This window comes from Pseudomonas sp. MF06569, assembly GCF_059862735.1.
This window is the reverse complement of the sequence record NZ_JCBCUZ010000002.1, coordinates 1-114,642: the sequence shown is the minus strand read 5'-3', so window position 1 is coordinate 114,642 and position 114,642 is coordinate 1. Positions and strand designations below refer to the sequence as shown.

The 114,642-nt window shown below is 58.0% G+C and carries 99 protein-coding genes, 10 tRNA genes and 1 riboswitch (1 of these 110 only partly in view); of the genes, 40 read left to right on the top strand and 69 right to left on the bottom strand.

The window, feature by feature from the left end:
- The 7 genes from AC19YQ_RS02885 to AC19YQ_RS02855 all read right to left on the bottom strand — a co-directional run.
- Positions 1 to 638: the 5' portion of an ABC transporter substrate-binding protein gene (locus AC19YQ_RS02885; protein ID WP_500594540.1), read on the bottom strand. Its footprint begins 385 nt before the window's first position; only the first 638 of its 1,023 coding nucleotides appear in the window; it begins with the start codon at positions 636 to 638; its stop codon lies off the left edge, out of view.
- A gap of 280 nt (positions 639 to 918) precedes the next feature.
- Positions 919 to 994, bottom strand: a tRNA-Gly gene (locus AC19YQ_RS02880).
- A gap of 5 nt (positions 995 to 999) precedes the next feature.
- Positions 1,000 to 1,075: transfer RNA gene (locus AC19YQ_RS02875), tRNA-Glu, on the bottom strand.
- Between the two features lie 101 nt (positions 1,076 to 1,176).
- Positions 1,177 to 1,252 (bottom strand) — tRNA-Gly (locus tag AC19YQ_RS02870).
- Positions 1,253 to 1,257: 5 nt separating this feature from the next.
- A tRNA-Glu gene (locus AC19YQ_RS02865) sits at positions 1,258 to 1,333 on the bottom strand.
- A gap of 101 nt (positions 1,334 to 1,434) precedes the next feature.
- Positions 1,435 to 1,510, bottom strand: a tRNA-Gly gene (locus AC19YQ_RS02860).
- A gap of 2 nt (positions 1,511 to 1,512) precedes the next feature.
- Positions 1,513 to 1,588: transfer RNA gene (locus AC19YQ_RS02855), tRNA-Glu, on the bottom strand.
- A 332-nt stretch (positions 1,589 to 1,920) separates the two neighbouring features.
- On the opposite strand from AC19YQ_RS02855, the gene AC19YQ_RS02850 reads away from it, so the two are divergent.
- Complete coding sequence (locus AC19YQ_RS02850; protein ID WP_339473846.1) at positions 1,921 to 2,679, top strand: hypothetical protein; 759 nt, start codon at positions 1,921 to 1,923, stop codon at positions 2,677 to 2,679.
- Positions 2,680 to 2,897: 218 nt separating this feature from the next.
- Here AC19YQ_RS02850 and AC19YQ_RS02845 read toward each other — a convergent pair whose 3' ends face one another.
- On the bottom strand, positions 2,898 to 3,242 hold the full coding sequence (locus AC19YQ_RS02845; RefSeq protein ID WP_019827656.1) for a YggL family protein: 345 nt from the start codon (positions 3,240 to 3,242) through the stop codon (positions 2,898 to 2,900).
- 232 nt (positions 3,243 to 3,474) lie between these two features.
- Here AC19YQ_RS02845 and dacB point away from each other — a divergent pair, with 232 nt between their 5' ends.
- On the top strand, positions 3,475 to 4,941 hold the full coding sequence (dacB, locus tag AC19YQ_RS02840; protein WP_500594539.1) for a D-alanyl-D-alanine carboxypeptidase/D-alanyl-D-alanine endopeptidase: 1,467 nt from the start codon (positions 3,475 to 3,477) through the stop codon (positions 4,939 to 4,941).
- 82 nt (positions 4,942 to 5,023) lie between these two features.
- Here the strand turns inward: dacB and rlmKL are convergent, their stop codons facing one another.
- Positions 5,024 to 7,294, bottom strand: coding sequence for a bifunctional 23S rRNA (guanine(2069)-N(7))-methyltransferase RlmK/23S rRNA (guanine(2445)-N(2))-methyltransferase RlmL (gene rlmKL / locus AC19YQ_RS02835; RefSeq protein WP_133075701.1), 2,271 nt, complete (start codon positions 7,292 to 7,294; stop codon positions 5,024 to 5,026).
- 540 nt (positions 7,295 to 7,834) lie between these two features.
- Here rlmKL and rmf point away from each other — a divergent pair.
- Positions 7,835 to 8,050, top strand: coding sequence for a ribosome modulation factor (gene rmf, locus AC19YQ_RS02830; protein WP_095003125.1), 216 nt, complete (start codon positions 7,835 to 7,837; stop codon positions 8,048 to 8,050).
- 116 nt (positions 8,051 to 8,166) lie between these two features.
- On the opposite strand, the gene AC19YQ_RS02825 is transcribed toward rmf, so the two are convergent.
- The 9 genes from AC19YQ_RS02825 to ppsA all read right to left on the bottom strand — a co-directional run bounded on the left by AC19YQ_RS02825 (position 8,167) and on the right by ppsA (position 17,200).
- Positions 8,167 to 9,192: a quinone-dependent dihydroorotate dehydrogenase gene (locus AC19YQ_RS02825; RefSeq protein WP_133075702.1), complete on the bottom strand. Its 1,026-nt coding sequence runs from the start codon at positions 9,190 to 9,192 to the stop codon at positions 8,167 to 8,169.
- A gap of 122 nt (positions 9,193 to 9,314) precedes the next feature.
- Complete coding sequence (locus AC19YQ_RS02820) at positions 9,315 to 10,292, bottom strand: OmpA family protein (protein WP_048358833.1); 978 nt, start codon at positions 10,290 to 10,292, stop codon at positions 9,315 to 9,317.
- Positions 10,293 to 10,398: 106 nt separating this feature from the next.
- Entirely contained in the window at positions 10,399 to 10,989 is a 591-nt protein-coding gene (gene sigX, locus AC19YQ_RS02815) for an RNA polymerase sigma factor SigX (RefSeq protein ID WP_029611289.1), read from the bottom strand.
- 91 nt (positions 10,990 to 11,080) lie between these two features.
- Positions 11,081 to 11,905: a mechanosensitive ion channel family protein gene (locus AC19YQ_RS02810; protein WP_016779913.1), complete on the bottom strand. Its 825-nt coding sequence runs from the start codon at positions 11,903 to 11,905 to the stop codon at positions 11,081 to 11,083.
- 2 nt (positions 11,906 to 11,907) lie between these two features.
- Positions 11,908 to 12,153, bottom strand: a complete 246-nt coding sequence (locus AC19YQ_RS02805; protein WP_019827671.1) for a hypothetical protein — start codon at positions 12,151 to 12,153, stop codon at positions 11,908 to 11,910.
- A gap of 63 nt (positions 12,154 to 12,216) precedes the next feature.
- Positions 12,217 to 13,212, bottom strand: coding sequence for a divalent cation transporter CmaX (cmaX, locus tag AC19YQ_RS02800; protein ID WP_133075703.1), 996 nt, complete (start codon positions 13,210 to 13,212; stop codon positions 12,217 to 12,219).
- Between the two features lie 24 nt (positions 13,213 to 13,236).
- Positions 13,237 to 13,728, bottom strand: a complete 492-nt coding sequence (rraA, locus tag AC19YQ_RS02795; RefSeq protein WP_133075704.1) for a ribonuclease E activity regulator RraA — start codon at positions 13,726 to 13,728, stop codon at positions 13,237 to 13,239.
- Between the two features lie 49 nt (positions 13,729 to 13,777).
- Entirely contained in the window at positions 13,778 to 14,722 is a 945-nt protein-coding gene (locus AC19YQ_RS02790; RefSeq protein ID WP_500594538.1) for an alpha/beta fold hydrolase, read from the bottom strand.
- 102 nt (positions 14,723 to 14,824) lie between these two features.
- Positions 14,825 to 17,200 (bottom strand): phosphoenolpyruvate synthase, encoded by a 2,376-nt coding sequence (gene ppsA, locus AC19YQ_RS02785; protein ID WP_500594537.1) that lies wholly within the window; start codon positions 17,198 to 17,200, stop codon positions 14,825 to 14,827.
- Between the two features lie 176 nt (positions 17,201 to 17,376).
- Here ppsA and ppsR point away from each other — a divergent pair, with 176 nt between their 5' ends.
- Positions 17,377 to 18,195 (top strand): posphoenolpyruvate synthetase regulatory kinase/phosphorylase PpsR, encoded by an 819-nt coding sequence (gene ppsR / locus AC19YQ_RS02780; RefSeq protein ID WP_133075707.1) that lies wholly within the window; start codon positions 17,377 to 17,379, stop codon positions 18,193 to 18,195.
- A 105-nt stretch (positions 18,196 to 18,300) separates the two neighbouring features.
- Here ppsR and prpD read toward each other — a convergent pair whose 3' ends face one another.
- The 6 genes from prpD to AC19YQ_RS02750 form a co-directional block, all read right to left on the bottom strand.
- Entirely contained in the window at positions 18,301 to 19,785 is a 1,485-nt protein-coding gene (gene prpD, locus AC19YQ_RS02775; protein WP_500594536.1) for a 2-methylcitrate dehydratase, read from the bottom strand.
- A 133-nt stretch (positions 19,786 to 19,918) separates the two neighbouring features.
- Complete coding sequence (prpF, locus tag AC19YQ_RS02770) at positions 19,919 to 21,109, bottom strand: 2-methylaconitate cis-trans isomerase PrpF (protein ID WP_500594535.1); 1,191 nt, start codon at positions 21,107 to 21,109, stop codon at positions 19,919 to 19,921.
- Between the two features lie 47 nt (positions 21,110 to 21,156).
- Entirely contained in the window at positions 21,157 to 23,748 is a 2,592-nt protein-coding gene (gene acnD, locus AC19YQ_RS02765) for a Fe/S-dependent 2-methylisocitrate dehydratase AcnD (protein WP_500594534.1), read from the bottom strand.
- A gap of 158 nt (positions 23,749 to 23,906) precedes the next feature.
- Positions 23,907 to 25,034, bottom strand: a complete 1,128-nt coding sequence (gene prpC / locus AC19YQ_RS02760) for a bifunctional 2-methylcitrate synthase/citrate synthase (RefSeq protein ID WP_326425647.1) — start codon at positions 25,032 to 25,034, stop codon at positions 23,907 to 23,909.
- A gap of 160 nt (positions 25,035 to 25,194) precedes the next feature.
- Complete coding sequence (prpB, locus tag AC19YQ_RS02755) at positions 25,195 to 26,082, bottom strand: methylisocitrate lyase (RefSeq protein WP_133075712.1); 888 nt, start codon at positions 26,080 to 26,082, stop codon at positions 25,195 to 25,197.
- Complete coding sequence (locus AC19YQ_RS02750; protein WP_133075713.1) at positions 26,079 to 26,801, bottom strand: GntR family transcriptional regulator; 723 nt, start codon at positions 26,799 to 26,801, stop codon at positions 26,079 to 26,081. The genes prpB and AC19YQ_RS02750 overlap by 4 nt, the downstream gene beginning before the upstream one ends.
- Before the next feature lie 281 nt (positions 26,802 to 27,082).
- On the opposite strand from AC19YQ_RS02750, the gene rloA reads away from it, so the two are divergent.
- The 8 genes from rloA (at position 27,083) to AC19YQ_RS02710 (ending at position 36,662) form a co-directional block, all read left to right on the top strand.
- Positions 27,083 to 27,619, top strand: a complete 537-nt coding sequence (gene rloA, locus AC19YQ_RS02745; protein ID WP_133075714.1) for a retropepsin-like aspartic peptidase RloA — start codon at positions 27,083 to 27,085, stop codon at positions 27,617 to 27,619.
- A gap of 5 nt (positions 27,620 to 27,624) precedes the next feature.
- Positions 27,625 to 29,157: an osmotic stress tolerance membrane protein RloB gene (rloB, locus tag AC19YQ_RS02740; RefSeq protein WP_133075715.1), complete on the top strand. Its 1,533-nt coding sequence runs from the start codon at positions 27,625 to 27,627 to the stop codon at positions 29,155 to 29,157.
- Positions 29,157 to 30,140 carry an alpha-L-glutamate ligase-like protein gene (locus AC19YQ_RS02735; protein WP_500594533.1) on the top strand — a complete coding sequence of 328 codons (984 nt, stop codon included), beginning with the start codon at positions 29,157 to 29,159 and terminating at the stop codon, positions 30,138 to 30,140. Before rloB ends, AC19YQ_RS02735 begins: the two co-directional genes overlap by 1 nt.
- A 179-nt stretch (positions 30,141 to 30,319) precedes the next feature.
- Positions 30,320 to 31,663: an aminodeoxychorismate synthase component I gene (gene pabB / locus AC19YQ_RS02730; RefSeq protein ID WP_500594634.1), complete on the top strand. Its 1,344-nt coding sequence runs from the start codon at positions 30,320 to 30,322 to the stop codon at positions 31,661 to 31,663.
- Between the two features lie 68 nt (positions 31,664 to 31,731).
- Positions 31,732 to 32,466, top strand: coding sequence for a phosphoadenylyl-sulfate reductase (locus AC19YQ_RS02725; protein WP_490595497.1), 735 nt, complete (start codon positions 31,732 to 31,734; stop codon positions 32,464 to 32,466).
- A 168-nt stretch (positions 32,467 to 32,634) separates the two neighbouring features.
- A complete protein-coding gene (locus AC19YQ_RS02720; RefSeq protein ID WP_133075719.1) occupies positions 32,635 to 33,153 on the top strand; it encodes a sigma-70 family RNA polymerase sigma factor in 519 nt (172 codons plus the stop codon).
- A gap of 7 nt (positions 33,154 to 33,160) precedes the next feature.
- On the top strand, positions 33,161 to 34,147 hold the full coding sequence (locus AC19YQ_RS02715; protein ID WP_500594532.1) for a FecR family protein: 987 nt from the start codon (positions 33,161 to 33,163) through the stop codon (positions 34,145 to 34,147).
- Positions 34,148 to 34,223: 76 nt separating this feature from the next.
- A complete protein-coding gene (locus AC19YQ_RS02710) occupies positions 34,224 to 36,662 on the top strand; it encodes a TonB-dependent siderophore receptor (protein WP_500594531.1) in 2,439 nt (812 codons plus the stop codon).
- A 153-nt stretch (positions 36,663 to 36,815) separates the two neighbouring features.
- On the opposite strand, the gene AC19YQ_RS02705 is transcribed toward AC19YQ_RS02710, so the two are convergent.
- The 4 genes from AC19YQ_RS02705 to AC19YQ_RS02690 form a co-directional block, all read right to left on the bottom strand.
- Positions 36,816 to 36,892, bottom strand: a tRNA-Asp gene (locus tag AC19YQ_RS02705).
- A gap of 19 nt (positions 36,893 to 36,911) precedes the next feature.
- A tRNA-Val gene (locus tag AC19YQ_RS02700) sits at positions 36,912 to 36,987 on the bottom strand.
- Positions 36,988 to 37,204: 217 nt separating this feature from the next.
- A tRNA-Asp gene (locus tag AC19YQ_RS02695) sits at positions 37,205 to 37,281 on the bottom strand.
- A gap of 19 nt (positions 37,282 to 37,300) precedes the next feature.
- A tRNA-Val gene (locus tag AC19YQ_RS02690) sits at positions 37,301 to 37,376 on the bottom strand.
- A gap of 160 nt (positions 37,377 to 37,536) precedes the next feature.
- Here AC19YQ_RS02690 and rdgC point away from each other — a divergent pair.
- From rdgC to sugE, 3 genes are all read left to right on the top strand, one after another.
- Positions 37,537 to 38,457, top strand: a complete 921-nt coding sequence (rdgC, locus tag AC19YQ_RS02685) for a recombination-associated protein RdgC (RefSeq protein ID WP_095037579.1) — start codon at positions 37,537 to 37,539, stop codon at positions 38,455 to 38,457.
- Positions 38,458 to 38,639: 182 nt separating this feature from the next.
- The gene (locus tag AC19YQ_RS02680) at positions 38,640 to 39,605 is read left to right on the top strand and encodes a bile acid:sodium symporter family protein (RefSeq protein WP_133075722.1); all 966 of its coding nucleotides are present in this window, start codon (positions 38,640 to 38,642) and stop codon (positions 39,603 to 39,605) included.
- Positions 39,606 to 39,723: 118 nt separating this feature from the next.
- Positions 39,724 to 40,038 carry a quaternary ammonium compound efflux SMR transporter SugE gene (gene sugE / locus AC19YQ_RS02675; protein WP_133075723.1) on the top strand — a complete coding sequence of 105 codons (315 nt, stop codon included), beginning with the start codon at positions 39,724 to 39,726 and terminating at the stop codon, positions 40,036 to 40,038.
- A gap of 108 nt (positions 40,039 to 40,146) precedes the next feature.
- Here sugE and AC19YQ_RS02670 read toward each other — a convergent pair whose 3' ends face one another.
- The 3 genes from AC19YQ_RS02670 to AC19YQ_RS02660 form a co-directional block, all read right to left on the bottom strand.
- Positions 40,147 to 42,021 carry an MFS transporter gene (locus tag AC19YQ_RS02670; protein WP_500594530.1) on the bottom strand — a complete coding sequence of 625 codons (1,875 nt, stop codon included), beginning with the start codon at positions 42,019 to 42,021 and terminating at the stop codon, positions 40,147 to 40,149.
- A gap of 135 nt (positions 42,022 to 42,156) precedes the next feature.
- Entirely contained in the window at positions 42,157 to 43,308 is a 1,152-nt protein-coding gene (locus tag AC19YQ_RS02665; RefSeq protein ID WP_326425639.1) for a TDT family transporter, read from the bottom strand.
- A gap of 135 nt (positions 43,309 to 43,443) precedes the next feature.
- The gene (locus tag AC19YQ_RS02660) at positions 43,444 to 45,483 is read right to left on the bottom strand and encodes a membrane-associated oxidoreductase (RefSeq protein WP_500594529.1); all 2,040 of its coding nucleotides are present in this window, start codon (positions 45,481 to 45,483) and stop codon (positions 43,444 to 43,446) included.
- Between the two features lie 235 nt (positions 45,484 to 45,718).
- On the opposite strand from AC19YQ_RS02660, the gene AC19YQ_RS02655 reads away from it, so the two are divergent.
- Positions 45,719 to 49,189 carry a hybrid sensor histidine kinase/response regulator gene (locus AC19YQ_RS02655; protein ID WP_500594528.1) on the top strand — a complete coding sequence of 1,157 codons (3,471 nt, stop codon included), beginning with the start codon at positions 45,719 to 45,721 and terminating at the stop codon, positions 49,187 to 49,189.
- Between the two features lie 17 nt (positions 49,190 to 49,206).
- Here the strand turns inward: AC19YQ_RS02655 and AC19YQ_RS02650 are convergent, their stop codons facing one another.
- Entirely contained in the window at positions 49,207 to 50,571 is a 1,365-nt protein-coding gene (locus AC19YQ_RS02650) for a DNA recombination protein RmuC (protein WP_500594633.1), read from the bottom strand.
- 172 nt (positions 50,572 to 50,743) lie between these two features.
- On the bottom strand, positions 50,744 to 51,067 hold the full coding sequence (locus AC19YQ_RS02645; RefSeq protein ID WP_133075728.1) for an SEL1-like repeat protein: 324 nt from the start codon (positions 51,065 to 51,067) through the stop codon (positions 50,744 to 50,746).
- Between the two features lie 1,000 nt (positions 51,068 to 52,067).
- On the opposite strand from AC19YQ_RS02645, the gene AC19YQ_RS02640 reads away from it, so the two are divergent.
- The 3 genes from AC19YQ_RS02640 (at position 52,068) to AC19YQ_RS02630 (ending at position 54,485) form a co-directional block, all read left to right on the top strand.
- Positions 52,068 to 52,292 carry a hypothetical protein gene (locus tag AC19YQ_RS02640; protein WP_019407963.1) on the top strand — a complete coding sequence of 75 codons (225 nt, stop codon included), beginning with the start codon at positions 52,068 to 52,070 and terminating at the stop codon, positions 52,290 to 52,292.
- Between the two features lie 265 nt (positions 52,293 to 52,557).
- Positions 52,558 to 53,037 carry a hypothetical protein gene (locus tag AC19YQ_RS02635; RefSeq protein ID WP_500594527.1) on the top strand — a complete coding sequence of 160 codons (480 nt, stop codon included), beginning with the start codon at positions 52,558 to 52,560 and terminating at the stop codon, positions 53,035 to 53,037.
- A gap of 146 nt (positions 53,038 to 53,183) precedes the next feature.
- Positions 53,184 to 54,485: an OmpP1/FadL family transporter gene (locus tag AC19YQ_RS02630; RefSeq protein ID WP_133075730.1), complete on the top strand. Its 1,302-nt coding sequence runs from the start codon at positions 53,184 to 53,186 to the stop codon at positions 54,483 to 54,485.
- An 86-nt stretch (positions 54,486 to 54,571) separates the two neighbouring features.
- Here AC19YQ_RS02630 and AC19YQ_RS02625 read toward each other — a convergent pair whose 3' ends face one another.
- From AC19YQ_RS02625 to cobO, 14 genes are all read right to left on the bottom strand, one after another.
- Positions 54,572 to 55,123, bottom strand: a complete 552-nt coding sequence (locus AC19YQ_RS02625) for a glutathione peroxidase (protein ID WP_219260710.1) — start codon at positions 55,121 to 55,123, stop codon at positions 54,572 to 54,574.
- Between the two features lie 54 nt (positions 55,124 to 55,177).
- Entirely contained in the window at positions 55,178 to 55,300 is a 123-nt protein-coding gene (locus AC19YQ_RS02620) for a hypothetical protein (protein ID WP_257622754.1), read from the bottom strand.
- On the bottom strand, positions 55,297 to 56,505 hold the full coding sequence (locus AC19YQ_RS02615) for an MFS transporter (RefSeq protein WP_133075732.1): 1,209 nt from the start codon (positions 56,503 to 56,505) through the stop codon (positions 55,297 to 55,299). Before AC19YQ_RS02615 ends, AC19YQ_RS02620 begins: the two co-directional genes overlap by 4 nt.
- A 52-nt stretch (positions 56,506 to 56,557) precedes the next feature.
- The gene (locus AC19YQ_RS02610) at positions 56,558 to 56,971 is read right to left on the bottom strand and encodes a MarR family winged helix-turn-helix transcriptional regulator (RefSeq protein WP_133075733.1); all 414 of its coding nucleotides are present in this window, start codon (positions 56,969 to 56,971) and stop codon (positions 56,558 to 56,560) included.
- Between the two features lie 85 nt (positions 56,972 to 57,056).
- The gene (locus AC19YQ_RS02605) at positions 57,057 to 57,794 is read right to left on the bottom strand and encodes an adenosylcobinamide-GDP ribazoletransferase (protein WP_500594632.1); all 738 of its coding nucleotides are present in this window, start codon (positions 57,792 to 57,794) and stop codon (positions 57,057 to 57,059) included.
- The gene (gene cobC / locus AC19YQ_RS02600) at positions 57,794 to 58,372 is read right to left on the bottom strand and encodes an alpha-ribazole phosphatase family protein (RefSeq protein WP_500594526.1); all 579 of its coding nucleotides are present in this window, start codon (positions 58,370 to 58,372) and stop codon (positions 57,794 to 57,796) included. Before cobC ends, AC19YQ_RS02605 begins: the two co-directional genes overlap by 1 nt.
- Positions 58,369 to 59,424, bottom strand: coding sequence for a nicotinate-nucleotide--dimethylbenzimidazole phosphoribosyltransferase (gene cobT / locus AC19YQ_RS02595; protein WP_500594525.1), 1,056 nt, complete (start codon positions 59,422 to 59,424; stop codon positions 58,369 to 58,371). Before cobT ends, cobC begins: the two co-directional genes overlap by 4 nt.
- On the bottom strand, positions 59,421 to 59,942 hold the full coding sequence (cobU, locus tag AC19YQ_RS02590; RefSeq protein WP_500594524.1) for a bifunctional adenosylcobinamide kinase/adenosylcobinamide-phosphate guanylyltransferase: 522 nt from the start codon (positions 59,940 to 59,942) through the stop codon (positions 59,421 to 59,423). Before cobU ends, cobT begins: the two co-directional genes overlap by 4 nt.
- Before the next feature lie 121 nt (positions 59,943 to 60,063).
- Positions 60,064 to 61,515 (bottom strand): cobyric acid synthase, encoded by a 1,452-nt coding sequence (locus AC19YQ_RS02585; protein WP_500594523.1) that lies wholly within the window; start codon positions 61,513 to 61,515, stop codon positions 60,064 to 60,066.
- Positions 61,512 to 62,504, bottom strand: coding sequence for a threonine-phosphate decarboxylase CobD (gene cobD, locus AC19YQ_RS02580; RefSeq protein WP_500594522.1), 993 nt, complete (start codon positions 62,502 to 62,504; stop codon positions 61,512 to 61,514). The genes AC19YQ_RS02585 and cobD overlap by 4 nt, the downstream gene beginning before the upstream one ends.
- Entirely contained in the window at positions 62,497 to 63,405 is a 909-nt protein-coding gene (gene cbiB / locus AC19YQ_RS02575) for an adenosylcobinamide-phosphate synthase CbiB (protein WP_500594521.1), read from the bottom strand. Before cbiB ends, cobD begins: the two co-directional genes overlap by 8 nt.
- Positions 63,402 to 64,052 (bottom strand): 5,6-dimethylbenzimidazole synthase, encoded by a 651-nt coding sequence (bluB, locus tag AC19YQ_RS02570; RefSeq protein WP_133075741.1) that lies wholly within the window; start codon positions 64,050 to 64,052, stop codon positions 63,402 to 63,404. Before bluB ends, cbiB begins: the two co-directional genes overlap by 4 nt.
- Positions 64,049 to 65,362, bottom strand: coding sequence for a cobyrinic acid a,c-diamide synthase CobB (locus tag AC19YQ_RS02565; RefSeq protein WP_500594520.1), 1,314 nt, complete (start codon positions 65,360 to 65,362; stop codon positions 64,049 to 64,051). Before AC19YQ_RS02565 ends, bluB begins: the two co-directional genes overlap by 4 nt.
- A 10-nt stretch (positions 65,363 to 65,372) precedes the next feature.
- Positions 65,373 to 65,984, bottom strand: coding sequence for a cob(I)yrinic acid a,c-diamide adenosyltransferase (gene cobO, locus AC19YQ_RS02560; protein WP_500594519.1), 612 nt, complete (start codon positions 65,982 to 65,984; stop codon positions 65,373 to 65,375).
- Positions 65,985 to 66,066: 82 nt separating this feature from the next.
- A riboswitch (cobalamin riboswitch) is annotated at positions 66,067 to 66,309 on the bottom strand.
- 127 nt (positions 66,310 to 66,436) lie between these two features.
- Here cobO and AC19YQ_RS02555 point away from each other — a divergent pair.
- A complete protein-coding gene (locus AC19YQ_RS02555) occupies positions 66,437 to 67,756 on the top strand; it encodes a PQQ-dependent sugar dehydrogenase (protein ID WP_500594518.1) in 1,320 nt (439 codons plus the stop codon).
- A gap of 111 nt (positions 67,757 to 67,867) precedes the next feature.
- Here AC19YQ_RS02555 and AC19YQ_RS02550 read toward each other — a convergent pair whose 3' ends face one another.
- From AC19YQ_RS02550 to AC19YQ_RS02530, 5 genes are all read right to left on the bottom strand, one after another.
- Positions 67,868 to 68,407 carry a C40 family peptidase gene (locus tag AC19YQ_RS02550; protein WP_500594517.1) on the bottom strand — a complete coding sequence of 180 codons (540 nt, stop codon included), beginning with the start codon at positions 68,405 to 68,407 and terminating at the stop codon, positions 67,868 to 67,870.
- A gap of 145 nt (positions 68,408 to 68,552) precedes the next feature.
- Positions 68,553 to 69,179, bottom strand: coding sequence for a C40 family peptidase (locus AC19YQ_RS02545; RefSeq protein ID WP_133075745.1), 627 nt, complete (start codon positions 69,177 to 69,179; stop codon positions 68,553 to 68,555).
- A gap of 224 nt (positions 69,180 to 69,403) precedes the next feature.
- Positions 69,404 to 70,108 (bottom strand): DnaA regulatory inactivator Hda, encoded by a 705-nt coding sequence (gene hda, locus AC19YQ_RS02540; RefSeq protein ID WP_019827725.1) that lies wholly within the window; start codon positions 70,106 to 70,108, stop codon positions 69,404 to 69,406.
- A gap of 226 nt (positions 70,109 to 70,334) precedes the next feature.
- Positions 70,335 to 71,408 carry an AI-2E family transporter gene (locus AC19YQ_RS02535; protein ID WP_500594516.1) on the bottom strand — a complete coding sequence of 358 codons (1,074 nt, stop codon included), beginning with the start codon at positions 71,406 to 71,408 and terminating at the stop codon, positions 70,335 to 70,337.
- A 35-nt stretch (positions 71,409 to 71,443) separates the two neighbouring features.
- Positions 71,444 to 72,478: a DUF2066 domain-containing protein gene (locus AC19YQ_RS02530; protein WP_500594515.1), complete on the bottom strand. Its 1,035-nt coding sequence runs from the start codon at positions 72,476 to 72,478 to the stop codon at positions 71,444 to 71,446.
- A gap of 382 nt (positions 72,479 to 72,860) precedes the next feature.
- Between AC19YQ_RS02530 and purM the strand changes: the two genes are divergently transcribed.
- The 4 genes from purM to AC19YQ_RS02510 all read left to right on the top strand — a co-directional run bounded on the left by purM (position 72,861) and on the right by AC19YQ_RS02510 (position 75,726).
- Positions 72,861 to 73,919: a phosphoribosylformylglycinamidine cyclo-ligase gene (purM, locus tag AC19YQ_RS02525; RefSeq protein ID WP_500594514.1), complete on the top strand. Its 1,059-nt coding sequence runs from the start codon at positions 72,861 to 72,863 to the stop codon at positions 73,917 to 73,919.
- Positions 73,919 to 74,569, top strand: coding sequence for a phosphoribosylglycinamide formyltransferase (gene purN / locus AC19YQ_RS02520; protein WP_339473789.1), 651 nt, complete (start codon positions 73,919 to 73,921; stop codon positions 74,567 to 74,569). The genes purM and purN overlap by 1 nt, the downstream gene beginning before the upstream one ends.
- Positions 74,570 to 74,577: 8 nt before the next feature.
- Positions 74,578 to 75,291 (top strand): DUF3108 domain-containing protein, encoded by a 714-nt coding sequence (locus AC19YQ_RS02515; RefSeq protein WP_133075750.1) that lies wholly within the window; start codon positions 74,578 to 74,580, stop codon positions 75,289 to 75,291.
- Between the two features lie 252 nt (positions 75,292 to 75,543).
- Positions 75,544 to 75,726 carry a hypothetical protein gene (locus AC19YQ_RS02510; protein ID WP_016779856.1) on the top strand — a complete coding sequence of 61 codons (183 nt, stop codon included), beginning with the start codon at positions 75,544 to 75,546 and terminating at the stop codon, positions 75,724 to 75,726.
- 91 nt (positions 75,727 to 75,817) lie between these two features.
- Here AC19YQ_RS02510 and AC19YQ_RS02505 read toward each other — a convergent pair whose 3' ends face one another.
- From AC19YQ_RS02505 to AC19YQ_RS02475, 7 genes are all read right to left on the bottom strand, one after another.
- Positions 75,818 to 76,363 carry a DUF2058 domain-containing protein gene (locus tag AC19YQ_RS02505; RefSeq protein WP_463866799.1) on the bottom strand — a complete coding sequence of 182 codons (546 nt, stop codon included), beginning with the start codon at positions 76,361 to 76,363 and terminating at the stop codon, positions 75,818 to 75,820.
- A 22-nt stretch (positions 76,364 to 76,385) separates the two neighbouring features.
- Positions 76,386 to 77,219 (bottom strand): nucleoside triphosphate pyrophosphohydrolase, encoded by an 834-nt coding sequence (mazG, locus tag AC19YQ_RS02500; RefSeq protein WP_500594513.1) that lies wholly within the window; start codon positions 77,217 to 77,219, stop codon positions 76,386 to 76,388.
- A gap of 128 nt (positions 77,220 to 77,347) precedes the next feature.
- Positions 77,348 to 79,600, bottom strand: coding sequence for a GTP diphosphokinase (relA, locus tag AC19YQ_RS02495; protein ID WP_339473786.1), 2,253 nt, complete (start codon positions 79,598 to 79,600; stop codon positions 77,348 to 77,350).
- Between the two features lie 119 nt (positions 79,601 to 79,719).
- Positions 79,720 to 81,072, bottom strand: coding sequence for a 23S rRNA (uracil(1939)-C(5))-methyltransferase RlmD (rlmD, locus tag AC19YQ_RS02490; protein ID WP_500594512.1), 1,353 nt, complete (start codon positions 81,070 to 81,072; stop codon positions 79,720 to 79,722).
- Entirely contained in the window at positions 81,072 to 81,974 is a 903-nt protein-coding gene (cysM, locus tag AC19YQ_RS02485; RefSeq protein WP_133075754.1) for a cysteine synthase CysM, read from the bottom strand. The genes rlmD and cysM overlap by 1 nt, the downstream gene beginning before the upstream one ends.
- A gap of 170 nt (positions 81,975 to 82,144) precedes the next feature.
- Positions 82,145 to 83,497 carry a histidine kinase sensor domain-containing protein gene (locus AC19YQ_RS02480; protein ID WP_500594511.1) on the bottom strand — a complete coding sequence of 451 codons (1,353 nt, stop codon included), beginning with the start codon at positions 83,495 to 83,497 and terminating at the stop codon, positions 82,145 to 82,147.
- Positions 83,487 to 84,215, bottom strand: coding sequence for a response regulator transcription factor (locus tag AC19YQ_RS02475; RefSeq protein WP_500594510.1), 729 nt, complete (start codon positions 84,213 to 84,215; stop codon positions 83,487 to 83,489). The genes AC19YQ_RS02480 and AC19YQ_RS02475 overlap by 11 nt, the downstream gene beginning before the upstream one ends.
- 200 nt (positions 84,216 to 84,415) lie before the next feature.
- Between AC19YQ_RS02475 and AC19YQ_RS02470 the strand changes: the two genes are divergently transcribed.
- The 4 genes from AC19YQ_RS02470 (at position 84,416) to AC19YQ_RS02455 (ending at position 89,208) form a co-directional block, all read left to right on the top strand.
- Complete coding sequence (locus AC19YQ_RS02470; RefSeq protein ID WP_500594509.1) at positions 84,416 to 87,181, top strand: response regulator; 2,766 nt, start codon at positions 84,416 to 84,418, stop codon at positions 87,179 to 87,181.
- A gap of 147 nt (positions 87,182 to 87,328) precedes the next feature.
- Positions 87,329 to 88,318, top strand: coding sequence for a 2-hydroxyacid dehydrogenase (locus AC19YQ_RS02465; RefSeq protein WP_133075758.1), 990 nt, complete (start codon positions 87,329 to 87,331; stop codon positions 88,316 to 88,318).
- Positions 88,319 to 88,369: 51 nt separating this feature from the next.
- Positions 88,370 to 88,807 carry a hypothetical protein gene (locus AC19YQ_RS02460; protein ID WP_500594508.1) on the top strand — a complete coding sequence of 146 codons (438 nt, stop codon included), beginning with the start codon at positions 88,370 to 88,372 and terminating at the stop codon, positions 88,805 to 88,807.
- Positions 88,804 to 89,208: an META domain-containing protein gene (locus AC19YQ_RS02455; protein WP_133075760.1), complete on the top strand. Its 405-nt coding sequence runs from the start codon at positions 88,804 to 88,806 to the stop codon at positions 89,206 to 89,208. The genes AC19YQ_RS02460 and AC19YQ_RS02455 overlap by 4 nt, the downstream gene beginning before the upstream one ends.
- 90 nt (positions 89,209 to 89,298) lie before the next feature.
- On the opposite strand, the gene AC19YQ_RS02450 is transcribed toward AC19YQ_RS02455, so the two are convergent.
- Positions 89,299 to 89,763 (bottom strand): TlpA disulfide reductase family protein, encoded by a 465-nt coding sequence (locus AC19YQ_RS02450; protein WP_133075761.1) that lies wholly within the window; start codon positions 89,761 to 89,763, stop codon positions 89,299 to 89,301.
- A gap of 126 nt (positions 89,764 to 89,889) precedes the next feature.
- Here AC19YQ_RS02450 and arsC point away from each other — a divergent pair, with 126 nt between their 5' ends.
- The 3 genes from arsC to AC19YQ_RS02435 are packed head-to-tail and all read left to right on the top strand — an operon-like array spanning position 89,890 to position 91,251.
- Positions 89,890 to 90,243, top strand: coding sequence for an arsenate reductase (glutaredoxin) (gene arsC / locus AC19YQ_RS02445; protein WP_133075762.1), 354 nt, complete (start codon positions 89,890 to 89,892; stop codon positions 90,241 to 90,243).
- Positions 90,240 to 90,845, top strand: coding sequence for an NAD(P)H:quinone oxidoreductase (wrbA, locus tag AC19YQ_RS02440; protein ID WP_500594507.1), 606 nt, complete (start codon positions 90,240 to 90,242; stop codon positions 90,843 to 90,845). Before arsC ends, wrbA begins: the two co-directional genes overlap by 4 nt.
- The gene (locus AC19YQ_RS02435) at positions 90,838 to 91,251 is read left to right on the top strand and encodes a DUF2069 domain-containing protein (RefSeq protein ID WP_500594506.1); all 414 of its coding nucleotides are present in this window, start codon (positions 90,838 to 90,840) and stop codon (positions 91,249 to 91,251) included. Before wrbA ends, AC19YQ_RS02435 begins: the two co-directional genes overlap by 8 nt.
- A gap of 119 nt (positions 91,252 to 91,370) precedes the next feature.
- On the opposite strand, the gene AC19YQ_RS02430 is transcribed toward AC19YQ_RS02435, so the two are convergent.
- Positions 91,371 to 92,042, bottom strand: a complete 672-nt coding sequence (locus AC19YQ_RS02430) for a DNA-3-methyladenine glycosylase I (protein WP_219260742.1) — start codon at positions 92,040 to 92,042, stop codon at positions 91,371 to 91,373.
- 17 nt (positions 92,043 to 92,059) lie between these two features.
- A complete protein-coding gene (gene ttcA / locus AC19YQ_RS02425; protein ID WP_133075766.1) occupies positions 92,060 to 92,884 on the bottom strand; it encodes a tRNA 2-thiocytidine(32) synthetase TtcA in 825 nt (274 codons plus the stop codon).
- Between the two features lie 265 nt (positions 92,885 to 93,149).
- On the opposite strand from ttcA, the gene AC19YQ_RS02420 reads away from it, so the two are divergent.
- On the top strand, positions 93,150 to 93,752 hold the full coding sequence (locus AC19YQ_RS02420) for a Yip1 family protein (protein WP_019827754.1): 603 nt from the start codon (positions 93,150 to 93,152) through the stop codon (positions 93,750 to 93,752).
- A 175-nt stretch (positions 93,753 to 93,927) separates the two neighbouring features.
- A complete protein-coding gene (locus AC19YQ_RS02415; protein WP_339473772.1) occupies positions 93,928 to 94,422 on the top strand; it encodes a SprT family zinc-dependent metalloprotease in 495 nt (164 codons plus the stop codon).
- Between the two features lie 49 nt (positions 94,423 to 94,471).
- Here AC19YQ_RS02415 and AC19YQ_RS02410 read toward each other — a convergent pair whose 3' ends face one another.
- The 3 genes from AC19YQ_RS02410 to AC19YQ_RS02400 form a co-directional block, all read right to left on the bottom strand.
- Positions 94,472 to 95,806: a dicarboxylate/amino acid:cation symporter gene (locus tag AC19YQ_RS02410; protein ID WP_019827758.1), complete on the bottom strand. Its 1,335-nt coding sequence runs from the start codon at positions 95,804 to 95,806 to the stop codon at positions 94,472 to 94,474.
- A gap of 394 nt (positions 95,807 to 96,200) precedes the next feature.
- Positions 96,201 to 97,547: an ATP-binding protein gene (locus tag AC19YQ_RS02405; protein WP_500594505.1), complete on the bottom strand. Its 1,347-nt coding sequence runs from the start codon at positions 97,545 to 97,547 to the stop codon at positions 96,201 to 96,203.
- Positions 97,544 to 98,221 (bottom strand): response regulator, encoded by a 678-nt coding sequence (locus tag AC19YQ_RS02400; protein ID WP_019827760.1) that lies wholly within the window; start codon positions 98,219 to 98,221, stop codon positions 97,544 to 97,546. The genes AC19YQ_RS02405 and AC19YQ_RS02400 overlap by 4 nt, the downstream gene beginning before the upstream one ends.
- Positions 98,222 to 98,347: 126 nt before the next feature.
- On the opposite strand from AC19YQ_RS02400, the gene AC19YQ_RS02395 reads away from it, so the two are divergent.
- Positions 98,348 to 99,091 carry a 4'-phosphopantetheinyl transferase family protein gene (locus tag AC19YQ_RS02395; protein ID WP_339473768.1) on the top strand — a complete coding sequence of 248 codons (744 nt, stop codon included), beginning with the start codon at positions 98,348 to 98,350 and terminating at the stop codon, positions 99,089 to 99,091.
- An 11-nt stretch (positions 99,092 to 99,102) separates the two neighbouring features.
- Here the strand turns inward: AC19YQ_RS02395 and AC19YQ_RS02390 are convergent, their stop codons facing one another.
- Entirely contained in the window at positions 99,103 to 105,720 is a 6,618-nt protein-coding gene (locus AC19YQ_RS02390) for an NEL-type E3 ubiquitin ligase domain-containing protein (RefSeq protein ID WP_500594502.1), read from the bottom strand.
- A gap of 136 nt (positions 105,721 to 105,856) precedes the next feature.
- On the opposite strand from AC19YQ_RS02390, the gene AC19YQ_RS02385 reads away from it, so the two are divergent.
- From AC19YQ_RS02385 to AC19YQ_RS02365, 5 genes are all read left to right on the top strand, one after another.
- Positions 105,857 to 107,611, top strand: a complete 1,755-nt coding sequence (locus AC19YQ_RS02385; protein ID WP_500594501.1) for a sensor histidine kinase — start codon at positions 105,857 to 105,859, stop codon at positions 107,609 to 107,611.
- 3 nt (positions 107,612 to 107,614) lie between these two features.
- Complete coding sequence (locus AC19YQ_RS02380; protein ID WP_339473765.1) at positions 107,615 to 108,949, top strand: sigma-54-dependent transcriptional regulator; 1,335 nt, start codon at positions 107,615 to 107,617, stop codon at positions 108,947 to 108,949.
- A gap of 297 nt (positions 108,950 to 109,246) precedes the next feature.
- Positions 109,247 to 110,569: an MFS transporter gene (locus AC19YQ_RS02375; RefSeq protein ID WP_133075773.1), complete on the top strand. Its 1,323-nt coding sequence runs from the start codon at positions 109,247 to 109,249 to the stop codon at positions 110,567 to 110,569.
- 347 nt (positions 110,570 to 110,916) lie between these two features.
- A complete protein-coding gene (locus AC19YQ_RS02370) occupies positions 110,917 to 111,291 on the top strand; it encodes a heme utilization protein (protein ID WP_500594500.1) in 375 nt (124 codons plus the stop codon).
- Positions 111,292 to 111,440: 149 nt separating this feature from the next.
- A complete protein-coding gene (locus tag AC19YQ_RS02365) occupies positions 111,441 to 112,061 on the top strand; it encodes a flavin reductase family protein (RefSeq protein ID WP_500594499.1) in 621 nt (206 codons plus the stop codon).
- Between the two features lie 52 nt (positions 112,062 to 112,113).
- On the opposite strand, the gene AC19YQ_RS02360 is transcribed toward AC19YQ_RS02365, so the two are convergent.
- Positions 112,114 to 112,347 (bottom strand): hypothetical protein, encoded by a 234-nt coding sequence (locus tag AC19YQ_RS02360; RefSeq protein ID WP_133075775.1) that lies wholly within the window; start codon positions 112,345 to 112,347, stop codon positions 112,114 to 112,116.
- Positions 112,348 to 112,381: 34 nt separating this feature from the next.
- Entirely contained in the window at positions 112,382 to 112,696 is a 315-nt protein-coding gene (locus AC19YQ_RS02355) for a putative quinol monooxygenase (RefSeq protein WP_339473761.1), read from the bottom strand.
- 318 nt (positions 112,697 to 113,014) lie between these two features.
- Here AC19YQ_RS02355 and AC19YQ_RS02350 point away from each other — a divergent pair, with 318 nt between their 5' ends.
- Complete coding sequence (locus tag AC19YQ_RS02350) at positions 113,015 to 113,944, top strand: AraC family transcriptional regulator (protein ID WP_339473759.1); 930 nt, start codon at positions 113,015 to 113,017, stop codon at positions 113,942 to 113,944.
- Here the strand turns inward: AC19YQ_RS02350 and AC19YQ_RS02345 are convergent.
- On the bottom strand, positions 113,939 to 114,642 hold a 704-nt coding region (locus AC19YQ_RS02345), incomplete at its 5' end, for a thiamine pyrophosphate-dependent enzyme (RefSeq protein ID WP_500594498.1). The two genes, AC19YQ_RS02350 and AC19YQ_RS02345, sit on opposite strands and share 6 nt — an antisense overlap.

Sequence of the window (114,642 nt, the reverse complement as noted above, 5' to 3'; positions counted from 1 at the left end):
ACCGGTTTGCCACGACGGATCGAGGAGCTGATCTCGGCATCCAGCGCAGCGCCCGAGCCGGTGCGAAAGTTAACGAAGTCCTTGTCCAGGCCATAGGCCTTGAGCTTTTGGCTGTTGACGGTCTCGGAGGTCCAACCGCTGGGGCTATTAAGGAAGCGGCCACGAGTCGGATCTTCCTGATCACGGAACACCTCTTTATAGCGGGCCAGATCGCTGACCGACTTCAGGTCCGGGGCCAATGCCTTGATGCCTTTTTCCGGATCACCCTTGATCACATACTCGGGCACCCACCAGCCTTCACTGGCGTTTTTGACGATATCGCCCAGACCGAAAACCTTGCCTTCGGCCTCCGCCTTGATCCACACGGGGCTTCGCCCTGCCCACTCTTCGCCGATCACTTGAATATCATTCTTGGCCAGCGCAGCCTCCAGGCTTACGGTGCTGCCAGGCAAGGTGTCGGTTGCTACGCCGTAGCCTTTTTCGGTGATCAGACGCAGTACTTCGGTGATCAAGCTGCCGCTTTCCCAAGTGATATCACCAAAGTGAACGGGATCGCCCGAGTTGTTTGCCAAGACTGGCTGGGTAACAAGTCCAAATGCCAGCAGTGATCCAACGAGCCATTTTTTAAGGTTGTACATATGCATTCTCTGGTTGTGGAGGGGCCGCCGAGCACGCAATTTGCCTGTCGCCTCCCTGCGAGAGTGCTTAATGCCGGAGAAAATATGAGTTGCGATGTTTTCAGCGTAGCTGCTGAATTCAATAGAGCGGCACAAACATTCGCACGGATGCGGGTCGTAGCCTTGTTGCGGATGTATTGCGAGGGGTGGGCCAGAAATCAAAACCCGGAAACGCAAAAAGCAGCCCTAGGGCTGCTTTCTGAGTGTTTTTTGAAACTGCGTAGCTCCAAAAAACAAAATTTGGAGCGGGAAACGAGACTCGAACTCGCGACCCCGACCTTGGCAAGGTCGTGCTCTACCAACTGAGCTATTCCCGCAATAATGGCGTCCCCTAGGGGACTCGAACCCCTGTTACCGCCGTGAAAGGGCGGTGTCCTAGGCCACTAGACGAAGGGGACGTTGCCCGAAATGTACACGTACATTTCAGTGCCAGATCACTAACTAACGCTAATGTCTTGGCTTTCACTCAACTCCGCCCGAAAGCGAAGCTGCTTAAAAATGGAGCGGGAAACGAGACTCGAACTCGCGACCCCGACCTTGGCAAGGTCGTGCTCTACCAACTGAGCTATTCCCGCAATAATGGCGTCCCCTAGGGGACTCGAACCCCTGTTACCGCCGTGAAAGGGCGGTGTCCTAGGCCACTAGACGAAGGGGACGTTGCCCGAAATGTACACGTACATTTCAGTGCCAGATCACTAACTAACGCTAATGTCTTGGCTTTCACTCAACTCCGCCCGAAAGCGAAGCTGCTTAAAAATGGAGCGGGAAACGAGACTCGAACTCGCGACCCCGACCTTGGCAAGGTCGTGCTCTACCAACTGAGCTATTCCCGCAATGGCGTCCCCTAGGGGACTCGAACCCCTGTTACCGCCGTGAAAGGGCGGTGTCCTAGGCCACTAGACGAAGGGGACACGCTACAACTTCACTGGTTACATGCGTTTGGCTGTTCGCTTTACGCTGCAATTGGCGCGCATTCTAGGGATGGATTTGAAAGTCGTCAACCCCAATATGAAAATATATTGAAATCAATGACTTCCCTCTTCTCTCGGCGCTTTCCTACGCAGTATGTCGACCAACTCTTGGCGCCTATATTCCGTCACCCTACAAGGGGTTATGATGGCCCGACCTCAGTGATGGCAGATTGCTGCCCGCCTATTCCCAGCCTCTCTATATAGACAGGCACGCCGACCTCACCGAGACAGCGCACCCACATTCAGAAGAGGTTTTAACGTTGACGCCCTCCATGATCGCCCTGCTTGTCGTCGTCGGGATCGCACTGCTGATCGCAATCGTCTACATGAACCATGTAGTGGAAAACAATAAACTGGAAAAAGCCCGACTCAAGGTCGAACTCAACGACCGCATACGTCGCTGCAGCGAAGTCAACGAGACCTTTCCCGGCCAGCTGATGTTCCCTGCCCTCAAGCTGCTGCTCACGCGCCTTGAGCTCAATGCCACGCAACGCCTGCTGCTCCTGCAAAAATCCAGTGCAGCTTTAAAGGCACAAGTTGCAGAGCTTAACGGGCTGATTGCCAAAGGCGAGTCTATCCCCGTCAACAACCCGCCAAACCCTGTCCTGACCGAAGCAAAAGCCAAAGACGTGCGTTTTTTGCTTGAAACGCTGCACGGGCAAATTACCCGGGCGGCCCAGGATGGTTTTTTACCGACCAACGAAGCCAAGCAGTGGATCAAAGAGATTCGAAATTTGCTGGTCGTGCTGCATATCGAATTTTTCAACAACCTGGGCAAGCTCGCCCTGCAAAAAAATCAGCCCGCACAGGCGCGCCTGGCTTTTGAACGCGCGGTGCAGTACTTGCGCAAGCAGCCGGTACCCGCCATGTACAACGCACAAATCAAGGACTTCGAGACCCAGCTTGCACGCGCCAACGCACAGGTGCTGAACGCACTTGAGCCGACCACGGGTGAAGTCAATGAACTGACTGAAGGCTTGAAAACCGACGAAGCGGATGCTGACTGGAAGAAGAAAGCCATTTACGACTAAGGCACCCAAAATGGGTGATCAATACCGCTCTTGTGGGAGCGGGCTTGCTCGCGATCAAAAGCGACGCGACGTGTCTGACCGAACACGCTAATGGCACCCACGAAAAATCACGCAGATCAGTGCGGGCAATACAGTGGAAGGATGTGCTGCAAAACCCGGGACGGGTCAGAGGGCGTAACACACAAAGGCAGCCGCTCGGGCCGCCTTTGCGTTTGACGTCAGGCTACCGGATTGATTGGCTTTTCCGGGTACCACACGTCCAACAGCGGGCTAACTTCAACGCTGCTCAGCTCTGGGCGCGCTTTCAACCAGGATTCAACAGCTGCACGCTGTTCTTCGCTGACCGAGCCGCGCTTCTGCAGGCAAACCAGACCGTAGTCGTCGCCGCCAACATAACCCAGGCCGTTAGCTTCCATGGCTTGCGCCAGGAAGTCTGCCAGGAATGCATCGATAGCCTCTTCCGACAGGTCTTCTTTGAAATCCAGGTTCAGCTCAAAACCCAACTCCTGAAATTCATCAACGCACAGTTTTTTGCGCAGACGCTGGGAACGATTAGTAGCCATTGAACAATCCTCTTAAGTAATAACGGGCGGCACTTTAGCAGCTTAAGGCAACGCTTGCCCGGTTCCGTGTGAACGGTTCATCGTTTTCTATACTTAATCCGCCAAACCCTGTTACAGGTGGATGCACAAGCCCAACAACCTTGGGGCATAATGCCAACACTTTTAAGACCATTGAGGGAACTTTTCATCATCCCTCTTATTTTTTTCCCTCGCCTGCAGGGTTTTACTTCTTATGATCAAATCTTTACGGCCATTGCTTCTTGCCAGCCTTTTTTTGCCACTGGCCTTCGGCGCCAACGCCGCCCCTGTCAACACAACGCTCTCGCCCAAAGTTCAGCAAGCACTCAAAACCAATAAACTGCAGAACGATGCACTGTCATTGGTCCTCCTGCCGCTCAACGGCCCGGGCATTCCAACCGTATTCAATGCCGATGTATCCATGAACCCGGCCTCCACGATGAAGCTGGTGACCACTTACGCGGCCCTGGAAATGCTCGGCCCCACCCATCAGTGGAAAACCGAGTTCTACACAGATGGCACCCTGAACAACGGCATCCTGCAAGGTAACCTTTACCTCAAGGGCGGCGGCGATCCCAAGCTGAACATGGAAAAACTATGGCTGTTGATGCGCGACCTGCGCGCCAATGGCGTGCAACAGGTAACCGGCGACCTGGTACTTGATCGCAACTTCTTCAATCAACCGCAATTACCCGTCTTCAACGACGATGGCAACGATAAAAACAAACCCTTCCTGGTCAAGCCCGACTCGCTGCTGGTCAACCTTAAAGCCTTGCGCTTCGTGGCCCGCAACGACGGGGGCAAAGTCCTGATATCAGTCGAACCACCGATTGCCAGCATCAAAATCGACAATCAGGTCAAGGCCGTCAATGCCAAGCAATGCACAGGTGACGTGCGCTACAACCCGGTACCCCAAGCCGACGGCTCGGTACTCGTCACCGTGAGCGGACAGCTGGCCGACGGCTGCAACTCGCAAACCTACTTGTCCCTGCTTGATCACGCGACCTACACAGCCGGCGCTGTACGCGCCATTTGGAAAGAGCTGGGCGGCAGCATTCAAGGCCAGGACCGCCAGGCCAGCGTGCCGAAGAACTCGAAACTGCTGGCACGGGCATTCTCTCCGGATCTGGCCGAAATCATTCGCGACATCAACAAATATAGTAACAACACCATGGCCCAGCAACTGTTCCTGAGCCTGGGCGCACAGTTTCGCAACGACGCCGACGGTGACGATGCCAAAGCTGCACAGCGTGTAGTACGCCAATGGCTGGCCAAAAAAGGCATCACCGCACCCCATCTGGTCATGGAAAACGGTTCCGGCTTGTCCCGGGCCGAACGCGTGAGCGCACGTGAAATGGCGCAAATGCTACAGGCCGCCTGGCAAAGCCCCTACGCTGCCGAATTCATCAGCTCCATGCCGATTGCCGGCAAAGACGGCACCATGCGTAAACGCCTGAAAACCACCGCCATGAACGGCCAGGCTCACATCAAGACCGGCACACTCAATACAGTGCGCGCCATTTCCGGGTTTAGCCGCGACAGCAACGGCAATACCTGGGCGGTGGTCGCCATCCTCAACGACCCTCGCCCGTGGGGCGCTTCGGCCATTCTCGATCAAGTGCTGCTCGATCTGTATCGCCAGCCACAAGTTCCCAACAGTGCGGTCTCCATAGCCCAGTAAGGCGTTGACCAAGCAATAAAAAACGCCCCTGATCTTGCGATCAGGGGCGTTTTTTTATGGGGGCGGGCTTACAGCACCGGTATTACCGGGCCATGATTTTCCAGGCACGGTGAATTTTGCTGTTGCGGGCAAAGTCCGGATCGATGGTGCTGGCGGTTATTTCTTCCACGGCATAACGCGCTTCCAGATTTTCATCGAGGATGAATTTGCGGAAGTTGTTCGAGAAGTACAGCACCCCACCCGGCGCCAGACGCGCCATGGCCAGATCCAGCAACTGCACGTGATCGCGCTGCACATCGAAGATCCCTTCCATGCGCTTGGAGTTGGAGAAGGTCGGCGGATCAATAAAGATCAGGTCGTACTCTTCACGACAGGCATCCAGCCACACCATCACATCGCCCTGCTCCAGGCGGTTTTTATCCGAAAAACCGTTCAGAGACAGGTTACGGCGCGCCCAGTCCAGATAAGTCTTGGACAAGTCGACGCTGGTGGTGCTGCGAGCACCGCCCTTGGCAGCATGGACGCTGGCGGTCGCGGTGTAGCAGTACAGATTGAGGAAGCGCTTGCCTGCAGCCTCTTTCTGAATGCGCATGCGCATTGGGCGGTGATCCAGGAACAGACCGGTATCCAGATAGTCCGTGAGGTTCACCAGCAGCTTCACACCGCCTTCATTGACCTCGGTGAACTTGCCCTGGGCACTTTGACGCTCGTACTGCTTGGTGCCGCTCTGGCGCTCACGACGCTTGACGATCACACGACTCTTGTCGATGTTCAGCGCCTGGGGAATGGCTGCCAAGGCATCGAACATGCGCGCCGAAGCTTTTTCAGGATCAATGGATTTCGGTGCCACATACTCCTGAACGTGAACCCAGTCGTGGTACAGGTCGATCGCCATCGCATATTCCGGCATATCGGCGTCGTAGACACGATAGCAATCGATCCCTTCACGCTTGACCCACTTGCTCAGCGCCTTGAGATTTTTTTGCAGGCGGTTGGCAAACATCTGCCCGCCCTCGCTCAAGCGCGGCTGTTCGATCACCACCGGCACTGGCTTGATCGGGTTGCCGTTCTTGTTGAACTTCTCGTATTTACCTGGCGCTTCGATGTTCGACGGCAGATCGGACTCAGCCTGCTCGCGATCAATCTGACGCTGCTCAGGCGTACGTCGCTCACCCGTCACAAACTGATCCGGCACAACCTTGATCAACAGCAGCTTGCACGGCAACGCGCCGTTCCAGAACGAGTACTGCTTATGGCTGCGAATCCCCATGCGCTTGCCCAGATCCGGAGCACCGGTAAACACCGCGGCCTCCCAGTTCAAGCAAGCCTGACGCAGACGCTCGCCGAGGTTCTGGTAGAGATAGAGCAAGCTCGCCTCGTCGCCCAGACGCTCACCGTACGGAGGGTTGCAGATCACCAGGCCTTTCTGGTTCTGGTCCGGACGCGGCTCGAAGGTCGCAACCTCGCCCTGGTAAATCTTGATCCAGTGGCTCAGACCGGCGCGCTCGATGTTATTGCGTGCAGGCTGGATCAGGCGCGGGTCGGCTTCATAACCACGAATCCACAGAGGTGGCTTGGCCATGCCGACTTCTGCACGCTCAGTGGCTTCCTGGTGAAGTTTTTTCCAGATAGCCGGCACGTGGCCCAGCCAGGCATCAAAACCCCAGTGAATGCGGTTCAGGTTAGGCGCCATGTCGGCAGCAATCATTGCGCCTTCAACCAGGAACGTACCCACACCACACATCGGGTCAGCCAAGGCAGCGCCTTCGGCTGCCATACGTGGCCAGCCCGAACGAATCAGGATGGCAGCCGCGAGGTTTTCCTTCAGCGGTGCAGCACCTTGCTGCAGACGGTAGCCACGCTGGTGCAAGCTGTGACCTGACAGGTCCAGGGACAGAATGGCTTCGCCGCGATCCAGTCGCAGGTGGATACGAATGTCCGGGCTGATCTTGTCGATGGACGGACGCTCGCCAGACGGCGTACGCAACTTGTCGACGATTGCGTCTTTTACTTTCAACGCACCAAAGTGCGTGTTGTCGATACCCGAACCATGACCGCTGAATTCAACAGCCAGCGTGCCATCCGGGACCATGTGGTCATGCCAGTCAATGTCCAGAACGCCGTGGTACAGGTCTTCCGCATCTTTCATCGGAAAACGCTTGAGCACCAGCAACACACGGTTGGCGAGGCGCGACCATAGACACAAGCGGTAGGCAGTTTCCATATCTGCCATGCCACGAATGGCCGAGGTGTGCTCGCGAGCTTCCTCAAGGCCAAGGCCGGTGGCCTCTTCGAGGAGAAGGCCTTCAAGGCCTTTAGGGCAGGTAAGGAAGAGTTCGTAACGATCCGACATGGGATTCCTGAGCTTTTAGCTATCAGTGAAGAGGCAACGCATTGCCTGCTCCGTTTTCAATCAAGCGCTTTTCTTGAAGAGCGCTCGTGTGGCACGAAAATGTGCCGTTCCACCGATGCGTTTTTCATGCCCTGAGGCACGAAGAGTTTAGACGCAGAGGCAGGTCATTCATCGAGAAACAATTGGTCATATTCAGACCCTTCGTCGAATAGTGCCCCAGCAAAACAGGGGGATATTCGCAGCAGAGAATGAAACGCATCATATTTGTAAACACTCGCCCTGACAGGCTTTGGTCGCATTTCGCAGCAGAAAAGCGACCTTACTTATGGCCATAACACCAATATCGTTACGTGCTTATGACAAAACGATCATTCACACGCCTTGGCGCATTGGTTAGAACTCAACTCAGGTTATCGCCGCACAGGCCATAACGAAATGCTCGCCACGCCGGCAGCGAGCACACCAACGGCAGAACACTCTGCCCCGACCTTCAGAAGGTCGACGCTAAATAAAACAGTCAACAAGTGAGGGCAATACCCTATGAGAAGACTTAAGCGTGATCCGTTGGAAAAAGCTTTCTTACGCGGATATCAATACGGTGTTAATGGAAAATCCCGCGAGCTTTGCCCTTTTACTCTACCGTCGGTACGCCAAGCCTGGATTAACGGCTGGCGCGAAGGACGCGGCGACAACTGGGACGGTATGACTGGCACTGCGGGCATCCACAGACTCAACGAACTTCACGCCGTCGGCTAACTCTGGGCAAATCCGACATCACCTCGAAGATGCAATGACTCAACCATGCCGTCCTATCCGGGCGGCGGGCTTCGGCCCAAGGGCTCCTCAGGGAGCCCTTTTTATTGCCTGCCGATTTATGACCGCGCCAAGGCGGAAATGGCATCGACGGATTCGCGAATCAAGGCCGGGCCCTTGTAGATGAAACCCGAGTAAATCTGCACCAGGCTCGCACCCGCAGCGATTTTCTCAGCCGCGTACTTGCCTTCGGTGATTCCGCCCGCCGCAATGATCGGCATACGACCTGCCAGCTCTCCTGCCAGCACCTTGACCGTATGGGTACTCTTGTCACGCACCGGCGCGCCCGACAGGCCGCCAGCCTCGTCGCCATGCTCCATGCCCTCAACACCTACGCGACTCAGGGTAGTGTTGGTCGCAATGACCGCGTCCATACCCGTCTCAAGCAGCGCCTGAGCCACGAGCACGGTTTCTTCGTCGGTCATGTCAGGTGCGATCTTGATTGCCAGCGGTACGCGTTTACCGTGGCGCTGTGTCAGTTCGTTCTGACGCACTTGTAGGGCTTCAAGCAACTGCTTGAGCGAATCGCCAAATTGCAGGCTGCGCAGGCCTGGAGTATTGGGCGAACTCACGTTTACGGTGACATAACTGGCGTGGGCATACACCTTATCCAGGCAGATCAGGTAGTCATCGACCGCGCGCTCTACCGGCGTGTCGAAGTTCTTGCCAATGTTGATCCCCAGAATACCGGTGTACTTGGCCGCCTGAACCCGCGTCAGCAAATGATCAACCCCAAGGTTGTTAAACCCCATGCGGTTGATGATTGCCTGCGCTTCAGGCAGTCGGAAAATGCGTGGCTTGGGATTGCCTGGCTGAGGGCGCGGCGTCACCGTGCCGATCTCGACAAATCCAAAACCCAACTGCGCAAAACCATCAATGGCTGCACCGTTTTTGTCCAGACCTGCGGCCAGCCCGACCGGGTTCGGAAAATCGAGCCCCATGACCTTCACTGGCAGCCTTGCTGGCGCCTTGCACAACAAACCGTTGAGCCCGAGACGGCCACCCGCACCGATCAAGTCCAGGGACAAATCGTGAGAGGTTTCAGGGGAGAGTTTGAAGAGCAACTGGCGGGCCAGGTTATACATGGGCTGATTGGACTCAAAGGGGTACTTGAAGAGTGCGCGATTATAGCTGCGCGGACCGCTAAATCACAGGCAAAGAAAAACCCGGCCTAAGCCGGGTTTTTCTGAACAGCCGAGCTAAATAATTACTTAGCTTCTGCTTGAACGGTCGCTTCTACGCGACGGTTCAGTTCACGGCCTTCTGCAGTTGCGTTGCTTGCAACTGGGTTGGCTTTACCGTGACCGACAGCGTCTACACGGTTAGCTGCAACACCTTGGTTAACCAGGGCTGCACGAACGGCGTCAGCACGACGCTGCGACAGTTTCTGGTTGTAGGCATCGGTACCAACGCTGTCAGTGTAACCAGCAACAGTGGTGGTAGTAGCTGGGTACTGCTTCATGAAATCAGCAACGTTGTTGATATCAGCTGCGTACTGCGGCTTAACGTTGGATTTGTCGAAGTCGAATTTCACGTCAAGTTCAACGCGAACAACTTCAGCGATTGGAGCTTCTGGTTCTGGCTCAGCGATTGGTGCTGGAGCTGGAACTGGAGCAGGAGCGACTTTACCGCCGTTGCCGCCGAAGTTCACACCCAGACCAACGGTAGGAGCGTAGTCCCACTTGCCGTTGTCCAGTTTGTAGTCAGCTTCAACGCCAGCACGGGCGAACAGGTTGTCAGTGATGTACCACTTAACACCAGCGCCTGCAGTCAGGAAAGTCGACTGGTCACGACCGCTGTGGCCGTCTGCGATCACGTTGGTCATGCTCTTGTGAGCAACACCGCCGGAAACGTATGGACGCAGAGCGTCGCCTACGGTGCCGAAGTGGTACTGAGCGTTCAGACCAAAGTTGTCGCCTTTGATTTTCTGGTTGCCAGTGCCGTCATTCGAACGGGTGTGGTTGGTTTTGTCGTAGGTCAGGTTCAACGAAACGTCGTCGGTCAGGAAGTAACCGATCGATGCGCCTGGGTTGTAGCCGTCTTCTACGTGCTTGACGCTGTCGTTGTACTGTTTTTTGTAGAACAGTTCACCCTCGACCGCGCCTTGGCCTTGTGCCAGGGCACCGAACGAAGTTGCGGCTACAAAGGAACCAATGGCAATGCCCAAGGTGTTTTTCAGTTTCATCCGTTAAATCCCCATCTGGTGATTGTAAAGCAGTCCCACATACCGGGGGACAACTCGGCGGCAAGTCTATCAGACCTTGCCTACACGTAGAGCCATTTGCGCTGAACTAAGTTTCAGCAATACCTGCAAATTTCTCACGCAATTTATCTAGAGCGCGCTTGTAACGCATCTTTGTCGCACTCAAACCCATATGCATTATGTCCGCGATTTCCTGAAATTCCAGTTCTGCGACAAAACGCAGCACGAGAATTTCCCGATCAATCGGGTTTACATGCACCAGCCAGCGATCAAGTCCGCCCTTTTCCTCAGGTTTCGGCGCCTTTTCTTCGGACGCTTCCTCGAGGGGGTCAATACTTAATGCGTCCATCAAGCGACGCTTTCGCCGTTCCTTCCGATACTGTGTAATGCATTCGTTGTAAGTGATGCTATATAGCCATGTCTTGAATTTCGACTTCCCTTCAAAATTCTTCAAACCGTACAGCACTTTCAGCATGACTTCCTGACAGACATCATCAGCGTCCCTATCGTTCCCTAAATACCTTGAACAAACGTTGAACAAAGTACGTTGATAGCGCCGCATCAGCTCTTCATAAGCACGCGTCACGTGAAACAACTCATCATGCGAGCGCGCCACCAGCTCCTCATCAGAGAGCTCGCGGGGATCGTAGCGCATGGATAGCGATTGGGCTTTATTCAAAACGAGTTGTGCCAGCAGTCAGGTCAATGTCCGCCGCAGCCTATCAATCATGGCTTTTTTGCGGCGGCGTACATTAGCAGGGTTTGCCGCCTCAGCGACTGGTTACGTGCTGCTCCAACAAGATCCGATTCGAGATGGAGACTAGCTCACCCTCATCGGTCAGCAACGTGGTTTTAACCGTGCCAATCTCTTCGATCTGCCCTTCAACCTCGCCCACACGGACTTCCTGCCCAACTTGATACAGCTCACGCACATAGATGCCGGCAAGTATCTGCCCCGCGATTTCCCGACTGCCCAGCCCCATTGCCAAGGCAATGGCCAGACCAACGGTAATCAACACAATCACAATCACATGGTTCAGGAGGTCGGTTTTGACCTCCAGCTGGCTGATGGCAACCGAAATACTGATGATAATGACCAGGCCTTGAGTCACCCGGCCCAACCCGCTGGCGTAATCAAAACCGACACTTTCGGCAGCGCCACGAACCAGGCCGTTAAGTACCTGTGCCAGCAGCACGCCGGCCAACAGGACCAGCAACGCACCAAACACCTTGGGCAGATACACTGTCAGCAGGTCAAGCGCAGATGAAACGCGATCAAGACCCAGCGACTGAGCCGCCGAAACCAGGAACACCAGCAGCACAAACCAGTACACGATCTTGCCGATCAGCGTCGAGATCGGCACTTGAATCCCGACCCGTGCCAATATTTTGGTCAGGCCCGTGCCACCCATCAGGCGATCAAGGCCCAATTTGGCAAGCAGCTTGGACAGCAGGGCATCGAGCAGTTTTGCAACCACGAAGCCCAGCAGTACTACCACCAACGCCCCGAAGAGGTTGGGAATGAAGTTCGCAATCTTAGTCCACAAGGCAGTCATTGCCGCGACCAGGCTCTGGGTCCAGACATTCAATTCCATGTTCAATCAGCCTTATCAACAGGGCGAGCAGCAGGTTTGCGCCGCGAAACGGGCGCAATATGAGCTGAACCGCTATTCAAAGCAATCATCAGTGCTTGCATCCAGCGCCCCAGCAGACTGAAAAGATCACCCGCACCGACCTGACGGTTGGCGGTTTTCAGTACGCGACCCAGGCAGGCGTCGTCGTCACGATTGGACGTAGGAGCCTTGAGCATTTCACGTAAGGACTGTTCAAACGGATCGTGCATAAGCACCTCTCGGTAAGTCAGTAAAAGACGAAGGCACATTTATCGAGGTCACATCAGGCTCACTCACAGCCACTGCAATCGGCGATAAAACCACCACTGCCCCACCCCGATGAGCAGCATCACACCGCACGTCACAGCAAACCCATAAGAGTCATTGGAGAACGGAACGCCCCCCACATTGATCCCCAGCAAACCGGTAATAAACGTGATCGGAAGAAAGATCCCGGTGAGCACGCCGAAGCGATACATGATGCGGCTCATGCGCACGTTCAAACGTCGGTCTTCGGACTCAAGCACCAGCCCCACGCGCTCGCGGGTCAGTTCAAGCTCCTCCAGATAACGGGTCAGGCTGTTGTTCAGTTCGTTCCAGTAGTCGGCATCATCGGCGCTGAACCACGGTAATTTGGTACGCGTGAGCTGACCGAAAATATCCCGCTGCGGGGCCAGGAAACGACGCAAGGCGGCAGCCCGTCGTCGAACCTGCAAAATGGAGTTATGGTCAGGGGTATACCGTTCGTCGGCATCTATCTTATCTTCTTCGTCATCGACGATTTCTGACAGATCTCCGATCAAATCCTGCACCTTCAACGTCAGGTGCTGCGCCAGATAAAGAATCAGTTCAGAGGGGGTTTTCGGACCTTCGCCCTGGGAGAATTCACCGAGCAGTTCATCAGTGGCCCGAAGTGGACGCATGCGCAGCGAGATCACCCGCTGCGCGCTGCCAAAGATACGCAGCGAAACCATGTCTTCAGGCTCTGCACCCGGATTCAGGTTGACCCCACGCATAAACAGCAGCAGCTCATTGTTGGGGACAGGCACTAAACGCGGACGGGTGTTTTCCTCAAGCAGCAAGTCACAGCTGAAATCACTTAAACCACTCGAATCACGCAACCAGCTCTGGGTCTGCGGATGACTGCGATCCCAGTGCAACCAGATGCTTTCGTGGGCCTGCAACTGCAGATCGTTCAGCTCGGTACGTGCGATCGGACGCGCACCACCTTCCCCATCCAATACCAGTGCATGCACCAGCCCCCATTGAGCGTTTTCGTCCTCGAACATCCGTGATCCTTAGTGGTATTGCCTTCAGGCCGGTATTTTCAGAGCCGTGGGCGAAATGATAACGCCATTGTTGTCGGCATAAATAAATTCTCCGGGGCGGAACGTGACACCGGCAAACGTGACCGGCACATTCACATCCCCCACACCGCGCCTGATGCTCTTGAGCGGGTGACTGGCCAGAGCCTGCACGCCCAGATCGGTTTGCGCGAGCACATCGACATCGCGGATACAGCCGTAAATCACGATCCCTTCCCAGCCATTTTTCGCGGCTTTCTCGGCAATCATGTCGCCCAGCAAGGCATGGCGCAGAGAACCACCGCCATCAACTACCAGTACTTTGCCCTGCCCGTTGAGTTCGGCCTGCTCCTTGACGCGCGAATTGTCCTCGAAGCACTTGATGGTCACGATCTCGCCACCAAAGGAGTCGCGCCCGCCAAAGTTGCTGAACATCGGTTCAAGCACTTGCACTAGCTCAGGGTAGGCATCGCACAGATCGGGAGTGATGTAGTGATTCACGAGAAAGCTCCTGTTCAGAGTGGGCACAGCAGAGAGAACAACGATAGCACTAAAGTTCGTTCAACCAACTGCGCACCAACGGCCACACTTCCTGCTGGGCAGGCTGGCTGACCAGCATTTCAACATGGCTGAAGTCAGAGCTGAAGCCATGTTCGCGGCCAAGCGCCACGAACCTGCGCTGCTCGCCACCCAACTGATCGAACAATTTGCGGCAAGCCCATTGCGGCGCTTGCCGATCGCCCACGGCTGCCACCACCAGCGAAGGGATCTGAACTTCGGCCAGCCCGGCCCACCAATCTCGCTCGGCGTCCTTGAAGCGCCCCATAAAGCCGTTCCAGCGCAGTGTTTCAAGGGCAATGCTGATCGGCTCGTCTTCCGGGCCACGCTTGAGTCGTGTGCCCGACAGTTGCGCAAAACGCTTCAACAACAAATAAGCCCCCCACTGCACCGGCGGGATTTTCAGCGACCAATAACGACGATTGATCTGACAGCCAAAAAACGCTGCCGACGCGACGTCCTTATCGCCCAGATACTGTCCGCCAAGGGCTGCCGCCAAACTGATGGCGCCCTGGGAGTGGCCGATCCAGTGCGCAACTTGCCCGCTCTGTTCACGGACAAACGCTGCAATGGCCGGCAAATCGTACCGGGCGTAGTCCGCAACACGGTTCTTGTTCCAGGCAATATTGCGCGACGAAAGGCCGTGACCGCGCATTTCAGGCAGCCATACATCAAAACCGGCACGGGCCAGAAATGCCCCCAACCCTACGCCTTTGGGCGAGTACCAAAAACGCCGATTGGAAAAGCTGCCATGTAACAGAATGACCGGCACACCACGCACCTGAGTGTCGTCGGCCATGCCCAGTCGAGTGACCACCAGCTCAACGGAAATATCCGGGCTGTTGGCAGGCTTCAAGCGATAAACATCTTCGCTCAGATCGCCCCGACGCTCAGCGCTGATCAGGGCAACGGGAAAAAGGAGACTGCTGCTTTGCATAATGCTCTTGCACAAAAAAGGGCGACTTCACACAGGAACTCGCCCTACCGCCTATAAAGAGCAGGGCAGCCCTGACGGCTACCCTGCTCCTCGCTCAACGACTCAAGCCTGAGCTTGGCCTTCTGCCAGGAAGAACCAGGTTTCCAGCACGGAGTCCGGGTTCAGCGACACGCTTTCGATGCCCTGCTCCATCAACCACAGCGCCAGATCCGGGTGATCGGATGGGCCCTGACCGCAAATACCGATGTATTTGCCAGCCTTGTTGCACGCCTGAATGGCGTTGGACAGCAGCTTTTTGACGGCAGGGTTGCGCTCGTCAAACAGGTGCGCGATCACACCCGAGTCGCGGTCCAGGCCCAGGGTGAGCTGAGTCAGGTCGTTGGAGCCAATGGAGAAACCGTCGAAGAACTCGAGGAACTCTTCAGCCAGAATCGCGTTGGACGGCAGTTCGCACATCATGATGATGCGCAGGCCGTTTTCGCCGCGTTTTAGGCCGTTTTCAGCCAGCAGGTCGATGACCTGGCTCGCTTCACCCAGGGTACGTACGAACGGCACCATGATTTCGACGTTGGTAAAGCCCATCTCGTTGCGCACACGCTTGAGCGCACGGCACTCGAGTTCAAAGCAATCACGGAAGTTTTCGCTGATGTAACGCGAAGCACCGCGGAAGCCCAGCATCGGGTTTTCTTCTTCCGGCTCGTACAGTTTGCCGCCAATCAAATTCGCGTATTCGTTGGACTTGAAGTCCGACAGACGCACAATCACTTTCTTCGGTGTGAACGCGCCAGCCAAGGTGCTGATGCCTTCAACCAGCTTCTCTACATAGAAACCAACCGGATCGTTGTAGCCCGCAATGCGCTTGTCGACGCTGTCCTTGATTTCCTGAGGCAGGCCATCGTAGTTCAGCAGCGCTTTAGGGTGCACACCGATCATGCGGTTGATGATGAACTCCAGGCGGGCCAGGCCCACACCGGCGTTCGGCAGCTGTGCGAAGTCAAAGGCGCGGTCCGGGTTGCCGACGTTCATCATGATTTTGAACGGCAGATCCGGCATGGCATCCACGGAGTTCTTCTTGATGTCGAAGCCCAGTTCGCCTTCGAAGATGAACCCGGTATCGCCTTCAGCACACGACACGGTAACGCCCTGGCCGTCTTTCAGCAGTTGGGTGGCGTTGCCGCAACCCACCACGGCCGGAATACCCAGTTCGCGAGCGATGATCGCCGCATGGCAGGTACGACCGCCACGGTTGGTCACGATGGCGCTTGCGCGCTTCATCACGGGTTCCCAGTCCGGGTCGGTCATGTCCGATACAAGCACGTCGCCTGGCTGGACTTTGTCCATTTCCGACACGTCCTTGATGATGCGAACCTTGCCCGCGCCAATACGCTGGCCAATGGCACGGCCTTCAGCCAGTACGGTACCGGTTTCCTTGAGCAGGTAGCGCTCCATGACATTGCCGGCGCTGCGGCTCTTCACGGTTTCAGGGCGAGCCTGAACGATGTACAGCTTGCCGTCATCGCCGTCTTTGGCCCACTCGATGTCCATCGGGCACTTGTAGTGCTTCTCGATGATCATCGCTTGCTTGGCCAGTTCGCTGACTTCAGCGTCGGTCAGGCAGAAGCGTGCGCGGTCGGCTTTATCAACGTCGATCACCTTGACCGACTTGCCGGCCTTGGCTTCGTCGCCGTAGATCATCTTGATGGCTTTGCTGCCCAGGTTGCGACGCAAAATCGCAGGGAGGCCAGCTTCGAGGGTTTGCTTGTGAACGTAGAACTCATCCGGGTTTACCGCGCCTTGTACGACGGTTTCACCCAGGCCGTAGGCGCCGGTAATGAACACTACATCGCGAAAGCCCGACTCGGTGTCCAGGGTGAACATCACGCCTGCAGTGCCAGTTTCAGAGCGCACCATGCGCTGTACGCCGGCCGACAGAGCGACCAGTTTATGGTCAAAGCCCTGATGCACGCGGTAGGAAATCGCACGGTCGTTGAACAGGGAGGCAAAAACCTCCTTGGCCGCACGAATCACGTTTTCAACGCCACGGATGTTCAGGAAGGTTTCTTGCTGACCGGCAAAGGACGCGTCCGGCAAGTCTTCGGCGGTGGCCGAGGAACGCACGGCAACGGCCATGTCCGGATTGCCCTGGGACAGAGCAGCAAAGGCGGTACGAATTTCGGCGTTAAGCTTCTCCGGGAACTCGGCTTCCATGATCCATTGACGGATCTGGGCACCGGTTTTGGCCAGGGCATTAACGTCATCAACATCGAGCGCATCCAGCGCAGCATGGATCTGGTCGTTCAAACCGCTCAGTTCAAGAAAATCACGATATGCCTGAGAAGTAGTGGCGAAGCCACCTGGAACTGAAACACCAGCGCCTGCAAGATTACTGATCATCTCGCCGAGGGATGCGTTCTTGCCCCCTACGTGCTCTACATCATGGACGCCGAGCTTATCGAGGGAAACTACGTACTCTACCAAGGTGATCTCTCCACTAACTGTGTTGGAAAAGCTCAGGGCGCTGAATACTCATCATGAGTCATCGCAGCGATTGTGGCCTGGACCCGGAAAATAAGTGACACTGCCTGTCATGTAGCGCGACAAAAGCGCGCCTATCATATCCAAGAATCGTCACCAGCTTAAGGCCCCAGGCGCAAATGAAACGATCTGCTTTCTTTATCTCCGATGGCACGGGCATAACTGCCGAAACCCTGGGCCAAAGTTTGTTGGCTCAATTCGAAAATGTGACCTTCAGCAAGTTCACGCGCCCTTATATAGACAGCGTGGACAAAGCGCGGGCAATGGTACAACAAATCGATATCGCCGCCGAAAAAGACGGTTATAGCCCGATAATTTTCGACACTATCGTCAATCAGGACATTCGCGAGATCCTCGCCACGTCCAATGGTTTCATGATCGACATCTTCTCCAGCTTCCTGGCCCCGCTGGAGCAGGCACTGGGTGAGCACTCCTCGTATTCGGTGGGCAAATCCCACTCCATTGGCCACAACTCCAACTACATGGAGCGTATCGAGGCGGTGAACTTCGCCCTCGACAACGACGACGGCGCCCGCACCCACAAATACGACAAGGCCGACCTGATTCTGGTGGGCGTGTCGCGCTGCGGCAAAACCCCTACATGCCTGTACATGGCCATGCAATTCGGTATCCGCGCGGCCAACTACCCGCTGACCGATGACGACATGGAAAGCCTCAAGCTGCCTGCGGCCCTGCGTGAACACAAACACAAGCTGTTCGGCCTGACGATCGATCCGGACCGTTTGACTGCCATTCGCAACGAACGCAAGCCCAACAGCCGCTACTCCAGTTTTGCCCAGTGCGAATTTGAAGTCCGAGAAGTCGAACGCCTGTTCCAGCGCGAAAACATCCCGCACATCAACTCCACGCATTTCTCGGTTGAAGAAATCTCGGCCAAGATCCTGGTCGAAAAAGGCGTGGAGCGCCGGTTCAAGTAAGTTCTGCATCAACCTGTAGTCGCTGCCGCAGGCTGCGATGGGTTGCGAAGCGACCCTCAAGGTCATTCGGCCCTTATCGCAGCCTTCGGCAGCGACTACAAAACCCTAGATCACCAGTAAATCCACAAACTTGTTAACCGGCATTGCTTCCAGCGCTGCCTGATCCTTGCACAGCGCAAAAATCTCGGTACAACGCTGGCCTGCAAAGCGCGTCGCCAGATTGGCCTTGAACTTGTCTTCCAGTAACGGAATACCTTCTGCACGACGCCGACGATGGCCAATCGGGTACTCCACCACCACGTGCCCGGTATGGGTGCCATCTCTGAAAAACACCTGAATCCCATTGGCAATCGAGCGCTTGTCAGCCTCCAGGTATTCACGTGTGTAGCGCGGGTCTTCGACCACTACCATTTTTTCCCGTAACTGATCGATGATCGGGTTCGCGGCGTGGAAGTCATCTTCGTATTGCTCCGCTACCAGGTTGCCAAAAGCCAGCGGCACTGCAGTCATGTATTGAATGCAGTGATCGCGATCAGCTGCGTTGGCCAATTTGCCTTGCTTGGAAATGATCCGAATCGCTGATTCATGGGTTGTAATCACAATTTTTTCGATTTCATGCAGCCGATCCTTGACCTGCGGATGCAGTGTCACTGCAGCTTCGCATGCGGTTTGCGCATGGAACTCAGCCGGAAAACTGATCTTGAACAGCACGTTTTCCATCACATAGGTGCCGTAAGGCTGACTCAGGCTGAACTCGCGCCGACCTTCGGGCTTGAGCGCCAGATCCTTGTTGGTATGGCTGAACAGCACATCATAAAAACCCCACTGCGGTGCCGTGAGTACGCCGGGAACGCCCATCTCGCCACGCAGCGCAATATCGGCAAGACGCACGCCACGGCTCGACGCATCCCCTGCCGCCCAGGACTTTCGCGACCCCGCATTCGGCGCATGGCGATAAGTGCGCAGCGCCTGCCCATCCACAAATGCGTGGGACAGCGCCGACAGCAACTGTTCGCGATTGGCGCCCATCAACTTGGCGCATACCGCTGTGGAAGCGACCTTGACCAGCAACACATGATCCAGCCCGACACGGTTGAAGGAGTTTTCCAGGGCAATCACCCCCTGAATCTCGTGAGCCATGATCATGGCTTCCAGCACAGCCCGTACCGTCAGCGGCGTTTCACCCTGGGCGATACGCTTTTGCGACAGGTGATCGGCCACCGCCAGGATGCCGCCCAGATTGTCCGAAGGATGACCCCACTCAGCCGCCAGCCAGGTGTCGTTGTAATCCAGCCAACGCACGATGCAGCCGATGTCCCACGCTGCCTTGACCGGGTCGAGACGATACGACGTACCCGGCACGCGAGCGCCAAACGGCACCACGGTGCCCTCTACGATGGGGCCCAAGTGCTTGGTGCACTCAGGAAAACGCAGCGCCAGCAGGCCGCAGCCCAGGGTGTCCATCAGGCAGTTACGCGCAGTATTCAGGGCTTCGGGGGAGGTGATGGTGTAGGTCAGGACGTAATCAGCAATGTCCTGCAAAACCCGGTCATAGTCGGGGCGGTTGTTGAGGTCGACGTTGGCGCTCATGGGGTGTCTCCAAAGAGTGGGTAGGTGTCGTGTTCCATCCTCAGGGTCAGGGTCGTTGCCTGGCAGATCTGAATGCCTGCTCTGAAATACTGATGTCAGTCAGTGGGAGCGGGCAAGCCCGCCCCCACCGGGTTTAGAACGAGTCGCCCGGCACCCGCACCCAGCCTTCCATCAACACCCGCGCACTGCGGCTCATGATGGCTTTGGTCACGGTCCATTCGCCGTTGACCTGGCGCGCCTGCGCACCCACACGCAAGGTGCCCGAGGGATGGCCGAAACGCACGGCACTGCGCAATTCACCACCCGCCGCCAGATTGACCAGCGTGCCCGGAATCGCCGCAGCCGTACCAATGGCAACGGCTGCGGTTCCCATCATCGCGTGGTGCAATTTGCCCATCGACAAGGCCCGTACCAGCAAGTCCACATCCTGCGCAGCCACCGGCTTGCCACTGGACGACACATACGCCGCAGGCGGCGCAACAAAGGCGACCTTGGGCGTGTGCTGACGCTTGGCGGCGTCTTCAAGTGTGTCGATCAGTCCCATGCGCAATGCACCGTGGGCGCGGATGGTTTCGAACATGGCCAGGGCTTTTGGGTCACTGTTGATGTCGTTTTGCAGCTCCGCACCGGTGTAGCCAATGTCCCGTGCGTTAACGAAAATCGTCGGGATCCCGGCATTGATCATCGTCACGTTCAAGGTGCCCACACCTGGTACTTCAAGGTCATCCACCAGATGGCCGGTCGGGAACATCGAGCCGCCCGCCCCCTCTTCATCCGCTGCCGGATTGAGAAACTCCAGCTGAACTTCAGCCGCCGGAAAGGTCACGCCATCCAGCTCGAAATCGCCGGTTTCCTGCACGGCACCGTCGGTGATCGGCACATGGGCAATGATGGTCTTGCCGATATTGGCCTGCCAGATACGCACCACGGCCGTGCCGTTATCGGGAATGCGTGCCGCATCCACCAAACCACTACTGACGGCGAACGAACCCACGGCCGCCGACAGATTGCCGCAGTTGCCGCTCCAGTCCACAAATGGCTTGTCGATGGCGACCTGGCCGAACAGGTAATCCACGTCGTGATCGGCGTGCAGGCTTTTGCTCACGATCACGGTCTTGCTGGTGCTGGAGGTGGCAGCCCCCATGCCGTCGATCTGCTTTTCGTACGGGTCGGGGCTGCCGATCACTCGCAGCAGCAAGGCATCACGGGCTGCACCCGGCACCTGAGCCGCGGCAGGCAGGTCCAGGAGGCTGAAGAACACGCCCTTGCTGGTGCCGCCACGCATATAAGTCGCGGGAATTCTGATTTGCGCTGCATAGGCCATAACACACAGTCCTGTTGAGGCCGGGGCGCGTGACCCCGGCGCAGTGATCAAACGGTGGCTGATTCCAGGAAGTCCTGGGCAAAGCGCTGCAACACGCCACCCGCCTCATAGATCGAGACCTCTTCAGCGGTATCCAGGCGGCAGGTCACGGGGACTTCGACGCGCTCGCCATTTTTGCGGGTGATCACCAGTGTCAGGGTGGCTCGCGGGGTGCGCTCGCCGATCACATCGTAAATTTCACTGCCGTCGATCTGCAGGGTTTTACGGTTGGTACCCGGCATGAACTCCAGCGGCAATACACCCATACCCACCAGGTTGGTGCGGTGAATACGCTCAAAGCCTTCGGCAGCAATGGCCTCGACACCCGCCAGACGCACACCTTTGGCAGCCCAGTCGCGGGACGAGCCCTGGCCATAGTCGGCACCGGCGATGATGATCAGCGGCTGCTTGCGGTCCATGTAGGTCTCGATGGCTTCCCACATGCGCATCACTTGGCCTTCCGGCTCGAGACGGGTCAGCGAACCCTGTTTGACCTTGCCGTCCTCGATCACCATCTCGTTGAACAGTTTCGGGTTGGCGAAGGTTGCCCGCTGTGCGGTCAGGTGGTCGCCACGGTGAGTCGCATAGGAGTTGAAGTCGACTTCCGGCAAGCCCATTTTCGCCAGGTATTCACCCGCGGCGCTGTCGAGCATGATGGCGTTGGACGGCGACAAATGGTCAGTGGTGATGTTGTCCGGCAGCACCGCCAGCGGGCGCATGCCTTTGAGTGGACGCGCACCGGCCAATGCACCTTCCCAATAGGGCGGACGACGGATGTAAGTACTTTGCGGGCGCCAGTCATACAGCGGCTCGACTTTCGGGCCGGTGTCTTCATGAATGGCAAACATCGGGATGTAAACCTGACGGAACTGCTCGGGCTTGACCGCTGCCTTGACCACCGCGTCGATTTCTTCGTCGCTGGGCCAGATATCTTTCAGGCGGATTTCCTTGCCTTGGGCATCCAGGCCCAGCACATCTTTTTCGATATCAAAACGGATGGTTCCGGCAATCGCGTAGGCCACCACCAACGGCGGGGAGGCCAAGAACGCCTGTTTGGCGTAAGGGTGAATACGCCCGTCAAAATTGCGGTTACCCGACAGTACGGCAGTGGCGTACAGGTCGCGGTCGATGATTTCCTGCTGAATGGCAGGGTCCAGCGCACCGGACATGCCGTTGCAGGTCGTGCAGGCAAACGCCACGACACCAAAGCCCAATTTTTCCAGTTCGTGAGTCAAACCGGCTTCATCGAGGTAAAGGGCAACGGTTTTGGAGCCCGGTGCCAGAGAGGTCTTGACCCACGGTTTGCGGCTCAAGCCGAGCTTGTTGGCGTTGCGCGCCATCAGCCCCGCCGCAATCACGTTGCGCGGGTTGCTGGTGTTGGTGCAACTGGTAATGGCCGCGATGATGACCGCACCGTCGGGCATTTGCCCTGGCACTTCGTCCCACTGTCCGGCAATGCCCTTCGCGGCAAGGTCAGTGGTGGCCACACGGGCGTGAGGGTTGCTCGGGCCAGCCATGTTGCGCACGACCGATGACAGGTCAAAGCTCAGGTTGCGCTCGTATTGCGCGCCCTTGAGGCTGTCTGCCCACAGGCCGCTGACCTTGGCGTAGTTCTCCACCAACTGCACTTGCTGGTCTTCACGGCCAGTCAGTTTGAGGTAGTCGATGGTTTGCTGGTCGATGTAGAACATCGCGGCCGTGGCGCCGTATTCCGGGGCCATGTTGGAGATCGTCGCGCGATCGCCCAGGGTGAGTGCCGCAGCGCCTTCGCCGAAGAACTCCAGCCAGGCACCCACTACTTTTTGCTTGCGCAGGAACTCGGTCAGCGCCAGCACCATATCGGTGGCGGTAATGCCCGGCTGCAGCTTGCCGGTCAGCTCCACGCCGACGATTTCCGGCAAGCGCATCCACGACGCACGGCCAAGCATCACGCTTTCGGCTTCAAGGCCGCCCACCCCGATGGCGATGACGCCCAATGAATCCACGTGAGGCGTGTGGCTGTCTGTGCCCACACAGGTATCCGGGAATGCCACACCGTCGCGCACCTGGATCACCGGAGACATTTTTTCCAGGTTGATCTGGTGCATGATGCCGTTGCCCGGCGGGATCACATCGACGTTTTTGAACGCTTTTTTGGTCCACTCGATGAAGTGGAAACGGTCTTCGTTACGACGGTCCTCGATGGCGCGGTTCTTTTCGAACGCCTCGGGGTCGTAACCACCGCACTCGACAGCCAGCGAGTGGTCAACGATCAACTGGGTCGGCACGACCGGATTGACCTGAGCCGGATCACCGCCCTGCAAGGCGATGGCGTCACGCAGGCCGGCAAGGTCGACCAGCGCGGTCTGGCCCAGAATGTCGTGGCACACCACACGTGCCGGGAACCATGGAAAGTCGAGATCGCGCTTGCGATCAATCAACTGGCTCAGCGATGCATTCAGGGTGGCAGGATCGCAGCGGCGAACCAGGTTTTCGGCCAGTACGCGGGAGGTATAAGGCAGTGTGTCGTAAGCACCGGGCTTGATCGCGTCGACTGCCTCACGGGTGTCGAAATAATCCAGCCGGGTGCCCGGTAGTGTTTTGCGAAATTCAGTATTCATTGGCGCAGGACTCGATCACGGTAGTTACAAAAGGGCAAAGGACTCATGTGGGAGCGGGCTTGCTCGCGATGCCGACGCTGGGTTTATCAGTCAAACCGCGTTGATTCCATCGCGGGCAAGCCCGCTCCCACCCTTCAGTCGGCTCTCTGCCTGCTTGATCAGCGACGTTCGATTGGCACGAACTTGCGCTGTTCTACGCCGATGTACTCGGCGCTCGGACGGATGATGCGGTTATTGGCACGCTGCTCGAACACATGCGCCGCCCAGCCGGTCAGGCGTGAGCAGACAAAGATCGGGGTGAACAGCTTGGTCGGGATTCCCATGAAGTGGTACGCCGAGGCATGGTAGAAATCGGCGTTGGGGAACAGCTTCTTTTGCTCCCACATGGTCTTGTCGATGGCTTCGGAGACCGGAAACAGCACGGTGTCGCCCACTTCGTCAGCCAGTTTTTTCGACCAGCCCTTGATCACTTCGTTACGCGGGTCGCTGTCTTTGTAGATCGCGTGGCCAAAGCCCATGATCTTGTCCTTGCGCGCCAGCATACCGAGGGTGCCTTCGACCGCTTCTTGCGCCGAGCCGAAGCGCTCGATCATTTCCATCGCTGCTTCGTTTGCACCACCGTGCAACGGGCCGCGCAGCGAGCCGATGGCCGCCGTGATGCACGAATACAGGTCGGACAAGGTCGATGCGCAAACCCGTGCGGTAAAGGTCGAAGCGTTGAATTCGTGCTCGGCATAGAGAATCAGCGACACGTTCATCACTTTGACGTGCAACTCGCTCGGTTTCTTGTCGTGCAGCAAGTGCAGGAAGTGGCCGCCGATGGACTCTTCGTCGGTTACGCAGTTGATGCGCTTGCCGTCGTGGCTGAAGCGGTACCAGTAGCACATGATCGCCGGGAAGGCTGCCAGCAGACGGTCGGTTTTGTCGTGCTGCTCGGAAAAGTCCTTCTCCGGCTCGATATTGCCCAGGAAAGAGCAACCGGTGCGCATCACGTCCATCGGGTGGGCGTCGGCAGGGATGCGTTCCAGCACCTCTTTCAATGCCTGAGGCAAATCACGCAGCTTTTGCAGCTTGGCCGTATAGGCAGCCAGCTCGGTTTGGCTTGGCAGTTCGCCGTACAGCAGCAGGTAAGCCACTTCTTCGAAGCGGGCATCAGCTGCCAGTTCACGTACGTCATAACCACGATAAGTGAGGCCCGCACCTTCTTGACCTACGGTGGACAGGGCTGTTTGCCCGGCAACCTGGCCGCGTAATCCGGCACCACTCAATACTTTTGCTTCGGCCATTGCGCTCTCCAATCTTGAATTTGTTAGGGATTCGGCAAGTTCTTTATTCAATGTACAGGTGGGAGCGGGCTTGCTCGCGATTCAGGCAACACGGCTTGCCTGAATCATTGCGCTGACCCTGTCGCGAGCAAGCCCGCTCCCACAGGATCACAGCGTCTTGTTATTTCTTTGAGGCAAACAACGCATCGAGCTTCTGTTCGAACTCGTGATAGTTGATGGCGTCGTATAGCTCCATGCGGGTTTGCATGGTGTCGATCACGTTTTGCTGGGTACCGTCGCGGCGGATGGCGGTGTAGACGTTTTCTGCCGCCTTGTTCATCGCCCGGAATGCCGACAGCGGGTACAGCACCAGCGAGACATCAGCGCCAGCCAGCTGCTCTGTGGTGTACAGCGGTGTCGCGCCGAACTCGGTGATGTTGGCCAGAATCGGCGCCTTCACCCGGTTGGCGAACAGCTTGTACATGTCCAGTTCGGTGATGGCTTCGGGGAACACCATGTCCGCGCCCGCTTCAACGCAGGCCGCTGCACGCTCCAGGGCAGACTCCAGACCTTCAACGGCCAGTGCATCGGTACGCGCCATGATCACAAAGCTGTCATCGGTGCGGGCATCGACGGCGGCCTTGATACGGTCGACCATCTCTTGCAGCGAGACGATTTCCTTGTTTGGGCGATGGCCGCAACGCTTGGCGCCAACCTGGTCTTCGATATGAATCGCCGCCGCGCCAAACTTGATCATCGACTTCACGGTGCGCGACACGTTAAAGAATGAGGAGCCGAAACCGGTGTCCACATCCACCAGCAGCGGCAGGTCGCATACATCGGTAATGCGGCGAACATCGGTCAATACATCGTCCAGGCCGGTAATACCCAAGTCCGGCACGCCCAAGGACCCGGCAGCGACGCCGCCACCCGACAGGTAGATCGCCTTGAAACCGGCACGCTTGGCCAGCAACGCGTGGTTGGCGTTGATTGCGCCCACCACTTGCAAGGGATGTTCGCTGGCGACTGCATCACGGAAACGCTGGCCTGGACTGTTCTTATTGCTCATGACTCACCTCGTGGAGTGGCTGTCTGCTGGGCGTCGTCTTGGTAGTGACGCGCAATATTGCGTTTCGAGGCGCCGATATGTCGGCGCATCAACAACTCGGCCAGTTCGCCGTCGCGATCGGCAATGGCATCGAGAATGCGGTGATGCTCGGCAAACGCCTGATGCGGGCGATTGGGCGTCGTTGAAAACTGGATGCGGTACATGCGCACCAATTGATACAACTCGCCGCAGAGCATTTGCGTCAGGGTGCGGTTTCCGCTGCCCTGAATGATCTTGTAATGAAAATCGAAGTCGCCTTCCTGCTGGTAGTAGCCGACACCCGCCTGAAACGCTTCATCGCGCTCATGGGTTTCGAGCACCCGGCGCAAGTCGGCGATGTCTTCATCGCTCATGCGCTCGGCGGCCAGACGACAGGCCATGCCTTCAAGGGACTCGCGAATTTCGTAGAGTTCGATCAGCTCGGCGTGGCTCAGCGACACGACCCGCGCACCTACATGGGGGATGCGTACCAGCAAACGCTGGCCTTCAAGACGATGAATGGCTTCACGTAATGGCCCACGGCTGATGCCGTAGGTGCGTGCCAGTTCAGGCTCGGAGATCTTGCTGCCCGGGGCGATCTCGCCTTTGACAATAGCCGCCTGAATACGCCGAAACACGTTCTCGGAGAGGGTTTCCGAGTCGTCTTGGGTGATCGGGACAGGTTCCAGTGCTTGCAGCATATTGTCGACACCTTGCAAATCAATAGCGCCAAAATTAGCCATTTAGCCGCAAGGAGTCAAAGAATAAATAGATATTGTCGACAATCGTCTAATACGACCTTGGTTTAATCGACAGGACTTGCCCCCGGTTCAAAGCACCCCGGCGCTGGCGCCATAAAACCATCATGTTAGAATGCCGACCGCATCAGCCCTGCCCTCATCCACCGGGCAGCCGCACGAGGAAACTTGCTCTGTACTGCCAGTGCCTTGAACTGAAGATTGCAAGAGACGTGCCCCGATTTATGAAATTTCCCACCATCTACATCCTCGCTTGCCTGCTGTGCGTACCGGGCTTGAGCCTTGGCGCCGAAAAAACAGTGTACGGCCTCAATGAATACGCCGAACTCGCAGGCATCAACTTGCAGGTGGCTGCCAAACTCGACACCGGCGCCAAGACCGCGTCTCTCAGCGCACGGGACATCAAGCGTTTCAAGCGTGACGGAGAGAGCTGGGTACGCTTTTACCTGGCCATCGATGATGCTCACTCGCACCCCATCGAACGCCCGCTGGCCCGGGTCAGCAAGATCAAGCGCCGCTCTGGCGACTACGACCCGCAGGCCGACAAGAACTACACCTCACGCCCGGTCATTTCCCTGGAAATCTGCATGGGCAAGGCTTTACGCACCATCGAAGTGAACTTGACCGATAGAAGTGCGTTCCAATACCCGCTGCTGATCGGCTCCGAAGCGTTGAAACGCTTTGATGCGCTGGTTGACCCAAGTCTTAAATATGCTGCTGGCAAACCTGCCTGCGCCGCTAACGCTCAAACCGCAGAGTAATTGAAATGCGCGCTCTTACCCTTCACCTGAAAATCTTGATCACCATCCTTGTGGTGCTGGGCATTTCGATTACGGCCTACCAGATTTTTGCCCTCGGCATTCCTGTGACCGAGGATGCTACGGATGACCTATGGAACATCGACGCCAAGGTCGAATTCGTTGCCAGCTCCAAGGACCCGGTCAAGATCCAGATGTTCGTACCGCCGCTGAACCGCGACTACGTCAGCCTCAACGAGAGTTTCATCTCCAACAATTACGGGGTGAGCGTCAACCGGGTTGATGGCAACCGCAAAGTTACCTGGTCCGCACGCCGGGTCAGTGGCAAGCAGACCCTCTACTATCGCCTGGTGCTGACCAAGCGTTACTCGGGCGACAAGACCAAGATCAAAGGACCGGTATTCCGCGACAGCATTGCCGTGGAAGGCCCGGAAAAAATCGCTGCCGAAGCATTGCTCGCACCGATCCGCCAGCACTCTGCCGATGTCGAAACCTTTATCAGCGAGACCATCAAGCGCGTCAGCAACCCCAATGATGACAATGTAAAGCTGCTGCTGGCTGGCGATCCGTCGACCGCACACAAGGCTCAGGTCATCGAGTTGCTGCTGTCGATTGCCCACGTACCGATGGAAAAGGTCCACACCATCCGCCTGGTGGCCGATCAGCCGCAAAACCCGGAATTGTGGCTGCGCAGCTTTAACGGCAACGACTGGCTGTACTTCAACCCCGAGACCGGCGAGCAAGGCCTGCCGAATGACCGCCTGTTGTGGTGGATCGGTGACGAGCCGATGGTCACGGTCGATGGCGGTAAAAAACCCAACGTCACCTTCAGCCTGAACAACAGCGAAATGAACGCCATTCGCCTGGCCAAGCTGACAGACGAAAACACCGACGCCAACTTCCTTGAGTACTCGCTCTACGGCTTGCCGCTGCAGACCCAGCAAACCTTCATGATCATGGTGATGATCCCGATTGGCGTGCTGGTGATCCTGATTTTGCGCAACCTGATCGGCCTGCAAACCCTGGGTACATTTACCCCGGTACTGATCGCCCTGGCCTTCCGCGAAACCCAGCTGGGCTTCGGGATCATCCTGTTTACAGTGATCACCGCACTCGGGCTGACGCTGCGTTCCTACCTTGAACACTTGAAACTGCAAATGCTGCCGCGCCTGTCAGTGGTACTGACGTTCGTGGTGATATTGATCGCAGCCATCAGCCTGTTCAGCCACAAGCTGGGCCTGGAGCGCGGACTTTCCGTGGCACTGTTCCCGATGGTGATTCTGACAATGACCATCGAGCGCCTGTCGATCACATGGGAAGAACGAGGGGGCGGGCATGCGATGAAAGTCGCAATCGGCACACTGTTCGCCGCCACACTGGCGTACCTGGTGATGAGCATCCCGGAACTGGTCTACTTCGTGTTTACCTTCCCGGCAGTCCTGCTGATCATGGTTGGCTTTATGCTGGCAATGGGTCGCTATCGCGGCTACCGCCTGACCGAGCTGGTGCGTTTCAAAGCGTTCTTGAAGGCTGACTCCTGATGTTCGGCTTCTGGAAGACCTGGAAGGCCCTGGAAGCCAAGGGCATCATGGGCATCAATCGGCGCAATGCGGACTACGTACTCAAGTACAACAAACGCAGCCTGTACCCGATTGTGGATGACAAGATCATCACCAAGGAACGCGCCATCAAAGCGGGCATTCACGTGCCCGAAATGTACGGCGTGATTTCCACCGAGAAAGAAATCGACAAGCTCGATGAAATCATCGGTGATCGCAGCGACTTCGTGATCAAGCCTGCACAAGGTGCGGGCGGTGATGGCATTCTGGTGATCGCCGATCGTTTCGAAGACCGTTTTCGTACGGTCTCGGGCAAGATCATCAGCCATGAAGAAATCGAGCATCAGATCTCCAGCATCCTGACCGGCCTCTACTCCCTGGGCGGCCACCGTGACCGGGCGCTGATCGAGTACCGTGTTACGCCGGACCAGATCTTCAAAAGCATCAGCTACGAAGGTGTGCCGGATATCCGCATCATCGTACTGATGGGCTATCCGGTGATGGCCATGTTGCGTTTGCCGACCCGTCAATCGGGCGGCAAGGCCAACCTGCACCAGGGCGCCATCGGTGTGGGCGTGGATCTGGCCACTGGCCTGACCCTGCGCGGTACCTGGCTGAACAACATCATCAGCAAACACCCCGACACCACCAATGCGGTGGATGGCGTGCAACTGCCCAACTGGGACGGTTTCATGAAACTGGCGGCCGGATGTTACGAGCTGTGCGGCCTGGGATACATCGGTGTCGACATGGTGCTTGACCAGGACAAAGGCCCGCTGATTCTGGAGCTCAACGCCCGCCCGGGCCTGAATATCCAGATCGCCAACGACTGTGGCCTGACCCTGCGTACCCATGCGGTCGAGGCTCGCCTCGAAGAGCTGGCAGCCAAAAGCATCAAGGAAACCCCGGAAGAGCGCGTGCGCTTTGCCCAGGAACTGTTCGGGCATATTCACCAGCCCGAATAAGCGTTTCAAAACCTGTGGGAGCGGGCTTGCTCGCGATGCTATCAACTCGGTTTGCCTGACAGACCGCATCGACGCCATCGCGAACAAGCCCGCTCCCACAGTTCCCACAAGCCACATAGATTTGCAGTCCTGCACAGGACTACAATCGGCACCCCGCTCCGATGGCTGATTTGCTTCGCATGTTGACCTGTTCTGTACACCCGCTGCCCTATCTCGCCAATCCCGCTGACTATTTCGCGGTGATTCGTCATGCACCTGGCGCCGTGCTGCTCGACAGTGGCCGCCCCACCGCAGACCGCGGACGCTACGACCTGATGAGTGCCCGGCCACAGGCAGAACTGTCCCTGCAACCCGGCGAATCAGGGCGCGCGTTCTTACAGCGCCTGCGTGACAACCTCACGCAAATGGGCAATGCCACACTCCCGCCCGAATACGACCTGCCTTTTGCCGGCGGGTTAATCGGCTACTTGAGCTACGACTTTGGCCGACAGCTCGAACAGCTGCCCGCCCACGCCCTTGACGACCTGAACCTGCCAGATGCGCGACTGGGCCTGTATACCTGGGCACTGATCAGCGACCATCAGGCATCCACCAGCCAACTGGTGTTTCACCCAGGCTGCGAGCCGCTGGAGCGTGAACATCTGATCCAGCTGTTCTCTCAGCCCGCAGCGTTACACAACGGCCCGTTTTCGCTCAAAACACCGATGCAGCCTGACATCAGCGCCAGCCAGTACGAACAGGCCCTGGCCCGCATCCATCGCTACATTCAGGCCGGCGACTGTTACCAGGTCAATTACACCCAACGTTTCAGCGCCCAGTGCGAGGGCGATGCCTGGACCGCCTATTGCGCTTTGCGCGCTGCCTGCCCGACGCCTTTTTCCGGGTTTGCGAGCCTGCCTGACGGCAACGCCATTTTGAGCCTGTCCCCCGAGCGCTTTGTGCGTGTCAGCCACAATCATGTGGAAACGCGCCCGATCAAAGGCACCCGCCCACGGGGCAAAGACAGCGCCGAAGATGCTGCGAACGCCGCCGAACTGCTCGCCAGCCCCAAGGATCGCGCAGAAAACCTGATGATCGTCGACCTGTTGCGCAATGACCTGGGGCGCACGTGCCGTACCGGTTCAGTGCGCGTGCCGCAGCTGTTTACCCTCGAAAGCTATCCCAATGTCCACCACCTGGTGAGCAGCGTCATCGGCGAGCTGGCTGACGGCAAAGACGCCCTGGACCTGATCGGCGACAGCTTCCCGGGCGGCTCGATTACCGGGGCCCCGAAGATCCGCGCGATGCAAATCATCGATGAGCTGGAACCCACGCGCCGCAGCATTTACTGCGGCTCACTGCTGTACCTCGATGTACGCGGCGAAATGGACAGCTCCATCGCAATCCGCAGCCTGCTGGTCAAGGATGGACGGGTCAGCTGCTGGGGCGGCGGTGGAATCGTTGCCGACTCCGACTGGCAGGACGAGTACCAGGAATCCATCACCAAAGTGAAGGTACTGCTCGATACGCTGCGAACCCTGTAGCCCGCGCTTTTTGCTAAGATCGCGTCACTAGAGAGCGCCAAGCGCCATTTACTGTAGGAAGCCGCCTGATGAGCCATCCGTTCGACGTCGCTGAACTCGCCGCGACATACGCCAGCAAGTCCCCGCAAGACATACTCAAACTCGCCTTCGAACACTTTGGCGACGAACTCTGGATTTCCTTCAGCGGCGCCGAAGACGTGGTGCTGGTGGACATGGCCTGGAAACTCAACAAGAACGTCAAGGTTTTCAGCCTCGACACCGGCCGCCTGCACCCCGAGACCTACCGGTTCATCGAGCAAGTGCGCGATCACTACAAGATTCAGATCGAGCTGATCTCGCCGGATCAAACCAGGCTTGAACCGTTCGTGAAGGAAAAAGGCCTGTTCAGCTTCTATAAGGACGGGCATGGCGAATGCTGTGGCGTGCGCAAAATCGAGCCGCTGCGCCGCAAACTGTCGACAGTCAAAGCCTGGGCGACCGGCCAGCGCCGCGACCAGAGCCCGGGTACCCGCAGCCAGGTCGCAGCACTGGAAATCGACGGCGCGTTCTCGACGCCGGAACGCACCCTGTACAAGTTCAACCCGCTGGCACAGATGACCAGCGAAGAGGTCTGGGGCTATATCCGCATGCTGGAACTGCCATACAACAGCCTGCATGAGCGCGGTTTTATCAGCATCGGCTGCGAGCCCTGCACCCGCCCGGTCCTGCCCAACCAGCACGAGCGCGAAGGCCGCTGGTGGTGGGAAGAAGCCACGCAGAAAGAATGCGGGCTGCATGCCGGCAATTTGATCGCCAAGAATTGATCCGCTTCCCGTAGTCGCTGCCGAAGGCTGCGAGCTTTTGATTGGGTGATTGAGTCAAAAGCTCGCAGCCTGCGGCAGCGACTACATCTTCTGCCGTCCACCTTGCGTTTACCCCAGACTTTCGTTAAGAATTGGTAATTATTCTCAATAACGTTTGGGCAAAGTCCTATGTCTTCGGGTGAACCCCCTTACCAGGCAACTATTACCGAGCTGTACTGCGAGCATCACGGCTGGCTGTTTGGCTGGCTGCGCAGAAAGCTTGGTTGCGCACACAATGCGGCGGATCTGGCACAGGACACCTTCACCCGAATTCTCAATGCCCGCGAGTCGGTGGCGACTCTGCGCGAGCCCCGCGCCTTCTTGAGCACTACGGCACGCCGACTGATCATCGATCAGGTGCGCCGCAAACAAATAGAGAACGCCTACCTCCAGGAGCTGGCCCTCACGGCAGAAACACTCGAGAACTTTCAATCACCCGAGCAGATCCTTGCCACCCTGGAAGCCCTCGAGCAGATAGCGTTTATCCTTGAGGGCATGCAGGACAAGGCGCGCCAGGCGTTTGTGCTGTATTACCTGGACGGCTTGACCCAGTGTGAGATTGCCCGACAACTGGGGTTATCTGATCGTACGGTGCGCAAGTATCTGATCCAGGCCCTGCTGCACTGCAGTCACAGCCTGGATACCTGAAACCGCCATGCCAGAGCCGCGCCAGACGATAGACGAGCAAGCCGCCGAATGGATTTTGCGCCTGCACGAAGAAGGCTTCAGTGAATCGCTACGCCTGGAGTTCGAGCGCTGGAAGCAACAAAGCCCGAAGCACGCTGGCGCCGCCCTGCGCATGCAGGATGTGATCAACCGCCTGCAGTCCTTGCGCGAACACTCGGCTCCGGCAAAAGCGGCCCTCAACGCAGGGTTCAACCGACGCAAACCTGCAACCCAACGCAAGCAGGTCCTGCGCGCACTGCTGATTGCCGGCTGCCTGGCAGTCCCCGTCACGCTGGTCATGAAAAGCCCTTATCCCGAACAATGGATGGCCGATATCAGCACCGGCCCCAACGACTGGAAGGCCCAGCGCCTTGCCGACAACTCGACCCTTACCCTCAGCGGCACCAGCGCGGTCAACGTGCATTTCGATGGTCAAGAGCGGCGAATTGAATTGCTGCAGGGTGAAGTGCTGATCGACGTTGCGCACGACAGCGCCCGCCCCTTTTTCGTACAGACGGCTCAAGGCAGCATGCGCGCACTGGGCACCCGCTTCGTGGTCAAACGCCAGGGTGATACCACCGTCTTGAGCATGTTGCAGTCGAGAGTCGCGGCGCAGAGCGCAAACGAGCAACAAACTCTGGAAGTGGGTGCCGGTTCCCGGGCATTGATTCGCAGCGACTCGGTCGAGCTCTCGGGAACGGTCTCTGCCGCGAGCATCAATCAAGCCTGGGAGCGCCATCAACTGGTGGTTGAAAACCAGCCCCTGCCTCAGGTTCTTGACGAAATTTCCCGCCATCGACGGGGCCATCTCCAGTTTGATCGCGAGGCCCTGGCCAGCTTGCGCGTTTCGGCCGTGCTGCCTCTGGACGATACCGACCAGGCACTGCAACTGATCGCCGAAACCCTGCCCCTGAAGATAAAGACCTATACCCCGTGGCTCATTGTGATCAGCCAGCTGCAGCCGCCTAAAAAATAATAATTCCCATTCGTTCCGCTTTTTCCGAGTCAGCCGTCAAGGTAGGTACAACGACTCATAAAGGACTGCGCTTTCCATGCTGACTTCCTCCAACCTGCGCGGGCGCTTTGGCCCGCGTACCTGCACGCCGCTGGCCCTGGCAATTCACTTGATTGTCGCCTCGGCGACCGGAGTGCTCTGCACCTCGACCGCTCAGGCACAATCGGCGGCCGTGCAAACCTATGACATTCCAGCCGGCCCACTGAGCAACGCGCTCAATCGCTTCGCGCAACAGGCCGGTGTGGCAATCATTTTTCAGTCAAGCAGCCTGGAAGGCCTGTCGACTCCCGGCCTGCATGGCGCCTACAACGAACAAAGCGGATTCGAAGCATTGTTGCGTGGCAGCGGCTACACCGCGGTTAAAAGCGCCAATGGCTATATGCTCGACGCTCTACCGGCTGCAGGCGGCTCGCTGGAGTTGGGCGCCACACAGGTCAGCGCCAATCAGCTGGGCACCATTACCGAAGGTTCCGGTTCCTACACCCCAGGCTCCATCGCCACCGCAACACGCATGGTGCTGACACCACGAGAAACACCGCAGTCGATTTCCGTGGTGACGCGCCAGGCAATGGACGACTTTGGCCTCAACTCGATCGATGATGTGATGCGCCACACCCCCGGCATCACCGTGGCCACCTACGACAGTGATCGCACCAGCTATTACTCTCGCGGTTTTGCGATCAAGAACTTTCAATACGATGGCATCCCGATTCTGCAAGACCCGCAATATTCAGCCGGGCACACCCTGACCGACACCGCGATCTATGACCGGGTCGAGATCCTCAAGGGGGCAACCGGACTGCTCACCGGCGCTGGCGGGCCGGGCGGCACGATCAATATGGTGCGCAAAAAACCCACCCGGGAATTCAAGGCACACATCGACGTAGGCGCTGGCTCCTGGAACAACTACCGCTCCGAGATCGATGTCAGCGGCCCTTTGACCGAGAGCGGCAATGTCCGTGGCCGGGCTGTGGCGGCCTATCAGGACAAACACTCGTTCATGGATCATTACAAGCGCGACAGCGAGGTCTACTACGGGATCCTTGAGGTAGATCTGAGCCCTGACACCTTGCTGACCCTTGGCGCCGACTATCAGGACAACAACCCAAAAGGCTCGAGCTGGTCGGGCAGCGCATCGCTGTTCAACTCCAAAGGGGATCGCATCAGCACCCCACGCTCGTTCAACAACGGCACCAAATGGAGCAGCTGGAAGCAGTACACCCGCACCGTGTTCTCGACCCTGGAGCACAATTTCGACAATGGCTGGGTCGTCAAAGGTCAGTACAACCACCAGATCAACGGCTATAACGCTCCACTGGGCGCACTGCTCGACCCGGACGCCACCACCGGCCTGGCGCCGATCCTTGCACGCAAGTACACCGGCGAATACGTCAGCGACAGCGGCGACCTCTTTGCCACCGGCCCTTTCAGCCTGCTGGGGCGCGAGCACGAACTGGTGGTCGGCGGCTCGGTATCCAGATCCCATTGGACCGGCAAGGATTACACCAATGCCAACATGGGCAACAACGCCTACGACTACTACAACTGGAAAGGCGACGCGCCTGAACCGGACTGGCGCAACGTGACTTCATACAATGATGAAACCACGCGCCAGGTCGGCACTTACATGACCGGCCGCTTCAGCCTAGCCGACGACTTGAAGCTGATGCTGGGCACCCGAGTGGCCAACTACACACTGACCGGTACCAGCCACGCCAAAGACACTGGCAAAGTGCTTCCATATGCCGCCTTGATCTACGACATCAACGACACTATTTCTGCCTACACCAGCTATACAGAAATCTTCTTGCCACAGTCGTACTACCGCAATCGCGACAACAAGATGCTTGAACCCGATGAAGGCACCAACTACGAGCTGGGGCTGAAAGGCGAATTCTTTGATGGCCGCCTGAACTCAAGCCTCGCCTATTTCGAAGTGCATCAGGATAACCGCCCTGAAGCAGATACGGCCTACAACGGCAATCCAACCAACCCGGACATTGACTACGCCTATAAAGGCATCAAAGCCACGACCAAGGGTTACGAAGCAGAAATCTCCGGGGAGCTGATGCCGGGCTGGCAGTTGCAGGCGGGCTACACACACAAGGTGGTGCGTGACCAGAGCGGGAAAAAGGTTTCGACATGGGAGCCTGAGGACCAGATCAACCTGTACACCAGCTACAAGCTGACCGGTGATCTCGACAAATTGACCCTGGGCGGCGGCGTTCGGTGGCAAAGCACGGGCTGGCAGGTGCTGACCAACTGGAACAAAGGCGGCGTCGAGGAAAAGTTTTCCCAGGATCCGTACTGGCTGGTTGATTTGATGGCGCGCTATCAGATTTCAAAAAACCTCTCGACTACCGTCAACCTCAACAACGTGTTCGACAAGGCGTATTACACCAACATCGGTTTTTACAACTCGTCGTACTACGGAGACCCGCGCAACGTCATGGTGACAACGCGCTGGGATTTCTAAGAGGGCAAATGCAATTTTCGTAGCAGCTGCCGCAGGAGCGAGGCTGCTGCTACGGGTTTTTGACCTTCAACAAAAACACACGCGCACAAAAAAGCCTGCACTAGGCAGGCTTCTTGCTGATCACAAGCGTTCAAGGGGCTTGTGTTCAAAATATGGCGCAGCGGACGGGACTCGAACCCGCGACCCCCGGCGTGACAGGCCGGTATTCTAACCGACTGAACTACCGCTGCGCGTAACATTGAAAGTAAGTGGTGGGTGATGACGGGATCGAACCGCCGACCCTCTGCTTGTAAGGCAGATGCTCTCCCAGCTGAGCTAATCACCCTTTACTTCACTTTCTTTGCGGGGCGCATTCTCTCACACTTTTTGTGTAAGTGGTTGTTTTTATTCAAGTTTTTTTCAAAACCCGGTAAAAACTTCCGTTTCCAACGCCCTGCATCTTTGATTTTGCAGCGAACTGCAAAATCGAAGCCTTTCAGGAAAGCCTGCATTCAGCGAGCTTACCCAACCACAAGCGTTCAAGGGGCTTGAGGTACAAAAAATGGCGCAGCGGACGGGACTCGAACCCGCGACCCCCGGCGTGACAGGCCGGTATTCTAACCGACTGAACTACCGCTGCGCGTAACACTGTGAGCGAATGGTGGGTGATGACGGGATCGAACCGCCGACCCTCTGCTTGTAAGGCAGATGCTCTCCCAGCTGAGCTAATCACCCTTTCACTCTCGGTGTGGCGCGCATTCTACGTAGCGACCTATAGTCTGGCAAGCACTTTTTAAAATAATTTTTCTAACGGTGACAAAGGCTTAGCGCAGGGTTGGCCTATTAAGGCTATCAAGCGAATAATGCGTCTTTGTATAAAGGAGTGATTCACCCCATGTGGTTCAAAAACCTGCTTATCTATCGCCTGACCCAAGATCTGCCTTTTGATGCGCAGGTGCTGGAAACTGCACTGGCCACCAAATTGGCCCGCCCGTGTTCAAGCCAGGAAGTAGCCACCTACGGTTTCGTTGCCCCGTTCGGCAAAGGCGAAGACGCGCCACTGGTTCACGTCAGCCAGGACTTCCTGCTGATCGCCGCCCGTAAAGAAGAACGTATCCTGCCGAGCAGCGTTGTACGTGATGCTTTGAAGGAGAAGGTCGAAGAGATCGAAGCCGAGCAAATGCGCAAGGTCTACAAGAAGGAGCGCGATCAGCTCAAGGATGAAATCATCCAGGCTTTTCTGCCGCGTGCCTTTATTCGCCGCTCGGCGACCTTTGCCGCCATCGCCCCCAAGCAGGGCCTGATCCTGGTCAACGCTTCAAGCCCAAAACGCGCGGAAGACCTGCTGTCTACCTTGCGTGAAGTGATCGGCTCGCTGCCCGTTCGCCCTCTCGCAGTCAAAATCGCACCTAGCGCCGTCATGACCGAATGGGTCAAGACCCAAAAAGCCGCCGACAACTTCTTCGTCCTCGACGAATGCGAGCTGCGCGATACCCATGAAGACGGCGGCATCATTCGCTGCAAGCGTCAGGACCTGACCAGCGACGAAATCCAGCTGCACTTGAGCACCGGTAAAGTGGTTACCCAACTGTCGCTGGCGTGGCAGGACAAACTGTCGTTCGTGCTGGACGACAAACTGGTGGTCAAACGCCTCAAGTTCGAAGACTTGCTGCAAGACCAGGCTGAACAGGACGGCGGTGACGACGATCTGGGCCAGCAGGACGCCAGCTTCACCTTGATGATGCTGACCTTCGGCGAGTTCTTGCCGCAGCTGTTCGAAGCATTGGGCGGCGAAGAGATTCCACAAGGGATCTAATAGCTCTCCTCCCGTAGCAGCTGCCGAAGGCTGCGTTCGGCGGCGTAGCCGTCGTAAATACTGAATGCACGGTTTAACTTTTAAACCGCACATTCAGGATTTACGAGCGCTTCGCACTCGAACGCAGCCTTCGTTCCTCGGCAGCTGCTACGGATCGAACAATAACCACAATAAGGACCACCATGCGCGCACTTGCTGCTTTAAGCCGCTTTGTCGGTAATACCTTTGCTTACTGGGTGCTGATTTTCGCCGTGCTGGCGTTTCTTGAACCTGCCTGGTTTGTCGGCCTTAAAGGCTACATCGTGCCCCTGTTGGGTGTCGTGATGTTCGGTATGGGGCTGACACTCAAACTTGAAGACTTCGCCGAAGTCGCCCGCCATCCGTGGCGCGTGGCACTGGGCGTGGTCGCTCATTTCGTGATCATGCCCGGTGTGGCGTGGTTGCTCTGCCAAGTGTTCCACTTGCCACCCGAAATCGCCGTTGGCGTGATTCTGGTCGGCTGCTGCCCAAGTGGCACTTCGTCCAACGTCATGACCTGGCTGGCACGCGGCGATCTTGCACTGTCTGTTGCGATTGCCGCCGTGACCACCCTCCTCGCACCATTGCTGACCCCGGCGCTCATCTGGTTGCTGGCTTCCGCCTGGTTGCCGGTTTCATTTATGGAGTTGTTCTGGTCAATCCTGCAAGTTGTGCTGCTACCCATTGTGCTGGGGGTACTGGCCCAACGCTTGCTCGGCGCACGGGTGCGCTTTGCCGTCGACGTACTGCCCCTGGTCTCGGTGGTCAGCATCGTGATCATCGTCGCCGCCGTCGTAGCGGCCAGTCAGGCTCAGATCGCCAAGTCAGGATTGCTGATCATGGCCGTGGTCATGCTGCATAACAGCTTCGGCTATTTGCTCGGCTACTTTACCGGTCGTCTGTTCAAGCTGCCGCTGGCCCAGCGTAAATCCCTGGCCCTGGAAGTCGGTATGCAGAACTCCGGGCTGGGCGCGGCACTGGCCAGCGCACACTTCTCACCGCTGGCGGCCGTACCCAGCGCGCTGTTCAGTGTATGGCACAACATTTCGGGGGCGTTGCTGTCGACGTATTTCCGTCGCATGAGCGAGAAAGAAGATCGCCTGGCAGCAGCCAAGGCTGCAACTGAGTGAAATTTCGGGGTTGCCTGACGGATTAATCATGTGCAATATACTGCGCACTGCGAGGACGACCTCGCGACTCATCGAGTGATTATTCTGGGGACGACCCCGTCAGTTGATGGAGATAACCATGTCCTGGATCATTCTGTTTTTCGCCGGCCTGTTTGAAGTTGGCTGGGCCGTCGGCCTGAAATACACCGAAGGCTTTACCCGCCCGCTACCTACAACCCTGACCGTCGGCGCCATGATTATCAGCCTTGGCTTGCTGGGCCTGGCCATGAAAGAACTGCCACTGGGCACTGCCTACGCAATCTGGACGGGTGTAGGCGCAGTCGGTACGGTCATCGCAGGAATCATCCTGTTTGGTGAATCGATGGCGCTGTTCCGACTGGCCAGTGTTGCACTGATCATTGCCGGCCTGGTTGGCCTCAAGATCAGCGCATAACGCAATAAACGGTGGGAGCGGGCTTGCTCGCGATAGCAATCGACGCGGTTTTACTGACAAACCGCAGCGCCTGCATCGCGAGCAAGCCCGCTCCCACATTTGTATTCCCTATTTGACCGCCCCGCGCAACGCAATCACCCGCTCACGCAACAGTTTTTGCGTGGCGTCACCGGGCGCTATCGGTGCACCGGCAACCAGCGTTACCCGCGACCACAGTCGATGGAAAAACCCCTTGTTCGGGTCGCGACTGAAAAAGCTGCCCCACAACCCCTGCAACGCCATCGGAATCACCGGCACCGGCGTGCGCTCCAGAATGAGCTTCACTCCCGCCTTGAATTCATTAATCTGCCCATCCGTAGTGAGTTTGCCCTCAGGGAAGATGCACACCAGTTCGCCATCGTTCAGATATTGGGCAATCTTGTCGAACGCCTTCTCATAAATAGCTTCGTCTTCAGCACGCCCGGCAATGGGAATCGTGCCTGCAGTGCGGAAGATAAAGTTGAGCACCGGCAGATTGTAGATTTTGTAATACATCACAAAGCGAATTGGACGACGTACCGCCCCGCCTATCAGCAAGGCATCTACAAATGACACATGGTTGCAGACCAACAATGCCGCCCCCTCATCGGGGATCAGTTCCAGATGTTTGTGCTGCACGCGGTACATGGAGTGGCTCAACAGCCAGATCATGAAACGCATGCTGAATTCAGGAACGATTTTGAAAATGTAAGTGTTGACCGCGATATTCATCAACGACACCACGAGAAACAACTCGGGAATCGTCAGCTTGGCCACACTGAGCAACAGGATGGTGACGAGCGCCGACACCACCATAAACAGCGCATTGAGAATGTTGTTGGCGGCAATGACCCGCGCCCGCTCACTTTCCGAGGTGCGCGACTGAATCAGTGCGTACAGCGGCACTATATAGAAACCACCAAACACCCCCAGCCCGAGAATATCGAACAGCACCCACCAGGCCTGGCTGAACCCCAGCACGCCCAGCCAATCGTTGGCCTGAATGTTTTGCGGCATCTGCCCCGAATGCCACCACAGCAGCAGGCCGAAGACTGTCAGGCCAAATGAGCCAAAGGGCACCAGACCAATCTCGACCTTGCGCCCCGACAGTTTCTCGCACAGCAGCGATCCCAGAGCGATGCCCACCGAGAACACCGTGAGGATCAGCGTCACCACGGTCTCATCGCCATACAGCCAGTCTTTGGCATAGGCCGGGATCTGCGTCAGGTAAATCGCACCGACAAACCAGAACCACGAGTTACCCACTACAGAACGCGACACGGCTGGGGTCTGATTTAGCCCCATGCGCAACGTCGCCCATGATTCGCTGAAGATATTCCAGTTCAGCCGCAGTTGTGGTGTATCCGCCGGCGCGGGCGGAATACCGCGGCTGGCCACATAGCCCAGCACCGCCACGGCAATGATCACCCCTGAAACAACCACGGTGTAATTGCTCGACGACAGCATGATCCCCGCCCCTATGGTGCCCGCCAGAATCGACAGAAAAGTGCCCATCTCGACCAGGCCATTCCCCCCGACCAACTCTTCTTCACGCAGGGTTTGCGGCAGGATCGAATACTTCACAGGTCCGAACAGTGCCGAATGTGTGCCCATCGCAAACAGGGCAATCAGCATCAGGACCAGATGATCGAAGGCAAACCCTATGGCCGCGACGATCATGATCCCGATCTCACCCAACTTGATCAGACGAATCAGGCGGTCCTTGGGGTATTTTTCACCGAACTGGCCAGCCAGCGCCGAGAACAGAAAAAACGGCACGATAAAGAGCAGCGCACAGAGGTTGACCCAAATTCCCCGATCACCCTCGATATTCAACTTATAAAGGATGGCCAGAATCAGGGATTGCTTGAACAGGTTGTCATTGAGAGCGCCCAGGGACTGGGTCACGAAGAAAGGCAGGAAGCGGCGCTTGCTTAGCAAACTGAATTGCGAAGGGTGGCTCATCGTCCATGTACTCACGTTGCGCTGATAGGCTTTCTCTTTGGAGGGCCGTTGTAACACTCAGGACACAACCTTGCTCGGGTTCTGTTTGCGGCTACACCTTTTTCAGCGTTTCCCCACAGAACCCGAGCACACGTTTTACTTCTTCAAGCCTGCAATACACGGCGACACAAATAGCTCACCACGATAAGCGCCTTGCACCGTGCGAGTCCCTACCAGCAGCCACATCAGCGCCAGCGCTACCACCAGCACACAACCGGCCACATCAAAGAAGGTCAGCTGCAACATGCTGCCCAGACGCAAGGTGGCCAGCGAGTACACGCCCAGCGGGAAGGTAAAGCCCCACCAGCCCAGATTGAACGGGATACCCGAGCGGAAGTAACGAATCGTGATCAGCGCCGCGATAACGATCCACCACAAGCCAACGCCCCACAAAATAACCCCGGAGATCAGCCCCAGACCTTCCGCGATTTCACCGATCCGCGCCAGGCCATGGGCGGCAAAAATCGCCGGAGCATCGGCCCCCAGCAGCAACAGGCCCAGGGCGCCGGTGCCAATGGGCCCCAAAGCCAGCCAGCTGGAAGCCGCCATGCTTTCGTGGGGCAACTTATGCAGCGCCATGCGCAGGATCAAAATGGTCAAAATACTGAACGCCACCGGCACCGAAAATGCCCACAGCACATAGCTGGTAATCAGCACGTGGAACTGCGCGGCGGTATCCGTCAGATAGGGCGCCAACAGCCCGCCACTGGCCGCCGCGACCTCTGCTGCGACTACCGGCAACAGCCAGACAGCGGTCATCTGGTCGATGCTGTGATCCTGGCGGGTAAACATCAGATAAGGGATCAGCACGCCGCAGCCCAGCGCCATGGCCACATCAATCCACCACAGCACCTCGGCCACCTGCACCATCTCGCTGCCCCAGCGCGGCACGCCGAACACCAGAAAGCCGTTAATGATGGTCGCCAGGCCCATAGGGATGGTGCCGAAGAACATCGACACCGTGGAGTGCCCGAAAATACGTCGCGCCTCGTCGAAGTAAAGCATCCAGCGCGCGCCATACAGCACGCTGAACAGAATGAACAAACCGATATTGAACAGCCATAGCCCCTCGGCAAAGGCACGCAGGCCAGGGATATGCACCGGCAACTGGGCCAGGGCCAACGCCAACACCCCCGTCCCCATGGTCGCGGCAAACCAGTTCGGGGTGAACTGGCGGATCACTTCGCGAGGGTGCTGCAAGTGGCTGAATGGCCGAAAACCGGCATTGGCTTTGTTAGGGCAAGTCATGGGTTCCTCCTGTTCCTCAAGTGAGGTAGGACTAGAGTAGAACCAAATCGAATATCTATATAACGGGTAATTTCTCTAACTGTTATCTACTTTACAGATATGGCACGACTTGCACAGTTCAAGGATTCGGACCCGCTATTGCTCCTTGCGACGCGCCAGGCCGGACACGATGACCACAAACAACAGGCTGAACACCCACCCCGCCAAAATCTCAAGCCACATGACGAACCGCACAAACCGTTTAAGGGAAAAAATACCCAATATCTCCTCGCCGACATTCGCCTTGGGGGTTTCGATCAAGGGCGCCCAGTCTTTCTCTTGATGCAGATCCACCAAGGGGAGCAACAGATCAAGAGAAAACGCTACGGGGCTGAAACCTGTGTACTCCTGGGGCAGAGCGTTGCACAGATACCAATTGCCGGTTCCGGGAGCAGGCTCGAAGGTTTTATCGCTGGAAGGCTGACACGTCATGTAAGCCTGATTTTGAAAAATCAACGGGTCGCTAGGGGCAAATACTGCGCCTTGGTTGGCGGCGTACCAGTAGAGCACAGTTGTCAGCAGCCATACCCCCAAGAACCACGACACCAATTGCATAGGGCGATAGCCGTAGCCGATCAATTTGCCATAGCTAATATGCAAAGCATTCGCGACGGCCCAATTGAGGCCGCGACGCACAGGGTTCCACGTTGCAGGAGTCAAACCTATCTGGCCGCATTTTGCGCGATGGCGCTCGTATTCAATGCCGATTTCGCGGGACTCTTCGACTCGGCCCATACTCTCTAGAACAGATTTAAGTTGCTGCCAGGGCTGAGGAACAAATACTTTTGACTCGGGAAGCGTTTGAGCTTCGTCATCCGGAAATAGGGAGCATTGTTTTTCCAGCCACTTGACACGATCTCCCACCGTCATCGTGTTATGGACATCCAAAAAATCATAAACAAACCCATTCAGTATCAAGTGCCGTCCCCATGACGTGGCATCGTCATGCAAAGAGGTAACGCGCGCGCCCGCCAATGACACTTTACTCAAAGGCTTTTTAATATTAAAAATAATTAAAGCCCCCTGCAACTGAAGCTTGTTTGCATAAAAAGAGCCTATGTATTCAGCCCCCATAAAACTGAGATCATTATCAAGTTTTGCCGATACAAAGCTGACTCGGCCTTTAGCATAAAACCCGCGATTAAGAAAAACCGTACCCGTCACACGCACATTATCTGCTGACAAGCTTGTTTTATTGTCACCAGAGAATTTAGCCCCAGTGCAACTCAACTGCCCTTGGATATCCGCTCCGCGCAACGACACACGCCCTTCAGATTTGAATCCTTTACCCATAAAAAAAGTGCCATTCAATGCCAGTCTATCCGCGATAAACGCAACATCACTCTGATAACTAAGCGTGGCCCCATCCAGAGAGAACTGCACTTTTACCGCGGCCGCAACAAACGAAACTTTCCCACTTGATGTAAAACCTTCTGTTAAAAATACGCCGCCACCCACTTTAATATTACCTGCATTCAATGATTCCCCGGCATTCAAAAAGTGCCCAGCCCGGCAATTAAATTGTCCGCCTATCTCAGTACTAAGGAAATTTACCAATCCATCCGCCCTGAAACCGTCAGTCAGATAAACGCTACCTTGAATCTTGGCGTCGACTGCAGAAATGGACAATCCAGAGCTGCCATTGATGACTGAACCGGAAAAACTTAATGCGCCGCCTACAAAAGAATTGTCCAAATTAATTGAATTATGAACCACTGTTTTTCGTGCATGAAAATCGCCCGCCACCGATATTCCGCGCCCACTGATTCCTTTAATCTTGGAGCCTGCAAGGTCTATGGATCGGCTAAAATTCGCCCCTGAGAAAAGTGCAACCTTATTCAAGGTGCAGTGCTTCAAATTGAAAATGGTGTCTAACACAGTAGATCTTAAATCCAGTGTGCCTAAAACAATTGCCTTGCTTAGCTGAACACCGTTTTCATGAATCGCAACGCGGTCATCACCACCCAGCAAGAGAAAACGTAAGAATTCAGCACGCACTTTATTATCATCGCTCGCCTCTTCAGGGCACTCAATCTGCCCCTGTGCAACCACCCCTTTCCTGCACGCGGTCAACAACGCCCGCTCCAACTTGAACAGCGGCTCAAAATCACTCAACGAACGCCCAACAGCTCTCACATGCACTTCCTTATATTGGCCCTCCCAGCACACCGCAGGGAGCTTCCTGGATGCTGGGCATTTTAGGTTAGCGGCCAATTGCCATCAAACCTTGACAGTGGCCACACGTCAGACACTATCTCCTGCGACACCTGACCACGCTCAGACCATGGTCGACACTGACGCGCTCCGAACATCATGCGAGACTAGGTTCCCGCAGCCGGATTGCTCGGGTCTTACACGTTCAGGAGTGTTCATGTCGTTGTCCAGCGGGCTTATCGCCGCCGTCGCCCTCGCCTATATGGCCATCATGTTCGCCATTGCCTTTTACGGTGACCGGCGCAGCAAACCGCTGCCGCCGCGGGTTCGCGCGTGGGTGTATAGCCTGTCGCTGGCCGTGTACTGCACCAGCTGGACCTTCTTCGGCGCCGTTGGTCAGGCTGCCGAGCAGCTTTGGGCGTTCTTGCCGATTTACCTGGGACCTGTGCTGCTACTGGTATGCGCGCCCTGGGTACTGCAAAAGATGGTGATGATCAGCAAGCAGGAGAACATCACTTCGATTGCCGACTTTATCGCCGCCCGCTACGGCAAATCCCAGTCGCTGGCGATTGTGGTGGCACTGATCTGCCTGGTGGGAGTGCTGCCTTATATCGCCCTGCAACTCAAAGGTATTGTGCTCGGGGTTAACCTGCTGATCGGGGCTGGCGCCGACGCCACCGGCTCCCGGGTCGAGGACACGGCACTGATCGTGACGCTGGTGCTGGCGCTGTTCACTATCTTGTTTGGCACGCGCAACCTCGACGCCACAGAACACCACCGGGGCATGGTGTTGGCCATTGCCTTTGAGTCGCTGGTCAAACTGTTCGCCTTTCTCGCGGTAGGCGCCTTTGTGACTTATGGCTTGTATGACGGTTTCGACGACCTGTTCAACCAGGCCATGCTAGCGCCGCGACTTGAGCAGTACTGGAAGGAAACCATCAATTGGCCTTCGATGGTGGTCCAGACCGGCGTGGCCATGATGGCGATCATTTGCCTGCCCCGACAGTTCCACGTCACGGTGGTTGAAAACATCGAGCCCCAAGACCTGCAACTGGCCAAATGGGTGTTTCCGGCCTACCTGATTCTCGCCGGCCTGTTCGTGGTGCCGATTGCCCTGGCCGGGCAAATGCTGCTGCCCAGCTCAGTATTGCCCGACTCGTTCGTGATCAGCCTGCCGCTGGCTCAAGCTCACCCGGCACTGGCATTGCTGGCATTTATTGGCGGGGCATCGGCTGCTACCGGCATGGTGATCGTTGCCAGTGTCGCGCTGTCGACCATGGTCTCCAACGACATGCTCCTGCCGTGGCTACTGCGACACAAAAACGCCGAGCGTCCGTTCGAAGTGTTCCGCCACTGGATGCTCTCGGTCCGGCGCGTATCGATTGTGGTGATTTTACTGTTGGCCTATGTCAGCTACCGCTTGCTGGGTTCGACCGCCAGTCTTGCCACCATTGGCCAGATCGCTTTCGCTGCCGTCACTCAACTGGCCCCGGCCATGCTCGGCGCCCTGTACTGGAAGCAAGCCAACCGCCGGGGCGTTTTTGCCGGACTGGCCACAGGCACCTTTATCTGGTTTTACACCCTGGTGCTGCCGATCATCGCCCACAGCTTTGGCTGGCACCTGAGCCACTTCCCGGGGCTGGCGTGGCTGCACAGCAACCCGCTGGGCCTGTCCATCACCCCGCTGACCCAAGGCGTGGTGCTGTCGCTGGCCGGCAACTTCACCCTATTCGCCTGGGTCTCGGTGCTGTCGCGCACCCGGGTGTCAGAGCACTGGCAGGCCGGGCGTTTTATCGGCCAGGAGTTGAGCAGCCACCCCAGTGGCCGCTCCATGCTCTCGGTACAGGTCAACGACCTGCTCGCCCTCGCGGCACGCTTTGTCGGCGAAGAACGCGCCCACCAGAGCTTTATTCGCTTCGCGTACCGTCAGGGCAAGGGCTTCAACCCCAACCAAAACGCCAACGGCGAGTGGATCGCTCACACTGAACGGCTGCTGGCCGGGGTACTTGGCGCGTCATCTACTCGCGCGGTCGTAAAAGCGGCCATTGAAGGCCGGGAAATGCAACTGGAGGACGTGGTACGCATTGCCGATGAAGCTTCGGAAGTGCTGCAGTTCAACCGCGCGCTGCTTCAGGGCGCGATTGAAAACATTACTCAGGGCATCAGCGTGGTCGACCAGTCACTCAAACTGGTGGCCTGGAATCGCCGCTATCTTGAGCTGTTCGACTACCCCGACGGGTTAATCAGCGTAGGCCGCCCGATTGCAGACATCATTCGTCACAATGCAGAACGGGGCCTGTGCGGCCCCGGCGAAGCTGAAGTTCATGTGGCCCGCCGCCTGCACTGGATGCGTCAGGGTCGGGCGCACACGTCTGAACGCCTGTTTCCCAATGGCCGTGTGATTGAACTGATCGGCAACCCCATGCCGGGCGGCGGTTTCGTGATGAGTTTTACCGACATCACCGCGTTCCGCGAAGCCGAACAGGCCCTGACCGAGGCCAATGAGGGCCTGGAGCAAAGGGTGGCCGAGCGAACATTTGAACTGTCGCAGTTGAATCAGGCGCTGATCGAAGCCAAAGGCGTGGCCGAAACTGCCAGCCAGTCCAAAACCCGGTTCCTGGCTGCCGTCAGCCATGACCTGATGCAGCCGATGAACGCCGCACGACTGTTCTCGGCCGCCCTCTCTCATCAGGAAGATGGCTTGAGCGCGGATGCCCAAAAGCTGGTGCAGCATCTGGACAGTTCATTGCGCTCCGCAGAAGACCTGATCAGCGACCTGCTGGACATTTCGCGCCTGGAAAACGGCAAGATCACCCCCGACATCAAGCCTTTCGCCATTAACGATCTGTTTGAAACCCTGGGCAATGAGTTCACCGCCCAGGCACAGGAACAGGGCTTGAACTTCAGAGTTCGCGGCAGCCGTGTGCGGATCAACAGCGACATCAAATTACTGCGCCGCATCTTGCAGAACTTTCTGACAAACGCCTTTCGCTACGCCAAAGGTCCTGTGTTGCTTGGCGTACGGCGACGCGGCGGCGAACTGTGCCTTGAGGTGTGGGACCGAGGACCGGGCATCCCGGCAGACAAACTGCAGGTCATTTTTGAAGAGTTCAAACGCCTCGACAGCCACCAGACCCGTGCCGAAAAAGGCCTGGGCCTGGGCCTGGCGATTGCCGACGGCTTGTGCCAGGTGCTCGGCCACACCCTGCAAGTACGCTCATGGCCCGGTTTTGGCAGCGTGTTCAGCGTCCGCGTACCGATGGCGAAGAGCCAGGCCTCACCGCAGCCCGTCGTCGTCGAGCAGAATGGCCAACCTCTGACAGGCGCCCAGGTGCTGTGTATCGATAATGAAGACAGCATCCTGATCGGCATGCAGAGCTTGCTTACTCGATGGGGCTGCCGTGTCTGGACCGCACGCAACCGCGAAGAGTGCGCGGCACTGCTTAACGAGGGCGTGCGCCCGCAACTGGTATTGGTTGACTACCACCTGGATGACGGCGAGGTCGGTACAGAACTGATGGGCTGGCTGCGGGCACAATTGGGCGAACCAGTGCCCGGCGTGGTGATCAGTGCCGATGGCCGCCCTGAGATGATTGCCGAGGTGCATGCAGCAGGCCTTGAATACCTGCCCAAGCCGGTAAAGCCTGCGGTTCTAAGAGCATTGCTGAGCAGGCATGTGCCGCTCTGACAGAAAGGGCGCTTGCCTTACTCCGCAGGATGCGCCACGCCATCAGCGTCGGTCATGGCTCGCTCCAGCAAGTCGGCAGGCAAGCTTTTACTGGCCCGTGCGCCCAGCAGCCTGAGCTGCTCGCTGCGACTGACCAGATTGCCTCGCCCTTCAGTCAGCTTGTTTCGTGCTGAACTGTAGGCTTTGTCCAACTGCTGAAGGCGATTGCCTACCTCATCCAGATCCTGAATAAACAATACGAATTTGTCGTACAGCCAACCGGCGCGCTCGGCAATTTCACGGGCATTCTGGCCTTGACGCTCCTGCTTCCAGAGGCTGTCGATCACTCGCAAGGTGGCAAGCAGCGTGGTGGGGCTGACGATCACGATATGACGATCAAAAGCTTCCTGGAACAGGTTCGGCTCGGCTTGCAACGCCGCCGAAAATGCCGCCTCGATCGGTACGAACAACAAGACGAAATCCAGACTGTGGAGCCCTTCCAGACGCTTGTAGTCTTTGCCGGCCAGACCCTTTACATGATTGCGCAGCGACAGCACGTGCTGCTTGAGTGCTGCCTGCCCAATCACGTCGTCATCTGCAGCTACATATTGTTGATACGCCGTCAGGCTGACCTTGGAGTCGACTACAACCTGTTTGTCACCCGGCAACATGATCAGCACATCTGGCTGGAAACGCTCGCCGTCGGGGCCTTTGAGGCTCACCTGAGTCTGATATTCACGACCTTTCTCAAGCCCTGCGTGCTCCAGCACCCGCTCCAGAATCAACTCACCCCAGTTTCCCTGGGTTTTCTGGCCTTTCAGGGCGCGAGTCAGGTTGGTCGCCTCATCACTCAATCGCAGGTTCAGTTGCTGCAAGCGCTCCAGCTCTTTGCCGAGGGAGAAACGCTCTCGCGATTCCTGCTGATAACTCTCTTCAACGCGCTTTTCAAACGACTGGATGCGCTCTTTCAGCGGATCGAGCAGTTGTCCAAGGCGTTCATTACTCGTTTCCGCAAAACGCTGCTCGCGCTCATCGAAGATCTTGCCCGCCAGTTCGGCAAATTGAGCCCGCAGCTCATCGCGTGAACCCTGCAGGTCATTGAGTCGCTGCTGATGGCTGTCTTGCTGCTCGCGCAACTCGGCAGCCAGCGCAGACGCATGGGCATCCAGGCGACGCAGTTCGACTTCTTTTTGATTGCGCTCCAGGTTCCAGGCGTGGGCTGCATCGCGCCCGTTATCGCGCTCAACCTGCAACAACTCGACCTCTCGACGCAGCGCGGCCAGCTCTGCCTGCTTGGCTGCATTGGCCTGCCCAAGATCACTGACCTCATCGCGACAGGCATCCAGTTGGGCACTCAGGCCTTCCTGTGCCAGCTGAGCCGTACTCAAGCGCTCACCGAGCAACGCAAGCTCAGCATGATGACCGCTGGCGCGGCGTTGCAACTGCCAGACAAGCGCCAGCAATGGCACACCTGCTACTGCCAAGCCAAGCAACAGACTGCTCAGATCCAGGGCCATAACCCCTCCACGCGAGGTAAAAGAGCAAGGGTACTCAACAGACGGCACCGAAGACAGTTCAGTCTTCGGTCTTGTTCAATTCCTGCTGTGCCAGACGATCGCCAGCACGGGCGGCCTGACGCAACAATTCATGGCCGATACGCTGATCACGGGCGCTGCCGCATTCACGGCACATCAATTGCCCCAATCGGCTCTGCGCCAGCACGACACCCTGGCGCGCAGGTTGTTTGAGCAAATGTCCGGCAACGTGCTGGATGCTGGGGTTGGCACCCAGACGCGGGTTATCCAGCAACCAGATAGCCACCCGCAAAGAAAAGCGCTTGGGGGCATCATTGGAGGTATTTGAGCGAGTAACAGAGGAAGTAGCTGTGCGGAACTTCATACGACACTGTGGGCAGAACAGAAGGCGCGCCACTCTACTCCTTTTTTTCTTTGGGTAAAGTCGAAAAAGGTCTACACCCTTGATCTAGAGCAAGCGCTCGGGACAATCCACAGATCCTGTGGATAAGTCAGTGGACAACCCAAGTTCAACCCCCGCAAAGGCCCACCCTACGGGGCCTCGGGTCAAACTGTCGATTTTTTCACCAATTAAAAAAAACGATGTTTTTCATTGACTTAAATTTACCAGACAGGCTAGGAGGACGAACACACGGGTATCTGCGCTGATTTTGCCCGCAGCACTGCAAATGTGCACAAGTTCACATTCACAGCAGGAATTCGGGCCTTTTAAGAGCACAACCTGTAGGCCAGCGCACCGCGACAGAGCGATGTTGTGCAGATATTTGGGCAAATATCCAAGCTTTACGCCCCCAGGAAAACGCCTAGAAATGTACTACTACCAGACAAAAACGCTACCTGATCACGCTGCGGCCAGATGATTTATCCCATCTTGAATCAAGGCTACAGAAAGTATTTTTTCTAGCACACTTGCGTTTAACATTTCAAGCCGTTAGTATCCGCAGCGTTAGTACCAAGCTGAAAGTCAATTCGGGCCGAACAAATCCTCCCAGCCACCTTGCGTAAAGCAAAGCAGCGCTGACAAAACGGGATCGACCCCCTAGATGGTTTCCAGGTAAAACTTGCGACGATACGGCCTTTGCACAAACGCACAGGGTATCGCGAAGTTCTTTTACTCTGACCGAACCAACCTGCAAATTGATCAGGATCTTCACCCGGAGCACGGAACCTTAGCTCCAGTTGTGATTGCCTGCCCTCCTAAGTACCTACCTGCCAGCCCAAGCGCCACATAATTAATGCGCTCCAACTGGCGGCTTTGTTCCAGTCAGGTTCTTCGTCCAGCCAAAGAATGGCTCGACGTCACTGGAACGTTTTAACGCAGCACGGATCTGAATCCGTGTCATTTGTAGGAACACCTAATAACTATGTCTACTCAAATCCATACTCAGGATGCCATTCGCACCCTAACCAACGCCTTTGCCCCAATGAACTGCCTGATTATGGCCGCTCGCAAAGGATGCTTCAGCTTCACCCTGGTCAACGAACACGGCATCGCGCGTCACAGCGAGCGCCTGTACCCTGACCAATACTCCAGCGCAGAACCCCTGCAAGCTGTGATCGAGCGTACTCGTCAGGCCCTTATCGCCTGAAAGCTTGAGCGTTACACAACAAGCCCTGCCTGATCCGCAGGGCTTTTTGTTGCCTTCTATTTAAGAAACATTCGGCATCGCTTAAGTCCTTGTGGATATATAGCCAACGACCCGAAGCTTTAAATGTTTTAAAAACAGGCCGTTACAGCAAAGATATGACACTACACTTCAACTTGAGCGGTACGTTCCGCTTCCAGCGAACCCTTTCGATTCACAGCTGCCAAGCCATGGGGTATCGCTGGTCATTTCGGGCCTCGAGGACTTTATGGGTATCGCCGCCAGGGAATTGAGCCATTACGTGATTCGACCAACGCTTCTGTATCTGGGGCAGGACAACCCGGATGCAGAAGCTTTGTTGCTGGGTATTGCAGCCAGCCAGTCAAATTTAGGCTCGGCCCTGCATGATCGTCATGGTCACGGGCTCTACTGCATACGCGAACCTCGCCATGCCGCTTTGTGGGATCAGTACCTGGCCCACGACCCGGACCTGGCGAGCCTGGTGCGCGGACTGGCCAGTCAGCATGCATTCCTGTGCAGCCCTCACCTGGAGCTCACGGTTAATTTGCGGTATGCCACAGCCATTGCCTGGCTACTGATCGAACAGCAAAAAATAGCCATCCCCCCAGCCGATGACCTGCTGGGCATGGCAAGAATTTGGCGCCAAGCCTTTGAACCACATGGACGTTTGCGAGATTTCGCCCATGCTTGGCGTACCTGCGTTTCACCTCTCAACCAAGTGGCTTGAGATTTCCATCACTTGCAATAATCTGCAAAAAGCCTGAAACCGGTCGGATTGTCCTACAAAACATCGCTATCTTCTGCGATTTAGCCTATAGCGCTTCAACAAAAATGTTGGTAGTTTTCGTCCGGTGATCATAAGGAGTTCTAATAATGAAAAAAGTAATGCTCAAGACCACACTTGGCCTCGCTGTCACTTTGGCTTCCAGCCAGATTTTCGCTAGTGGCTTCGCACTTAACGAACAAAGCGTAAGCGGTATGGGGACCGGTTTCGCAGGTCGTTCATCTTCTGCCGACGATGCAAGCACCGTTTTTGGTAACCCTGCCGGTATGTCCCGCCTGAGCGGCCAGCAAGTGACTGGCGGTATCGCCGTGATCGACGCTTCGACCGATATCAAGGATGCCCGAGGCAGTATCTCCGGCACCAATAAAGGCGACATGGTTCCGTTCACCGCGGTGCCTATGGGTTTTTACACTAACAAGCTCAACGACGAGTGGGCTGTAGGCTTCGGTGTTTATGCACCTTTCGGCCTCGTAACAGACTACGAAAGCAGCTTCCAGGGCCGCGGCTTTGGCAGCAAAAGCGAAGTTAAGGTTGTTACCCTGCAACCAACCGTGAGCTATGCCTTCAATGATCGCGTGTCGATTGGTTTCGGTCCGACCATCAACCGCATCGCCGGTACGCTTGAGTCAGAAGTCAGACTGACCCCCAACCCACTGGCCGGGGCAGGCGACAGCAATGTAAAAATCAAGGGTGACGATACCGCGCTAGGTTTCAATGCCGGCATCCTGGTACAAGCCACTGATACCACGCGCGTTGGTTTGACTTATCATTCCAAGGTCAAATACAAACTCGAAGGTCACACTAACGTCACAGCCAGCAGCGACCCGTTCACTGCCGCACGCCTGAAAAGCAACCGCTATGACGCCACACTGAAAATCGACACGCCTGAATCCTGGGATCTGTCGGTTACTCAAGAGATCAATGATGCATGGAAGGTCTATGCAGGTAGTACATGGACTCGCTGGAGCCGCCTGAAAGACATCACCGTCCAGAACGAGGGCGTTACTGCTGCTGCCGGTGGTGGTGCAGCCCCAGCTCTTTTCTCCACGATTAAAGAAGAGCAGAACTGGCACGATACTTGGGCATACGCCATCGGTACCTCGTACCAGCTGAACAAGCAATGGGTACTGCGTACTGGCCTGACCTGGGATCAGTCGCCTACCAACAATGAAAATCGCTCGCCTCGTATCCCTACCGGCGACCGTACGATTTTCAGCTTGGGCGCCGGTTATGCCGTCAATGACAACCTGAGCATTGACGTGGCTTACTCCTACCTCAAGGAAGAGTCGGTCAAGGTGGATGATGCCAAACCTCAGATCGGTAGCTACTACAGCTCCAAATATGAAAACAGCGCAAACGGCTTTGCAGTAGGCGCAACCTACAAGTTCTGATTCACTGCGAGGCCAACCGCCTCGCCCGCTGAATCAAAAAAATCCCCGCTCTCGTTACCGAGGCGGGGATTTTTAATGGGTGCGTTTCAGGGCTTTGAAGCAATGGCCTTATCGATCGCCTCTATCAATTCAGGGCTATCGGGCTTGGTGAGGCTGGAGAAGCTGGCAATCACATTGCCCTGACGATCAACCACGTATTTATAGAAGTTCCATTTTGGCGCGCTGCTCTGTTCTGCCAACACCTTGAACAAGTGCGTCGCATCAGGCCCACGCACATGCTGCGGATCGATCATGGTGAAAGTCACACCGTAATTGACGTAACACACCTTGGCCGTCTCTTCGCCATCTTTGGATTCCTGCTTGAAGTCATCCGACGGCACACCAATCAACTCCAGCCCCTGGCCCTTGTAGCGCTGGTTCAGCGCCTCAAGCCCCTTGAACTGTGGCGCAAAGCCGCAAAAGCTCGCCGTATTGACGATCAACAGTGGTTTACCGGCAAAGCGCTGGCACAGATCAATCGACTCCTTGGCCCGCAATTTAGGCAGCGTGCCTTCCAGCAAGGGTGGACAGTCCGCCGCCCAAACCGTACCGGCGCAGGCTAACAGCAGTACAGGCATCGCAATCCAGCGCTTAAGCATCATCGGTGTCCTTGAAAAAGAGGCAGGCTCAGAACTTACTCACCCGAGGCCGCACTAGCAAGCGCCCATGCCCAACTGCATTAACGCCAATCCGCCTTGATGCCAGCCCCACCAGATCAGGGCCAGCAACAACACTCCAGTACTGGCTGCGCCGAGCCATATCCAGGTCGAATTCACCCCATACTCCCCTGCGCCTGCAAGCGGGCCACCGGGCGCTCGCGCACCGGCCAGTTCAAGGCCGCCGCCAACAGACTTAACAAGATCGAGACCTGCCAGATCAGATCGTAACTACCTGTCTGATCATAGACCACACCTCCCATCCAGCCGCCCAGGAATGCTCCGAGCTGATGGAAGAGAAATACGATCCCGCCCAGCATCGACAAGTTACGCACACCAAACATGGTTGCCACCGTGCCATTGGTCAGCGGCACGGTCGACAGCCACAAAAAGCCCATGACCATGCCAAACAGATACGCACTGAACTGCGTCACTGGCGCCCACAGGAACAACCCGATCACCACCGCCCGGGCCAGGTACAAAGCCGTCAATAAACGGGGCTTGGACATGCGCCCGCCGAGCCAACCGGCGGTGTAGGTACCAAAAATATTGAACAGGCCAATCAGCGCCAGCACCGTCGTACCCACTGTCGCGGGGAGATGCTGATCCACCAGATATGCCGGCAAGTGGATGCCAATGAAGACCACCTGAAAGCCGCAGACAAAGAACCCGAACGCCAATAGCCAGAAGCCCGAGTGCGAACACGCCTCACGCAATGCGTCCTTGAGGGTTTGCTCCCCTCCCAGATTGGGTAGCGGCCGATCCTTGAGCATGCTGACCAATGGCACAATCAGCGCCACCAGCACACCCAACACCAACAGCGCGGTCGACCAACCGAGCCAGCCAATCAGCCCCAAAGTACCTGGCAGCATCGCGAACTGACCAAAAGACCCCGCCGCACTGGCAATCCCCATGCCCATGCTGCGTTTTTCTGCGGGCAAGGCGCGCCCGACGACACCCAGGATTACCGAGAACGAAGTACCGGACAGACCGATCCCGATCAGCAGTCCCGCGCTCAGCGACAGTGACAGCGGCGAATCCGACAGCCCCATCAGCAGTAGCCCCACCGCATACAACACACCCCCGACTATCACTACCCTGGCCGCGCCAAAGCGGTCTGCCAGTGCCCCGGTAAAAGGCTGAGCCAGGCCCCAGATCAGGTTCTGCAAGGCAATGGCAAAGGCAAACACCTCACGCCCCCAGCCAAATTGCGCGCTCATGGGAGGCAGAAACAGCCCGAACCCATGCCTTACGCCCAAAGACAGGGCCAGGATAAGCGCACTGCCAAGAAGGACCCATCCACTGTTGCGCCACACCGATGTCATTGTTGTTCTCCGGGAGCGGGTATATACCCTTTTATAATCGAGCGACTGAACTCTAGTCAGTGCCTGCCAACTCATCCAATAGCTGTAACAGTTGTGCGCGCTTGGCTTCACCCAAACGATCCATCAAGCGCTGCTGAGCGTCCTCCCAGGCGGGCAAGGCAGCCTTCAAGCACTCGTCCCCTGCCGGAGTCAGACAAACCAGACGATTACGCTGATCAGCCCCCTCCATCAGTTTCAACAGACCAGCGCCCTCAAGCACCCGCACGTTACGCCCCAACGTACTGCGATCCAGCCCCATGGCTTCTGCCAGGCTGGAAATGCTGGGTTGATCGAGCCGCTTGAGATTACACAGCAAAGAATACTGGGCGACGTTGATCCCGAAGCCGTCGAGAGCGCCGTCGTAATGCCTGCTCACGCCACGCGCAGCACGTCGCAGATTGGTGCATAAACACTGAGTTGGTAACATTTTATATGTATATACCCGCAATAAAACAGAATCAAGATTTATCTCGGAGCGATCAACCTTGGTGAAACTGGCAACTGGCAACTGGTCAAGCAACGATCAACGCCAGCCCCACCAGCACCAGCACTTCCAGCAACTCCAGCAGCGCACCGGCGGTATCGCCCGTGGTGCCCCCCAGACGGCGCATCACCACCCGGCGCAGCCATACAAACCCCGCTGTTGCCAGCACCAGGGCCCATAACCCGGCATACCCGGCCAACATCACACACCCCAGGGCACTGAGCCCCAACACCCACCATCCCGCCCTGCGTGGCAAATGATCGGACAGCGCCTGACCCAATCCACCGGCCCGCACGTACGGGGTCGTCAGGAATACGGCCAGCAAGGCGCTGCGCCCGATCAACGGCGCGACCAGGAGCACCATGCCGTTTTGCTGCTCAATCAGTGCGAGCAGCGCGCAGAACTTGAGCAACAGCGCCAGCACCAGCGTCACCACCGCGATCGGTCCGCTGCGGGGGTCTTTCATGATGGTCAGGGTGCGTTCGCGGTCGCCAAAGCCCCCCAGCCAGGCATCTGCACTGTCAGCCAGGCCGTCCAGATGCAGCCCGCCACTGAGCAACACCCATACCGTCAGCAGCAACGCCGCGTGCAACATCAGCGGTGCACCGGCCAGCAGCGCACTCAGGCCCCACAACAGCCCGCCAAACAGCAAACCCACCAGCGGATAAAACAGCAGGGAACGCCCCAGTTCCTGAGGCTGCGGCATACCCGGCAAGCGAATCGGCAAGCTGCTTAAAAACTGCAATGCAATCCAGAAAGGCAGCATCACCTGTCGGCCTCGGTGAGCTGCCCATCGGCGTCGACCTGCAGCCCGAACAGTGCGCCATGGATCACCGGCACTTGCAGCAACTGCTCGCGAGGCAAGCCACGGGCCTGAGCCAGCAGCAATTTCATCACCCCGCCATGGCATACCACCAGCACCCGCTGCCCTGCGAAGTCCTGCTGCAAACGGCTGACGGCTGACAGCACCCGCGCCGAGAACTCAAGCACTGGCTCACCGTCGGGTGGGGTAAAGGCGTAGGGGTCGGCCCAGAACAAGCCCAAGGCCTGCTCATTAACCTCCATCAGCGCTGCCGCGCTCTGCCCTTCCCACGCACCAAAATGAAGTTCCTGCAGATCCTTGTCCAAAGACACCGGAAGATCGAGCTGCTCACTCAGTTCTCGGGCAAACAATGCGCAACGTTGCAACGGTGAGCTGACGATACGATCCCACGGCCCCTGGCCTTTCACGGCATCACGCATTTGCGCCCAGCCCAGCGCCGTCAAGGCATCGTCGATGCTGCCGCGCAAACCGCCACCCAGCTCAGTCTCGCCATGACGCAGCAAATCGAGCTGCACGGTCATGCCGGACGATCTGCCACGGCGGCTTCGGCAAAGGTCGCCATCTGCCCGTGCAGATCACACGCCAGACGCATCAACGGCACCGCCAACGCAGCACCGCTGCCCTCGCCCAGACGCAGGCCCAGGTCCAGCAACGGCTCGGCCTGCAAGCTTTCCAACACATGGCGATGACCCTGCTCAGCTCCGCGATGACTGAAGATCAGCCACTCGCGGCAGTCAGGATTCATGCGCACCGCGACCATGGCCGCCACGGTGCAGATAAAGCCATCCACCACCGCCACCACGCCTTCCTGTGCGCAGGCCACATAGGCGCCGACCAAGGCGGCAATTTCAAAGCCGCCCAGGCGAAACAGTGTCTGCAGCGGATCGTCGAGGTGACCGGCATGCAACGCCAGTGCACGGTCAATCACCCGCGCCTTGTGGCTGACACCGGCGGCATCCAGACCAGTGCCTGGCCCGGTCAATTGCGAGGCAGGGCAATCCAGCAGCGCACTGGCCACGGCACTGGCAGACGCCGTGTTGCCAATGCCCATTTCACCGCCGATAAACACCTCGCTGCCCGCCGCCTGCGCCCGCAACACGCTGTCGCGCCCGGCCTGCAGGGCTTTCAAACCCTGAGCGTCGGACATCGCAGGGCCCGTCGCAAAATTGGCTGTACCCGCACCCAACTGCAAGTGCCGTACCCCCGCCAGATCCAGCATCGGCGTCACCGTGCCCAGGTCCACCACATCCAGCTGCGCGCCCAATTGGCGGGCCAACACGCTGATCGCCGCCCCCCCACTGACAAAGTTGTGCAGCATTTGCCCGGTGACCGCTTGCGGATAGGCCGACACACCTTCGGCGACCACCCCGTGATCACCTGCAAAAATCCCGATCCACAACTGATCGACACGGGGTTTGAGCCGCCCTTGCAAACCGGCCAGTTGCACCGCCAGGGCCTCAAGCTGGCCCAGGGAGCCTGCGGGTTTGGTCAGTTGCTGCTGACGCTCGGCCGCGGCCGCTTGCATGTCACGGTCAACGGGCTTGCAGGGGTTCAGCCACCAAGGGGTGCTCATAGTGCAGTTCCTTTCAACGTCAGGGGCAGGCCCGCCACTGTCAGCACGACTCGCTGACAGTGCTCGGCCAGGGCTTGATGCAACCAACCGGCTTCATCGACATAGCGGCGAGTCAATTCGCCCAGCGGCACGACACCCATTCCGGTTTCGTTGCTGACAAACACAATTTCGCCCGGCAAATCAGCCAGGCATTCCAGCAGCGCATCGCGCTCGGCATTCAGGCGCTGCTGGTCTTCAAGCATCAGCAGGTTGGTCAGCCACAGGGTCAGGCAGTCCACCAACAGGCAAGTATCGGCGCGAGCGTTGTCACGCAGCACGCGGGCCAGTTCAATCGGCTCTTCGATAAGCGCCCAATGTTCTGGACGGCGCTCGCGATGATGGCGCACGCGCTCGCTCATCTCACCGTCCAGCGGCTGACTGGTGGCTATGTAGGTGACGGCACAGCCGGACTCGGCCGCCAGCTTTTCAGCCAGACGACTTTTACCCGAGCGGGCACCGCCCAGAATCAGTTGCAGCATGGTGTTAAACCTCTAGCGGCCATTGACGCCATCGCGGGCAAGCCCGGCTCCCACAGAATGAGTGCAACCCTGGTGGGAGCCGGACTTGCCCGCGATGGGGCCAGATCAGACGACATGAATCTCAAATCCCGCACAACGCGCGCAGGTAGGCGGTATCCAGATGGTTTTCCACCAGATCCGCCAGCCGCTCGATATCCCGTTCGCGAAGGGCGTGGTAGTCCACTTCTTGCACATCCTGCAAACCGGCCCAACGCAGCAACGCGCTGCAAGCCGCAGGCGACTCGAACACACCATGCAGGTAGGTGCCGAGAATTTGCCCGTCCGCACTTTGCGCGCCATCACAGCGCCCGTCATCCAGGTGCACCACAGGCTGCTCCAGAGCCGCCCCCGTGGTTACGCCCGCGTGGATTTCGTAGCCGCTGACTGGCGCGTTTTCCAGGACCAGATGCCCGCGCACATTGCGCAGCTGTTTTTCGGCTGCAAGCTCGGTGCTAAACGCCAGCAAGCCCAATCCGGCACTGGAACCCGCTGCGCCTTCAAGGCCCAGCGGGTCGTGAACCTGCTCGCCGAGCATCTGCAAGCCGCCACAAATACCCAGCAGCTTTCCGCCGTAACGCAGATGTCGGCTGATGGCCCCTTCCCAGCCATTGGCACGCAAGTAGGCCAGGTCGCTGCGCACACTCTTGGAGCCCGGCAGGATGATCAAGTCTGCAGGAGGAATCGGTTGCCCCGGCCCGACAAATTGCAGGTCTACTTGCGGATGCAGGCGCAGCGGGTCGAAGTCGGTGTGATTACTGATACGCGGCAGTACCGGCACCACCACTTTGAGCACTTGCTCGACCTTGTCGGTCTGACGCTGATCGATGCCGTCCTCGGCCTCAAGATGCAGGTCCATCACATAGGGCAACACGCCGATCACCGGTTTGCCGGTGCGCTGCTCCAGCCAGTCGAGGCCAGGCTGAAGCAAGGCGATATCACCGCGAAAGCGGTTGATGATGAAACCCTTGACCCGTGCCTGCTCGGTCTCGGACAGCAACTCCAGGGTACCGACCAGATGGGCAAACACCCCGCCGCGATTGATATCGGCAATCAACACCACCGGGCAGTCAACCGCTTCGGCAAAGCCCATGTTGGCGATATCACCGGCCCGCAGATTGATCTCGGCAGGCGAGCCCGCGCCCTCGACCATCACCACCGGATACGCGGCACTCAAACGCTGATGGGAGGCCAATACCGCTTGCATGGCAATGGCCTTGTAGTCGTGATACGCCACCGCATTCATGCTGGTGACGGCACGACCATGAATGATCACTTGGGCGCCGGTGTCGCTATTGGGCTTGAGCAGCACCGGATTCATGTCCGTGTGCGGCGCCAATCCGGCGGCCTGGGCCTGCACCGCCTGAGCGCGGCCAATCTCGCCACCTTCAGCAGTCACCGCACTGTTGAGCGCCATGTTCTGTGGCTTGAACGGCACCACCGCTACACCCTGGCGGGTCAGCCAGCGACACAGGGCCGTTACCAGGGTGCTTTTACCGGCATCTGATGTGGTGCCCTGCACCATCAACGTACTCATGTGGTTTCCTTGGTGTACGCCGCCAGCGCCAGCTCCAGGCGCTGCCAGTCGGCCTCATCGGCGGGCAGGCCAAAACGCACGCTGCTGTTGTGGGCAAACAGGCGCAGCAAAATGCCGCGGTGCGCCATGAATTCGTAAAGGCGGTCGGCGTGGGGCGTGATCAACCACTGGAACAACGCGCAGCCGCCCTGAGGCGGCAAATCATGCAGCCCCAGCAATCGCTCCAGCCGCCCGCTGGCGAGCTCACTGCGCTCGCGCTGGCGAGCATGGCCTTCGGTGTCCAGCAGGCAGGCCTGGCCGACAATGCGTGTCGGTCCGCTCACCGCCCAGGGCCCGACTTGTTCGGCCAGCAACTTGAGCAATTTTTGCTCGGCCAGCACAAAACCCAGCCGCACCCCGGCCAGACCAAAAAACTTGCCGAATGAACGCAACACGATCAACCCGGTACGCTGGGTATGCCCGGCCAGGCCGAATTCTGGTGTGTTGTCCATGAAGGCTTCGTCCACCACCAGCCAGCCACCGCGTTGCACAAGCCGCGCATGCCATTCAAGCAGACGTTCTGGCGTGTGCCTCACCCCGGTAGGGTTGTTGGGGTTGACCACCACCAGCACATCCAGGGTGTCGAGGTAGAAATCGACTTCCTGCTCCATGATTTCCCGCACGATGTGCCCGCTTTGCCTCCAGGCATGCGCATGCTCGGCGTAACACGGCGACAGCACACCGACCTTGCCACTGCGGCGCAGGCGCGGCAGCAACTGGATTGCGCACTGCGAGCCCGGGACCGGCAACACATTCAGTGCGCCGTAATAGGCGCAGGCAGCTTGCTCAAGACCATCGTCGGTTTCAGGCAAACGCGCCCAGGCACGCTCGGGTATCTGCGGGATATCAAAAGGCCAGGGCGCAAGGCCAGTGGACAAATCCAGCCAGTCAGCCTCGTCAATGCCGTAGTGCAACGCCGCTTTGCGTAAACGCCCGCCGTGTTCAAGCATAGAACTCACTCCACGCACACAGAATCAATAGCCACAGCCATACGCCACGTTGCACCAGTTGCCAGCCACGACCAATCGAGTCCGCATCCGCTGGCACGCCTTCGCCCAATTGCGGACGCTCATGCAGTTCGCCGTGATAAATCGCCGGCCCACCCAGTTCGACACCCAGGGCGCCTGCGCCTGCGGCCATGACCGGGCCTGCATTGGGACTGTCCCACTGAGGTGCCTGCTTGCGCCAGCACTTCAAGGCCAGTCGGGTTTTACCCAATACGGCGTAAGTCAACGCAACCAGCCTTGCAGGAATATAGTTAAGAACATCGTCGATACGGGCAGCAGCCCAGCCAAAGCGCTCAAAGCGTTCGTTGCGATAGCCCCACATCGCGTCCAGCGTATTGCTCAAACGATAGAGCACCACGCCCGGCGCTCCCGCCACGACAAACCAGAAAATAGTGGCAAAGACAGCATCACTGCCGTTCTCCAGCACAGATTCAGTGGCCGCACGTGCAACTTCAGTGGGGTCCAGCTCGCTGGTTTGGCGACTGACCAGATAGCCGACCCGGGTCCGTGCCTCCTCCAGATCGTTGGCACGCAATGCCTCGGCAACCGGCTGCACGTGCTCACCGAGACTGCGCATGCCCAGCGCACAATACAGCGCCAGAATTTCCACCAGCCAGCCGATATACGGCAGCCATGAAAGCGCCGTTGCAAGGATCGTCAGCGGCAACACTGCCAGCACCCAGGCCGTCACTCCATGACTGCGCCAGCCACGTCCGCCGGAATTGAACCGCTGTTCGATACGCTCGGCCATTCGGCCAAACGCAACCAGCGGATGCCAGCGCTTGGGCTCGCCAAACAGCGCATCCAGCGCCACTCCGGCGACGCACAACAACGCCACACTCATGGACTCACTCCCCAATAATTCTCATACACCAGTTCACTCAGTGGTCGCGCTTGCGCCCACCCTTCCAGCACCAGCATGGGCGCGGGATAAAAAGCCTCGACCGGGCCCAGGCACAACACTGCCAGGGGTTTGGCTCCCGGGGGCAACCCCAGCAAGCTCGCCAGCGCCTCAGGCTCGAACAACGACACCCACCCCATGCCCAAGCCTTCTACACGTGCTGCCAGCCACAGGTTTTGAATGGCACACGACAACGACGCCATGTCCATTTCTGGCAGGGTACGTCGACCAAAAATATGCTTTTCACGGTCATCCATCAACGCCGCCACCAGCACCTCGGCACAGTCCTGGATGCCTTCAACCTTGAGCGTCATGAATTCATCGGAGCGCTGGCCCAGCGCCTCGGCGGTCCGTACCCGCTCGGCCTCGACCAGGCCCTGAATCCTGCCTCGCAGTTCCCGGTCAGTGATGCGGATAAACCGCCACGGCTGCATCAGCCCCACACTCGGGGCCTGATGCGCCGCCTCAAGCAAACGCGACAACAGTTCAGGTGCCACACTGCCACCGCTGAAGTGCCGCATATCGCGGCGCTCGGCGATGGCGCGGTACACCGCTGCGCGTTCTTCAGGACTAAAGGCGTTATCGGTCATGGCGCCGTCACAGCGCACGGCGCAAACAGCGCAGCAATCGCCTGAGGATTGGACGGAAAGTAGAAGTGCACGTAAGAGGCGGTCATCCGCCCTTCGCGATACACCGCTTCGGCACCACGCCCGCCATTGGGGCTCAGGCCACGGGCAACAGGTTCAAGCTCTGTGCTGGTCAGCGAGTGATGGTAAGTGTGACCACGCAGCAGCCCCTCGGGCATGTCCACCGATTGCAATGCCAACGCGGCCAGACGCTTTTGCATCGTCGCCTCCCCCGTCAGCAACCCCACCAGCTCGGCACGCTGACCGTCGACATCGGTCAAGGCGTCGAGCAGATAAAGCATGCCGCCACATTCGGCCAGCAACGGTTTACCGGCTGCGTGATGGGCGCGAATCGCCTCCAGCATCGGTGTATTGCGCGACAGCTCAAGGTGATGCAACTCGGGATAACCGCCCGGCAAATAAAGGCTGTCAGCTTCTGGCAGGCGGACATCGCGAATCGGCGAGAAAAACACCAGCTCGGCTCCCATCGCCCGCAGCAGATCCAGACTCGCGCCATAGGTGAAGGCAAAGGCTTCATCCCGGGCCACGGCAATCCGAACCCCGGCCAACAATCGCTCGACCAGCACAGGCTCGGGCGCTGCAAATTCAACGGCGGGTGGCAGCGCTACCTCACAGGTGCTGGCCAGGGCATTGGCTGCCGCGTCGAGACGCGCATCCAGGTCGTTCAGCTCACTCGCCTGAACCAGCCCCAAGTGTCGACTCGGCAACTCGATCCCGGTCTCGCGAGACAACGCGCCGTACCAGCGCAGGCCTTCGGTCAGGCTGCCTTCAAGCAACTGTGCATGACGCACTGTGCCAACCCGGTTGGCCAGCACCCCGGCAAACGGGAGGTCCGGTTGATAGCGGGCCAGGCCCAGGGCCAGCGCACCAAAGGTCTGGGCCATTGCGGTGCCATCAATCACACCCAGCACCGGGACGCCAAAATGGCGCGCTAGGTCGGCGCTGGAAGGTGTACCGTCGAACAGACCCATCACGCCTTCGATCAGGATCAGGTCCGCTTCACCAGCGGCTTCCCACAGCAGGCGGCGACTTTCATCCGCGCCCACCATCCACAAATCCACCTGATAAACCGGCGCACCGCTGGCGCGTTCCAGAATCATCGGGTCCAGAAAATCCGGTCCACATTTAAACACCCGCACCTTGCGCCCCTGATTGCGATGCAATCGGGCCAAGGCGGCGGTAACGGTGGTCTTGCCCTGACCGGAGGCCGGTGCGGCGATCAACACCGCGGGGCAATGACGCGACTCTCTCATGCTTGAACACTCACAATTCGATGCCTTTCTGGGCTTTGATCCCGGCCTGGAATGCGTGTTTGACCACACCCATTTCAGTCACGGTGTCGGCCAGGTCTATCAGTTCAGGTTTGGCGCCACGCCCGGTGACCAGCACATGCTGCATTGGCGGACGGGCTTGCAGGTCGGCGAGCACCTGCTCAAGGTCGAGGTAGCCGTGTTTGAGCGCGATGTTCAGCTCATCCAGTACAACCAGCACGATGGACGGGTCACGCAGCATCTCGCGGGACACTTCCCAGGCGGCTTCGGCGGCCGCGATATCGCGTTGGCGATCCTGGGTTTCCCAGGTAAAGCCTTCACCCATCACGTGATAACGCACCTGCTCGGGGAAGCGGCGGAAGAAGATCTCTTCGCCGGTGCTGTTGCGACCCTTGATGAACTGCACCACGCCGCACTGCATGCCGTGGCCCATGGCCCGTGCCAGCATGCCAAAAGCGGAACTGCTCTTGCCTTTGCCATTGCCGGTCAACACCAGCAGTAGCCCGCACTCATTGGGCGAGCTGGCAATGCGCTCATCCATGACGGCTTTTTTGCGCAGCATGCGCGCCTGATGACGTTCGTCGCGTTCGGGGGATTCGTTCATGGCAGCTCTCCGTTGGGGCTCAATGATGCAAACGGGAGGCGGGGGGGAATTCATAAAAAACACACTGCATCGCCCGCCGCGAGAGTGGTGGATGGATCAGGCCGGTCTCCGGGCTCACAAGCGGACGGCCCTGTACAGAGCGCCCTTGTCCACGCGCCTTCCCGTGAGCAATCACAGTGGCAGTTGGCGTGGCATTGACTCGTTTACCGTTGCGGGGGCAGCGCCGGGATCATGGCGGTTGTGCAGGACAAACACGCCCTCACCGGCTTCCCTGTTTCACTCGACCAACGTTACGTTGCCGAGCACCTGAAACAAGCCGCGAAGGTTAGAGGGTTGGGGGTGGAGCGTCAATTAAAGGTGGCACCAATAGGGCTATACAAAGCTACGACCTGAACCTTTGAAGGGCTAAGCTTCTCTATGACTTACAAGACCAAAACCTCATGGAGATTCACATGCTCAAGCGCCAGCACGCTATTGTCATCGCACTTGCGGCAGGATTGGCTGCCTGCGGCGAGTCGTCGACCCTGCAAGTGAGTGATGGCACCGGCCCCTCGCCCAAATTACCCGAACCGAACAAAACCCTGATACCCACCGTCAATATCGCCCCGGCGGTCGGTTGGGCTGATGGCGCCACGCCCATTGCCGCCCAAGGCCTGGAGGTCGCCGCATTCGCCGAAGGCCTGGATCATCCGCGCTGGCTCTATGTCTTGCCCAACGGCGATGTGCTGGTCGCAGAAACCAACGCACCGCCCAAACCGGATGACAGCAAGGGGATCAAAGGCTGGATCGCAGACAAGGTGATGGCCCGCGCCGGGGCCGCAGTGCCAAGTGCGAACCGGATCACCCTGTTGCGCGATGCAGACCACGATGGCGTGGCCGAAACCCGCACGGTCTTTCTCGACAATCTGAACTCGCCTTTTGGCATGACCCTGGTGGGCGACGAGTTGTATATCGCGGACGCCGACAAGCTGTTGCGCGTCCCCTATCAGGCGGGCGAAAACAGCATCAAAGCCAATCCGGTCAAGGTGCTCGACTTGCCGGGCGGCCCACTGAACCATCACTGGACCAAAAACGTCATCGCCAGCCCTGACGGCTCTAAGCTGTATGTCACCGTCGGCTCCAACAGCAACGTGGGCGAGAACGGCATGGACAAGGAAGAAGGCCGCGCCGCGATCTGGGAGGTTGATCGCGCCACCGGCAACCACCGTATTTTCGCCTCGGGCCTGCGCAACCCCAATGGCATGGACTGGGAACCCAAAACCGGCAAGCTCTGGACAGCGGTAAACGAGCGCGACGAAATCGGCAGCGACCTGGTGCCCGACTACATCACTTCAGTTCAGGATGGCGGCTTCTATGGCTGGCCCTACAGCTATTACGGCCAGCACGTGGATGTACGGGTCAACCCGCAAAATCCGGAACTGGTCGCCAAAGCCATTGCACCGGACTATGCCGTCGGCCCGCACACTGCATCCCTGGGGCTGAGTTTTGCCGAAGGCAGCAAACTGCCCGACTTTACTCAAGGCGCGTTTATTGGCCAGCACGGTTCCTGGAACCGCAAGCCGCACAGTGGCTACAAAGTGATTTTTGTACCCTTTGCCGACGGAAAACCCACCGGTATGCCGGTTGATGTTCTGACCGGCTTTCTCAACGCTGACGAGAAAGCCATGGGCAGACCCGTGGGCGTGGTGATCGATAAACAGGGCGATTTACTGGTGGCCGATGATGTCGGCAACAAGGTTTGGCGGGTGTCGGCAAAGCCAACCAGCAAATGAAACAGTGGGAGCGGGCTTGCTCGCGATGGATACAACGCGGTGTAACTACAACGCCGCGGTGATCCAGTCGCGAGCAAGCCCGCTCCCACCCAGCGTGATGCAGGTTCGGGTTTACGGCAGACGCGCCAGATGCTGCTCGGTCGGCAAAACGCGCTTGGCATTCAGATAGGCTTTTTGCCAATAGGCTTTATTGAGACTGTCCAGCTTGACCGTACCGCCAGTGGCCGGTGCATGCACAAAACGGCCTTCACCGACGTAGATCCCGGCATGGCTGACCTGGGAACCACCGTTGGTGGCGAAAAACAGCAAGTCACCGGTTTGCAGCTTGTCCTGGCCAACATTCTGCGCCTGCATCACGATCATTTCACGGGTCGTGCGCGGCAACGAAATGCCCGCCGCGTCGTTGTACACGTACTTGATCAGACCACTGCAATCAAAACCTGAATCCGGAGTATTGCCACCCCAGCGATAAGGCGTGCCGACCAGACCCAAGGCACGAAAAAGCACGTCGGCGGCAATCGGCGAGGTTTCTTCATAAGGGCTGGCAAACACGACAGGTTTTTTGACCACCGCAACAGGTGGCGGGTGGCTGGCGCAGGCACTGAGCAGTGCTGCTAAGGTCAAGAGGGCAACGCGGGCCATGGTCGACATAAACAGAATGTTCCTGATTCTGGATACGGCAACTCTGGCCGCGAAACCTGAAGCCGCGAAAGGGGTCACCTTCGCGGCTTCAAGGATTTAACAATGCGACTGAATTCTAGCCCTTAGCAGCCAAACTTCAAGTAAGACATTAACTTTACTTGCGGGCTACTACGCTCGCAGGAGCCATCGCCAGGGCGCGCTTGGCCTCAATAAAGGTCTTGCTCCAGTAGCTGTCACCCAGGTTATCGATCCGCACACCACCGCTGCGGCGGCTGCTGGAGTGGATAAACTGGTCATCACCCAGGTAAATCCCGGCATGGCTTACACGGCCACGACCATTGGTGCTGAAGAACAGCAAATCACCGGGCTTGAGGTTGTTTCGTGCGACCAACGGTGCTTTTACGTTGATCATTTCGCGGGTTGAGCGCGGCAATTGCATGCCGGCTTCTTCCTTGAAGAGATAACCAATGAAGCCGCTGCAATCGAAGCCTGCCTCAGAGGTGCCGCCAAAACGGTAACGCGTACCGATCAGGGACATACCGCGCTCGAGGATGCTGTCAGCCAGAGCCGGCAACTGGTAAGGCTTGCTGTTGGCGGAAAATTCAGCCAGTTCTTTTTCGGTGGCAAGTTCTTCCTGATAAAGAGCGGAAGATTGCGATACCGAGGATGACTTTTGAACCTGATGATCGACAACTTGCTGCGACACTGGCGTGTGGGCAGCGCAGCCAAACAACAGGGTAACGAGTGCGAGAGGCACGAGGGGTGCGAAGCGCTTTAGCATGGGCACGACCGTGGCTTGTAAGAAAAGTAGCCGCGACTATGCCCTCTATGATCCTCATTTGCAAATTCAATCGATCAAAATGTGACTTGATGGTTTTGTCGTGACATCTAAGGCTTTACACCCCTGACAATAGATTTTGCGCACAAAGCTCTTGAGCCGCGCAGGGTTTCTGGCGCCTGAAAACTGCCGAAAACGGCTGCAGACCGCAGTTTTAAAGGGGTGAGCTACCAACCCAGGGTTTCTTTCAGGAAAGGGATCGTCAACTTGCGTTGCGCTTGCAGGGAGGCCTGATCGAGCCGTTCGAGCAAATCAAACAACGCACTCATGCTGCGAGTGCCTCGCGTGAGAATAAAATGCCCGACTTCGTCGGTCAGGTGCAGGCCGCGACGTGATGCGCGCAATTGCAAGGCACGCAACTTGTCTTCATCAGACAAGGGACGCATCTGAAAAACCAGCGCAAGGGTCAGTCGGGACTTGAGGTCAGCCAGCTTGATGGGCAATTCACGGGGCGAGGTAGACGCTGCAATCAGCAGGCGACGCCCACTGTCACGCAGGCGATTGAAAAGATGAAACAGTGCCTCTTCCCAGTCGGCACGTCCGGCCACCGCCTGGAGATCATCCAGACAAACCAGCTCGTACTGCTCAAGGTTATCGAGGATTTCAATGCCGCGATCCAGCAACTCGGCCAGAGGCAAGTACACCGCGGGCTCACCCATCTGCTCAAAGCGCAGGCAGGCAGCCTGTAGCAGGTGTGTGCGGCCTACGCCCTGCTTGCCCCAGAGATAGATCAGGCTTTCAGTCCAGCCGGCGTCGGCTTCGCACAGTCGCTCGACATAGCCGAGTGCAGCGGCATTGGCGCCTGGATAGTAATTTATGAAGGTTGCGTCATCACGCAGACGCACACCTAGGGGCAGCTGAATCGGTTTCATGCTGACTGAACAGTTCAAGCGAACTGTTAGTGGCCTCTGTGTAAAGTTCTAAAAGTTTATACCCGTGTAACCGGGCACACAATGTAACAGACCACGAGCAAAATCAAAGGTTTGCGTTAAGGTCTTGGATTGTTTGATCTTTTCCTGACGATTAAGGTGCTGCGAACGCACATGAAAAAGGCGGGACCACCTGCCCGGTGAGCCCGCCCTTCACAGAACCTGGCCGTTACAGCTCCGGGTCTTCGCTGCCTTTATAGGCGTGGGAGTCCTTGTACATATCCTGCAAGTGACGCACCAGCACCATGATCACCGCCGCCACCGGCAGTGCCAGCAACACACCGGTAAAGCCAAACAGCTCGCCACCCGCAAGAATCGCGAAGATCACCGCCACCGGATGCATACCGATCTTGTCACCCACCAGCAAGGGGGTAAGGACCGTACCCTCGAGTGCCTGACCGACCATAAACACCGCCACGATCCCGAGCATCGGGTACAGGTCACCGCCAAACTGGAACAGGCCGGCGATCAACGCCGCACCAATGCCGACAATAAAGCCCATATACGGCACGATGGCCGCCACCCCCGCCATCAGGCCGATCAACAGCCCCAACTCGAGGCCGACAAACATCAGGCCCGCCGAGTAGATCACCCCCAGCGCCAGCATCACCAGCAACTGGCCACGCACAAACGCGCCGAGCACGTCGTGACACTCCTTGGCCAGCGACACAATCTGATCGGCCCGGGCCCGCGGCAACAAGCCGCGAATCTTGGCCATCATGATGTTCCAGTCTCGAAGCAGGTAAAACGCCACTACGGGAATCAGCACCAGATTGGCCAGAAAGCCGATCAGGGCCAGGCTGGATGCCGTTGCCTGGGACAGGACGATGCCGACAATGTCAGTGGCCTGCCCCATGTGCTCGGTGATTGCCGCCTTGATCTTGTCAAACTTCCAGAAGCTGTCACTCAAGCCGAGCTTGGCCTGCACCCACGGCATGGCCGTGTGCTGCAACCAGTCGAGCACCAGCGGGGCCAACTGGTACAGCTTCAACAGTTGCTTGGCCAGCAACGGCACCAACACCAAGAGCAGCGTCATCATAATGACAGTGAACAGTCCAAAGACCGCGACCGTGCCCCAGGTTCTTGAAAGCCCGGCTCTTTCCAGCCGATCAACCACAGGGTCGAACATATAGGCTAGGACGATTGCGACCAGAAAAGGCGTAAGTATCGGATGCAGAAAATACACAAACAGGGCGAACCCCAGCCCTACGCCCCACCACACCCACCGTCGCGAATCAGCCATGAGCCACCCCATCCCTATATAAAGAAGACAACAACCTACCAGCGAAACCGAAGCTGAGCCGCTGGCGCTGAAGCAACACCGGGCGCCTGGCCTGCACTTGTCACTGCGGGTACCTGTTCTGCCGGTACTTCCTGCAGTTGCGCCAACCCGAGTTGCGAGCGCAGCTGCTCGGCGCTGCCATTGACCTGATACACACTACGATCACCGTCGACGCTCTTTAGTTGCGCGCCGAAAGGTTCGAGCAAATGCCACAGTTGCGCATAGCGCGGTAGCGTCATGCCCTGCACTTCAAGCAACTGCTCCGTCGAGACACCGGGCTTGACCGTATAACGCGGCGCCAGACGCTGGCTCACCGCAAGCATCACGGCATCGGCCAGCGACGCCTGATCCGGTGCCTGAGCACTGCCCTGCTCCTGCTGATCGCCAACCCACAACCGCCACTTGGCGCTCCACTGCCCATCCTCTTCACGGGCATGTACGGCCAGCAAGGCATCGGCGCCGTAACGCTCGGAAGCATCCTTCAAAGGAGCAGGATTGCTGCCCTCAAGGTTTTCAGCCGTGCCTACCAACTGTTCGCTCAGGTCTGCCAGCGGCAAACGCAATGGCAACCCGCGGTGCTGCGCGGCCCGGCGCAGGGGCTCTGCCACGGATTGACCGTCCCCCACCAGGCTTGAACCATCCACCGAATCGTTCAGCCACCAGCCGAGCAAGGCGGGACGATTACTGCCCCACATCGACAAACCGGCCTGGCGCAACGCCCGGTCAGTGCTCACCGGATCGAAATCCACCTGCAGGCTTTCCGGCGGGCCAGCGTCATAACCGTACCGGCTGATGATCTGCTGGGGATCCTTGCGAATCGCCTCAAGCCCGGGGTTTTGGATCGCCTTGGCGTCCCCGGTCAAACGCAGCACCAGGGTTTCCAGTGCCTTTTGCGTGGCCTGGGTACGTTCATCGGGTGACTGGCTGGCCACCGGTTCACGCACTTGATAAAGGCCGGTCAGGATTTCGGCATGACTCGCCAGGCTAAAAAAAGACAAACAGCCCACGGCTAAAAATTGGCTCAGACGCATGAAAGATTCCCGATCACAAAAAGCAGCCTAAAAGGACGCCATAAAAACACTCGAACAGACTTCTGACACGGCGACAGCCAAATCATTCACGTCTGTACCGCAGTTTTCATTCGGTCATAAAAACTCAAAAGTAATTCGCTATACCTTATACAGGCCCGCGCACAGACCCAAGTACGACTAAAAAAGGTTTTTTTCGACAGATATAACCCTGCCTGTCGGCCCGAGGATGGCCGCTGCCCTTCAAGCCTGATAAAATCGCGCGCCTTCGCAGACCGGCAACAGCCGGGCACCCTGCAAATGCTCTGACGCACTCTATGAGCACTTGCAAGCCTGCCCCCTGAACTCGGTCGATACCCCCGAATCCCCCCTAAAGGCCTGGATTATGAGCAAGCAACCATCCCTGAGCTACAAAGACGCCGGTGTAGACATCGACGCCGGTGAAGCATTGGTCGAACGCATCAAGAGCGTGGCCAAGCGCACTGCACGCCCGGAAGTGATGGGCGGCCTCGGCGGTTTTGGCGCCCTCTGCGAAATCCCGGCTGGCTACAAGCAGCCTGTTCTGGTTTCCGGCACTGACGGCGTTGGCACCAAGCTGCGCCTGGCACTGAACCTGAACAAGCACGACAGCATCGGTATCGACCTGGTTGCCATGTGCGTCAACGACCTGATCGTATGCGGCGCCGAGCCTCTGTTCTTCCTCGACTACTACGCCACCGGCAAGCTCAACGTAGAAACCGCGACCCAAGTGGTTACCGGTATCGGCGCTGGCTGCGAACTGTCGGGCTGCTCGCTGGTAGGCGGCGAAACCGCTGAAATGCCTGGCATGTACGAAGGCGAAGACTACGACCTGGCCGGCTTCTGCGTGGGTGTTGTCGAAAAATCCGAAATCATCGACGGCTCCAAGGTTGCTGCCGGCGACGCCCTGCTCGCCCTGCCGTCCTCGGGCCCGCACTCCAACGGCTACTCGCTGATCCGCAAGATCATCGAAGTGTCCGATGCCGACATCGAAAACATCCAGCTCGACGGCAAGCCGCTGACCGACCTGCTGATGGCGCCAACCCGCATCTACGTCAAGCCGTTGCTCAAGCTGATCAAGGAAACCGGCGTTGTCAAAGCCATGGCCCACATCACCGGTGGTGGCCTGCTCGACAACATCCCGCGCGTTCTGCCAAAAGGCGCCCAGGCCGTTGTTGACGTTGCCAGCTGGCAGCGCCCTGCTGTATTCGACTGGTTGCAAGAAAAAGGCAACGTGGACGAAAACGAAATGCACCGCGTGCTGAACTGCGGCGTTGGCATGGTGATCTGCGTGGCTCAGGCTGACGTTGAAACCGCGCTGAACGTACTGCGTGAAGCAGGCGAGCAACCTTGGGTCATCGGCCAGATCGCAACGGCCGCCGAAGGCGCTCCACAAGTTGAGCTGCAAAACCTCAAGGCGCACTAATGCCTGATACCTGTGATGTAGTGGTGCTGCTTTCCGGCACCGGCAGCAACTTGCAGGCCTTGATCGACAGCAATGACGTCAAGGACAGCCCGGCAAATATCCGCGCGGTCATCTCTAACCGCGCAGATGCCTACGGCTTGCAACGCGCCAAAGACGCGGGTATCGATACCCGCGTACTGGATCACAAAGCATTCGAGGGCCGCGAGGCCTTCGATGCTGCACTGATCAAGATCATCGACGAATTCAAACCGCAACTGGTGGTACTGGCCGGCTTCATGCGCATTCTCAGCGCAGATTTCGTGCGTCACTATCAGGGTCGTCTGCTCAACATCCACCCTTCGCTGCTGCCTAAATACAAAGGTTTGCACACGCATCAGCGCGCGCTGGAAGCAGGAGATCGCGAACACGGCTGTAGCGTTCACTTTGTGACCGAGGAACTCGACGGCGGCCCTCTGGTCGTACAGGCAGTGATACCGGTAGAGTCCGACGACTCTGCGCACGCTCTGGCGCAACGGGTCCACGCCCAGGAACACCGGATTTATCCGCTTGCAGTGCGCTGGTTTGCCGAAGGTCGCTTGTCTCTTGACGAGCAAGGCGCATTATTGGACGGTCAATTACTCGCGGCCAGCGGCCACTTGATACGAACCTAGGAGAATATATGCGTCGTGCCCTGCTTCTCGCCCTCAGCCTGCTGGCTATCCCAGCAGTGCAGGCGGCCGAACTCCAGCCTTTCAAGGCCAGCTACACCGCAGACTGGAAACAGCTGCCCATGAGCGGTTCCGCCGAGCGCAGCCTGACCAAGAGCGACAACGGTATCTGGACCTTGAACTTCAAGGCGTCGATGCTGGTGGCCAGCCTGAACGAGGAAAGCACCCTCAAGATCGATAAAAACACGCTGATCCCGCTGACCTACCACTTTGAACGTGGCGGCCTGGGCAAAGCGAAAAAGATTGATCTGGATTTCGACTGGGCGACCAAAATGGTCACCGGTACCGACCAGGGCGACGCAGTCAAAGTGCCGTTGCTGACTGGCATGCTCGACAAGTCCACCTATCAGCTCGCGCTTCAACGTGATGTAGAAGCCGGCAAAAAATCCATGAGCTACCAGGTAGTTGATGGTAACGACGTCGATACCTATGACTTTCGCGTGATCGGCCCTGAAGTGGTCGAAACCAAGGCTGGCAAGGTAGACGCAATCAAGGTTGAGCGCGTACGCGATCCAACGCAGAACAAGCGCATCACGGAAATGTGGTTCGCCAAGAACTGGGATTCGCTGCTGGTCAAACTGCGTCAGGTCGAAAAAGACGGCAAGGAATACAACATCATGCTGCTGGACGGCACGGTGAATGGCAAAACGGTCAAGGGCAACTAAACCGTAAGCGTCAAAAAACCTCGCTTCGGCGAGGTTTTTTTTGGCCCGCTGAACGATACAAACATGAAACTTTATTCATAAAACTTATGAGCAAAACCGTAAACACCCCGTATTACAAGGGCTCCAGGGATTTGCGATTTATAGCAACATGACAGCGCGACAATCAGCTATTTACTTAGGAAGCTAACAGATTCTATAAAGAAGTCCTGCGACGCCTTGCCGCAGGACCTCATCAGGATTTGGAGCAAGCAGATGACTATCAAAGTAACTGAGCGCGACGATTCACGTATGTTCCACCAGCTGGTAGCCCACGGTGTTCACCTGTGGGATGTGCATCAAGAAGACATTCTGGTTGGCATGTTCCACCGCGAAAGCGACGCTCACAGCTACAAGGCTGAGCTGGAAAAGCTGGAAGCGCAGAAACGCCAGGCCTGAACGACAGAGACTACAGACTTGAAAAACACAAACCCCGCCGAAGCGGGGTTTGTCGTGTATGCCCTGCTGCAAAACCCTGTGGGAGCGGGTGTTACCACATCAGGTCATCAGGGATCTGATAGGCCGCGTACGGATCATCTTCTTCCGGGGTTTTCGGCTCGACCAGAATGTTCAACTGCACAATCCGGCGCGGATCCCGCTCCTGGATCTTCAGCGCAGCCTCTCGCGGGATGACTTCGTAGCCGCCCTGATGCTGCACGATCGCCAAGGAGCCACTGGCCAGCTTGTTGCGCATCAACGTGTTGACCGACAGGCGCTTGACCTTTTTGTCGTCAACAAAGTTGTAGTAATCCTCGGTCGTCAGCTTGGGCAGACGCGACACTTCGATCAATTGCTTGATCTGGGCGGCGCGGGCCTTTTGCTCGACTTTCTCCTGTTGCTGACGGTTCAGCTCCTGGTCGCGCTTGACCTTCTCGGCCTTGGCTTCGGCAGCCAGACGCTGCTGGGTGTCGTCCAGCTCGATCTGACCCTTGTGGGCCAGACGCTGCTGCTTCTGCTTTTCTTTGCCGGCCTGCTTGGCCTGCTTCTCGTTGACCAGTCCGGCTTTGAGCAACTGGTCGCGTAGGGAAATGCTCATCTACTTACTCACTTAGGCAAACTCAGCCGCAGCTGGGCAAATTCTTTTCCTGACGCTTGGCTTCGCCCCACAGGGCGTCCAGGTCTTCAAGGGTGCAACTTTCAATGGGACGCAGGGTATCGCGCAATGCCTGCTCAATAAACCGGAAACGTCGATCAAATTTTGCATTGGCCCCACGCAAGGCGGTTTCAGGGTCCACTTTAAGATGGCGGGCCAGGTTGACCACCGAAAACAGCAGGTCTCCGATTTCATCATGGATGGCCGCCGAATCATTGTCGGCCATCGCTTCCAGCACTTCGTCCAGTTCTTCTCGGACCTTGTCCAGCACCGGCAATGCCGCTGGCCAGTCAAAGCCGACCTGAGCGGCACGCTTTTGCAATTTGGCGGCACGGGACAGGGCTGGCAGCGCCACCGGCACGTCATCCAGCAAGGAGAGCTGCTGGGGAACAGCGGACTTTTCTGCGCGCTCCTGCGCCTTGATTTCATCCCAGCGCAACTTGACCTGCTCTTCGCTAAGGCGCGGTATATCCAGCGGCGCATACAGGTCGCCCGTGGGGAACACGTGGGGATGTCGGCGGATCAGCTTGCGGGTGATGCTGTCGATCACCCCGGCAAATTCAAACCGGCCTTCTTCGCGGGCCAGCTGGCTGTAATAAACCACCTGGAACAGCAAGTCGCCGAGTTCACCTTGCAGGTGCTCAAAGTCGCCTTGCTCAATGGCATCTGCGACTTCGTAGGCTTCCTCAAGGGTGTAGGGCACGATGGTGGCCCAGGTTTGCTTGATGTCCCACGGACAGCCGTACTGCGGGTCACGCAGACGGGCCATGAGGTGTAGCAGGTCGTCGAGGTTGTACATCTGTAATCCTTTGGCCGAAACCTGTAGTCGCTGCCGCAGGCTGCGATGGGTTGCGTAGAGACCCCGCTTTACAAAGCGAAGGTCCTTCGGCCCTTATCGCAGCCTCGTACCTCGTCAGCGACTGCAGGTTATCTTGCTTCGCTACGTCCGATCCGACGGGTTTCGATGATGTTCGGCAGTTGCGAGATGCGTCCCAGCAAACGTCCCAACGCGTCCAGACCCGGGATCTCGATGGTCAAGGTCATCAACGCGGTGTTGTTTTCCTTGTTCGAGCGAGTATTGACCGCCAGCACGTTGATCCGCTCGTTGAGCAGAACCTGGGAGACGTCACGCAGCAGGCCCGAACGGTCGTAGGCACGAATCTCGATGTCGACAGGGTACGTCGAGACCGGGATCGGTCCCCAGTTGACCTGAATCATCCGCTCCGGCTCACGGCTGCCCAGTTGCAGTACCGAGGCGCAGTCCTGACGGTGAATGCTCACCCCGCGACCCTGGGTGATGTAACCGACAATCGCATCCCCCGGCAGCGGCTGGCAGCACCCGGCCATCTGGGTCAGCAGGTTGCCGACGCCTTCGATCTGGATGTCCCCGCGCTTGCCCGGCTTGTAGCCCGTGGCCTTGCGCGGAATTAGCTCCATCTGTTCGCTGCCGCGCTCCGGCTCGACCTGCTGCTGCGCCAGATTGATCAGTTGCGCCAGGCGCAAGTCACCGGCCCCGAGCGCCGCATACATGTCCTCGGCGGTTCTCATGTTGGCTTTGTCGGCGAGCTTCTCGTAGTCCACCGCTGGCAGGCCCAGGCGACCCAGCTCACGTTCGAGCATGGTTTTGCCGGCAGCCACGTTCTGATCGCGCGCTTGCAACTTGAACCAGTGAACGATCTTCGCCCGCGCCCGCGAGGTGGTGATGTAGCCCAGGTTCGGGTTCAGCCAGTCGCGGCTCGGCGTGCCGTGCTTGCTGGTGATGATCTCGACCTGTTCACCGGTTTGCAGGCTGTAGTTGAGCGGCACGATGCGCCCATTGATCTTGGCACCGCGGCAGTTATGGCCGATTTCGGTGTGCACCCGGTACGCAAAGTCCAGCGGTGTTGCGCCCTTGGGCAGGTCGATGGCATGACCGTCCGGCGTAAAGATGTACACCCGATCCGGCTCGATATCGACCCGCAGCTGATCGGCCAGACCACCGATATCACCCAGTTCTTCGTGCCATTCCAGTACCTGGCGCAGCCACGAGATTTTCTCTTCGTACTGGTTGGAACCTGCCTTGACGTCGGTGCCCTTATAACGCCAGTGCGCACACACCCCCAGCTCGGCCTCTTCGTGCATGGCGTGGGTGCGGATCTGCACCTCCAGCACCTTGCCTTCAGGTCCGATCACGGCAGTGTGCAGCGAGCGGTAGCCGTTTTCCTTGGGGTTGGCGATGTAATCGTCGAACTCTTTGGGAATGTGCCGCCACAGGGTGTGGACAATCCCCAGCGCGGTATAGCAGTCGCGCATTTCCGGGACCAGTACCCGTACCGCACGCACGTCATAGATCTGGCTGAAGGCAAGGCCCTTGCGCTGCATTTTTCGCCAGATGGAATAGATGTGCTTGGCCCGGCCGCTGATATCGGCATCAACGCCGGTGGCCACCAGCTCGGTACGCAGCTGGTTCATCACATCACTGATAAAGCGCTCGCGATCGAGGCGGCGTTCATGCAGCAAGGTGGCAATCTGTTTGTACTGCTCGGGCTCCAGGTAGCGGAAGGACAAGTCCTCCAGCTCCCACTTGATATGACCGATACCCAGGCGGTGCGCCAATGGCGCATAAATATCGAATACCTCACGGGCGACGCGGTTGCGCTTCTCGTCCGGGGCATTTTTGACAGCACGAATCGCGCAGGTACGTTCGGCCAGTTTGATCAGTGCAACGCGCACGTCATCAACCATCGCGACCAGCATCTTGCGCAGGTTTTCGACCTGGCCCTGGGTACCCAGAACCATGGATTGGCGGGGGCTGAGGCTGGCGCTGATGGCCGCCATGCGCAGCACGCCATCAATCAGCTTGGCCACCACCGGACCGAAGCGCTGGCTGACAGCAGGCAACAAGACCTGCCCTTCGCGCACGCAGCGATAGAGAATCGCGGCAACCAGAGAGTCTTGATCCAGTTTCAGATCGGCCAGTATTTCGGCGATTTCCAACCCTGTGCGAAAGCTCGACGTACCCTCGGTCCACAGGTTTTTCGCCGCGTTGGCTTGCTGCTCCGCCTCGCGCGCAAACTCGCACGCTTCTTTCAAGGCTTCACGGTCCAGCGCCACATCGACACTCACCGCATGATCGAGCCATGCCTCGAGGTTGAGACTGCCGTCGGTGTTGATCGGCTGGTGTGCTCTGACCTGTACCATCTTGCTTACCTTCCCTACAGCGCAGATTCAATGCGCCGAAATCACAGGCCCTAATCCCAACCGCGCGCTACAGGGCATCACTGCGCGGGTTGCGGGCCCGTCGAAATAGACAGACCGTCCTAGTCTGCTTCAAATAACGCCATCGCCTCGACATGCGCTGTTTGCGGAAACATGTCGAGGATTGCGGCACGTTTTAACCGGTAACCCTGTTTCATCAATTCAACTGTATCCCGTGCCAGCGTGGCCGGGTTACACGACACATACACCAAACGCCTGGCTCCCAGGCCAGACAGCTTGCGTACCACTTCATAGGCGCCGTCACGGGGCGGGTCGAGCAGCACGGCACAAAACCCATCCTTGGCCCAGGCTGCATCCACCAGCGGCTGCGACAAGTCAGCCTGAAAAAACACTGCATTTTGCAGGTTATTACTGACCGCGTTTTGCGCTGCGCGTTCGACCATGGTCGCAACACCTTCAACTGCCACCACTTCGCGGACTTTTTGCGCCAGTGGTAACGCGAAGTTACCCAGCCCACAGAACAAGTCAAGAATCCGTTCGTCAGCTTGTGGAGCAAGCCACTTTATTGCTTGAGCCACCATGGCTTCATTGACGCCAGCATTGACCTGGACAAAATCACCGGGACGATACGCCAGCTCCAGGTCCCACTGTTCCAAACGGTAGCCCAGGGTCCGGGTCAAATCGACCGGTTGAGGTTCACCTTCACCATGCAGCCACAACTGGGCATCATGGGTGAGGCAGAAATCCTGCAGGATTTTCATGTCCCCATCGTTGAGCGGCGCCATGTGACGCAGCAACACCGCAATTGCCGAACCGCTGAACAACTCGACATGGCCAAGGGCCTTGGGATTGCTCAACTGACGCAACATGGCGGGCAGCCCCGTCATGATAGGTTGCAAAGCCTGTACCAGGACCAAACAGTGATCAATGGCGACGATATCCTGACTACCGGCCGCCCGAAAACCTACGTCCAGACGCTTGGCCCGCGCATCCCAGCGCACGGCAATGCGTGCACGGCGGCGATAGCCAAATTCTGGACCTGCGAGGGGCGCCGCCCACTCTTCAGGTTCGACACCGGCCACACGGGACAGTTGCTCGGTCAACATGCGCTGTTTCAGTGCAAGCTGCTCCTCATGGGGCAAATGCTGCACGCTGCAACCGCCACACTTGCCCGCGTGGGCACAGGGCGCCACGCGGCGGATGTCGCTGGCCTTGAACACACGCTCGGTACGGGCTTCAACGATTTTGCCGTGAGCGCCCAGCACCCGGGCTTCAACTTCTTCACCGGCCAGGGCTCCCGACACAAACCAGGTACGCCCTTCAATAAAGGCAATACCCCGGCCGTCGTTGGCCAAACGCTCGATGTTCAAACGCTGTTTCTTGCCCGTAGGCACTTGCGGGGCCTTGGTGCCGCCAGCAGGCTGGAAGCGCAGGCCTCTCTCTTGCTTAGCCATCAGTTGGGCGCATCGTAAATGCCGGTCGACAAGTAACGGTCGCCGCGGTCACAAATGATCGCGACCATCACCGCGTTTTCGACTTCCTGATTCAAGCGCAACATGGCAGCTACCGCCCCGCCCGAGGACACGCCACAGAAAATGCCTTCTTCACGGGCCAGGCGACGGGTGACGTCTTCGGCTTCGCGCTGGGCCATGTCGACGATGCGGTCAACGCGGTCAGCCTGGTAAATTTTCGGCAGGTACTCGGTCGGCCAGCGACGGATACCCGGAATGGCGGCGCCTTCCATCGGCTGCAAACCGACGATCTGCACGCCCGGGTTCTGCTCCTTGAGGTAGCGCGACACACCCATGATGGTACCGGTGGTGCCCATCGAACTGATGAAGTGAGTGATCGTACCGTTGGTCTGGCGCCAAATCTCAGGACCGGTGCCGGTGTAATGAGCCTCGGGATTGTCACCGTTGGCGAACTGATCGAGCACCTTGCCCAGGCCTTGGGCCTGCATCTTGTCAGCCAGGTCGCGGGCGCCTTCCATGCCCTCTTCCTGAGAGACCAGAATCAGCTCGGCGCCATAGGCAGTCATGGCCGCCTTGCGTTCGGCGCTGGAGTTGTCGGGCATGATCAGGATCATCTTGTAGCCCTTGATCGCAGCGGCCATCGCCAGTGCAATACCGGTATTGCCCGAGGTGGCTTCGATCAGGGTATCGCCAGCCTGGATCTGGCCGCGCGCTTCGGCACGGGCAATCATCGACAGAGCCGGACGGTCCTTGACCGAGCCTGCAGGGTTATTCCCTTCGAGCTTGAGCAACAAGGTGTTGGTGGAGTTTCCAGCCAGGCGCTGCAAGCGCACCAGAGGAGTGTTGCCGACGCAATCGGCGATAGTTGGGTACTGCAATGTCATGGCGTATTCGCAATCCAGACCGCGGGGCCGCACATCATACCGACAAACACCGATAGCCCATATCACGCAAAGTGCGGTGCTTATGGCTAAAGGCTATAAGCCAGGGTTTGAGGCACACTCGAACCCGTAGCAACTGACGAGCAGCGCGAGGCTGCGTCCGGTTGCGCAGTCTATTTGGCTGGTAAGCGGATATGCACCCGCAATCCACCCCCGTGGTTCTCGGCCCACAAGCTGCCGCCCTGTAACCGCAGGGCATTGCGCGCAATGCTCAGGCCCAGACCGAAGCCCCCGTCGCCAGGCCTTGAACCGTCCAGCCGGGTAAAAGGCGCGAAAATCCGTTCAAGCTCTTCAGGCGCCACACCCCCACCCTGGTCGTCGAGCCATAGATGCCATTCGTCGCCTTCACGGTGCCCGCTCAGGCTGACAACGCCATCGGGCGGCGAGTGGCGAATGGCATTACGCAGAATGTTCTCCAGCGCCTGGGCCAGGCTATTGAGGTGCCCGCGCACCCAGCAATGCTCATCCACCAGGCAAGGCAACCGTGATTGCGGCCAGCCGCTTTCAAAGCGGGCGTTTTCGGTGAGCATCTCCCACAACGCCTGTACCTGGATGTCTTCCACCGGCAACGGCCAGCGCTCGGCATCCAGCCAGGCCAGCTGCAGGGTGTCCTCGACCAGCCGCTGCATGCCATCCACTTCCCGGCTCAAGCGTTCGCGCAAGGCCTCGACCCCCTGTTCGCTGTCGCACGCCACCCGCAGGCGGCTCAAGGGAGTGCGCAGTTCATGGGACAAGTCACGGAGCAATTGCTGTTGTTGCAAGACCGTGCTTTGCAGGCGCTCGGACATTTGGTCGAAGGCCCGGGCCAGTTCACCCAGTTCGTCCTGACGGCCGGTAGTCTGTCTCGACAGGCGGGCACCCAGTTGATCGGCACGCCAGGCGTTGGCCTGCTCGCGCAAATGATTCAACGGCACGATCAGCACGCGGTAAAGGCCCACGCACAACAGCAAGGTCAGCAAACCCGGAATTACGCCATTGGTGACAATGCGCCAGATCACCTGCGAGCGCCCCGGCATAAAACGTTGCGGCAGTTCGATCACCAGGCTGCCCGCAGCAGGATCCTTGGGAAATGGCACCTTGATCCACGGTCGCGCCGTCTTGATATGGCTAATGGGCCAGTCCAGGCCACGCAGAAAGGTCAGTCGCTCAGTCTCGCGATCGTTCAGCGGATAGCTGCTCAGTGATTGTAAATCCTGCCCGATCACCCCGACCCAGCCGGGCTCCCTGCTGCCCATTGCTTGCAGCCATTGGTCGACAGCCGTTTGCTGCCCGGTCTCCCAGGCGCGCTCGGCCTCACCGGCGTAGCGCACCAGCGTCCCGTGGGCCTGCTCGGAGAGAAAACCGGTGCGTTTGTCCATGTAGCGGCCCCAGGACCAACTGAGCCAGATCATCAGTAAACAGAACACCACCAGCAAACAGGCCAGCTTCCAGAAGACAGAGTTCTTGCCGGGCACTTTACAGGGCATCGCTGGCGCTCAAGACATAACCCTTGCCCCACACCGTGCGCACTTCGCGCTGGTGGTAGCCGACCGTTTTGAGTTTTCGCCGGATCTGGCTGATATGCATGTCCAGGCTTCTGTCATGGGCCGCATAGCCCCGTTGCAGCACCTGCTGATAGAGAAAGGCCTTGCTCAACACCTCATCGGCATTGCGCTGCAGGGTATCGAGCAAACGGAACTCGCTGCGGGTCAACCCCGCCCATTGTTCGCCATGACGCACGTCACACGTGTCTTCGTCGAACAGCAACCCGCTCTCGGCAGGTGCGGGGTCCTGCGCCAGGCGGGCATCCGGCATGCGGTCCAGGGCCACGCGGCGCAGGATGGCCTGGATCCGCACCCGCAGCTCGGCCATGCTGAATGGCTTGGGCAAGTAATCATCGGCCCCCAGCTGGAACCCGCTGATTCGGTCAGCCTCGGCGCCCAGTGCGGACATCAGGATCACCGGCAAGGCGTGGGTCTGGCGCAATTGCGTGAGCACCTGCAAACCATTCATGCCGGGTAACAAGATATCCATCAAGACAACATCAAAGTGCTCTTGCCGGGCACGGGCCAAACCCTCCTGGCCGTTCTGACACCAGATCACGTCAAACCCGCAGCGCTCTAACTGCTCGTGCAGGTAGGCACCCAGGACGGGGTCATCTTCAATGGTCAGAAGGCGTGAAGGGCTAACAGCTACGGGATTCATTAGCGTCTGCAAGTAATTCTCAATCATTGATTATTCAAGATTGAGCCACTACGGGCAACCGGCATGGGCTTTAGCGGCGCCGATAATCGGAAATTGATGGCAAATTTTCAAAGATTTGCCAGGCACCATGTGGCTACACTGCGTTCTGGCCTGGGCGGGATGCGCGGGTCACTCTTAAAAATGCAGGGCTGGAGAGTTGCGTGCTTAAAAACCTCGGTATCAAAGGCCGCGTATTGCTGCTTACGCTGTTGCCCGTCAGCTTGATGGCAACCGTACTGGGTGGCTACTTCACCTGGCTGCAACAGTCCGAGCTGCAATCGCAGCTATTGCAGCGCGGAGAAATGATCGCCGAACAACTCGCCCCGCTGGTGGCCCCCGCAATGGGCCGCCATGACACCGCGCTGCTGGCGCGGATCGCCACCGAATCCCTTGAGCAACAGGATGTGCGGGCCGTAGCGTTCCTCAACGCCAACCACGAACCCCTCGCCCACGCCGGGCCGATCATGCTCAACCAGGCTCCCCTGGGCAGCAGCACCCAGCTGCAACAACGAACTGACAACGATGCCACCCGTTATTTACTGCCGGTGTTTGGCCGCCATCGCAATCTGGCCGGTGATGTGATTCCCAACGAGGCCCACCGCCTGCTGGGCTGGGTCGAGCTTGAGCTCTCCCACAACGGCATGCTGCTGCGCAGCTACCGCAACCTGTTTGCCAGCTTGCTGCTGATTGTTACCGGTCTGGTGCTGACCACCCTGCTGGCGCTGCGCATGAGCCGTACGATCAATGCCCCACTGGGCCAAATCAAGCAGGCCGTGGCGCAACTCAAGGACGGACATCTGGAAACCCGCTTGCCGCCATTGGGCAGCCACGAACTGGACGAACTGGCCTCGGGCATCAATCGCATGGCCGAAACCCTGCACAATGCCCAGGAAGAGCTGCAACACAGCGTCGATCAAGCCACTGAAGATGTGCGCCAAAACCTCGAAACCATTGAGATTCAGAACCTGGAACTCGACCTGGCCCGCAAGGAAGCCCTGGAAGCCAGCCGGATAAAGTCAGAGTTTCTGGCCAACATGAGCCACGAAATCCGCACCCCGCTCAATGGCATTCTCGGCTTTACCCACTTGCTTCAGAAAAGCGAGCTGACCCCACGCCAGTTCGACTACCTGAACACCATCGAAAAATCGGCCGACAACCTGCTCGGCATCATCAACGAGATTCTCGACTTTTCGAAAATCGAGGCCGGCAAGCTGGTGCTCGACAATATCCCGTTCAATCTGCGCGATCTGTTGCAGGACACCCTGACCATCCTCGGGCCTTCGGCCCATGACAAAGGGCTGGAGCTGGTCAGCCTGGTGTACCGCGACACACCGCTGTCACTGGTTGGGGACCCGCTGCGACTCAAGCAAATCCTCACCAACCTGGTCAACAACGCCATCAAGTTCACCCGCGAAGGCACCATTGCCGTGCGCGCCATGCTGGAAGACCAGGATGAAAACGAAACCGATGGCAGCGTACAACTGCGCATCAGCGTGCAGGACACCGGCATCGGCCTGACGTCCCAGGATATCCGGGCCCTGTTTCAGGCCTTCAGCCAGGCGGACAACTCGTTGTCACGCCAACCCGGGGGCACCGGACTGGGGCTGGTGATTTCCAAACGGCTGGTGGAACAGATGGGCGGCGAAATCGGTGTAGAAAGCACCCCCGGCGAAGGCTCGGTGTTCTGGATCAGTGTCAAACTGCCCAAAGCCCGCGATGACGTCGAGGACCTGCCCTGCGCCCCTTTGCTGGGCCGTCGCGTAGCGATTCTGGAAAAACACGACCTGGCCCGCCAGGCCCTGCACCATCAGCTGGAAGACTGCGGGCTGGATGTCACGCCGTGTACCACCCTTGAGAATCTCACCAACTGCGTGACCGGCGCCCATCAGACCTCTCAGGCCATAGATCTGGCAGTCCTCGGGGTCACGGCCAACGACACGCCACCCGAGCGCCTCAACCAGCACATCTGGGACCTTGAGCACATGGGCTGCAAGGTCTTGGTACTGTGCCCGACCACCGAGCAGGGGCTGTTCAATACCGTGGTGGCCAACCCCCACGGCCAGTTGCAGGCCAAACCTGCCTGTACCCGTAAATTGCGCCGGGCCCTGGCTGACCTGATCAGCCCGCGGCAAACCCGTGCCGAACCCGGAGAGCCGCTGGCCAGCCGCGCACCGCGACTGCTGTGTGTCGATGACAACCCGGCCAATCTGCTGCTGGTGCAAACCCTGCTGGAGGGCATGGGCGCCAAAGTGACAGCCGTGGACAGCGGCTATGCCGCTATTGAAGCGGTCAAGACCGAAGACTTTGATCTGGTGCTGATGGATGTACAGATGCCCGGCATGGACGGGCGCGAAACCACCGAAGTGCTGCGCCAGTGGGAAAGCGAGCGCCACTGCACTGCGCTGCCGATTGTGGCGCTCACAGCCCACGCAATGGCCAACGAAAAACGCGCCCTGCTACAGAGCGGGATGGACGACTACCTCACCAAGCCGATCAGCGAGCGTCAATTGGCGCAGGTGGTGTTGAAGTGGACGGGGCTGGCCTTGCGCAATCAAATCAGTGACAACCACCACGAACCCGTTCGGCAAAACGCACAATTACCCGTACTCGACCATGAGGAAGGCCTGCGTCTGGCGGCGGGCAAGGCTGACCTGGCCGTCGACATGCTGGCCATGCTGCTGGCCTCGCTGGAGTCTGATCGCGAAGCCATCCAGCAGGCGCGCAACGCCAAGGACAACAACGGGTTGATCGAACGAGTCCACCGTTTGCACGGGGCCACGCGTTACTGCGGCGTTCCGCAATTGCGTGCCGCCTGCCAGCGCAGCGAAACCCTGCTCAAGCAAACAAGCCCCAACGCCGACGCAGCGCTCGACGAACTGGACCGGGCCATTGTCCGCCTGGCCAAAGAAGCACGCAGTGCTGCATAACGCCAAGAAAACTGTAGCCGCTGACGAGGTACGAGGCTGCGATGGGCTGCGAAGCGGCCCCGGCTTTTGAAGGCCCTGCGGTCCTTATCGCAGCCTCGTACCTCGTCAGCGACTACACAGTTCAGGCTCACCCACCAAGGAAGACCCATGCGCACGATTCTTTTCAGCAGCCAGACCTACGACCGCGACAGTTTCACCGCAGCCGAACAACCTGACGGCAACGAGCTGCACTTCCAGCCAGCGCGCCTGACCCTGGACACTGCAGCGCTGGCCCATGACTACGAAGTGGTCTGCCCGTTTATCAATGACGACCTGAGCGCCCCGGTCCTGGAGCAACTGGCCGCCGGCCGCACGCGGCTTATTGCCCTGCGTTCGGCCGGTTACAACCATGTGGACCTGCCAGCCGCCAAACGCCTGGGCTTGAGCGTGGTGCGCGTGCCTGCGTACTCCCCCCATGCCGTCGCCGAACATGCCGTGGCCTTGATTCTGGCGCTCAACCGGCGTTTGCACCGCGCCTACAACCGCACCCGCGAAGGCGACTTCACCCTGCACGGGCTGACCGGTTTTGATCTGGTAGGAAAAACCGTCGGCGTGGTGGGCACCGGTCAGATCGGCGCCACGTTCGGCAAAATCATGGCCGGTTTCGGCTGCAAGCTGCTGTGCTTCGACCCGTACCCAAACGCCGAGCTGCTGGCCCTGGGCGCGCAGTATGTAAGCCTCCCCGAGCTGCTGGCCGGCTCGCACATCATCTCCCTGCACTGCCCGCTGACCTCGGACAACAAGCACCTGATCAACAGCGCCAGCCTGGCGACCCTCAAACACGGCGCCATGCTGATCAACACCGGGCGCGGCGCACTGGTCGATACTCCGGCACTGATCGAAGCGCTGAAAAATGGCCAACTGGGCTATTTAGGGCTGGATGTTTATGAAGAAGAGGCCCAGCTGTTCTTCGAAGACCGCTCCGACCTGCCCCTTCAGGATGACGTGCTGGCGCGGCTGCTGACCTTTCCCAATGTGATCATCACCGCCCACCAGGCGTTTCTGACCCGTGAAGCCCTGAGTGCGATCGCTTCCACGACATTGAGCAATATCGCGGCCTGGAAAAACGGTGCACCGCACAACCTGATTGAAGGTTGATCTTGGGCTTTGATGCCTGCGTGCTAGCATAGCGACTTATTTGGAGGACCCATGGTCGAACACGATTTTCGCTACAGCCTGCTTAACCCGCAGCACACCCTGATTGAATGCCGCGCCCTGGCGCCAGGCCTGTATCAAGTCACCGGCAACGGTGGCTCGATTCAAGCCGGCGACGTGCTGATTGTGTCCCTCAAGGGCAGCAAGAGCCTGTCCATGCGCCTGTCCGTCGACAAGGTCCGTCATCTGATCAACCCCCGCGGCCAGTGGGTTGCCGTCACCAAAGGGCCGGTTTTCGGCGAATTGGCGATTCATGAATGGCAGGTCAACTGCGACACGTGCGCCAAAGAGTTGAAGTTCGAGTTCGCAGTCGACGCCAAACTCGGCACCAAGGCGCAAAAACCTGCTGCCTCGGCGCGTATTGCGGAGCTTGGCTGGAGCACTGAAGGCAGCAAGCACGTGTGCCCGGAATGCCAAAAGGCTGCGCCATGAAACACCTGGCCCTGCTGGCATTGCTGGGCGCAAGCCTGGTCGGCTGCGCAGGTGATCCGGTCAAGTTGCAGCAGAACCACACCTACGTACTGGAGTGGATCGGCGAACGACCGTTGATCGACAACAGCCACCTGACCGTAACCCTGGACGATGCTGGCCGGGCCTATGGCAGTGGCGGTTGCAATCATTGGTTCGCGCCTTACACCCTGGACGGCAACACGCTGACCTTTGGTGGCGTGGGCAGCACCCGCAAAGCCTGTGCCCCGGCACTGATGGAGCAGGAGCAGCGATTCTTCGAGGCCCTGCAAACCGTACAGAGCTGGGACATCTCGCCGATTGAACAGGTGCGGTTCTGGCCAGCTGAAGGCAAACCGTTGCGGTTGTGGCCTGAAGAAGGCTGAAAAACTGCGGCACCTGAATCGCGAGCAAGCCCGCTCCCACAGCATTTGTACCCTGCCTGTGGGAGCGGGCTTGCTCACGATGGCCTTGACTCAAGCCCCCTTGAGTTCCTTGATCTTGGCCAGCACACCGGCCGCCGTCTGCTCGCCCATCAATGTCGCACGCACCTTGCCCTTGTCATCGATGATGTACGTCACCGGCAATGCCTCGCTGCGGGGCAGATCGAACACTTCTGCCGGATCCTGAGCCAGCACGGTAAACGTAATACCCAGCGCGGTACTCGCTTCGCTCAGCTCCTTGCCCTGCAAACCATCGAAGTTGACCCCGAACACCCCCACGGATTGCCCCTGCAGCTGTTTTTCCAGGGTGTTGAGCTCAGGAATCTCGATCCGGCAGGGTCCGCACCATTCAGCCCAGTAGTTGATGACCTTCCATTGTTTGTCCAGACGCTCCGACGCGATCTTCTGTCCGTGCTGATCGACCCCATAATCATTTCCGCAGCCGGCCAACAATAACGTGGCCGTGACGGCAGCTACTGCCATGAGTCGCTTTAACATGTGTTGATCCTTCTCGCTAAATACATACTAAAAGCCATCAGCGAGCGGCCATTTACCGCATACGGTTCAGGCGCGCCCGTCAGGCGGGTAGAATAGCCGCCACCTTACGCAAGATGCGACCCGCACATGACCGATCTGACGCTTTATCACAACCCGCGCTGCTCGAAATCCCGCGGTGCGCTCGAACTCCTCGAAGCCCGAGGCCTGACGCCCACCGTGGTGCGCTACCTCGACACGCCACTGGACGCCTCCCAACTTCGCGACCTGTTGGCCAAGCTGAACATCGGCGCACGCCAACTGTTGCGCAGCGGCGAAGACGAGTACAAGGCCCTCAACCTGGCAGATGCCAGCCTCAGCGAGGCACAGTTGATCGACGCGATGGCTGCCCATCCCAAGCTGATCGAACGGCCGGTCCTGGTCGTGGGCGACAAGGCCGTCATTGGCCGCCCTCCTGAAAAAGTCCTGGAGATCCTGCCGTGAGCGCGTCTTATATTCTGGTTCTGTATTACAGCCGCAATGGTTCGACCGGCGAAATGGCCCGGCAAATCGCCCGCGGTATCGAACAAGGCGGCCTTGAGGCGCGCTTGCGCACCGTACCCGCCATCTCCACCGAATGTGAAGCCGTGGCCCCGGGCATTCCGGAAGAAGGCGCCCTGTACGCCAGCCTCGACGACCTGAAAAACTGCTCGGGACTGGCCCTGGGTAGCCCGACCCGTTTCGGCAACATGGCTGCACCGCTGAAATACTTTCTGGATGGCACCAGCAACCTGTGGCTGACCGGCGCACTGGTCGGCAAGCCGGCGGGCGTGTTCACCTCCACCGCCAGCCTGCACGGTGGCCAGGAAAGCACCCTGCTGTCGATGCTCCTGCCGCTGATGCATCACGGCATGCTGGTCACCGGCCTGCCCTACAGCGAGTCGTCTTTGCTGCACACCACGGCTGGCGGCACGCCCTATGGCCCGAGTCACCATGCGGGCGCCGACGGCAAGCGCGGGCTGGATGAACACGAAATCACCCTGTGCCGTGCCCTGGGTCAGCGCTTGGCCACTATCGCCTTGAAACTGGAGACCACCCGTGGCTAAAAAGCCAAAAGTGCTGCCGCCCGTCGAGTGGCTGGAGCCGCGAGTGCGGCTGATGCGCGTCTTGAGCCTGGTGTGTTTCTTTGGCCTGATCGGCTTGCTCTGCGCTTATTACCTGATCTTCGCTGACCTGCATGGCGCGCGTCCGTGGGTGATTCTGCTGATCGAGTTGGTGCCACTGATGTTTCTGGTACCGGGCATGCTCAAAGGCAGCCCGCGCGGGCATTCGTTCACCTGCTACGTGGTCAACCTGTACCTGATCAAGGGGGCGTTGGCGGCGTTCGATCCGAATCGCCAGGTGTTCGGCCTGCTAGAAATTGCCGCCAGTGTGGCCGTGTTCATCAGCGCGATGCTGTTTGTGCGCTGGCGTTACCAGCTGGACCGGCGACTGAGTGGTGAAGGCGCGTAAGAGCGTGTGGGAGCGGGCTTGCTCGCGATGCAGTCGACTCGGCTTGTCAGGCAAATCGAGGCGCTGCCATCGCGGGCAAGCCTCGCTCCCAGAGGTTTTATGCCGCTCGCAAAACCTGCTTAATGATTCACCGTAAACGCCAGCATCTGAGACAGTTGGCACATCGGCCGGCCACTTTCGGCATGCCACTGGTTGAATGCATTTTGCACAATCGCCAGGTCCCGCAGGCTGGTAGGCGCCTTGTCCACCAGCTTCTGCGCGTTCAGCGCAGCCACCACGTCATAGCTGGGCACAAAGGTGTCCTTGCCAACCATGCGCAAGAAGCGTGGAGCCGACAAACCGCCCAACTGATGCCCATGCTTGGCCAGGTATTTCCACAACCCGACGATATCGGTCACTGGCCACTGGGCGATAAACGCGCCAAAACTGCCGTGTTCGTGTGCGATATCGAGCACCATCTGCGCATTGCGCGGCACACTTTTAAGCTTGCCCAGATGGCGAATGATCCGCGCATCCTGCATCAACCGCTCCAGATGTTCGGCGCCCATCAGCACCACTTTTTCCGGGTCAAAACCAAAGAACACTTCTTCAAACACCGGCCACTTGGCATCCACCACACTGTGCTTGAGCCCGGCACGAAAAACCCGCAGGGCCAGGGTCGACAGGTAGCGATCATCGCTGATCTGGCGCAATTGTTCCGGGGTTCTCGGAACGGGCAATTGGGCTTCCAGTGCGGCTGACGAACCAAAACGGTTCAAACAATATTCGTGCAGCCATTTGTAGTCGCGCATGCCCTCTCCTCGGCAAATTACAGGTTTAGCAGGTTAACGAATCGCGACGCGGCCGTGTCGTCGATCTTCAGACTCGCGAAATCAAAGAGATTACGATCTGCCAACTGCGACAGGTTCACGTTCTGCAAGCTGCGAAAGATACTCTCGGTGCGCCCCGGCGTCTTGCGGTCCCACTCCTGGAGCATGTCCTTGACGACCTGGCGTTGCAGGTTTTCCTGGGAACCGCACAGGTTACAAGGAATGATCGGGAACTTCTGCCAGTCTGAGTAGGCCTGGATGTCCTTCTCGTTGCAGTACGCCAGGGGCCGGATCACCACGTTACGCCCGTCATCGGAGCGCAGCTTGGGCGGCATCGCCTTCAGGGTGCCGTTGAAGAACATGTTCAGGAAAAAGGTTTCAACGATGTCATCACGATGATGCCCCAAGGCCATCTTGGTCGCACCGATTTGATCGGCAAAGGTGTACAGAGTGCCACGGCGCAAGCGCGAGCACAGCGAACAGGTGGTCTTGCCTTCGGGGATCAGTTCCTTGACCAGCGAGTACGTGTCTTTTTCAACAATGTGGTACTCCACGCCCAGGGACTTGAGATAGGCCGGAAGCACGTCTTCGGGGAAACCGGGCTGCTTTTGGTCCATGTTCACGGCCACGATCTGGAACTGGATGGGCGCGACTTTTTGCAGGTGCAGCAGCACATCGAGCAGCGTGTAACTGTCTTTGCCCCCAGAGAGACAGACCATCACCTTGTCACCGTGCTCAATCATGTTGAAGTCGGCTACAGCCTCACCGGTCAATCGACGCAGACGTTTCTGGAGTTTGTTTTGAAAGACCGAAAGAGTGCTCATAGCGCTTCGATTCCGCGAGTCGAGACCAAAACCGGGGATTTTACCCAAAAAAACCCGGCCGACGAACCCCTTTGCCCGCCTAAAGACTCCAATGCGATAAGCCTGAGTCTGACAGCACAATATGCTCTAAAGGGCCGGTTCTGTGGGACGACAGGTTCCCTATACTGGTGCTTAAGGCCGCACTCCCACCGCTTAGATACGTATTGGCTGCGCGACCGGCACGCGTCCCGCTGGGGGCGATGCGTCTCATACAGGAGCGAAAGCCATGATCCATCACGTTGTGGGCCTTTTCACCCACCCCGATAAAGAGTGGCGCGAAATCCGTGGCGATGCAGAAGAAAGCATCGGCCATATGTACCTCACTCACACATTGATTCTGGCTGCGATCCCGGCCATTTCCGCATTTATTGGTACCACTCAGGTGGGCTGGGTTATCGGTGCTCGCGCGCCGGTGATGCTGACCCTGGACAGCGCGTTGTGGATGACCCTGATGTCCTACGTCGCAATGCTTGCGGGCGTGGGTGTGATGGGCGCGTTTGTTCACTGGATGGCCCGCACTTACGATGCACAACCCAGCCTGCCGCGCTGCGTGGCCTTTGCCACCTACACGGCGACACCGTTGTTTATCGGGGGGCTGGCGGCACTTTATCCGCACATGTGGCTGGGCATGATGGTGGGCACTGCAGCCATTTGCTACACCGTGTATTTACTCTACGTGGGCCTGCCGACCTTCATGAACATTGACCCCGACGAAGGCTTTCTGTTTTCAAGTTCGGTACTGGCGGTCGGCCTGGTGGTACTGGTGGCGATCATGGCGTTTACCGTGATTGTCTGGGGGCTGGGCGTAGGGCCGGTCTACACCAACTAGATGGCGCACGCAGGCTGCGATAAGGGCCGCAGGACCTTAAAGAACGGGTCGCTACGCAACCCATCGCAGCCTGCGGCAGCGACTACACCGTTTGCCGCATGACCACTCGGCGCCTCGACACTTCGGAACCCCCACCGCTTGCGGCATAATCGCCTGCTCTGGAGAACCGAACCGCATGCCCGAGTCACTCAATACCCGCGTCGAAGACTGTTTCCAACAGGCCGAAGTATTTTTCAAACGCCCTTTTAAACGCCCCGTCGTCAGCTTCAAGCTGCGCGGACAAAAAGCCGGTGTCGCCCATCTGCACGAAAACCTGCTGCGCTTCAACCCACAGTTGTACCGCGAAAACAGCGAAGATTTCCTCAAGCAAACTGTCCCCCACGAAGTCGCCCACTTGATCGCCCACCAACTGTTTGGCGACCGCATCGCCCCCCATGGCGAAGAATGGCAATTAATCATGCGCGGGGTGTACGAACTGCCGCCCAATCGCTGCCATACCTACGCCATCAAGCGGCGCAGCGCCACGCGCTACATCTACCGCTGCCCTTGTCCACAGAGCGACTTTGCGTTCTCGGCCCAGCGCCATGCCCTGGTCAACCAGGGGCGCGGTTACCTGTGCAGACGCTGCCGCCAGACACTGGTCTTCAGCGGCCAAACCCGGGTCGAATAAGCAGGCATAAAAAAACCCATCCGAAGATGGGTTTTTTATTCACTCAAGCTTACTTGAGCAACACCGGGGCCGGGCCTTCAGCCACACCCAGGTCGTCTTGCGGACGCGTGTCGTCCAGCGGGCGACCGCCAGAGTTCAGCTCTGCCTGCAGCTTGTCAGTGTCCAGCTCTTTCACCCACTTGGCCACAACCAGGGTTGCCACCGCGTTACCGATCAGGTTGGTCAAGGCACGGGCTTCGGACATGAAGCGGTCGATGCCCAGGATCAGCGCCAGACCAGCAACCGGCAAGTGACCTACAGCCGACAGGGTTGCCGCCAGTACGATAAAGCCACTACCGGTCACGCCTGCAGCACCTTTGGACGACAGCAACAGCACCAGCAGCAGCGTGATCTGGTGCGTGATGTCCATATGAGTGTCTGTCGCTTGAGCGATAAACACGGCCGCCATGGTCAGGTAGATCGAAGTGCCGTCGAGGTTGAACGAGTAGCCGGTCGGGATCACCAGACCTACCACGGACTTCTGCGCGCCCAGACGCTCCATTTTCACCAGCATCCGTGGCAGGGCCGATTCCGACGAGGACGTACCCAGTACGATCAGCAGCTCTTCACGGATGTAGCGGATCAGCTTCAGAACGCTGAAACCGTGAGCGCGGGCAATACCGCCCAGCACGATCAGCACGAACAGCACGCAAGTGATGTAGAAGCAGATCATCAACTGACCCAGCTGAACCAGCGAGCCTACGCCGTAAGCGCCGATGGTGAAGGCCATCGCACCCAGCGCACCGATTGGCGCCAGCTTCATGATCATGTTGATGATATTGAACATCACGTGGGCGAAGCGGTCGATGAAGTCCAGTACCGGCTTGCCGTAGGCACCCAGGCGATGCAGGGCGAAACCGAAGATCACCGAGAACATCAGCACTTGCAGGATGTCGCCATTGGCGAAGGCGCCAACAATGGTCGACGGGATCACGTTGAGGATAAAGCCTACGATGCTCTGGTCTGCGCCTGCCGACACGTAACCGGCAATTTTGCTGGCGTCCAGGGTCGACACGTCAATGTGCATGCCCGCGCCAGGCTGAACCACGTTGACCACAATCAGGCCAATCAGCAGGGCAATGGTCGACACCACTTCAAAGTAGAGCAACGCATAGCCGCCGGTCTTGCCGACCGACTTCATGCTTTGCATGCCGGCAATACCGCTCACCACCGTACAGAAAATAATGGGCGCGATGACCATTTTGATCAGTTTGATAAAACCATCACCCAGCGGTTTAAGTGCAACACCGGTTTCAGGGTAGAAATGGCCCAGCAAGATGCCGATAGCGATCGCTAAGATCACTTGCACATACAGGGATTTGTACAGTGGCTGACGAGTCGTCATTGCAAAGTTCCTCAAGTGCATCACTCAGTCATCATTCCGTCTGAGACTGGCGATACCCAAAGCGCGAACCCTCCTTCTTGGAGGGATTTGTTGTTGGAGCTGCTCTACCGGCAGACCTCTCGCACTTATTGCAAGCCGTGGGCCACATTGGGCAAAAGCCCCTCAAAGGCCCATAGCACCTGCCCCTGCAGGAAATTGCGGTTTGATATTCAAGGAAAGGACTTGGCGGGATTCCGCCCATTGGGCGTCTTGAGGCGCAGGAGGTGGCGGATATCCGCCTGATTGTCTGTATCCGAAATCTCGTGGGAGCGGGCTTGCTCGCGATGCAGGCTACCCGGTTTGTCTGAATGACCGTGGAGATGCCATCGCGAGCAAGTTCGCACCCACATGGGTTTCACTCGGTCGGAAAATGAATCCGGAAAGCCGCCCCGCCCAGTGACGAGTCTTCGAGCGTCAGGGTGGCGTCATAGCTTTCTATGATGTCCTTGACTACAGCCAGCCCGATGCCCTGCCCCGCATGTTGACGGTCCAGGCGCTCGCCGCGTTGCAGGATCCGCGCGCGTTGATCGGGCGGCACCCCCGGGCCATCGTCTTCAACGCAGACCTCAATACCGTGAACATTGCGGTGCAGGCTGATCCGTACCTGGCTCAGACACAGCCGGTAGGCGTTTTCCAGCAGATTGCCCAGCAACTCCAGCAAGGCGTTCTGCTCGATCGGTACATGGCTCAGCTCCGGAATGTCGAAACTGACCTTCACCCCTTTATCCCGATACACCTTGCCCAGCGTGTCACACAGGCTGCGCACCACCGGCAGCAGTTCGACCTGATGGCGGACCAGGCCGCTTTTGCGCAAACTGGCACGCTGCAACTGATAGCCAATTTGCTGGTTCATGCGCTCGATCTGGCTTTGCAGCACCCAGGCCTGCTCGCGCTCAGCAGGGCGCTGGGCCATGCTTTCACTCACACCCTGCAATACCGCCAAGGGGGTTTTCAGGCTGTGGGCCAGGTCATCGAGCGAGTCGCGATAACGCGTACGCTGCTCGCGCTCGCTTTGCAGCAAACGGTTCAACGAGCCGGTCAGACGCAGCAACTCCCGAGGGTGCTGCTCGCTGAGGCTTTCCCGTTCGCCGGTTTCAATTTCATCCAGTTCCTGACTCAAACGTCGCAAGGCGCGTAACCCCCACGTCAGACCAATCCATAGCAATGCCAGCAGCACAATCAATGCTGCGCCAAACCCCAGATAAAGGTTTTCGCGCAAGCCTGCCAACGTCAGGTTGTATTCACGCATCGGTTGCAAGGCAACAAAGCTGAAGGCTGCACTCTTGCCGCCGAGTAACTTCACCTCGGCGTCGTAGACAAAAAATTCTTCGCCATTGTCTTCGCGAATGCTCGCAAATTCGTTGCCTCGCCCGTCATAGCGCGGTTTGTAGTTGATGGTTTCTTCTTGCGTTGCCCGCGAGCGCCACACCAGGTGCCCCTCGCGGTCATAGACATAGCCGAGAACGCGACTGTCCGGCAGGTCAAACTGCTCATCCGGTAACAGGACGGGCATTTTGAGATGGTTTTTTTCGACCTTGGCAGCCGAAATCAACGTGGTGACATCAGACGCCAAACGCTGCTCTATGGCGTCCTTGAGGGCCAGACTGAACGCCCCCTGCATGGCCGGTAACAGCGCCAGCATAAACAACACGGCCAACAACGTGGCCGCCAACATCAATCGAACGCGTAGCGAACGAATCATCGACAGCGCTCAGTGAACAGGTACCCCAGGCCACGTACGGTATCGATCGGTTTAAAGCCATTTGCCCCCTCAAGCTTGCGACGAAGGCGCCCTACCAGCACCTCGATCACATTCGGATCACGCTCCTCGTCATCCGGGTACAACTGTTCCATCAAGCGGTCCTTGGCCACCACTTGCTGGTGATGGCGCATCAGGTACTCCAGAATGCGGTACTCATAGGCCGTCAGCGCCAGCGGCTCATCATCGAGCAGTGCCTGCTTGCGGTTGATGTCCAGCACCAGCGCACCTGCCACGATAGTCGACTGGGTAAAGCCACAGGAGCGACGCAGCAAAGCATTGAGCCGTGCTTCCAGCTCTTCGAACTGAAACGGCTTGACCACATAATCGTCGGCGCCGGCAGCCAGCCCTTCGACCTTGTCCTGCCAGTTGCCGCGAGCCGTCAGAATCAGGATCGGGAACGTCTTGCCCCGTGCGCGCAACTGGCGAATCAGCTCCAGCCCGCTCATTCCCGGCAAGCCCAGATCAATCATGGCCAAGTCATGATTGAACTGTTCGCTCTGATACAACGCCTCTTCGGCATTGGCAACGGCCTCGACCACATGGCCGTTTTCGCTCAGTCGGGTTTGCAAGTGATGGCGCAGTAACGCCTCATCTTCAACCACCAACAATTTCATCGCGCTCTCCCAAGCAAAATCCGCGTCTCGAAGGACGTGTGTCCCTGACTACACACAGTATGTCGTGCGCCCTGAACATACTCTGAACAATTGCACAGCCGTACCAAGCCCCGCACAATGCCTGCCATGAACCGACTCCCCGCCTTGCCTGCCTGCTGCACGCCGCTGCGCGCTGACTGGCCGTTGCCGCACATACTGCCCGCCAGTGTGTGGCTCAGCACCGACTTTATCCCTGCACAGCTTGAAGACGACGATTTTGCCCGCAGTGCCATTGAGATGCCTGCGAGTATTCAACGCTCAGTGGCCAAACGCCAAGCTGAATTTCTGGCCGGGCGTCTTTGCGCCCGCGCAGCCCTGTTGCAACTGGATGGCACCTGCGCCACGCCCGGCATGGGTGAAGACCGCGCGCCCATTTGGCCGGCCCATATCAGTGGCGCCATCACCCACAGCAATGGCCGTGCCGGGGCACTGGTGGCCCTGAAAAGTGAATGGCAGGGGCTGGGCATCGATCTGGAAAAACTGCTCACTACCGAGCGCGCCCAGCGCCTGGCCAAGGAAATCCTTACCCCCGATGAGCTTTTACGCATGGCCAGCGTGCCAGCAGAGCAGATTGCGCTGCTGATCACGCTGACGTTTTCAGTCAAGGAAAGCCTGTTCAAGGCGTTGTACCCGCTGGTGCAAAAGCGCTTCTACTTTGAACACGCTGAGGTGCTGAATTGGACACCAGAGGGCCTGGTGCGCCTGCGCCTGCTCACCGACTTGTCACCCGAATGGCAACAGGGCCGTGAGCTGGACGCACAATTTTGCCTGTTTGAAGGGCAGTTGCTGACGGTGGTGGCCATCAGAGGGGGCACGCCCCCTGTCGCCTGACTGCAGCTCAATTACTCACTGGACTGATAGGCCTTAAGCGTCAGTTCCTCGATCAGCACATTGACTCTCTGATCCCGGTCGGTTGTAAGCGCTGCTCCTCTTTGCAACTCCACCTGATCTGAAAGCCCCGGCTCTTCGGCCAGTTGCTTGTAGTCCCGCTGATAATCCGCTTCGATGGCAGCGAAACGGTCTGCGTATGTGCTTTCCAGAAAACGGCGCCAAAACGATTCGTACATGATCGAATGCATAAACGCCGGGCTACCGTCCATAGCCAAAATACTGTCTCTGGCCTCGGTGACTTGTTGATCAGACACCCCTGCTGTGGACTCGTACAACATAGAGCGCGCACGGGTCGGTAAATCCAGGTCATCTGCCAGTTTCACCCGATAAAACAGGATGACTTCAGCGGCATCAGGATTACCGCCTGCCGCGACCCGCCTGCGGACTTCGGCATCTGAAACCTGGTCGACCTGCCTTAAACGGAATAGCCGTTTGGCCAGTTTGAAAAGCTCCGCTTCGCGCTGGGCCTGACCTGTATTATTCAGAGCTTCATGAATCAGCACTTCGACTTCCATGTTCTCAAACAGCACCATGGCACCATCACCGCAGCTACGCTCTTCACGAAAGACCCGGGTCAGCAGCGCATCACGCAGTTGCGTGTTCGCCAGCATCTGATCAACGAGTACCCACACCCGATTTGTCAGTTGCTCCCACACGGCAGGCACCATCAAGTTTTGACTGGTGGCGAATAAAGCCAGGGTTTCAAAAAAATCCTTGGCTGCCTCCCCGGATCCTCGCAACAACGCCCACTGCTGCGTCCTGGCCTGCTTTTGCGCACCGGTCAGGCCCAAGGGTAGCCACGGCGCAACATCGTTTACCGACGCCTGTGCCTGAGCATGATCAATGGCATGGGCAATCGATGGTCCATAGCCAAAGTCACTGCCGCCCCGGACCCAGTAAGCGATGATCCGGTCACGGCTTTGTGCAGAAATCGGGTTGCCGGAAACACTGGTAACGCTGTTGGCCGTAGTTGTCGGGGGGGCGCTGAAAACGGCATCTGGAATGTCGCGAATCAGGTTATTGCGAAGGTTGGCCCATCGAACCTGAGTCAGTGCCCATAACCCGTTGGGCCACTGAGAAATCCCTGTGTTTTGCAGGTTCAAAGTGCGCAAGCCGGACATCTGACTCACATCGGGTGCAATCCCTAACGGATTGTTTTCCAGGCTCAATACTTCAAGCATTGAGCAAGACGCAAGCCGCTGAACATTGTCGGAAGTCAGTACAAGGCGATTGCCCGACAGGTCGAGTGACCTCAACTGAGTCATGCCTGCAATCGCTGAAGGAATATCGCCCAGACGGTTACCTGACAAGCTCAGCGTGTGTAAATGCGGAAAACCATTCAGAAACTCTCCAGAACCACTGCGCAAATTCATGCAGTCCATTCGCAGTACCCGGATATGACTCAAGTTGCCTGTCAGTGCTGGCAGGTCACCCACATCAAGGCCATAAAAGTCGAGTATGGGCCCAATAACATTGCCATCATTGTCCCGGGCTATCTGGGTTTCCCTGCGCCAGGCCTGCACGATTCGCTCACACACCTGGAGCCTGTGGCCCGGCATTGCCATCGCCATATGAGAAGTACCGCTAGGGTACAGCTGGATTTGCGCCCACCCATCCAGCTCAACCTGCATGGTCTCGAACTGCGCCCGGCTCACCGCCACATGGGCACGCCGAGAAGATTCAGTACCGCCCAACGCGTCCAGATAGTCGACAATCTTGTGATAGCTCCATGTGGGGTACAGATATTGTGCTTCACGCATCAAATACAGAGAGTGGTCCGAGCCACCCATACTGATTGTCAGTGGATAAGCGATGAACGACCTGTCCAGGTCCATCGGCGGTTTGCGCGGCGGAGCAGGTGGCTGCAACCCCAACAGGGCTTGGACACTTATCCGGTCCTTGATCGCCTGATCACTGATTTTTTTTGCCAGCGTTGCCGTGTCACCCACGTTCGGGACATCCATGGCCGCACGCTCTGCCGGGGTGAGTGAATACAAAATGGAGGACAGCAAATTGTTGTCGGTTGCAGACGGTGGATTAAGTGCCTGCCCGTCTGGCGACCAGGCCTGATACTGGCTACCTGTCTTGACCAGCACCCGTGAGCTGCCAGCATCAGCGGCACCGATACTGTCGAGCAACTGACCACTGACATCATCGCGGCGAACCTCAAGTCTTGCGCCAGCTGGCCAGCCCGACAAGGACTGCAGCATGCGCAGTGTGAGCATTTCACTGTCCGCAGTTGCCGTCGCCCCGATATACAAACCTTCGTAAGCGCGGGCCAGCCGCACCTCCCTGGCCGTCCAGTCAACCTGCTCCGAAAAACGCGGGGCAATCATCTCTTTATCGAAATAGTCGGTGCGCTCGGGACCGGAGGTGTGGCGGAGCAAATGTTCGATGATGCTTTTAGGTAGTTCTGGATAATTTTTTTGAACCAGTCTCACGTGCGGATCCGAACTGCGCTCAAGGCGCCCATAGAGCGACTTGAACACCGTGGCTTGACGCGCAAGCGCATGGGCGGCAACTTTTTTAGCCAGCGCCAGCATGCGCTCCTCGATAGAGAGGTGGTACTCGCCCAGCAGACTCAATGTATCGGCCTGATTCATGCGCGAGAGCAGCGCGCGCAGCAACAGGCTGGCGTTATCGGTCTCATTGATCGTCACCCTGATCCGAGGCGCGGTGCTGCTCAGGTCGGCCCCGTATTCCTGCAGCGTATTACCTTGCAAGTCGACAATTTGAAGTACCTTGTCCGCAGGCCAGCCGGGCAAACTCTGCATCAGCAACAGATGAATATCGCTGCGGGCTTCGGACAGGGAATGGTGTGCCTGCATTTGTTTTACGAAGCGCTGAATCTCGGCCTCGATCTCGAAGCGCTTCCAGGAGTCCACCAACAAGGGCGGTGGTGCGAGGTTGTTCATGTGAATCTGACGCAATACACCTTCGCTGGTATTGCTCACAGCCATGATTTTATGGCCCATTTCATCACTGATGGATTCAGGTCGGGCTCGCAGCCGGCGCAACAATTTGAGCCCTTCCCACTGCAGGGGGTTCTCGATTGTCTGGCGCCATGCACCGTTGTAGTTGTGCTCCAGAGCCGGCTCGTTGACCCCGATTTTATTCGGGTGCTTCATGCGCCATTTATTGATCACAGGGTCGAAGTCGACCTGATAAACAGAACCATGCAACGACAGGTAATTTTTATCATCGATACGATAAAGACCCAGTTCACCGGGTACCTGATCGCGCAGCACAACCTCTTTGCGCTCAAATTGGAAGGTGGTCTTGTCCCACAGATTAACGGTGCCATCAGGCTGTCGCCGGGCGAGCATTGCATCACCCACTGCCTGGCGCAGACCCGATACCCGGGCGCCATCCATACCCAGCGATAAACGTTCACTCTCTCGCAACACCCAGTTGATCGCCAGGTAGAAGCTGTCAGGGGTTGAGCTGATGGTCACTGTGCCTGCGCGACGAAAATCAGAAACTTCGAAGGTGCCAGCCTGAGTCTGACGCAGGACGATGGTTGGATCATCAGGCCCGGTGGGGCTGTAGCCATCCGTTGAGGCTGGAGCACTCACATCCGTGACCACCAACCTGCGGTTGAGCCTGTCGCGCAAAACCCCTGTTGCGAACTCTCGGGTCCATAAATCGATATCAGGGCTCCAGGCCCGCCGGTGATAGATCCCGTCCAGGGCAATGTCTACCCGCAGCCGTGTCCGCAAGCGGTTTGCTGCACGGGCAAACGCCAAAGGCTGCATGCCTTGTTCAAGAGCCTGTGTGACCTGAGAGGGCGTAAAAGGGTGCGAAGCCAATAACGGTTCAAGGCTCTCCACCGACATCCAGGCATTAAGCTGATGAAGTTTGGCCAGCAATGGCGTCGTGGTACCCGAAAGGGGTGGGTACACCAAAGGCAAATACTTCTTGGCAGGGTCTGAGCTGGCAATCGGATCGTTGCGCTTGTGCCCATAAAGCGCTGTCAGTGCCTTGATCAGGAGGGGCTTATCCTCTCGGGCCAGGTCGGCAATTTGCCAACGTATCGAAGCAATTCGCCCTGCTTTGCTCAGGTCCGGATTGCTCTCGCGGCCCAGTTGTGAAGCCTCGGGCAACTGGTCGAGAATCAGCGTGAACAATTGCTCGACCTGGGCACTGCCCTGGGTGACATCATGCCTGGCCACATACGTACCGTGATCCAGGCGTTTGATTTCAATATGGTTCACAGGGGTGCCGGGCCGATAATCCTTGCCATAAGACTCAACCAGATGACCCTGCTGATTGAACACATCCAGCACCGTCTCCCCGGGCCAAAGCTTCAGCTGTGTCAGCATGCACAACACTGCGCTGTCAGCGTTGACAGGCATTTCGCCGCGCTGGGGAAAGTCGCTTTTGATTTGCTCGATCAGTCGGTCAGCTTGAAGCCGACGCACGCCATCGGCCAGCGGGCCTGGAATAAGCTGACCTTGCCATGTGTTTTCAAGCTGTTCACGGCTGGTGCCGGTGATGCTTAACATGCGCTCTATGTCACCTGGAGCAGAATCAGGCAAATCCAGCGCCAACATGCGCTGCAGCAGGTGCTTGTCGTCCAGCCCCTGAACATCCTCCAGCGCAAGGCGCCAGACCTGCTGACCGGGGTCAAACGCCACCGAGGGCCTGAATGCCTGCGCATTATCGGTTTTAAGCACGTAAAAACCGGACTGCGCGTCATGGGTGACTTCTACCACCCAGGCCTTGTCGCCCTCCTTAACCTTGGCATACCGCTTTGCATCGATGTCATACAAACCCTCAGCGTTGGGCACCCGGCCATCGAGTGCGTCTGCCTGCAGGTGCGGGTATGCGCTCAACTGCGGCCGCCACAACTCGACGCCACCCGACTGATTGGTGACCTTGCGCGGCTGGCCAAGAGTGGCCCACAGGCCTTGCATACGCTGGCGGTAAGCCTTGGCCGCCACACCCACCAAGCGGGCACTGATCAACAAGTCGGCGCTGTCGGCCAATGCACCGGCAAAGTTCGTGGCCTCTCCCTGTCTCGCCTCCTTCACGCCTTGTACAAGGCTATAGGCCAGGGAGCCCAATATGGCGGCCTGCATAATTGCATTGAGCCCCGATACACCTCCGGGCATGGGGGTGGTGAGCATCGTCAGCACTTCACTGCCTATGTCAGACAATGCCTCTTTGAAAGCCTGCCAATCCAGTGCTGACTTGCTAGTGGCCAACAGGCTCAAGTTGTCACGAAACCGCGCGGTCTGCCGCTCTCCAATTCTGTTGGCCAATGGTTGAGAACCGCTTGTGCTGATTTCGACATACAGTTGCAGGCTGTCCAGGTCTGGCTCGGGAAACGCACTGCGAAAAGCATCATGCAAAACACCTGCGAGCCAGGTGATGCCCTGGGGCCTTGGCTCGTCACTCAGCAGCTTGTTGAAGCCTCCCAGGTCTTTCAACCCCAGATGCCTGACAAACCAGCCAAGCTGACCTTTGCTGTGGTCCTGCCTGAGTTGCTGCAAAAAATGCTTGAAGCCGCTGTCTACGCTTTTGTGCCACAAAAGAGCTCCGCCGAGGCGTTGTGGGAAATAGCTGAACACACCAGACACCTCAGGAACCTTGATCAGGAAAAGAGGAAGCGCAATTTCGCCGTGCCCGGAGAAGTCCAGGTGGTTTTCCCCGTAAAAAAGCAACTTGAGGTCTTCTGCGTTGCCCCCCGGATTTCTGATGAATTTCTCCGGGATCGCGGGTTTGAGCCCCATTGATACCGGCCAAATGTGCGCAACTGAGTCTCCTTTCAACATGCTGAGCAAACGTTCGTAATCGGTACGATTGACCTTCGACACAAAACTGTTGCGGTAAGCCTCCAGCAAATCGAACTCAAAACCGGCTTTGGCCGCTGTAACCACCCGCTGCGTCAATGAGCCATCCTGCGCAGTTGCGCCATCAAGCAACTGTTTGAGCTTCGCACCCAGATCCAGTTTTCGCACAATCTGGATAAAAGGCCCGGCAGGCCTGCCCCTCAAACCGGCGGTATAGTCGATGTGACTGGCTTGTTCAAAGCTGTAGGGCTTGAGCAACACCGAGTCAGTCCTGTAACTGAAGTTCTCGCACGCGGCATCCCACAACGAGACCGAGCGAAGATGTTCAATGAACCTGGACTCGTCCACGGCGCGCGGCGTACGTCCGGGACTGAAGGTGAATTTGGGCTCGCGGGCAGCAGACGGTGAGCCGCTGATGCGGGTCATGTACTCAAGCAGGTCCTCTTCGATATTTTCACGATAACGGGTATGAATCCGTGCGAGCTCGGGGTCGACATCAACGCCCAGCAGCTCCTTGAGTTCGCGGGTGAGTACTGCCAGGTGAGTTGACTTGAAGTCGGCCTTGATCCGGCTGATCTCGTCTTCGATCGCCTTGAGGGATGCCAGCGCGTTGCGATAGAGCACGGGATAATTGAATTTATGCGCCTCGCTCAGGCCACTGAAGTTGGCTTCGACAACTGAAGACAGATAGGTGAGCGCCTCTTTTTGCGCCCATTGCGTACTGGACAACAGCAACGGTGCTCGACCGCGCACAGGGGGTAAACTCGTCGTCATGGCTAGGATTCCGCTGGGTTGAAAGCCAACATATCCCTGAGCAAAACCTGCGCGGCGGTAGATAGTTATCCCGTCTCCTGCAAGGTACTGGCGTCATGATATGGTTCGCGCCCTGCCATTCGAGCGGTTTGCCACTATGCCTGTGACGTCTCGCACCCTGCGTTTGACGCTGTATTGCCTGTTGATTCTGGCCGGAGCGGCTCTGGCTGGCGGCTGGGCGATGCGCCAGGCCGAACGTCATGCGCTGGAAGAGAGCGCCCGCCGCGGGCCCGAACAACTGAACCTGTATGCCAACTCGCTGCACACGCTGATTGAACGCTATCGCGCCCTGCCCGCCGTACTGGCACTGGACCCGGAGCTGGTGTCGGCCTTAAGCAAGCCCCTGACCGGTCACGAACAGGCCGCACTCAATGAAAAGCTCGAACGCATCAACGGTGCGGCCCAGTCCTCCACCCTGGAGTTGCTCGACAGCACCGGCCTGGCCGTCGCCGCCAGCAACTGGAATACCACCAACAGCTATGTGGGCCATAACTATGGCTTCAGGCCCTATTTCAAGCAGACCCGCAGCCAGGGCAGCGGCAGCTTTTATGCCGTGGGCGTGACCAGTGGAATACCGGGGTACTTTCTGTCCAGCGCGGTGCTCGATGCCGACGGCAGGTTCTTGGGGGCGATGGTGGTCAAGCTTGAATTCCCGCAACTGGAGCGTGAATGGAGCCACGGCAACGACACCCTGCTGGTCAGCGACGCCCGGGGCATTGTGTTTATTGCCAACCAACCCGGCTGGCGCTATCGCCTGTTGCGACCGTTGAGTGACAGCGATCGCAGCGAAATTTCCGCCACGCGCCAGTACCACGATCAACCCCTGACGCTGATGAAAACCCACACCCTGCGCAGCTTTGATGAAGCCAGCTCCCTGACCCGCGTCGACGGTCCCGACGGTCAGGCAGATTATCTGTGGGGGTCGTTGCCACTGAGCGCAGAAGGCTGGACGCTGCACCTGCTACGCCGTCCCGTCACCGCCGCGGAAGACAGTCGCAATGCCGCACTGGCGGCGATTGGCCTGTGGCTGACGCTGGTGTTTCTGGGGCTTTTTTTATTCCAGCGCTGGCGACTGGGGCGTTTGCGCCAGCGCAATCGTGAGGAGCTTGAGCAACTGGTCGAAGCCCGCACCCGGGATTTGCGCACTGCGCAAGATAGCCTGGTGCAATCAGCCAAACTCGCGGCACTGGGGCAAATGTCGGCGGCGCTGGCCCACGAGATCAACCAGCCCCTGACCGCCCAGCGCATGCAGTTGGCGACCTTGCGTCTGTTGCTGGATCACGGCCGTATCGACGATGCCTATAAAGCCCTGGACCCGTTGGAGCAAATGCTCAAGCGCATGGCCGCACTCACCGGCCATTTAAAGACTTATGCCCGCCAGAGCCCCAGCGGTTTGCGCGAGCGCCTGGACCTGGCAACCGTGGTCGATCAGGCCCTGCAGTTGCTGGAGCCGCGCCTTCAGGAAGAAGCCATAGAGCTGACGATCAATCTGATTCGCCCGGCCTGGGTACGCGGCGATGCGATCCGTCTGGAGCAAGTGTTGATCAACCTGCTGCGCAACGCCCTTGACGCCATGCTCGACACACCGCGCAAACACCTGGAAATCCGCATCGAGGCCAATCAACAGCTATGGCACTTGACGGTCAGCGACAGCGGGGGCGGGATCAGGGAGGAACATCTGGGTAAAATCTTCGATCCGTTCTTCACCACCAAACCGGTGGGTGACGGATTAGGTTTGGGCCTGGCGGTGTCTTACGCCATTGTTCACGAAATCGGCGGTCGCTTGACCGCCTGCAACCGGGCCGATGGCGCACAATTCACGCTGACGCTGCCCATCGCACAGGAAATGTGAAACATGCTCAACTCGGTGATCGTGGTCGATGACGAGGCCAGTATTCGTAATGCCGTGGAGCAATGGCTGAGCCTGAGCGGCTTTGAAGTGCAGTTGTTCAGCTGCGCCGAAGACTGCCTGGTTCAACTGCCTGCGCATTTTGCCGGGGTGATTGTCAGTGATGTGCGCATGCCGGGCATGGGCGGCCTTGCGTTGCTGACCCGATTGCAGCAACTGGATGCGGACTTGCCGGTGATTTTGCTGACAGGCCACGGTGATGTCCCGATGGCCGTCGAAGCCATGCGCGAGGGTGCTTACGACTTTCTCGAAAAACCCTTCAGCCCCGAAGCACTGCTGAGCAGCCTGCGTCGAGCCCTGGAAAAGCGCCAGCTGGTACTCGAAAACCGTCGTTTGCACGAACAGGCTGACCTGCGCGAACTGATCGACGGGCGCTTGCTGGGTGTGTCGCGCAGCTTGCAGACCTTGCGCCGTCAGGTGCTGGAGCTGGCGCCACTGCCGGTCAATGTGTTGATCCGTGGCGAGACCGGCAGCGGCAAGGAACTGGTCGCCCGCTGCCTGCATGATTTTGGCCCCCGTGCCGACAAACCTTTCGTGGCGCTCAACTGCGCCGCAATCCCCGAGCAGTTGTTTGAAGCCGAGCTGTTCGGTCACGAAAGCGGGGCATTTACCGGGGCGCTGGGCAAGCGCATCGGCAAGCTGGAGTACGCCGATGGCGGGACCTTGTTTCTGGATGAAATCGAAAGCATGCCCTTGGCCCAGCAAGCCAAATTGCTGCGGGTACTACAAGAGCAAAAGCTGGAGCGCCTGGGCTCCAACCAGAGCATCAGCGTGAACCTGCGGGTGATTGCCGCCACCAAACCCGACTTGCTCGAAGAAGCCCGCGCCGGGCGTTTTCGCGAAGACCTGGCCTATCGACTGACCGTGGCGCAACTGCGCCTGGCTCCGTTGCGCGAGCGCCGAGAAGATATTCCATTGCTGTACGACGCCTTTTCACACAGTGCCGGCGAACGCCTGGGGCGCAGCGCACAACCGCTGAGCGGGCCACAACTGTCCCGTTTGCTGAGCCACGACTGGCCGGGCAATGTGCGCGAACTGGCCAACGTTGCCGAGCGGGACGTACTGGGCTTGAGCGAACCGCAACTGGACGACCCCGAAACAGGGCAATCACTGGTGGCGCAACAGGAAGCCTTTGAGGCGCAATGCCTGCGTGCTGCGCTGACCCGACATAAAGGTGATATCAAGGCAGTGCTCAATGAGCTGCAACTGCCGCGCCGTACCCTCAATGAAAAAATGCAGCGTCATGGGCTGGTGCGCGAGGCATTTTTGGGGAGCAGTTAAGCGATTCCTGCTTCTGTGGGAGCGGGCGTGCTCGCGATTCGGACGGCGCGGTGGTTCAGGTAAACCAAGTGATGCCATCGCGAGCAAGCCCGCTCCCACAAGAGTCTGGGCCTGCAACGCTTGTCAGATAGGCGGATTCTTGCCTATGACGCACCTGCAAACCAGCGGATTCCCGCTCACTCACCACCCTCCCCCCTTGTAAACCGGGCCCTGCAGCCTTGGCACAACTCCTGCTATAGCCCTGCAAGCTCGCGTTTTGACGCGCTATAAAAAAACAATGAAAGAAGGATCCATTCAATGGATAACTCCAGCACCCTGCCTGCCGGGTCCGCGTCTGCGGCCCCCAAAGAAAAGACCACCTCAAGCCGTATCAAATCGATTTTCAGTGGCTCCGTCGGCAACATGGTCGAGTGGTACGACTGGTACGTCTACGCCGCATTCTCGCTGTACTTCGCCAAGGCCTTTTTCCCCAAGGGCGACACCACCGCACAATTGCTCAATACCGCGGCCATCTTCGCCGTAGGCTTTTTGATGCGCCCGATCGGCGGCTGGCTGATGGGCCTGTACGCTGACCGCAAAGGCCGTAAAGCCGCACTGATGGCTTCGGTGCTGCTGATGTGCTTCGGCTCGCTGGTCATCGCCCTGTCGCCAGGTTATGAAACCATTGGCGTGTGGGCACCGGTGCTGCTGGTCTTCGCCCGTTTGCTGCAAGGGTTGTCCGTGGGTGGCGAGTACGGCACCTCGGCAACCTACCTCAGCGAGATGGCGACCAAGGAACGTCGTGGCTTTTTCTCCAGCTTCCAGTACGTAACCCTGATCTCGGGTCAGCTCATCGCCCTGGGTGTATTGATCGTTCTGCAACAGACCCTGACCGAAGAACAGCTGTACAGCTGGGGCTGGCGCGTTCCGTTTGTGATCGGTGCCCTGTGCGCCGTGGTCGCGCTGTATCTGCGTCGTGGCATGGAAGAAACCGAGTCGTTCAAAAAGGTCCGGGTCAAGCCTAAAGAAAGCGCCATGCGCACCTTGATGCGCCACCCTAAAGAGCTGATGACCGTTGTCGGCCTGACCATGGGCGGTACGCTGGCGTTCTACACCTACACCACGTACATGCAGAAATACCTGGTGAACACCGTGGGGATGAGCATTTCTGACTCCACCACCATTTCGGCCGCCACACTGTTCCTGTTCATGTGCATTCAGCCATTGGTGGGCGCTCTGTCGGACAAGATCGGACGTCGTCCAATCCTGATCGCCTTCGGCGTGCTGGGCACCCTGTTCACCGTGCCAATCCTCACCACCCTGCACACCATCACCACCTGGTGGGGCGCGTTCTTCCTGATCATGGCCGCGCTGATCATTGTCAGCGGCTACACCTCGATCAACGCCGTGGTGAAAGCTGAACTGTTCCCGACAGAAATCCGCGCACTGGGCGTAGGCTTGCCTTACGCGCTGACCGTGTCGATCTTCGGCGGTACCGCTGAATACATTGCGCTGTGGTTCAAGAGCGCAGGCATGGAAACCGGTTACTACTGGTACGTGACTGCCTGTATCGCGTGCTCGCTGGCGGTGTACGCCACCATGAAAGACACCCGCAAGCACTCGCGTATCGAAACAGACTAAGCCCCGCCTCAACCAGCCCCACACGGGGCTGGTTGCATCTGCAACACCTTCATGCCTGCCCCCTCCAAAGCCCCTCCCTCTCTACTAAGTGCGTCAGCGTTATCTGACTTAATAGTCAGTTAACTCTGTTAGGCCACTATCCATTTCAGCAAGACCTCTATCGCTGGCTGATGTGAATCGTCACCAAATGCAAGAGCAGACACCCGTTGACCTGTTTTTGCGCGGGCATACACATCGAATAAATCGATTATTTATCGCTATTTTTTGCGCTTTTTAATCAAATTAATCGGCGTAGTCTTAAACCCATACCCACTGAACATCTCAAACACGAAACAAGGAGCTTCATCATGAAAACCAAATTGATCCTCGCTGCCGCCTTCTCTGCCCTGGCTTTCAATGCTTTTGCCGCCGATGGTTTCGACCGTACTCACTCGTCGAGCTTTGCTGAAGACGGCTTCAGCCGCACAGGTTCGGCCGCTGTTGCCGCTGATGGCTTTGATCGCACCGGCTCGGCTACTTTTGCTGAAGACGGCTTCGACAAAACCGGCTCGGCCACCTTCGCAGAAGACGGCTTCGACAAAACCGGCTCGGCCACCTTCGCAGAAGACGGCTTCGACAAAACTGGCTCGGCCACCTTCGCAGAAGACGGCTTCAGCCGTACCCATTCGGATACCTTTGCCTCGGATGGTTACGATCGCACCAATGGCGCCCTTTTCAGCTAACACCTGAAGGAGGCACTTCAGCCCGGCCCTGGCCGGGCTTAGTCGTTTCTGGGGGAAAGAAAATTGCGAAAACCCGTAGCCGCTTTTGTAATCAGCCCCAAGGCCTTGCACTATAGGGGCTCTATATCAGCCGTTTGCGGACTACTCCCATGCATGACGATATTCATTTTTATGAACCCTCCCAAGGCCACGGCCTGCCCCACGATCCGTTCAACGCCATCGTTGGCCCGCGTCCGATTGGCTGGATTTCGTCTCAGGATGCCCAAGGCCGGCTGAACCTTGCTCCCTACAGCTTTTTCAACGCGTTTAACTACATCCCGCCGATCATCGGGTTTTGCAGTGTGGGCCGCAAAGACAGCCTCAATAACATCGAGCAAACCGGCGAGTTCGTCTGGAACCTGGCCACACGTCCCTTGGCCGAAGCGATGAACCAAAGCTGCGCCATGGTCGGCCCCGAGGTGAATGAGTTCGAACTGGCAGGCCTGACAACTGCAGCTTCGCGGGTGATCAGTGTGCCGCGCGTGGCCGAAACGCCGGTATCGTTTGAGTGCAAGGTCACGCAGATCATCCAGCTGCAACGCGCAGACAAGGCGTTGGTGCCAAGCTGGCTGATTCTGGGTGAGGTGGTGGCTGTACATATCGCCAGACACCTGCTTAAAGAAGGGATTTACGACACCGCAGCCGCCGAACCGATTTTACGCGGTGGCGGCCCGGCGGATTACTTCCAGCTAGGCCCCGAAGCACTGTTCAAAATGCATCGCCCGCGTTAGGGCCTGTTGAGGTTTGGTTGTGAGCCACAACCAAACCTCAACAAACCTACAACTACCAGACCAGCTCGGCGTCTTCAGTGACGCCCTGCAGGGCTTCAAGTTGTTGCGCGGCAGCAGCATCGGCGGCGGTCGCTGTTTTGAACGTTTGCTCGATCAGTACTTTGTGAAAGCGCGGTGCTCCACCTTCGTACAAGGCTTTGACTGCAATCGCTGCGTGGTAAATCCCGGGTTCAACCGGAACCACGGCTGATACCGCTTCAAAATGTGCAAACTCTTTACGCGCCATGCTTCAACTCCCGGCCAATGGAAAAACCGGCATTCTACCTGTTCAACCCGCTCGCATCGTTGAAGGTCTTGAAATCGAGGCTATCCACCACCTGCTGGTAGACCAGCACGCCGTAAACATCCATGAGCGATGAGTTGAAATACGCCTGCATCGAGGTTTCATCCTGCCAATAGCCCGCGACCTGCCACAGCAGCGGATCGCTCTGGCAATGCTGCAAGGCGAAGTGCAGGCACCCGGGCGTCTGCAGGGTCGGTTCAATCAGTTGGCTCAGGCACGCCTGGACCTGGACCGAACACCCTGCGCGGGCGCGAACCAGGGTCATATGACTGACGGCATTGGACTGGGGCATGCTGGCCTCCACAAAGGAAAAGGGTGTCAGGGAGAGGTTCAAAGCTTAAAGGCCAGCCCCCGTGACCGTTAGTCGATTCCTGCCCCAGGCTTGCACGATTCTGCAAAACCTCGTTAATTCCCCTTCTGATTGCGCACTTGAACCGTCTGCCTCGCCTTTGGCTTTTTGAGCAAGGCTGTACGTCTGCAACGGGTTTGGCTGGTACATGAGCGCTGGCAATGACAGGATCAGGCAAGACAACGGCAGAAATCGGCTACCCCTTGGCCTTGCACAAACTTAAGCTGTACCTGCCCTGTTGCTTTAATGAGGATGCGACCTATGTCACTGCTAGAACCGCCGCGGCCCGCGCTCGACCCCGCACTTGAAAAACAGCGCGTGGAACTGGCAGACCTGATTTACCGCCACGCTCCTGAAGACGGCTCGTTCGATACCGGTGTCGAGGCGCTGTTTGTGTCCCGTTACAGCCAACCCAGTGATTTTGCCCCCAGCCTGCCCAAACCCGCGCTGTGCATCATGGCCCAGGGCCGTAAAGAGGTGCGGCTGGCGGATGAATACTTCGCCTACGACCCGCTCAATTATCTGGTGGTGTCTGTGTCGATGCCGATCAGCGGCAGGGTGCTGGAAATATCCCCCGAACACCCGGTACTGGCCTTGCGCCTGGATATTGATCCTGCGCAAATCTCCACCCTGATCAGCGATGCGGGCCCCATGGGCGTGCCGTCGCGACCGACCGGACGGGGCCTTTACGTTGAGCCCATTGACCCGCCGATGCTCGACGCATTGCTGCGCCTGACACGCCTGCTCGACACTCCCAAAGATATCGCCATGCTTGCGCCACTGATTCGCCGTGAGATTTTATACCGGCTATTGCGCAGCCCCCTGGGCCACCGCCTGTATGAAATCGCCAGCGAAAATAGTCAAAACCATCGCGTCAGCCGGGCGATTTCCTGGCTTAACGGTAACTTTGAACAGCCGCTGCGCATCGATAGCCTGGCACGGGAGGCCAATCTCAGCGTGTCGACGCTGCATCATCGATTCAAGGCCATGACCGCCATGAGCCCACTGCAGTACCAAAAGCAATTGCGCCTCAACGAAGCGCGGCGGCTGATGCTCAGTGAGGGGCTGGATGCATCGGCAGCGGGCTATCGCGTGGGCTATGAAAGCCCGTCGCAATTTAGCCGCGAGTACAGCCGTCAGTTCGGCGCGCCACCGGTGCGGGATCTGGCACGCCTGCGCATGAGCCTATAGCGCGAGCGATTGCTGCCAGTGCCATTCATCGATTTCTATCACGCTGGGGCCCTGGCGGTCGGCGGCACTGGCCAGGGCTGCGCGCAATTGCGCTTCGCCCTCGACCGTCTGCGCGGTACACCCCAACGCCTTGGCCACACCGATAAAGTCCGGAGTGTAAATGTCGACGCCCACGGGCTCGATGGCGCGATTGAGCATGTATTTTTTGATTTCGCCGTAGCCCTGGTTGTTCCACAGCAACACGATTATCGGTGTGCGTGCCTCAACTGCACTGGCCAGTTCAGCCAAGGTGAATTGCAACCCTCCATCACCGATCAGGCACAAGACCGGGCCACCCGCTTTCCCCTCTGCCCGACGGCCCAACCAGGCACCGACTGCTGCTGGCAGGGCATAACCCAGGGTGCCGTAGCCGGTTGATGAGTTGAACCAGCGACGCGGCTGCTCGGGGTTGAAGGTCAGGTTGCCGGTGTACACCGGCTGGGTTGAATCACCTACACACACCGCATCCGGCAGCACATCGAACACAGCCTGCAAGAAATGGGTTGGGGCCCGGGTCGGCGCATCCCACTCAGTGGCCAGTTGCGCCTTGAGGCGACTGACCCGCTCTGAGCCCCAGTCCGCCTGCCGTGGCGGCACTTGAGCAAGGCTCGACAGCAAGGCTTGGGCGGCCAGGTTCGCATCGGCTACCAGGGCCAGGG

What these genes read in the sequence shown, in the direction of transcription:
- AC19YQ_RS02850 (WP_339473846.1), top strand. Translation starts at nt 1,921, where the DNA reads ATGATCGCCCTGCTTGTCGTCGTCGGGATCGCACTGCTGATCGCAATC.
- AC19YQ_RS02845 (WP_019827656.1), bottom strand. Translation starts at nt 3,242, where the DNA reads ATGGCTACTAATCGTTCCCAGCGTCTGCGCAAAAAACTGTGCGTTGAT.
- dacB (WP_500594539.1), top strand. Translation starts at nt 3,475, where the DNA reads ATGATCAAATCTTTACGGCCATTGCTTCTTGCCAGCCTTTTTTTGCCA.
- rlmKL (WP_133075701.1), bottom strand. Translation starts at nt 7,294, where the DNA reads ATGTCGGATCGTTACGAACTCTTCCTTACCTGCCCTAAAGGCCTTGAA.
- rmf (WP_095003125.1), top strand. Translation starts at nt 7,835, where the DNA reads ATGAGAAGACTTAAGCGTGATCCGTTGGAAAAAGCTTTCTTACGCGGA.
- AC19YQ_RS02825 (WP_133075702.1), bottom strand. Translation starts at nt 9,192, where the DNA reads ATGTATAACCTGGCCCGCCAGTTGCTCTTCAAACTCTCCCCTGAAACC.
- AC19YQ_RS02820 (WP_048358833.1), bottom strand. Translation starts at nt 10,292, where the DNA reads ATGAAACTGAAAAACACCTTGGGCATTGCCATTGGTTCCTTTGTAGCC.
- AC19YQ_RS02810 (WP_016779913.1), bottom strand. Translation starts at nt 11,905, where the DNA reads ATGGAATTGAATGTCTGGACCCAGAGCCTGGTCGCGGCAATGACTGCC.
- AC19YQ_RS02805 (WP_019827671.1), bottom strand. Translation starts at nt 12,153, where the DNA reads ATGCACGATCCGTTTGAACAGTCCTTACGTGAAATGCTCAAGGCTCCT.
- cmaX (WP_133075703.1), bottom strand. Translation starts at nt 13,212, where the DNA reads ATGTTCGAGGACGAAAACGCTCAATGGGGGCTGGTGCATGCACTGGTA.
- AC19YQ_RS02790 (WP_500594538.1), bottom strand. Translation starts at nt 14,722, where the DNA reads ATGCAAAGCAGCAGTCTCCTTTTTCCCGTTGCCCTGATCAGCGCTGAG.
- ppsR (WP_133075707.1), top strand. Translation starts at nt 17,377, where the DNA reads ATGAAACGATCTGCTTTCTTTATCTCCGATGGCACGGGCATAACTGCC.
- prpD (WP_500594536.1), bottom strand. Translation starts at nt 19,785, where the DNA reads ATGAGCGCCAACGTCGACCTCAACAACCGCCCCGACTATGACCGGGTT.
- prpF (WP_500594535.1), bottom strand. Translation starts at nt 21,109, where the DNA reads ATGGCCTATGCAGCGCAAATCAGAATTCCCGCGACTTATATGCGTGGC.
- acnD (WP_500594534.1), bottom strand. Translation starts at nt 23,748, where the DNA reads ATGAATACTGAATTTCGCAAAACACTACCGGGCACCCGGCTGGATTAT.
- prpC (WP_326425647.1), bottom strand. Translation starts at nt 25,034, where the DNA reads ATGGCCGAAGCAAAAGTATTGAGTGGTGCCGGATTACGCGGCCAGGTT.
- prpB (WP_133075712.1), bottom strand. Translation starts at nt 26,082, where the DNA reads ATGAGCAATAAGAACAGTCCAGGCCAGCGTTTCCGTGATGCAGTCGCC.
- AC19YQ_RS02750 (WP_133075713.1), bottom strand. Translation starts at nt 26,801, where the DNA reads ATGCTGCAAGCACTGGAACCTGTCCCGATCACCCAAGACGACTCGGAA.
- rloA (WP_133075714.1), top strand. Translation starts at nt 27,083, where the DNA reads ATGAAATTTCCCACCATCTACATCCTCGCTTGCCTGCTGTGCGTACCG.
- rloB (WP_133075715.1), top strand. Translation starts at nt 27,625, where the DNA reads ATGCGCGCTCTTACCCTTCACCTGAAAATCTTGATCACCATCCTTGTG.
- AC19YQ_RS02735 (WP_500594533.1), top strand. Translation starts at nt 29,157, where the DNA reads ATGTTCGGCTTCTGGAAGACCTGGAAGGCCCTGGAAGCCAAGGGCATC.
- pabB (WP_500594634.1), top strand. Translation starts at nt 30,320, where the DNA reads ATGTTGACCTGTTCTGTACACCCGCTGCCCTATCTCGCCAATCCCGCT.
- AC19YQ_RS02725 (WP_490595497.1), top strand. Translation starts at nt 31,732, where the DNA reads ATGAGCCATCCGTTCGACGTCGCTGAACTCGCCGCGACATACGCCAGC.
- AC19YQ_RS02720 (WP_133075719.1), top strand. Translation starts at nt 32,635, where the DNA reads ATGTCTTCGGGTGAACCCCCTTACCAGGCAACTATTACCGAGCTGTAC.
- AC19YQ_RS02715 (WP_500594532.1), top strand. Translation starts at nt 33,161, where the DNA reads ATGCCAGAGCCGCGCCAGACGATAGACGAGCAAGCCGCCGAATGGATT.
- AC19YQ_RS02710 (WP_500594531.1), top strand. Translation starts at nt 34,224, where the DNA reads ATGCTGACTTCCTCCAACCTGCGCGGGCGCTTTGGCCCGCGTACCTGC.
- rdgC (WP_095037579.1), top strand. Translation starts at nt 37,537, where the DNA reads ATGTGGTTCAAAAACCTGCTTATCTATCGCCTGACCCAAGATCTGCCT.
- AC19YQ_RS02680 (WP_133075722.1), top strand. Translation starts at nt 38,640, where the DNA reads ATGCGCGCACTTGCTGCTTTAAGCCGCTTTGTCGGTAATACCTTTGCT.
- sugE (WP_133075723.1), top strand. Translation starts at nt 39,724, where the DNA reads ATGTCCTGGATCATTCTGTTTTTCGCCGGCCTGTTTGAAGTTGGCTGG.
- AC19YQ_RS02670 (WP_500594530.1), bottom strand. Translation starts at nt 42,021, where the DNA reads ATGAGCCACCCTTCGCAATTCAGTTTGCTAAGCAAGCGCCGCTTCCTG.
- AC19YQ_RS02665 (WP_326425639.1), bottom strand. Translation starts at nt 43,308, where the DNA reads ATGACTTGCCCTAACAAAGCCAATGCCGGTTTTCGGCCATTCAGCCAC.
- AC19YQ_RS02655 (WP_500594528.1), top strand. Translation starts at nt 45,719, where the DNA reads ATGTCGTTGTCCAGCGGGCTTATCGCCGCCGTCGCCCTCGCCTATATG.
- AC19YQ_RS02645 (WP_133075728.1), bottom strand. Translation starts at nt 51,067, where the DNA reads ATGAAGTTCCGCACAGCTACTTCCTCTGTTACTCGCTCAAATACCTCC.
- AC19YQ_RS02640 (WP_019407963.1), top strand. Translation starts at nt 52,068, where the DNA reads ATGTCTACTCAAATCCATACTCAGGATGCCATTCGCACCCTAACCAAC.
- AC19YQ_RS02635 (WP_500594527.1), top strand. Translation starts at nt 52,558, where the DNA reads ATGGGTATCGCCGCCAGGGAATTGAGCCATTACGTGATTCGACCAACG.
- AC19YQ_RS02630 (WP_133075730.1), top strand. Translation starts at nt 53,184, where the DNA reads ATGAAAAAAGTAATGCTCAAGACCACACTTGGCCTCGCTGTCACTTTG.
- AC19YQ_RS02625 (WP_219260710.1), bottom strand. Translation starts at nt 55,123, where the DNA reads ATGCTTAAGCGCTGGATTGCGATGCCTGTACTGCTGTTAGCCTGCGCC.
- AC19YQ_RS02615 (WP_133075732.1), bottom strand. Translation starts at nt 56,505, where the DNA reads ATGACATCGGTGTGGCGCAACAGTGGATGGGTCCTTCTTGGCAGTGCG.
- AC19YQ_RS02610 (WP_133075733.1), bottom strand. Translation starts at nt 56,971, where the DNA reads ATGTTACCAACTCAGTGTTTATGCACCAATCTGCGACGTGCTGCGCGT.
- AC19YQ_RS02605 (WP_500594632.1), bottom strand. Translation starts at nt 57,794, where the DNA reads ATGCTGCCTTTCTGGATTGCATTGCAGTTTTTAAGCAGCTTGCCGATT.
- cobC (WP_500594526.1), bottom strand. Translation starts at nt 58,372, where the DNA reads ATGACCGTGCAGCTCGATTTGCTGCGTCATGGCGAGACTGAGCTGGGT.
- cobT (WP_500594525.1), bottom strand. Translation starts at nt 59,424, where the DNA reads ATGAGCACCCCTTGGTGGCTGAACCCCTGCAAGCCCGTTGACCGTGAC.
- cobU (WP_500594524.1), bottom strand. Translation starts at nt 59,942, where the DNA reads ATGCTGCAACTGATTCTGGGCGGTGCCCGCTCGGGTAAAAGTCGTCTG.
- AC19YQ_RS02585 (WP_500594523.1), bottom strand. Translation starts at nt 61,515, where the DNA reads ATGAGTACGTTGATGGTGCAGGGCACCACATCAGATGCCGGTAAAAGC.
- cobD (WP_500594522.1), bottom strand. Translation starts at nt 62,504, where the DNA reads ATGCTTGAACACGGCGGGCGTTTACGCAAAGCGGCGTTGCACTACGGC.
- cbiB (WP_500594521.1), bottom strand. Translation starts at nt 63,405, where the DNA reads ATGAGTGTGGCGTTGTTGTGCGTCGCCGGAGTGGCGCTGGATGCGCTG.
- bluB (WP_133075741.1), bottom strand. Translation starts at nt 64,052, where the DNA reads ATGACCGATAACGCCTTTAGTCCTGAAGAACGCGCAGCGGTGTACCGC.
- AC19YQ_RS02565 (WP_500594520.1), bottom strand. Translation starts at nt 65,362, where the DNA reads ATGAGAGAGTCGCGTCATTGCCCCGCGGTGTTGATCGCCGCACCGGCC.
- cobO (WP_500594519.1), bottom strand. Translation starts at nt 65,984, where the DNA reads ATGAACGAATCCCCCGAACGCGACGAACGTCATCAGGCGCGCATGCTG.
- AC19YQ_RS02555 (WP_500594518.1), top strand. Translation starts at nt 66,437, where the DNA reads ATGCTCAAGCGCCAGCACGCTATTGTCATCGCACTTGCGGCAGGATTG.
- AC19YQ_RS02550 (WP_500594517.1), bottom strand. Translation starts at nt 68,407, where the DNA reads ATGTCGACCATGGCCCGCGTTGCCCTCTTGACCTTAGCAGCACTGCTC.
- AC19YQ_RS02545 (WP_133075745.1), bottom strand. Translation starts at nt 69,179, where the DNA reads ATGCTAAAGCGCTTCGCACCCCTCGTGCCTCTCGCACTCGTTACCCTG.
- hda (WP_019827725.1), bottom strand. Translation starts at nt 70,108, where the DNA reads ATGAAACCGATTCAGCTGCCCCTAGGTGTGCGTCTGCGTGATGACGCA.
- AC19YQ_RS02535 (WP_500594516.1), bottom strand. Translation starts at nt 71,408, where the DNA reads ATGGCTGATTCGCGACGGTGGGTGTGGTGGGGCGTAGGGCTGGGGTTC.
- AC19YQ_RS02530 (WP_500594515.1), bottom strand. Translation starts at nt 72,478, where the DNA reads ATGCGTCTGAGCCAATTTTTAGCCGTGGGCTGTTTGTCTTTTTTTAGC.
- purM (WP_500594514.1), top strand. Translation starts at nt 72,861, where the DNA reads ATGAGCAAGCAACCATCCCTGAGCTACAAAGACGCCGGTGTAGACATC.
- purN (WP_339473789.1), top strand. Translation starts at nt 73,919, where the DNA reads ATGCCTGATACCTGTGATGTAGTGGTGCTGCTTTCCGGCACCGGCAGC.
- AC19YQ_RS02515 (WP_133075750.1), top strand. Translation starts at nt 74,578, where the DNA reads ATGCGTCGTGCCCTGCTTCTCGCCCTCAGCCTGCTGGCTATCCCAGCA.
- AC19YQ_RS02510 (WP_016779856.1), top strand. Translation starts at nt 75,544, where the DNA reads ATGACTATCAAAGTAACTGAGCGCGACGATTCACGTATGTTCCACCAG.
- AC19YQ_RS02505 (WP_463866799.1), bottom strand. Translation starts at nt 76,363, where the DNA reads ATGAGCATTTCCCTACGCGACCAGTTGCTCAAAGCCGGACTGGTCAAC.
- mazG (WP_500594513.1), bottom strand. Translation starts at nt 77,219, where the DNA reads ATGTACAACCTCGACGACCTGCTACACCTCATGGCCCGTCTGCGTGAC.
- relA (WP_339473786.1), bottom strand. Translation starts at nt 79,600, where the DNA reads ATGGTACAGGTCAGAGCACACCAGCCGATCAACACCGACGGCAGTCTC.
- rlmD (WP_500594512.1), bottom strand. Translation starts at nt 81,072, where the DNA reads ATGGCTAAGCAAGAGAGAGGCCTGCGCTTCCAGCCTGCTGGCGGCACC.
- cysM (WP_133075754.1), bottom strand. Translation starts at nt 81,974, where the DNA reads ATGACATTGCAGTACCCAACTATCGCCGATTGCGTCGGCAACACTCCT.
- AC19YQ_RS02480 (WP_500594511.1), bottom strand. Translation starts at nt 83,497, where the DNA reads ATGCCCTGTAAAGTGCCCGGCAAGAACTCTGTCTTCTGGAAGCTGGCC.
- AC19YQ_RS02475 (WP_500594510.1), bottom strand. Translation starts at nt 84,215, where the DNA reads ATGAATCCCGTAGCTGTTAGCCCTTCACGCCTTCTGACCATTGAAGAT.
- AC19YQ_RS02465 (WP_133075758.1), top strand. Translation starts at nt 87,329, where the DNA reads ATGCGCACGATTCTTTTCAGCAGCCAGACCTACGACCGCGACAGTTTC.
- AC19YQ_RS02460 (WP_500594508.1), top strand. Translation starts at nt 88,370, where the DNA reads ATGGTCGAACACGATTTTCGCTACAGCCTGCTTAACCCGCAGCACACC.
- AC19YQ_RS02455 (WP_133075760.1), top strand. Translation starts at nt 88,804, where the DNA reads ATGAAACACCTGGCCCTGCTGGCATTGCTGGGCGCAAGCCTGGTCGGC.
- AC19YQ_RS02450 (WP_133075761.1), bottom strand. Translation starts at nt 89,763, where the DNA reads ATGTTAAAGCGACTCATGGCAGTAGCTGCCGTCACGGCCACGTTATTG.
- arsC (WP_133075762.1), top strand. Translation starts at nt 89,890, where the DNA reads ATGACCGATCTGACGCTTTATCACAACCCGCGCTGCTCGAAATCCCGC.
- AC19YQ_RS02430 (WP_219260742.1), bottom strand. Translation starts at nt 92,042, where the DNA reads ATGCGCGACTACAAATGGCTGCACGAATATTGTTTGAACCGTTTTGGT.
- ttcA (WP_133075766.1), bottom strand. Translation starts at nt 92,884, where the DNA reads ATGAGCACTCTTTCGGTCTTTCAAAACAAACTCCAGAAACGTCTGCGT.
- AC19YQ_RS02420 (WP_019827754.1), top strand. Translation starts at nt 93,150, where the DNA reads ATGATCCATCACGTTGTGGGCCTTTTCACCCACCCCGATAAAGAGTGG.
- AC19YQ_RS02415 (WP_339473772.1), top strand. Translation starts at nt 93,928, where the DNA reads ATGCCCGAGTCACTCAATACCCGCGTCGAAGACTGTTTCCAACAGGCC.
- AC19YQ_RS02410 (WP_019827758.1), bottom strand. Translation starts at nt 95,806, where the DNA reads ATGACGACTCGTCAGCCACTGTACAAATCCCTGTATGTGCAAGTGATC.
- AC19YQ_RS02405 (WP_500594505.1), bottom strand. Translation starts at nt 97,547, where the DNA reads ATGATTCGTTCGCTACGCGTTCGATTGATGTTGGCGGCCACGTTGTTG.
- AC19YQ_RS02400 (WP_019827760.1), bottom strand. Translation starts at nt 98,221, where the DNA reads ATGAAATTGTTGGTGGTTGAAGATGAGGCGTTACTGCGCCATCACTTG.
- AC19YQ_RS02395 (WP_339473768.1), top strand. Translation starts at nt 98,348, where the DNA reads ATGAACCGACTCCCCGCCTTGCCTGCCTGCTGCACGCCGCTGCGCGCT.
- AC19YQ_RS02390 (WP_500594502.1), bottom strand. Translation starts at nt 105,720, where the DNA reads ATGACGACGAGTTTACCCCCTGTGCGCGGTCGAGCACCGTTGCTGTTG.
- AC19YQ_RS02385 (WP_500594501.1), top strand. Translation starts at nt 105,857, where the DNA reads ATGCCTGTGACGTCTCGCACCCTGCGTTTGACGCTGTATTGCCTGTTG.
- AC19YQ_RS02380 (WP_339473765.1), top strand. Translation starts at nt 107,615, where the DNA reads ATGCTCAACTCGGTGATCGTGGTCGATGACGAGGCCAGTATTCGTAAT.
- AC19YQ_RS02375 (WP_133075773.1), top strand. Translation starts at nt 109,247, where the DNA reads ATGGATAACTCCAGCACCCTGCCTGCCGGGTCCGCGTCTGCGGCCCCC.
- AC19YQ_RS02370 (WP_500594500.1), top strand. Translation starts at nt 110,917, where the DNA reads ATGAAAACCAAATTGATCCTCGCTGCCGCCTTCTCTGCCCTGGCTTTC.
- AC19YQ_RS02365 (WP_500594499.1), top strand. Translation starts at nt 111,441, where the DNA reads ATGCATGACGATATTCATTTTTATGAACCCTCCCAAGGCCACGGCCTG.
- AC19YQ_RS02360 (WP_133075775.1), bottom strand. Translation starts at nt 112,347, where the DNA reads ATGGCGCGTAAAGAGTTTGCACATTTTGAAGCGGTATCAGCCGTGGTT.
- AC19YQ_RS02355 (WP_339473761.1), bottom strand. Translation starts at nt 112,696, where the DNA reads ATGCCCCAGTCCAATGCCGTCAGTCATATGACCCTGGTTCGCGCCCGC.
- AC19YQ_RS02350 (WP_339473759.1), top strand. Translation starts at nt 113,015, where the DNA reads ATGTCACTGCTAGAACCGCCGCGGCCCGCGCTCGACCCCGCACTTGAA.